This is a genomic window from Staphylococcus sp. HMSC34G04 (assembly GCF_001838765.1).
In the GTDB taxonomy this organism is placed as follows: domain Bacteria; phylum Bacillota; class Bacilli; order Staphylococcales; family Staphylococcaceae; genus Staphylococcus; species Staphylococcus epidermidis.
This window is the reverse complement of sequence record NZ_KV838690.1, coordinates 1-95,574: the sequence shown is the minus strand read 5'-3', so window position 1 is coordinate 95,574 and position 95,574 is coordinate 1. Positions and strand designations below refer to the sequence as shown.

Genomic DNA, 95,574 nt, shown 5'->3' with positions numbered 1-95,574 from the left:
TAGCGATTTTTTTCATTGTTAAATATCCTCCTGAAAATTAAACTAGTTTTTTTATAATTAATAATCATGTGATCAATGAGTTACAAAATAATTTTTAGTTCGTTCTTGTTTAACGACAAGCCATACTCTAACAGAAAAATTGATGTTTGTGTGCATTGTTATTGATTTGTAATTTTTTGCTAATATTGTTACACAATCTCATTTAACCCAATTAATTTATGTAATATGAATAGAAATGATACGCTCAGCATTTTTAAAGTATTTGATTTTGAGCAACACAAACATTGTTACATGAATGTAAAATTACTGAAAATTCTTTTTGATAATAATTAACATAGCAATGTGAATAAACAGTATTTGAATTTTTGATATTTTACGTTGATTTGATGATATGATTGAGCAATATTTTGAGAAAGCTATATAAATAGAAAAGAAAATTGATATAATTAAAATCTAATTTGTTACTACTAATTTTTTGAGAGTTGTATAATAGACACTGAAAAATAGATGTTGTCTAGTTAAATTTAGTTTAGCAATCGGGGAGAAGTTTAATTTAAAATACACACTAGGACATCGTGAGGAAGACATATGAGAGAAAATTATTCGATACGTGTTTTTAATAATTTAGCCATTAATACAGAAAAGGCACTGAGTGTAAAGGTATTTTATTGTTTGAAAGGGAAATGTGAAATCACTATCAATGTTCAGAAACATACATTAAAGAAAGATGATATAGCGTTTGTAGTAATGAATGATACGTATTCACTGTTAAGTAATACGGATACCATGTGTTGTATTATCGATATACCAATACATCGATATACTAGTCAGAAGGATACGCAATTTTTAATAAGTGGTACAAAGATTGATGAACGTAGTAGAGATAGAATAAAATACTGGATATTAAAAATATTAGAGTTACATTGTTTATCTTATAATGATGTGTCCGAGATACAAAGATTGATACAATTTTTACTTATTGAATTGAGTTATCTAAAGAAACCAAAACTTGATGTCAATAAAGATTTTTATTTATCTGAAGATATACATCAATATTTAGTGGATCATCATGACAGTAAAATCAACAAACATGAACTAGCTGAAGCTGTTAACCTATCAAATCAAGCACTTACATCTATGTTTAAACAAACGCCATTTCAAACATTTAATCAATATTTAAATCAACTTAGATTAAAATTTTGTCTTATAGATATTTTGACAACCCATAAACCTATCGAAGAAATAGCTATAGATCATGGTTTTCATCATTATTCTCGATTTATACAATTATTCAAAAATACATATGGTTACACACCTAAATTGATTAGAAAAGATTATATAGCGACGTCTATCTTCAAAAATACTGCTGAAGAAATTGATTTAGATAGACATTTTCTTATGAACATTCACGAATTACAAGATTTAGATTCAAAAATAATAAGTAAAAAATATATTGAGATGTCAGATAAAGAGAAAAAATATCGTTCTTATGATATTTATATTGAAGATAACCGAAGTACTATTCTTGATCAGGAGCAGATAATTCATATAAAGCGTAATTTAAGTTTAAGTCAAAAATCAATGCGCTATGTAATAGAGCTTAACTACACTTCTATGATTGAAAACAAAGAGTTATGTCGTTATGAGATGTTGAAAATTTTACGTTTTTGTTCCGGTTTGAATTTAATTCCAACATTTAAAATCATTACCGATCGACATGATACTTTTACATCAAAGGAAAAAATGGCCCTGAAATTAACATTTCAAATGTTATTCATCATGCTAAGGGAATTTAATCAACTTGAGATTGAATTTATTGTAGAGGACATGATGTTAAAACAAGTAGTGCAGTTAAAAAAGATGATTAGTTCTTATTTTGAATATTATAAATTAAATTATCGTATTAAAAATGAGAAAAATGGAAATGTTAATTATCAAAATTTAGAAAAACAAGTGACTCAAATTTTCATTCCTATTAATCAATTACATTTATATATTAAAGAGATATCATTTGAAAAAGTCATTTTGGAAACCAGCTATTTGACTGATTTAAAAAGTGAGATTGTGGAATATCCATGGATTCAACATATTCATACATTAATTAGAATGTGTGGAGAAGTGAGAGGTGTTTTAATACAACCTTCCTCTGATTACGCTACCACAGTAACATATCATTCAAATTTAAAACCGTATCATATCTTGTCATATGTAATAAGAATGTTTAACCAATTAAGGGGGACAATCGTCTATAAAGATGATGCAATCATTATGACTAAATATAAGTATGAATATCAGGCCATTGCTATCTCTTTAAAAAATACGATTAAGGAAAATGCAAACCATCAACAATTAATTTTTTCAGATATTCAATCACTCAACCATGCAGAATATGAATATATAGAAATGATACCACTTTTAATGAATGAGAATGATGAGCTAGATAGTCATGTATCATACCCACATCAATATTGGTTAGCAAAGTTGAAGAGTAAAGAAAGCCAACAAGCAATAGTTGATCTTCCTAAAATGAGTATTGCTCATTTAACATTTCTTTGTTCGTAGTCGTGCAAGGTTGTTGACTAAGAAAGGATTATCATCAAATGCAACAACAGAAGATTAAACGATTCTTAGCCCATTTTGTATTAGATCACGTCACAATAGAATATTTGAAATATGGCTACCAACTGACAATTGAACAGCTTAAATTATTAATATTTATATTACATTTCACTGAAAATCATAAAGAAGAATTAAGTTTAAATATGATCATCTTTTACAAAAATTATCAAAAAAACAAATTGTTAAAAAGTATTACACATCTATATGAATTTAATTGGATTTCAAAAAAACGACATCCATACGACCAACGTAGACTAGTTATTACGTTAACTCAAAATCAATGTAGTAAAATAACTCAATTAATTGAAGAACTAGAACACTTCTTAGAGGTGAAATCTACATTAATAAACGAAATCAATCATTCAACTTTATTATCGTATTATTTAAAATGCCATAGTCAATTTAGAGTGATTGAACAATCTTGTACCCCTCAACATTTAACATTAGAAGAATTATACCTTCTTGGGTTACTTATCATTAGTGATAACAAGACTACATTTAAAAGCATAAAAGTACATTCTTTAAAGGGAATCATTTCATTGGGACCTATTATTAAGACCTTACAGTCAAAAGGTTATCTCATTAAAAGTCGTAGTAGAGATGATGAACGCTATATTGTATTAACACTTAGAAAAGAAAAAATTAATGTGATTCAGTCAGAAATCGAGGAATGTTACAATAAATTAGAACAGGGAATACAGCATGTGTAAAATAAAATTTGTATTAACTAAAAGGAGTTGAAAGAATGATTTTAGACAATGTGAATCCAGATGATTTATTTCCTACAGAGAAAAAAGGACCCTCTGTATTAGGTATAATTGAGTATAACGTACAGGGTCAGACTAAATTTGAAGGTGCCTTCATAGCAACAAATGAGCGGTTAATTATGAATGTTGATATGAATGGACAATTTTATTATCGAAATATACGTTATGATGAAATTAATCAAATTCATTTTGATGGTTCAGATATTATATTTGAGTTCAATATTGGAACAGTTCCAATGCGTGAAATTAAGACTGAAGATGTACAAGCTTTTGTTGATTATATAAAACAACAAATTCAATAAATATACTAGTTTATTATGTGGTATTTACGATGAACTTAAAATTTTGAATTGTAAAAGATTTGATACCTTTAAAATGCCTTATGTAAAAAATTTGACTGCTCTTTTGATGTATACGAATTAATTCCAATTAAACAGATATGTTATATTAAAATTTTAAAAAATACGATGACGTAATTAGTGATATATTATTAGTATTAATATTTTTAATTACATCAATTTCACTATTATAAATGTTTTGGTTAAGAAATAAATGTATAAATGCATTTTGTAGTTATAAAAATATTGAATTCTTATACTTATTTGTTTAAAATGTACCTTGTAACATGGGCGGAGAAATTTTCGGTTAGATAAAATACATGTGAACCTTGCTACAACAAGATGTGCATCAGAGGAGTGGTTTTATAATGGGAAAAATTAAAGACATCAATGATTTGGTTAATGCGACATTTCAAGTTAAAAAATTTTTTAGAGATACTAAAAAGCAATATAATTTAAATTATGAAGAAATTTATATTCTTAATCACATTTTAAAAAGTGAATCTAACGAAATATCTTCAAAAGAAATTGCTACATGTTCAGAGTTTAAACCGTATTATTTAACTAAAGCATTACAAAAATTAAAAGATTTAAATTTATTATCTAAAAAAAGAAGCGTGCATGATGAAAGAACAGTAATTGTATTTGTATCCGATGAACAACGAGAAAAAATAAAAAAATTGATTTTAGAATTAGAAAACTATATCAAATAATACTAAGACACTGGCGTTTCATGTGTGTTTTTAAGATGAAGATTTCTAAAAAAGACTAGGTATCCCACTTTAAAGTGAGTACCTAGTCTTTTTATTTGAAAAAATTAATATTTTCTTAAGGAGTTAATTTGTCGATGATAAATCGTTTGATTGATATATGATTGAACACGAGTCAAAATTTCTTCTATTATTTGAGTTCTTTTAGTCAAAATACGAACAGCCAATCCATGAGTAGGTAATTGTGAGATACCTATTCTACAGTCGTATTGTTTTTGAAAATCAGCAACCGCCACGTAAATATCGTCTATGAGACTTTGATTTACGTCCGGATGGATAAAATAAGCAGAACCTAGATGTGTATAGTTTTCCATATACCCAATACCGTCGAGTTTACTTTTCTCAGGACTTAACATCATATTATCAAAAACAACTAATTGATTTTCAATGTAAATTTCATTAATAAGATGCATATATTTATACGTAAAATCTTGCCCTTTAGATGAATATCCTGGTGTTAATATATCAGTGTAAAACATAGCACTATCTTCTTTAAGATGGAACGTATTATGCTGGTAAAATTTAGCATTTTCGTAGGCAATAATAGGATCTGCCACAAATTCCATATATGACTGATTTGATAAATGAAATGTTTGATACTGTTCTACATGATTATTGGGCGTCTTATATATTTTAGTTGCACCTTGAGAAGTGAGTACTACTTGTGCTTTATCTTCTAAGTTGACGTTGACCCGGTATCTATCTCCATCTAGATAACCTCCACCAACATTCACAATATAGAAAGTTGGTACAGGAGATTGTTCTAAGTATATAGGGCGTAGGACTTTGAGCGCTTTTTCAAAATATATATTTCGTGCTTTTGAGCTTTGGCCATTATTAAAAACTGTTAAATCCAATAGGCCAGTCCAACTCTGATTACCCATTAAGCTAACCCTTTGAGTAAGACGTCTTGCTCAATCCACTCAATAACTTTTTCTAAACCTTCATCAGTTTTTAAATTTGTAAAAGCAAATGGACGATTTCCACGAAATACTTCAGTATCTTTAGCCATTTGATCTAATGAAGCGCCCACATATGGTGCAAGGTCTGTTTTATTAATAATGAAGAAATCAGATTTAATCATACCTTGACCACCTTTACGTGGTATCTTTTCGCCTTGTGCAACATCAATGATATAAATTGAAAAGTCAACAAGTTCTGGACTAAACGTAGCCGCTAAGTTATCGCCACCTGATTCAATAAAAATGAGTTCAATATCATCATTACGTTCTAATAACTCATCTATGGCTGCGAAGTTCATTGAGGCGTCTTCACGAATCGCTGTATGAGGACAACCTCCAGTTTCTACACCAATGATTCTATCTTCTGGTAAAACACCAGTATTAACTAATATTTTTTCATCTTCTTTAGTATAGATATCATTTGTTATAACGCCAATGCTCATTTCTTTAGCAAGACGTTTAACCACTTTTTCTATTAATTGGGTTTTACCTGCACCAACAGGGCCCCCGATACCAATTTTAATTGGATTTGACATCTCATATGCCTCCTATGAAATAAAGATTCTAACATGAACATTTTCATGTTCCATTTGATTAAGTTCTAAGCCAGGAGCAGTCATACCAAAATCACTCTCAGCTAATTCTAGTATGTGATTACGTACCTTCTCGATATGGGATATCATTTCAGTTACGACTTGCTGCCCAGCTGTTTGTCCTAAAGGAATCGCTCTAACTGCATTTTGGGTAAGGCTAGAGATATTTTGATATAAGTAATAATCAATGATGGACTCTACATTGACGCCTAAATCATGTCCTAGCATAGTAAAGCACACAGCTGGATGAAGCTGTATTTTATGACTTTTCATTTGGTCATAGTACCATTGAATCCATTCACTTTCATAAAGATCTAAAGCTAATTTTACCATGCGTGTGCCCATTTGCTTAGCGCCAATACGTGTTTCTTTAGGTAAATTTTGTACGAATAGTTTTTGGTTAATATCTAAAATTTTATCTTTATCATTGCGTATTAATGCGTTGTACACAATTCTCATAGCTAACCCATCTGAATAAGTTAATTGTTCATTTATAAACAATGTTAACCATTCAATAAATGTCTCAGTATCATGAACAGCTTCTCTTTGAATATATGTTTCAAGTCCAAATGAATGACTAAATGCACCAGTTGGAAACTGAGAATCACAGAACTGAAATAGTCTTAAATGTTGATGATCAATCATGCGAATGTCCTATATGTCGAAATGCTTGATTGACCTTTCTGTCTTCATGTGAGTAGGGGATACCCAACTCTTTTAATAAATCTTCAACAAGATAGTCATATTGAATAAGCATTTCAGTTTCTGTAAATTGGGCAGGCAGATGTCGATTACCAAGTTGATGGGCAATATCTCCCATTTCTTTTAAACTTCTAGGCTTAATTACTAGTAAGTCTTCACTATTTACATCGACAATAATCATGTTTGTATCGTCTTGATATAAGATATCACCATACTGTAAATCAATGGGTTGTTTAAGTCGTATTCCTATTTCATTACCGTGATCTGTTTTAACACGTTGTATACGTTTAACCAAATCAGAGTTTTCAAGATAAACTTTTTCAACATGTTTTTGCTTTTCATCTTGTGATAAATTAGCAATATTTCCTTGTATTTCTTCTATAATCATGATTTACGTCCTCCTAGAATAAGAAGTATCTTTGCGTTAAAGGTAATTCTTTTGCTGCTTCACTCGTAATCTTATTACCATCAACAAATACTTCATATGTTTGTGGATCCACATCTATTTTAGGTGTAGCATTATTATTTTTCATATCTGCTTTAGTTAAATTTCTAATATTTTTAACAGGACGTACCATACGTTTTAAATTAAGTTGACGATAAATACCGTTTTCGTATGCAGTATTAGAAACAAAAGTCATAGCAGTATGTGTAATGTTACCGCCAAATTGACCATACATTTTGCGATATTTCAAAGGCTCTGAAGTTGGTATGGAGCCATTAGCATCACCATTTACTGCTGAGTTAATCATGCCACCTTTAACAACAAGATCGGGTTTGGCACCGAAGAACTCAGGTTCCCACATTACTAAATCGGCAAGTTTACCCGCTTCTACAGATCCAACATAGTCAGAAATACCATGTGTAATGGCAGGATTGATTGTATATTTTGCAATGTAACGTTTAATACGATTATTATCGTGATATTCAAAGTCACCATCTAATGGTCCGCGTTGTTCTTTCATACGGTGTGCAACTTGCCAAGTACGTGTTACAACTTCACCGACACGTCCCATTGCTTGTGAATCTGAACTTACCATACTAAATACGCCCATATCTTGTAATACGTCTTCTGCTGCTATAGTTTCCTTACGTATACGAGAATCTGCAAATGCAATGTCTTCTGGTATTGAAGCATTAAGATGGTGTGTGATCATAACCATGTCTAAATGTTCATCTACAGTGTTATGAGTGTAAGGTAATGTTGGGTTTGTTGAAGAAGGTAAGATGTTTGAATATGCAGCTGATTTGATTAAGTCAGGTGCATGACCACCACCAGCTCCTTCAGTATGATACATATGCAATACACGATCTTTAACAGCAGCCATAGTATCTTCCATAAATCCAGCTTCATTTAATGTATCTGCATGTAAAGCGACTTGAACATCAAACTCATCTGCAACGTCTAATGCATGACTTAATGCTGAAGGTGTAGCTCCCCAATCTTCATGTACTTTAAGACCTATAGCGCCTGCATGAATTTGTTCAATAAGTGCAGTATGATTGACAGCTTGACCTTTACCAGTAAATCCTACATTAATAGGCATCTCTTCTGCTGCTTCTAACATACGATGAATATGCCAAGGTCCTGGTGTTACAGTAGTCGCTTTAGCCCCTTCAGAAGCACCAGTTCCTCCACCGATATGCGTTGTAATACCACTCTCAAGTGCAACTTCAGCTTGTTCAGGATTGATGAAGTGCACGTGTGTATCGATACCGCCGGCAGTAACAATTTTACCTTCAGCAGCAATAATATCAGTTGTTGCACCAATGATGATGTCAACGTTATCCATTATATCTGGGTTTCCAGCTTTACCGATCTTAAAAATATAACCATTTTTAATTCCGATATCTGCTTTAACAATTTTGTCATAATCAATAATTAATGCGTTAGTTAAAACTAAATCAGCTACATTTTTATCATCTCTTGTCACATTAGGATTTTGAGCCATACCATCACGAATTGATTTACCGCCACCGAAAGTAGCTTCATCGCCATAATTTGCATAGTCTTTCTCAACTTGTGCAAATAAGTTCGTATCTCCTAATCTCACAGAGTCTCCTACAGTTGGTCCATAAAGACTAGTGTATTGAGATTGTGTCATTTTAAAACTCATGCTTATTTACCACCTTTTTTATTCGCATTGTCTTCGCCTGCATCGTTTTTAACAGCGGCGTTTTGATTTGAATCATTTGGACGAAATACGCGTTCTTCATCAATATCGCCATCGACTAAACCACGGAATCCATAAATTTTACGTCGTCCAGAATATTCGACAAGTTGTACTTTTTTTTCATCACCAGGTTCAAATCTCACAGCTGCGCCTGCAGGAATATCCAAATGTTTACCATATGCTTTCTCACGATCAAATTCTAATGACTTATTTGCTTCGAAAAAGTGGAAATGTGAACCTACTTGTATAGGTCTATCGCCTGTATTTTTTACTTCGATCACCGTTTCGGGGTGATGCTTATTGATTTCTATTTCAGTGTTTTTAACAATAATTTCACCAGGAATCATTGATATAGCCTCCTTAAACGATTGGGTGATGGACTGTTATTAACTTAGTACCATCTGGAAAAGTTGCTTCAATTTCAAGTTCTGTAATCATGTTAGCTACGCCTTCCATGACATCGTCCTCGTTTAAAATTGTTTTTCCATAACTCATGAGTTCAGCCACCGTTTTACCATCACGCGCGCCTTCTAATAATTCATCACTGATTAAAGCGAGTGCTTCAGGATGATTAAGTTTAAGTCCTCTTGCTTTTCTACGACGTGCAACTTCAGCAGCTACAACTATCATTAATTTGTCTTGTTCACGTTGTGTAAAGTGCAAAACTATCCCTTCTTTCAAATTAATTTGTCTTGCGAATTTTATATTAAAACCATTTAATGAATTATACAAGTATAATACTTTGATAATTTTATCGAATTAACAATGTTTTTTAAAATTAAGTGTATAAAGTTGAATGAATATGAAAAATATCCAGCGTACATAAACATTATTTTAGTAAAATGTAATTGATATGATGAATATTTAGTGGTAATTTGAAAATTGTCTTTATTAAATAATTAATGTTGTGAATAAAAGGAGGCTATAAAATTGAAATTGATAAAAGTAATTTTAAGTAGTATCTCTCAAGTGGTTTTAATTAATAATCTATATACTGGATTGTTCATTTTAATAGGATTGTTTGCAGTGAATTGGAAAGTAGCAATCAGTGCTATAATTGCAAGTGTAATGACTTGGATATTGGCACCACATATGAATTACACAAAAGATGAAATCGAAAGTGGATTAGCCGGGTTTAACCCTGTATTAACAGCAATTGCACTTACTTTATTTTTGGATAGCAATTGGAGCGGTATATTAATCACTTTCGTAGCCACTATATTAACGTTACCGATTGGAGCAGCGTTAAGAGAAGTATTGAAACCACATAAAATAGCATTTTTAACTAGCCCGTTTGTTATTATGACGTGGATTACTTTGTTAATACCTAATCAACTTAAAACGTTACATACTCAGATTGATATTATTCCGGAGCATATAGAAAAGGTATCTTTAAATAATGACCACATCCGTGTTCATTTTTTTCAATCAGTTTTAGATGGATTTGGACAAATATTTTTAATGCCCAGCATAATAGGTGGTTTATTAATTCTAATAGGGATTTTTATAGGTTCTAAAAAAGCTGGAATTGTTTCTATAATTGCAAACATCATTGGGTTCCTAATAATTATATTATTGGGTGGAGACTATAGTAGTATAAATGACGGCATTTTTGGCTATAATGTAGTTTTATCTGCGATTGCGCTAGGTGTCACTTTTGAGACAGCAATCCATAGTTATCTCGCAATGATTTTAGGAATAGTGCTCACTGCATTCATACATTTAGGTTTGAGTACATTGCTCGCACCTCTAGGTTTACCACCTTTAACATGGCCATTTATTTTTGCTACATGGATTATGTTGTTTGCAGGAATTAAAAATCAATCTGTATAAATAATGCATAATTAAAGTGAAAATATTAAAATTTGCAAATTGAGTTAACCTTAATTGATACACTATGATTATTTTTAAATTTATAATCACAACTGTTTTAGAACAGATATTTAATTCACTACGTTTTATGTCCGAAATTTTAGCATTACTTTATAAAAGTTAAATGTATTTGAAAATCAAAATTATATTAAAAAGCATCTGTCTACATTATGAATGTGGCGATGCTTTTTATATTGAAAATTTATAAAAGAAATAAAATTGACTAATTAGATATATTCATAGTTAAGTTATGTATATATTTATTGGTAACTTTTCAATATCAGAGAAAAATGCGTATGAAGATCCATTCGTAAATTTTGAAAAAATAAAGTCGAGTGTTAAACTATGAATAATTAATTTTAAAATAAAATGAGTCATAGGGGGCGTAAATGTGATGGAGTCTTTTTTAATTCACACTGACATTCAAAAGAAGTGGATTCGTAAATTTAAAAAGATTGAAAGTGAATTCAAAGCACGTGCAGCTGAAAATGATATTCAATCTAGATTCCCATATGAAAATATTGAATGGCTGATAAAGGAAGGATATACTAAACTAACTTTGCCTGTAGAGTATGGAGGTGAAGGTGCTACTATTGAAGATATGGTGATTTTACAAAGTTATTTGGGTGCTATTGATGGAGCGACTGCTTTATCTATAGGGTGGCATTTGAGTGTAATTGGTCAATTGTACGAGCAACATATGTGGACACCATCAATGTTAGATTCCTTTGCTAAAGAAGTTGTTCACGGTGCACTGATCAATAGAGCAGTCAGTGAAGCGGAAACTGGTAGTCCTACTAGAGGTGGTCGCCCATCTACACATGCTGTTAAAGTTGAAAATGGTTATGTTATAAACGGTGTTAAAACCTTTACATCTATGAGTAAAGCATTGACACATTATATTGTTGGCGCCTATGTTGAAGAAACTAAATCGATGGGATTCTTTTTAATTCCTCGGTCAACTAAAGGAGTAAGTATTGCTGACAATTGGGATATGGTTGGTATGAGAGCGACTGAGAGCCATGATTTAATTCTTGATAATGTTCATGTTCCTAATGAAAATTTTGTAGAATCAAAACGTGAATCAAGACCTAATGGTTGGTTTCTTCATATACCGAGCTGTTATCTAGGTATTGCACAAGCAGCTCGTGACTATGCAGTAGATTTTGCAAAAAATTATCGTCCTAACAGTATTACAGGTACGATTGATAGTTTACCTACAGTGCAACAAAATTTAGGGAAAATGGAAAGTTTATTACTTTCTGCAAGACATTTTCTATGGAGTACAGCTAGAGGATATCAATCATATACAGAGGATGCACAAATATGGAATGAAACCTCAGCAAGTAAAGTGGTGGTAATGAACCAAGGTATAGAAATCGTTGATTTAGCTATGAGAATAGTTGGAGCTAAGAGCCTAGAAATGAACAGACCTCTTCAGCGGTACTATAGAGATATACGTGCTGGATTACATAATCCACCAATGGAAGATATGGCTTACACTAATATTGCTAAAAGTATTACAAACAAACTCTAATGTTATATTGATATTCTTTAAAGGAATGAGATGGAATTTAATGTTCTTCATTGCAACGCATATAAATTTTAAAAAAAGCGCGATGTACATTAATAATTTAATTTAGTCATTGATAGACTTCAAGTTAAGCAAGCCTGTGACAATCTTTTTGTCACAGGCTTTTCTAATGCAATCATAATGAAATGGCTATGTAACTGCTAATTATTTATAGATTGGCATGTATTCAATGATCAACTGGAAATTATTTGGTGTCATAAAAGATTTCAAATATAATTAAGTTATTCATTAAAAACGTTAGGAGTATCAACTATGACCAAAGTATATTTTAATCATGATGGTGGCGTTGATGATTTAGTGTCACTATTTTTATTATTACAAATGGAAAATATAGAACTTGTTGGTGTAAGTACGATTGGTGCAGACTGCTATTTAGAGCCTTCATTAAGTGCTTCATTAAAGATTATAAATCGTTTTTCAGACGTTGAAATTAATGTAGCACCATCATATGAAAGAGGGAAAAATCCTTTTCCAAAAGAATGGAGAATGCATGCTTTCTTTATGGATGCCCTACCAGTGCTAAATGAGTCTTGTATACCCAAAAGATGTAAGGCTAGTGAGGACGAGGCGTATATAGATATTATTCGTAAGGTGAAGCGTTGTGATGAGAAAGTTACATTGTTATTTACTGGACCGCTTACAGATTTAGCTAAAGCTATAAACTATGACAACTCAATTTTAAAAAATATAGAGAAATTAGTTTGGATGGGTGGAACGTTTTTAGACAAAGGAAATGTTGAAGAACCAGAACATGATGGTACAGCTGAATGGAATGCATTTTGGGATCCCGAGGCTGTAAAAGTTGTATTAGATAGTGATATGATTGTCGATATTGTTGCTTTAGAAAGTACAAATCAAGTCCCTCTAACAATGGAAGTTCGTCAAATGTGGGCAGATAAAAGACAATATTTAGGCGTTGATTTTCTGGGCACAAGTTATGCAGCAGTACCACCACTCACACATTTTGTGACCAATTCAACATACTTTTTATGGGATGTATTAACTACTGCTTATGTGGGTTCTCCAAATTTAGTTGAATCAACGAAATTGAAAATTGATGTAGTCAGTCAAGGACCTAGTCAAGGGAGAACATTCCAATCTGAAAATGGACGTGAAGTTCAAGTCATTACGGATGTAAATAAACAAGCATTTTTTAAATACATAACGGATTTAGCAAAGAAAATTGAGTCTTAAGTTTTATTAGTTAATAAAAAGATTATCTACTTCAACTTATTGTAAACTTTCCGTTCATAAAAGTTTACAAGGGTGCTATAATAAAATCTATGTAAGGAGGTTGAACAAGTGACTACAAAACATTTAGTATATACAGCTTTAATGACTGCTATCATTTGTATTTTAGGTTTAGTACCAAGTGTACCTCTGCCATTTATGCCAGTACCTATTGTATTACAGAATATAGGAATCTTTTTGGCAGGAATTATTTTAGGGCGAAAACTTGGTACTACAAGTGTTATTGTCTTTTTATTATTAGTAGCTACAGGTTTACCAGTGCTTTCTGGAGGCCGTGGGGGAATTGGCGTATTTGCAGGACCTTCGACAGGATTCTTATTCTTATATCCTGTTGTAGCTTACTTTATAGGTATTATTCGTGATGCATATTTGCATAAAATTAATTTCTTAGTGATTTTTATAGCTACACTAGTTATCGGTGTATTAGGATTAGATATATTAGGTACAATCATTATGGGCTTCATTATACATATACCTATCTCTAAGGCATTTATATTATCATTTACATTTATGCCAGGTGATATTATTAAGGCTATTATTGCAAGTTTAATAGGTGCAGCAATTTTAAATCATTCACGTTTCAAGACTCTTATTCGGTAACTAAAAAATAATAATAAAGTTGATGAGGCGATATTTATGTCGAAAATAACTTTTAAAGATATTTATATTGATGGAAATAAAATAACTGAAGATTCTAGAAAGGTGATTTATATCTTACCTTCTCAACCTTTAAAATATGCAAGTAACACGTGGATTTATAAAACGATGCCAACAATGAATCAATGGCTTAAAGACATTGAGGTTCAAAAGAAAACGCATCTAAATCAATCATCCTATCATCTTTCATTTTCATTTCCAGCTAATGAAAATATAGATGAAGTATTGTTGGAAAAAATACGTGACCTAGGTTTTCAGATAGGAGTACTTGAGCTTTATGTCATTGAAGCTAAAGCGTTAAAGGAACTTTCACGCAAAAGAGACGTAGATATTCAACTTGTAACAAGTAGTAATATCAATGATTACCTTCATGTCTATGATGCGTTTGCACGGCCTTTTGGTGATAACTATACCAACATGGTTAAACAACATATTTATAGCTCACACAACTTGGATGACATTGAACGTTTAGTTGCATATGTTAACCAGCAACCAGTTGGAATAGTTGATATTATAATGACGGATAAAACAATAGAAATAGATGGTTTTGGGGTTTTAAAAGAATTCCAACATCAAGGTATTGGTTCTGAAATACAAGCTTACGTTGGACGTATGGCTAACGAGCGACCTGTTATTCTTGTTGCAGATGGAGAAGATACTGCTAAAGATATGTATCTAAGACAAGGATATATATACCAAGGTTTTAAGTATCATATTTTAAAAGAAAATATTTAAGTTAATCGAAATTTTACATCGAAGTGATAACCTAAGATGGATTATTAAATCTATCTTAGGTTATTTTTTATATGTTCAAAGGTGATCGGACATGTAGTGTTAACCTTAAAATTCATTTAAGTTTAAAATTCATTTATGATTCTTTCTGGATGACTATAGATATTAAAATGATTTTCTCGAATAAACCCAATTGTGGTAATGTTTAAATCTCTTGCAAGTTGTATTGCAAGTGAAGTAGGAGCAGATTTAGATAATATAATTCCTACACCGATTTTAGCTGCTTTGATTAAAATTTCTGATGAAATACGGCCACTAAAAATCAAAATCTTATCTCTCACAGATATATGTCGTTGAATGCAGTAACCGTATAATTTATCAAGAGCGTTATGACGTCCGATATCGTGGCGATGTTCAAAAAAGTCTTTTCCATCACTGATGGCAGCATTATGAAGACCACCCGTTTGTTTGAAAATAATACTTGCATCCTGTAATTGCGTCATCAAATTAATAACTTGTTTGGGTTGAAGTTGAATGTTTGTCATTGATGTTTTGGCAATAGCAGCATCATTTTGAAAATAAAATGCTCTGCTTTTACCACAACAGGAAGCCAGCACACGTTTTGTAGGATGTTCGAATTGTTGACCTACTGATTGAGTTAGTTTTACATGAGCGAATCCTTTACTTTCGTCAATATGAATGGATTGTAAGTCATTCCTCTTTAAGAATATACCTTCAGATGCAAGAAAACCTAAAGTCAATTCTTCTAAATGGTTTGGACTACAAATAATAGTTGCAAACTCAATATCGTTAACTTTAATTGTTAATGGCATCTCTGTTACACATGAATCCGATGCTGTGTATAAGTGTCCATTCTCAAATTTGATTATAGTTTGTTTTTGCGTCACATCTTTTTTCATTTTTTTACCCCTTTAATCATGACTACTTATTATCTTAAATGTAACTCACTTCTCACTCTTTTGTATATCCTATTATTAGGAAAGGACTTTTAAGAAGATTTTATAAAGTCAATTCGAGTACATTTAGTTGTATAAATAATGACATAATTTATCACATTTTATTTCTTTTTCAAATATTATTTAAAGCGTATAATAAAGGTTAAATGGAGGTAGGCTATCATGAAAATAAAACATATTTTTATTACTATTTTAACATTAAGTATAGTATTAGCAGGTTGTACTAATGAGAGAGGTCTGAATAAAGAACAGAATGAAAAACAATCGCCAAAAGGTGATAAACAAGAACTTCAAGTTTCTGCTGCAGCAAGTTTGACTGAAGTCAGTAAATCATTAGGAAATGAATTTAAAAAGGACCATCCAAATGTAGAGATTAAATTTAACTATGGCGGATCAGGTGCGTTAAGACAGCAAATAGAAGCGGGTGCTCCGGCAGATGTCATGATGTCAGCTAACACTAAAGATATAGATCTGTTGAAGAAAAAAAACAAAGCACATGATACTTATAATTATGCAAAGAATCAGCTTGTATTAATTGGTGATAAAAATAAAAGTTATACCTCTGTAAAAGATTTAAATCAAAACGACAAACTCGCACTAGGACAAATAAAAACAGTGCCTGCAGGTAAATATGCAAAACAATATTTAGATGATCAACATTTATATGGTGATGTTAAAGATAAAATTATTTTTGCTAAAGACGTAAAACAAGTATTAAATTATGTGGAAAAAGGAAACGCACAGGAAGGATTCGTTTATAAAACAGACTTATATCAACAAAAGAAAAAAGTAAATAAAGTTAAAGTCATCGAAGAAATTAAATTAAGCAAGCCAATTACTTATAAAGCAGGTGCAACTTCAGATAAAAAAATAGCTAAAGAATGGATTAACTTCTTAAAATCCAATAAAGCTAAACAAATTCTTAAAGAATATCAATTTTCTGTATAAGGGGTTCTGAGCTATGCCTGATTTAACGTCCTTTTGGATTTCTTTTCGTGTTGCTTTAATTAGTACAATAATAGTTACTATTTTTGGCATATTGATTTCTAAATGGCTTTACAATAAAAATAGATATTGGGTAAAACTATTAGAAAGTTTTATCATTTTACCAATTGTGTTACCACCTACTGTTCTTGGTTTTATATTATTAATTATATTTTCAACAAGAAGTCCTGTAGGAGAATTCTTTACTAATATCTTACACTTACCAGTAGTATTTACTTTGACAGGTGCAGTGATTGCATCTGTCATTGTTAGTTTTCCCCTTATGTATCAACATACAGTGAATGGGTTTCGAAGTATAGATTCAAAGATGTTAAATACTGCAAGAACCATGGGAGCAAGTGAAACAAAAATATTTTTTAAATTGGTGTTACCATTATCTAAACGTTCTATTCTTGCAGGTATTATGATGAGCTTTGCAAGAGCAATAGGTGAATTTGGTGCTACTTTGATGGTTGCTGGCTATATTCCGGACAAAACAAACACATTGCCTTTAGAAATTTATTTCTTAGTGGAGCAAGGGAAAGAAAATGAAGCTTGGTTATGGGTGCTTGTATTAGTTGCGTTTGCGGTAACTGTCATAGCGACCATTAATCTAGTTAATCGTGATACGTTTAGGGAGGTTGATTAAATGCTCACAATTAAATTGAATGGTGTGCTTAATCAGACGGAAATTAATATCAACATAGATGATCAACTCCCCAAGATATATGCGATACAGGGACCATCTGGAATTGGAAAGACAACAATTTTAAATATAATTGCCGGTTTGAAAGCTATAAATTATTCATATATAAAGGTTGGTAAACGTGTATTAACTGATTCACGACATCATTTGAATGTTAAGGTTCAACAACGTCGTATAGGATATTTATTTCAAGATTATCAACTTTTCCCTAATATGAATGTTTATAACAATATAACGTTTATGACTAAGCCTTCTGAACATATCAATAAACTTATTCATACTCTAAAAATAGAGCATTTACTTGAAAAGTATCCTGTGACCTTATCAGGAGGTGAAGCTCAACGCGTCGCTTTAGCTAGGGCGCTAAGTACGAAACCCGATTTAATTTTGCTTGATGAGCCTTTTTCAAGTTTAGATGATAAGACAAAAAAAGAAGGTATCAAATTAATTTTAAAAATATTCGAAGCATGGAAAATTCCCATTATATTTGTAACGCATTCAAATTATGAAGCGCAACAAATGGCACATAAGATTATAACAATTGAAGATTGAATAAAAATATAGCAAGAAGTGCTATTTACCTGTTAATTTTAGTAATTATTCGTATATTCAAAATATAAAGAGAGGTTTAGGGATTTGATGCAAGAAAGATACTCGAGACAAGTGCTGTTTAAGCAAATTGGTTTAAAAGGTCAAAGTCAACTTGAGAAAAAACATGTACTTATAGTAGGTATGGGGGCGTTAGGAACACACTTAGCTGAGGGATTAGTGAGAGCGGGAATAAATAAGTTAACTATTGTTGATAGAGACTACATTGAATTTAGCAACTTACAACGACAAACACTCTTTATAGAGCGTGATGCAGAAGATGTACTACCAAAAGTAATCGCTGCACAGAAAGTTTTAAAAGAGATACGTAAAGATGTAGAGATAGATGCTTATATTGAGCATGTCAATTACAATTTCTTAGAGCAACATGGAATAGATGTCGATATTATATTAGATGCAACTGATAATTTTGATACGCGTGAGTTAATTAATGATTTTGCTTATAAACATCAGATTCCTTGGATATATGGTGGTGTTGTTCAAAGTACATATGTTCAGGCAACGTTTATTCCTGGGCAAACACCGTGTTTTAATTGCTTAATGCCTCAATTACCATCTATTAATTTAACATGTGATACGGTTGGAGTTATTCAACCAGCTGTAACAATGACAACCAGTTTACAACTCAGTGATGCATTAAAGTTATTGACTGGTAATAAGGTTAACACACACTTCACTTACGGGGATATTTGGGAAGGGGATCATTATACATTTGGTTTTAGTCGTATGCAAAATGAAGATTGTAAAACATGTGGTCATGCTCCAACATATCCACACCTTAATCAACATCAACAAGATTACGCGACCTTATGTGGAAGAGACACTGTTCAATATAAAAATGCTGATATTTCTCAGGAAATATTACTATCATTTCTCGAGCGAAATCATATTCAACATCGTACGAATTTATATATGACAATGTTTAGGTTTAGAGAATATCGAATTGTTGCATTTTCTGGAGGTAGATTTTTGATACATGGAACGACAGAACCTAAAAAAGCAATTCAATTAATGCATCAACTATTTGGTTAAATATAAGGGAGTGGATAAACATGCACAAACATCAACATCAGAATATTCATTTAAACAGACCGATTCATGTAGCAATTTTGACTGTATCGGATACGAGAGATTATGATTCTGATAAAGGTGGTCAACTGATTCAATCTTTGATAAATCAACATGAAAATCATGTTGATATTAATTATTATCGAATTGTTAAAGACGATATAGAAGCTATTACACACCAACTTAAGCTTTGGTTAGCTTCACCAAATCAACTAGATGTCATTATTACAACGGGAGGAACAGGTATCTCACAAAGAGATGTGACAATAGAAGCTGTTCGCCCATTATTAACTAAAGAATTAGAAGGTTTTGGTGAATTATTTAGATACTTAAGTTATACCGAAGATGTTGGTACAAGAGCATTATTAACTCGAGCTATTGCAGGTACCTGTGATAATACCTTGATTTTTGCACTTCCTGGCTCAACAGGTGCAATTAAACTTGCAATAGAAAAATTAATTAAACCTGAATTGAGTCACTTAGTGTTTGAATTAAATAAAGACATAAGGAATTAAGTAATTTCAAGATTTTAGATATAATGTAGGAATTTTTAATGTATATAATGAATAGAATTATAAATTTTTTCTGTGGAAGTCGCCAGATTTACCACCAGATTTAGATTCTAAGTACGTTTCGCCAATTACCATGCCTTTGTCTATAGCTTTTGTCATATCGTAGATTGTAAGTGCTGTAACTGAAGCAGCAGTCAATGCTTCCATTTCAACACCAGTTTTGCCTGTTGTAGACACGACCGCTGTAATATTTAAACGATATGAATCATCATTATTTGAACCCCATTTGAAGGATACATCTATACCTGTAAGTGGTAATGGATGACACATTGGAATGATTGTAGAAGTGTTTTTAGCTGCCATGATACCAGCAATTTGCGCAGTATTAAGTACATTTCCTTTACTATTAGTATTTTGAGTAATTTGTCTATAAATTTTTTCATTAACTATTATACTTGAGTGTGCTTCTGCTACACGTTTTGTAATTTTCTTATTAGAAACATCAACCATTTTAGCATTACCTTGTTTATTAATATGTGTGAAATGAGTCATTTTTTCCCTCCTATTAGGAGTAAGTATATCATGAAAATTAATATTTTTTGGAGATGAGTGTATGTCTGTAGAGAAAAGAACGCCAATATCAGTTAAAGAAGCAATTAATCGTATTATGAAACAACATGTAGAAGTGAAGAATATCAATGTTAATTTAGATGAAAGTTTAGGACATATTCTTGCTGAAGATATTGTTGCGACCTATGATATACCAAGGTTTAATAAATCACCTTATGATGGATTTGCAATTAGAAGTGAAGATTCACAAGGTGCAAGTGGCGAAAACCGTATTGAATTTGAAGTAATAGATCATATCGGTGCAGGTTCAGTTTCAGAAAAAACAATTGATAAAAACCAAGCAATACGAATAATGACTGGTGCTCAGATTCCTTCTGGAGCTGATGCAGTAGTAATGTTTGAACAAACTATTGAATCTGAAACAACTTTTACAATTAGAAAATCTTTTAAACATTTAGAAAATATTTCACTACAAGGTGAAGAAATAAAAGCTGGTGATATCGTACTGCATAAAGGTATGCGTATTAACTCTGGTGTGATAGCAGTCTTAGCAACATACGGTTATACTAAAGTGCGAGTGTCTCGAAAACCAACTGTTGCAGTAATTGCTACAGGTAGTGAATTGCTTGAAGTAGAAGATGAGCTTGAACCAGGAAAGATACGAAATTCAAACGGACCGATGATTAAAGCATTAGCTAAACAATTCGGAATACAAGTTGGAATGTATAAAGTTCAGCATGATAATCTAGAAAAGAGTATTGAGGTCGTAAGAAAAGCTTTATCAGAGCATGATTTAGTAATTACTACTGGAGGTGTGTCGGTAGGAGATTTTGATTACTTACCAGAAATATACAAGTCCATCCAAGCGCAGATACTATTTAACAAAGTGGCTCAAAGACCAGGTAGTGTTACTACGGTTGCATTTGTAGATGGTAAATATTTATTTGGCTTATCTGGAAATCCTTCAGCCTGCTATACAGGATTTGAATTATATGTTAAACCCGCTGTAAATAAGCTCATGGGAGCTAAAGCTTGTTATCCGCAAATAATCAAAGCTACACTTATGGAAGATTTTAATAAAGCTAACCCATTTACACGATTGATTCGTGCTAAGGCAACATTAACAAAAGCTGGAATGACAGTAATACCATCTGGATTTAATAAATCAGGTGCAGTTGTAGCTATTGCGCACGCTAATGCTATGATTATGCTTCCTGGTGGTACACGTGGATTTAAAGCAGGTAACATTGTTGATGTGATTTTGACCGAATCTAATAGTTTTGAAGAGGAATTGATACTATGATTTTACAAATTGTAGGTATGAAAAATTCAGGGAAAACTACATTGATGAACCATGCGATATCATTTTTAAAAGAACGAGGTTATTCAGTAGCAACAATTAAACATCACGGGCATATTGGTGAAGAAATTGAATTACAGTCATCTGATGTTGACCACATGAAACATTTTGCTGCGGGCGCAGATCAAAGTATTGTTCAGGGACATCATTTACAGCAAACAGTGACACGTAATAAGAAACAATCGCTTAGAGAAATAATTGAAAATTCTGTTACAATTGATTGTAGTATCATTTTAGTTGAGGGCTTTAAAGAAGAAAATTATGATAAAATTATCGTTTATAAAAATAATGATGAATTAAGAACTCTACAAAGACTTTCTCACGTCATAGGGAAAATAGAAACCAATCATCCACGAGCAAATAATCAACTTGAGCACTTACTCAACAAATTAATTAAGGATAAGGGAATGAATTAAATGAAGCAATTTGAAATCGTGACTCAACCTATTGAAACAGAACAATATAGGGATTTTACGATTAACGAACTTCAAGGTGCCGTAGTCGTATTTACTGGTCACGTAAGAGAGTGGACTAAAGGTATTCGTACACAACACTTAGAATATGAGGCTTATATACCAATGGCTGAGAAAAAATTAGCTCAAATTGGAAAAGAAATTGAAGAAAAGTGGCCTGGAACAATAACAACAATTGTACATCGAATTGGGCCGTTACAAATATCAGATATAGCAGTTTTAATTGCAGTATCTTCACCTCATAGAAAAGCGGCATATGAAGCAAATGAATATGCCATAGAGCGCATAAAAGAAATTGTTCCAATTTGGAAAAAGGAAATTTGGGATGATGGTGCTGAATGGCAAGGCCATCAAAAGGGAACATATAATGAAGCAAAAAAGGGGAAAGCAAGATGAAAATTTTATATTTTGCAGAGTTAAAAGAGTTGCTCAATCGATCTACTGAAACAATACATTTAGATACGACAATAACTGTTCAAGAATTCGAGTCATATTTATTAAAACGCCATAGAGAACTTAAATCAAAAAAATTTCAAATTGCTGTTAATGAAGAATTCGTCAGACAAGATGATATGGTCCAACCAGGAGATACAATTGCGCTCATTCCACCGGTCAGTGGGGGTTGATCAAGATGAAAGCAATTATTTTAGCAGGTGGAGAATCTAGCCGATTTGGTAAAGCTAAAGCTTTTGCTAAAATTGATAATCAATATTTTTATCAAAAAATTGTAGAAACGTTAAAATCTACAAATATGTTTAATCGCATTATCATTAGCACTAATTCACAATTAGCTTCTCAGTTTGAATATGAATATGTGATTATTGATGACGAACATCATCAAAATAAAGGGCCGCTAACAGGAATTTACTCAGTGATGAAGCAATACATGGATGAAGAATTGTTTTTCATTGTATCTGTTGATACACCAATGATTACAAGTAAAGCAGTGAATGGGTTATATCATTTCATGGTATCAAACTTAATTGAATCACGTTTAGATATTGTAGCATTTAAAGAAGGACAAATATGTATACCGACGATTGGTTTTTATACACTTTCGACGTTTCCTTTTATTGAAAAAGCTTTAAATTCAAATCATTTAAGTCTAAAGCATGTCTTTAAACAATTATCAACAGATTGGTTAGACGTTACTGAAATTGACTCGCCTCATTATTGGTATAAGAATATTAATTTTCAGCATGATTTGGACTCTTTAAAAAAGCAGATAAATGAATAAGGAGGTCCAACAATGAAAACGGTAATACAAGATAAATTAGGTCGTCCAATACGGGATTTAAGAATATCGGTCACTGATCGATGTAATTTCAGATGTGATTATTGTATGCCAAAGGAAATCTTTGGAGATGATTACACTTTCTTACCTAAGGATGAATTGCTTACTTTTGAAGAATTAACACGAATTTCAAAGATTTATGCTCAATTAGGAGTTAAAAAGATAAGAATTACAGGAGGAGAGCCTCTCTTACGACGCAATCTTTATAAACTTGTAGAGCAATTAAATCTCATAGATGGTATAGAGGATATTGGATTGACTACTAATGGCTTGTTATTAAAAAAACATGGAAAAAATTTATATCAAGCTGGTTTACGACGTATTAATGTAAGTTTAGATGCGATTGAGGATAACGTTTTTCAAGAAATTAACAATAGAAATATTAAAGCGTCTACAATTTTAGAACAAATTGATTATGCAGTATCGATAGGTTTTGAAGTTAAAGTAAACGTGGTTATTCAAAAAGGGGTTAATGATAATCAAATTATTCCGATGATTGATTATTTTAAAAATAAAAATATTGAAGTACGTTTTATTGAATTTATGGATGTAGGTAACGATAATGGATGGAATTTCAATAAAGTTGTAACTAAAGAAGAAATGCTTAATATGATAGAACAACATTTTGAGATAAGTCCTGTAGCGCCTAAATATTATGGGGAAGTTGCTAAATATTTTCGACATAAAGATAGTGATGCACAATTTGGTCTAATTACGAGTGTATCTGAATCATTTTGTTCCACATGTACGCGTGCTCGATTGTCTTCAGATGGTAAATTTTATGGTTGTTTATTTGCCTCCTCAGAAGGGTTTGATGTAAAAGCCTTAATACGTAATGGAGCTACAGATGATGATTTAAAAGCACAATTTAAACGATTGTGGAGTATTAGAAACGATCAGTACTCTGATAAGCGTACGATGCAAACTATTGAGAATAATAGAAAGAAAAAAATTAATATGAATTATATAGGTGGATAGGCGTAGTTTAGAATTTTACTACTTATGGGATTTGGACATTATATTATAAGCATTTAAATTTAGTTTCAAAAGTTTATAATACTAATAAATTATATTAAATGAGCAAGAAACAATTAATACAGTTTTGAGTATTTATAGACAACATATGCTTAAGTCTTCATGTTAAACATTTTAAATCCATAATTTTATACATTTAGTTAGTTAATATAGCTACGACAAAACCTATTTAGATATTTTAAATGCCTTTCAACATATAACTGATTGTTTAAATTGTTTAATTTCAAAACAATATTTAGAGGCAATTTTAATATTTGTTATAGATTAAATGCAAAACCTGTAATATAATAAAAATAAGCAATTGAGTTTTATCACACAAACACAACATCCAAGAATCAACTTAGGAGGCATATTATTATGAGTAACAAAGTACAACGTTTTATTGAATCAGAGAGAGAATTAAGTCAATTAAAGCATTGGCTTAAAACAACATATCGTATTTCTATTGAAGAATTTGTAGTTCTTTACAAGGTCTATGCAGACACTAAAATTAGTGGTAAAGAGTTACGAGATACATTACATTTCGAGATGTTATGGGATACTAGTAAAATTGATGTGATTATTCGTAAAATCTATAAGAAAGAACTCATTTCTAAATTACGCTCAGAAACCGATGAAAGACAAGTTTACTATTTCTTCGATGCAAAGCAAAAGAAATTATTGGACAAAATGACTGGAGAAATTGAAACAATTAGTATTGCAAATTGAGGGCAGTAAATTTTAAATCTAAAAGTGACTAAATAAATTATAAAATAGCAGCTACCTTATGAATATTAAGGTAACTGCTATTTTTGTTATTATTTACATCCTAATATGAGTGATATAGCAATGTTGGAATAAAATTTACATAAAAGTCACTTTGGCATATTCAGGTATATTAACTTAGAAGTTTTTTAAAATTCTAGCAGTTAATATGAAGTGCTGTGAACCTTACGTCCGTGAACAATAATATAGATGACTAAAGTTGCAAATCCTAAAATACCCATGATTCCATATAATTGACTATAAGAAATCATATGTGTGAAAAGACCTAGTAAGGATGGTCCAAATCCAATTCCTATATCTAAACCAATAAAGTAAGTTGATGTAGCTAAGCCATATTTATTTGATGGAGATACTTTTATTGCAATAGCTTGCATAGAAGATGACAAGTTACCATAACCAATTCCTAATGCGATACCTGCAATAAGTAATACCCATCCGTTAAAACTAAGCATCAGTAGAAGAAAAGATAATACTAAGAAGATAAATGCTGGATAAACAACTACATTTTCGTTTTTATCATCCATCAATCTTCCAGCAATAGGTCTTGTTATGAGGGACGCAATAGCGTAAAAAATGAAAAAGTAACTTGCTGATGTAACTAGATCTCTTTCAACAGCAAAAGCCTGTAAATAAGTTAAAATAGCAGCGTAAGTAACACCGATTAATAACATGACGAATGCTACCGGAATGGCTTCTTTGGCTACAAAATGAGCCAAATTAAACCGTTTATGTGTAATTGTGTTTTCTTTAACTGTTGTGAAATTAATTTTAATTAATAGTGATAATAGACCACTTATGACACCTAAAATTACACAAATAGTAAATAAAATATTGATAGAAAAGGAATTCATCAATAACATACCAAAAAATGGGCCAATAGCGGTTCCCAACACCAAACTTAATGAGAATAAACTGATACCTTCACTTTTGCGTGTAGGTGGTGTAATATATGCTGCTATTGTTCCTGTAGCAGTTGTAGCAACCGCTGTTGCTAAGCCGTTCAGTAAACGCACTATCATTAAGAACCAAACAGAACCAGGTATAAAATAAAGTAGCTGTGTTACTACTAAACATATTAAACCAAAAATGAGAATTTTTTTTGGACCAAATCGATTGACGTATTTACCTGTTACAAATCGACCTATTAATGATCCTACTATAAAAAGTCCGACTACGAGTCCAGCAACAGAATCAGAAGCATGGTATTCTGATTTACTATAGCTCGCGATAACGACAATTAATAAATACATACATAGATAAACAAAAAAGTTAATAGCAAAGTTAATATTAAAACTCTTCGTAAAGATGGGGTCTTTAGTTATTGTAGACTGATTCATTACTGCTCCTCCTTTATCATTGCTTCATGAATTTGAGACATCGCATTTGTAATATCAAATACTTGCTCATCAGTTAATCCAGTTTTTTTTATAATATCTTGTTGAATGACAGTGACCTTTTTATTAATAGTTTCAAAGAGGCTTTGACCTTTGTCAGTTAAACTTAATAATTTCTCTCTCTTATCAACTCCTGTTTTTGTCATAACCCAACCATTGTCTAACAATACTTTAATCAACTTTCGTGTTGTAGGCTTTTCTATTGAACGACGATGAGAAATTTTTACAAGTGTAGTAGGTTGATAATTGGCGATATCTCTTAGCACAAGCCATTGGCCAGTATGAATCTGATGCTGATCTAATATAGGTTGTGTAAGTTTAATATAGGGTCTATATATACCTATAAAACTATTGAAAAATTCATTGGTTAAAATATCTAACACCTCATTGTTATATTAGTTAGCCTAGCTAACCATTTAAAAGACAGAGACAATTATATGACTAAAATGTGAATTTTGCAATGGTCTTTGATTCCTTTTTAATATTTAAAGTAATTAAAGTTAGATTTTGTTAAAATGAGCAATAACATGTGGAGGGGATAAAGTTGAACTTAAAATTAGACCATATCATTCACTATTTACATCAATTAGAGTCATTTAAGTTTCCTGGAGAAATATTAGAATTGCAAAATGGTGGAAGACATCATCATTTGGGCACCTTTAATCAAATAGCACCGATTAAAAATAGTTATATCGAATTGCTAGATGTTGAAAATGAGTCAAAACTTAACAATGTAGCTAAAACTGAAGAAGGTCGTGTATCATTTGCTACAAAAATAGTGCAGGATCATTTTAAACAAGGCTTTAAAGGTATTTGATTTAGAACAAAGGATATAGATCAAGTTAAAAGTACTTTAGAAAATAGAGGCGTTGATGTAATTGGTCCTATTGACATGGAAAGAGAAAATAAGAAGGGTCATCAATTACGTTGGAGATTGCTATATATTGCTAACCCTGACTATAGAGTCAAACCACCTTTCTTTATAGAATGGGATAACAGCAGAAAGCAAAACCTATCACAAATACATAATTTCAACTTGTCAGAATTTGAAATTAAAGAGTTGATTATTACAAGTACTCAACGTGAAACAACAGTAAGTCTTTGGAAAGAATGGTATAACATGAAAATAGTAAATGAAACAGCTACATCTACTGATCTCAAATTAGAATCTGATGAAGTTATTTATAAAATAGAAGACGGCAAAGATTCCGGTTTTCATACATTAATAATGACCGATATCCATGCCACAGCTCCATACTCAATATTTATACGTGGTGCTAAATATCGTTTTGAGCCACCCAACTAGTATAAATATAGATATGCACTGTGAATAATTAAACCGATGTGTACGAAAGCGAAAACGGTAGATAAAATACTTAGAATCAATTCATAGTTTGTAGTACGTAAAAAAATAAAAAATATGGATATAATAAATATAAATGCTACGAAGATGACACGAAGACTAAAATATGAAATTGTTAGTGGGTGATTGATTGTAATAATGATTGCTACGAGATTTAGGATAATAAATAATAATAAAATAAACTTTCTCATATAAAAACCTCTTTACTAGTTGTTAGTAACCATTATATCAAGGGTAATAGTATTGAAAGAACTAAAACGGTTTGAAAGTGACATCGTCGACATCGTTCTTATTAAGATGTATAATTAAAATTACTGTAAAATAAAGGAGATATTTTAAACCATGGAAAAGATGAACATCACTAATCAACAACATGACGCATTTGTGAAATCTCATCCCAATGGTGATTTATTACAATTATCTAAGTGGGCAGATACGAAAAAATTAACAGGATGGTATTCGAGAAGAATTGCTGTCGGTGAAAATGGTCAAATTAAAGGTGTTGGCCAGCTACTATTCAAAAAAATACCTAAACTCCCATACACTTTATGCTATGTATCTAGGGGATTTGTAGCTGATTATAATAATAAAGAAGTGTTAGAAGCTCTACTTAGCTATGCTAAAGAAGTAGCAAGAGATGAAAAGTCGTATGCTATCAAAATAGATCCCGATGTTGAAGTTGATAAAGGTGCAGAAGCACTTAAAAATTTACGTGAGCTTGGGTTTAAACATAAAGGTTTTAAAGAAGGATTATCTAAAGACTATATTCAACCAAGAATGACTATGATTACGCCTATCGATAAAACAGATGATGAATTAGTTCAAAGTTTCGAACGTCGAAATCGTTCAAAAGTAAGACTTGCGCTTAAGCGTGGAACTAAAGTAGAACGATCAAATCGCGAGGGGCTTAAAGTCTTTGCTAATTTAATGAAGATAACTGGAGAGAGAGATGGTTTTTTAACTAGAGATATTAGTTATTTTGAAAATATATATGATGCACTTCATGAAGACGGTGATGCAGAACTCTTCCTTGTTAAATTAGAGCCCAAGCCAGTATTAGATATGGTTAATCAAGACCTTGAAGCACAATTAGCTGAGAAAGAGAAATTACAATCAAAAAAGCAAGATAAAAAGACACTCAATAAACTTAATGATATTGAAAATAAAATTAAAAAAACAAATGAATTAAAATCTGATTTAACAGAACTTGAAAAAAGCGAGCCAGAAGGTATTTACTTGTCAGGTGCGCTCTTAATGTTTGCAGGAAACAAATCGTACTATCTCTATGGTGCTTCATCGAATGACTATCGTGATTTCTTACCAAACCATCACATGCAATTTGAAATGATGAAATATGCACGAGAGCATGGTGCAACAACCTATGACTTTGGTGGTACAGATAATGATCCTGATAAAGATTCAGAACATTATGGGCTGTGGGCATTTAAACGAGTTTGGGGTACATATTTAAGTGAAAAAATTGGAGAATTTGATTATGTATTAAATCAACCGTTATATCATTTAGTTGAGAAAGTGAAACCTCGTTTAACGAAAGCCAAAATTAAAATATCACGTAAACTTAAAGGTAAATAACTACTACATTCAGATCTGAACGCTTCTATGATAAATTGAGAGCGTTCAGATTTTTTTATAAGAAAGGAAAAATTGCATGATTAAAAAATTATTACAATTTTCGTTAGGTAATAAATTCGCTATTTTTTTGATGGTAGTTTTAATTATATTAGGTGGTGTTTATTCAAGCGCCAAATTAAAACTTGAATTATTACCAGATGTTGAAAATCCAGTTATTTCAGTTCAAACTACAATGTCTGGAGCAACACCCCAGTCAACACAAGATGAAATAAGTAGCAAGATTGATAATCAAGTACGTTCGTTGGCCTACGTAAATAGTGTGAAGACCGAATCTATACCAAATGCTTCTATAGTAACTGTAGAATATGATAATGGTACAGATATGGATAAAGCTGAAGAACAATTAAAAAAAGAAATCGATAAAATTAAGTTTAAAGACGGCGTTGGTGAACCTGAATTAACAAGGAACTCTATGGATGCTTTTCCAATTGTGGCATATTCTTTTTCAAGTAATAATCAAAAGTTAAAAGACGTTACTAATAAGTTAAATCAACAGCTCGTACCAAAATTGCAAACCATTGATGGTGTGCAAAATGCACAATTAAACGGTCAAACTAATCGTGAAGTATCGTTAAAGTTTAAACAAAAAAATTTAGATGAAAAAGGTTTAACTGCAAATGATGTTGAGAACTATATAAAAACGGCTACACGTGAAACGCCATTAGGACTTTTCCAATTTAATAAGAGTAATAAATCTATTATTGTTGATGGTCAATTTAAATCTGTAGACGCTTTTAAAAATCTTAAAATCCCTTTATCTATTTCTGGACAAGCTGGACAAAATGATAGCGATTCCGACAATGATAGTCTAATGCCAACTGATAATAACCGCACGTCTAATAGTTCAACTCATATGGCACAAAAAGGCCAAATGCCATCTGTACCACTTAAAGATTTAGCAGATATTAGTGTCGGTGATGAACGTACTTCTATATCCAAGACAAATGGAAAAGATGCTGTTAACTTACAAATTATGAAATCACAAGATGCTAATACTGTGCAAGTTGCGAGAGAAGTTCAGAAAAAAGTAGATGAATTTGTACGTAATGAGAGTGGAATGAAATCTATTAAAACTATGGATACTGCTAAACCTATTGAAGATTCTCTTTATACTATGGTTGAAAAGGCCGCTCTCGGTACGATCGTTGCTATTATTGTTATTCTTCTGTTTTTAAGAAATATAAGAACTACAGCTATTTCAATTGTATCTATACCAATGTCAATATTAATTGCGCTCATAGCATTAAAATTAAGCAACGTATCATTAAATATTCTTACTTTAGGTGCATTAACGGTTGCAATCGGGCGAGTTATAGATGATTCTATAGTTGTCGTTGAGAATATATTTAGAAGATTATCTGATCCGAATGAGAAGCTCAAAGGGGAAAATTTAATTATAAGCGCTACTAGAGAAGTATTTAAACCTATTATGTCATCGACCCTTGTTACTATTGTAGTGTTTTTACCACTAGTGTTTGTGTCAGGTTCAGTAGGGGAAATGTTTAGACCATTTGCGCTAGCTATTACTTTTAGTTTATTAGCTTCACTACTTGTTTCGATTACCCTAGTGCCTTCTTTAGGTGCAACATTTTTTAAAAATGGCGTTAAAAATAGGGAACAAAAGGGAGGTCTAGGAGTAGTTGGGAGAGCCTATCGAAGCGCTTTGAATTGGTCACTTAATCATAAATGGATTGTGCTTATAGTTAGTATTTTTATTTTAGTTGGAAGTGTGGTCATAGGCGCAAGAAATCTAGGAACGAGTTATATTTCAACAGGAGATAATAAATTTTTAGCTCTAACATATACTCCAAAACCTGGAGAAACACAGAAATCTATAACACAACATGCTGAAAAAGTACAAAATTATTTAGATAAAAAAGATAAAGTAGAAACTGTTCAATATTCTATAGGTGGTCCTACACCACAAGATCCTACCGGTAGTACTAACAGCATGGCAATTATGATTAAATATCAATCTGACACGCCTAATTTTGACGAAGAGCCTGATAAAGTACTTAAACATATCGAGACATTTAAACAACCTGGAGAATGGAAAAATCAAGATTTAGGAACAGGAGCAGGTAATAATTCTGTTGAAGTAACTGTCAAAGGACCTAATACAAGTGCAATGAAAGATACAGTCAACCGTGTAGAGAAAATGATGACTGATATTAAAGGCATAACGAATGTTAAATCTGATTTATCACAGACGTATGACCAATATGAAATAAAAGTTGACCAAAATAAAGCTGCAGATAATGGTATTTCTGCTGCACAACTTGCGATGAATCTTAATGAAAACTTGCCTGAGAAAACAATTTCTACAGTTAATGAAAAGGGTAAATCTATCGATGTAAAGGTCAAACAAAATAAGCAAACAGATTGGTCTTCTCAAAAAATTAAAAACATTAAACTAAATAAGCCTACGGGCGGTACGATTAAACTTAGTGAAATAGCATCTCTCAAAAAATCATACACACCAAGTAAACTGACACAAGAAGATGGCGATTATGCTACGACTGTTACAGGTAAAGTGACTGATAAAGATGTGGGTGGTAAATCTCAACAAGTCATGGCTAAAGTGAAAGATCTTGAGAAACCTAGTCATATTAAAATTAATGTCGGCGGTGCTACTGATGACATTGATAAGGCTATTTCTCAGCTTGCAATGGCGATGATAGCAGCAATTATCATAGTTTATTTAATTTTAGTTATTACATTTAGAGGTGGTCTGGCACCATTTACAATCTTATTCTCATTACCATTTACGGTTATCGGTGTAGTACTGGCACTCATCATTACTGGAGAAACCATTTCAGTTCCAAGTTTAATAGGTATGCTTATGTTAATTGGTATCGTTGTTACGAATGCTATAGTATTAATCGATCGTGTTATTAACAATGAAAAACAAGGTATGCAGATGAAATCGGCATTGATAGAAGCGGGTGGTACACGGATAAGACCTATATTAATGACAGCAATTGCAACAATAGGTGCACTAGTGCCGTTGTTATTTGGTCAAGACAGTTCAATATTAATTTCCAAAGGTATGGCTGCAACAGTAATAGGTGGATTAATTTCTTCAACGCTACTCACACTCTTTGTAGTACCGGTTATGTACGAAATTTTATTCACTTTGAAAAATAAACTTACTAAAAAGTTTAATATGTAAAAAAAGACTTAGGTAAGATGATTATACTTACCTAAGTCTTTTTTATTATTTAATATAATATAAAAATTAAAATAATAAATATAACAAATAATAAAAGTGATAAGATATTTAAGATGCTAACACCTTTTTTATCATCTTTTAATTCTTTAAAACCAGTCACTTCAACATTACCAACTAAAAGTAATAAAACGACAAATACCCACCAATTTTCTTTAGGGAACTGTAACGTCGTCAAAGCAACTACAAATAGTAACAATATGCCCATAACAATTCTCAAGATTCGAGTTATGACAGAATGCATTTTAAAAATACTAATGTACGAAACAATTAAGTATAAAACAGGCAATAAAATAAGATAAAGTTTCATAAAAAGCCACCCTTTCTATTACGAATAATATATTAGCACGATAAAAATCATATGACTAGAATGCGAGTAGAGATGAGTCGTATTAATTGGTTGTCGTAGCTTCATACGTTGCTTTGTAAACCAAAATTTAAAAATTCTAGAAATACGTGTTTGTTAAATCGCTTATTGATTGTCAATATGGTAACAATGTTTAAAACATTGATTTTTAGATTCTAATGTCATCTAAAATTGGCAAAAAAATTTTAATAAATTTTGTAGTTTAAATTTATACTTATGGGTTAAACAATCAACGTGCTAAATTTTAGGATTGTTGATTTAATTTTGAACGTACATAGGCGATTTCTTGTTCAATATTTTCAAGTTGTTTAAGTAGAGGGTCAATATCTTGATGAAGCGACTCACGTTTTTCTAAATCGTTTTGTAATCGTGTATAATCATATTTAAGTTCTGATAACTTTGAATTCAAGTCCATCGTATCATTCTCCTCTTCAAAGGGTTAATAATAGTAATTTTTACATTTAATAAAGATTATATCACGAAATACGATACTTCTAAATAAGAGGGACACGATATCAAAGTACTCATTTGTATAAACTAGAAAGAAGGAATCAATGTGACTGAACAATTTGTCATAATTATATTATTAATAGCACTTGGTTATTTTCTTAAACGTATGAATTACTTGAAAGCAACTGATAGTCAAGTACTTTCAACTTTAGTGTTAAATGTTACATTACCTTCACTCGTTATAGTTAACTTAAATAGTGCGAAATTAGATGTATCTTTTTCAATATTGCCTATAATGATGATTATTTACGGTATAGTAGCTAAAATTATTGTAATTTGGTTCTTTAGAAAATATGATAACCATATGCGTGGTTCTGTTGGTATGATGACTGGATCCATGAATATTGGTTTATTTGCATATCCGTTGGTTGAGGCGATATGGCCATCTAAAGGTATGATATATTTCGGAATGGTTGATATTGGTGGGGCCATTATCATGTTTGGTATTACTTATTTTGTAGGAAGTTATTATAGCGAAGGTAGTGACCAATTTAACTTCAAATTTTTAGGGAAAAAATTAGTTCAATCAGTCCCATTAGTAACCTATATGATTATGTTTGGATTGAATATGTCTCATATTCATATATGGCAACCAGCTATTGATTTCTTTAGTGTATTATCAAAGGCGAATATGCCTTTATCCATGATATTATTAGGTGTAATGCTTAATTTTAGTATTGAGAGAGAATACCTCCCTGTAACAATAAAATATCTTTGTTTACATTACGGGTTAGGTGTGTTAGCTGGAACACTAGTTCACTTTTTATTACCTGTATCTGATGATATGATTAAAACAACCTTGCTTATAACGTGGTTATTACCAGTAGGAGTAGCAATCATACCATATTCGATTCAATTCAAATATAAGACATTACCATTTGTTGGAATGGTAACTAATTTAACCATTATTATTAGCATTATCATTTTGTATATTTATCAAGCTGCATTTGTATAAAAATTGATTGCACAATTAATATGCTCATTTATATATAACTAAAAAAAGCTATGAAGAAATATATCATTGTAGATATCTTCATAGCTTTTTTATTATAGTTTGTAACTTATATTCAGCCGATGACTGATGCTTTTTAAGACTACTATTCACTATCAAATGATGACACTTTATTTCTAGTTAAAATTGAAAAAATGCAACTTAGCCTTTACCACCCATAAATGCTGGATAGTTCATCATGCCACCATCAACGTACAATGTTGTACCGTGTATATAACTTGCAAGATCTGAAGATAGGAATAGTACTGCATTAGCTATATCTTGAGCATTTCCAATTTTACGTGCGGGTATCATTTTTATTGTTTCTTCACGCGTCGTTGGGTCAGAAAATTTTTCTTCAGTGTGTTCAGTAAAAATTGCCCCTGGGGATATATTATTAATACGAATACCATACTGAGCATATTCCATTGACATTGTTTCCATCATTAATTTTAAGCCACCTTTACTTGCGGCATAGTGTACATAATTAGGCCATGGAATAGTGTCATGAACACTTGAAATGTTAATAATAGTACCTTTTTTGTTTTCCTTTAAAAATTGATTGATGGCTTCTCTTGAACCTACAAAGGCGCCAGTTAAGTTTATGTCAATCACTTTTTGCCAGTCATCAATCGACATTTCATGAGTTGGGATTGAATTTTCGAATCCAGCATTATTAATTATAATGTCTAAAGTTCCAAAGTGATTAATTGTTGTTTCGATCATTCGTTTAATATCTTCTTCAATTGAAACATCACCTTGAACCACCAATGTTTGACCACCAAATTTAGCAACAGTTTGTTTAATTTCCTCAATTTCATCATGATGTCGATCAGAACGGTAATTTATAACAACCTTGGCCTTAGCTTTACCAAAGTTTTCAGCAATAGATTTGCCAATTCCAGTGGCAGCTCCGGTAACAAGAACCACTTTATTTTCTAATTCTTCAAACATTATGTTACCTCCCTAAAGTTTAAAATTCTATTTTAAGTTGCCTAAAATGATTGAAGCTATAACTATAACAATAATACCTGACCAAATACCAATCATTTGGCGACGATCTTTTTTCTCCCCTAGAATAAAGATACCCCCTAAAGTTGAAACAATAACTAGGAGTTGTGATAATGAGAAACTAGTTGCAACACCAACTTTAGGTTGTGAATAAAACATAAATAAGTTACCGATACCCCAGATAACACCTGGTATAAGATTTAAAGCAGTAGATTTAATTGAAGTATTATGGTTCATTGAAAGAACTAATCCTCCAATTGCCATACCAATTGATTGGAAGAAGAGAGCATCTGTACCGCTTACTCCAAAAATATCTCCAAGAACTACATAACCTACGTAACCGATTGTTGATAGAAGTAATATTCCCATTGCTTTTTTAAATTCCGGGTTATCGGATTTGCCTTCACTTTTGGCTTTAAGTGATGTTAAAGAAATACCTACAACCAATAAAATCATTGCTATAAGTCCCAGCACTACTTGAACAATCGTGCTCCATTCACCTAAGAAAATAGCGCTAAATAGAGTGGTACCGACAAGTTGCATACCCGTTGAAATAGGCATCGTTTTAGATACACCTATTAAATGCACTGATTTTAATTGATTTCCTTGACCAAAAGCCCATAGAGCTCCTGATACTAAACCGACAATAATTACTGTTAGATTATCAAACGCTGCGTGTCCAGTAGCTAGTAGAGAAAATCCGATAAAAAGTGTCCCTAAAGTTGTACCTCGAATCTGATTATATGGTCCACCACCTACAAAAACATTTATAATGACTACACTACCCCAAAACAGGGCTGGTAAAAGTGCTATCAAAAAATCTACAATTTGCACTTATTACTCACTCTCCTAAGAACAAAATTAAGTGTCCCAATTACACTCGAAGTCATTCTATAGTAATTAAAAAAAGAAGTAAAAAACAACACCTTGAAAGTGCTGAAATTTTTAGTAAGGAAAATATTCATAATAAGAGATAATGAGTTTTTGAATAATATGATTGAACAAGATATGTACATATATATAACTATCTTAATTAATTTTATATATAGTAATATACAAAAAAAGATACATGTTACAATGTATGTAATTCTATAACATGATGTACTTTATAAATGTGAAAGGAAAATTAAAATGAAATCTTTAATCTTAGCTGAAAAACCATCGGTTGGAAGAGATATCGCTAATGCTTTGAATCTTCAACAAAAAAGTAATGGTTATATAGAAGGGAAACAGTATATTGTGACTTGGGCATTGGGGCATCTTGTGACAAATGCAACGCCTGAACAATATAACCCTTCATATAAAGAATGGAATTTAGAAGATTTACCTATCATTCCTAAGAAAATGAAAACAGTAGTGATTAGTAAAACAAATAGACAATTTAAAGTTGTAAAATCTTTAATTTTAGATAAAAATGTTAAAGAAATTATTATAGCAACAGATGCTGGACGAGAAGGTGAACTTGTAGCTCGTCTTATTTTAGATAAAGTAGGTAATAAAAAACCAATCAAGCGTTTGTGGATTAGTTCAGTTACAAAAAAAGCCATACAAGAAGGATTTAAACAGTTGAAAAATGGCAACGCGTATCAAAATTTATATAAAGCAGCACTTGCACGAAGTGAAGCAGATTGGATAGTAGGGATTAATGCAACACGTGCACTAACGACAAAATATGATGCGCAATTATCATTAGGTCGCGTACAAACTCCAACAATACAGTTAGTTAAATCAAGACAAGATGAGATTAACTATTTTAAATCTGAAAAATATTACACGTTATCCATTAATGTTGATGGTTACGATTTAAATCTTAACCAACAAAAGCGATATAAAGATAAAAAAGAATTAGAATTGATTGAACATGAAATTAAACATCAAGAAGGAAAAATATTAGAAGTTAAAGGAAAAAATAAGAAATCTTACGCGCAACCTTTATTTAATTTAACAGATTTACAACAAGAGGCATATAAACGTTACAAGATGGGGCCAAAGGAGACACTAAATACATTACAACATTTATATGAGAGACATAAGTTAGTAACCTATCCCCGTACAGATTCTAATTATTTAACACATGATATGGTCGATACAATTCAAGAACGGTTAAGAGCAATTCTAGCTACAGATTATAAATCTCATGTTCGAGATTTAATATCTGAGACCTTTTCTTCTAAAATGCATATTTTTAATAATCAAAAAGTTTCAGATCATCATGCGATTATTCCTACGGAAGTTAGACCTTCAATTGAACAATTGAGTCAACGAGAGTTTAAAATTTATATGCTAATAGCAGAAAGATTTTTAGAAAATTTAATGAATCCTTATTTATATGAAGTTTTAACAATCCATGCACAACTGAAAGGTTACCATTTTGTTTTAAAAGAGAAAATACCTAAACAATTAGGATATAAAGCGTTAAAAGATAACCCCTCTTCGAATACTTTAACGCATTCTTTTAAAGAAGGTCAGTTATTTAATGTACATCGTATTGATATTCATGAACATGAAACAAAGGCACCGGAATATTTTAATGAAGGTTCATTACTTAAAGCCATGGAGAATCCACAAAATCACATTGATTTGAATGATAAAAAGTATGCAAAAACACTTAAACATACGGGGGGGATTGGAACTGTAGCAACTAGGGCTGATATTATAGAAAAGTTATTTAACATGAATGCTTTAGAGTCGCGAGATGGCAAAATTAAAGTTACATCAAAAGGAAAACAAATTTTAGAATTGTCTCCAAGTGAATTAACCTCACCTATACTAACAGCCCAATGGGAAGAAAAATTAATGCTTATCGAAAAGGGGAAATATAATTCTCAGAAATTCATACAAGAAATGAAAAACTTTACATTTAAAGTGGTAAATAAAATTAAAAGCAGTGAGCAAAAATATAAACATGATAATTTAACAACAACTGAGTGTCCAACATGTGGTAAGTTTATGATTAAAGTCAAAACTAAAAATGGACAGATGCTTGTATGTCAAGATCCAAAATGTAAAACTAAGAAAAATATTCAACGAAAGACCAATGCACGTTGCCCTAATTGTAAGAAAAAAATGACCTTATTCGGTAAAGGAAAAGAAGCTGTTTATAGATGTGTATGTGGCCATACAGAAACTCAATCACAAATGGACAAAAGAATGAGAGAAAAAACGAATGGTAAAGTGTCACGTAAGGAAATGAAAAAATATATAAATAAAAAAGAGGAAATCGACAATAATCCATTTAAAGATGCTCTGAAAAATCTCAAATTGTAGATAAATATCGAACTTCTTTGTGACTTCAGACTAAAAAGTTCGTTTTTGGTATTGTTTTTTAAGAAATTTGATATTAAACTATTAAAGTATTTCAAATAAAGGAGCATTCATTGTGAAAAAGTACTTCCAGTTTGATAAGCATGGGACAAGTTATAAAAATGAAATTTTAGGTGGAATTACGACCTTCCTATCAATGGCATATATTCTAGCTGTAAACCCGCAAATTTTAAGTTTAGCTGGTGTAAAAGGTGCAACAAGTGATATGAAGATGGACCAAGGAGCAATCTTTGTAGCGACAGCTTTAGCAGCGTTTGTTGGATCATTATTTATGGGATTAATTGCTAAATATCCAATAGCTTTAGCACCTGGTATGGGGTTAAATGCATTTTTTGCTTTTACAGTAGTATTAACTATGGGAATTCCTTGGCAAGTGGGATTAACAGGTGTTCTATTTTCTGGTATATTCTTTGCATTACTTACTGTTACTGGTTTAAGAGAAGTTATTATCAATGCTATCCCTCATCAAATGAAGCTAGCTGTTTCGGCAGGGATTGGTTTATTTATCACATTTGTGGGGTTACAAAGTTCAGGGATAATAATTAAAAGTGATTCAACTTTAGTAAAACTAGGACATTTGACTGAGGCACCAGTACTTTTAGCTATTTTCGGAATTATTGTTACGGTCATTTTATATGCTATGAAGGTTCCTGGTTCAATTTTTGTAGGTATGATTGTAACTGCCGTAGCGGGTATGCTAACTGGTCAAATCCATCCACCATCAGGAATAATTGGAGAAGTGCCAAGTATCAAGCCAACCTTTGGTGCGGCATTTGAATCATTTAAAGATCCTGGTCAACTGTTTACAATTCAATTCCTAATTGTTATTTTAACGTTCTTATTCATTGATTTCTTTGATACAGCTGGTACGTTAGTAGCTGTTGCCACGCAAGCAGGATTGATGAAAGATAACAAATTACCGAGAGCTGGAAGAGCGTTATTCTCTGACTCTTTAGCGACTATTGTAGGGTCTGTGTTTGGTACAACTACCACAACATCATATATTGAGTCTACTTCTGGTGTAGCTGTAGGTGCTAGAACAGGATTTGCAAGTATAGTTACGGGTGTTTGTTTCTTATTAGCATTATTCTTCAGTCCGTTAATTGAAGTTGTAACAAGTGCAGTAACTACACCTGCTTTAGTCGTAGTAGGTGTACTGATGGCGGCTAATTTTGCTGATATAAATTGGAAGCAATTTGAAGTTGCGGTACCAGCTTTTATTACAATCATTATGATGCCATTGTCTTATTCTATTGCCACTGGTATTGCATGTGGATTTATTTTTTATCCAATAACAATGATTATTACTAAAAAGTATAAAGAAGTTCATCCTATTATGTACTTTTTAATGGCTTTGTTCATATTATATTTTATATTCGTTCATAAATAATAAAAAGGAGTTGAAACGTTGAAGTTTCAGCTCCTTTTTGTATATTAGTATGAATTTTAATCATTATCTTCTTTAATCCGTTCTGTATATTGAGTATAAACGACCCTCGCATTTTTATTAGGGATATAAGTGGGTGCAACCAAGACAATAAATACAAAGAAAATCATTAAGAAGAATAAAATCCAATGAATTACCATACCTATCACTGGTAAGAACGCTATGAAAGACCCTATTAAGCCTAAGAATGGAATGACAAACATAGGTTTAATTGAGTTCTGTGAATCCACTAGTAAAATAATGATGAGTACAAGATATAGAAGAGCGTTAAACAACAATGGTTGCCATCCAAAACTTAGAATTACACTGCCTCCTAGAAATGGAATACCATAGAAAAATTCACAAACAATAAGAAAGACTCCTATGATTGCCAAAGACATTTTCACTCCATTTTTCATATTATCACTCCCATTCAACTACTATTATATATAATAATTGAGAATAATAATATTGATTTGATTTAGAATGTTTAGTGAAAGAAAATAAAAAGTAAAAAAAATTCTCTAAAATGGTTGAACAACATCATCATTTAAAGTACAATTATCAAGTATGTGTTAGACAGTTATATATAAGATTACTGAAAAACCTTGAATTATCAATGTTTTTCATGTATTATATCTAATGTTGGACTTTATGAAAAGCGATGAAGCGAAAGGTTACTGACACACCCGGCCGCTTTGCCATGGCGTTGTGTGAGATAGTTTTCGTGGAGAAGTCTATCACTTAAATGTAGACGAATAAGGAGGGAAAATTATGGCAAAACAAAAAATCAGAATCAGATTAAAAGCTTATGATCATCGTGTGATTGATCAATCAGCAGAAAAAATTGTTGAAACTGCAAAACGTTCTGGTGCAGATGTTTCTGGACCGATTCCGTTACCAACAGAAAAATCAGTTTATACAATTATTCGTGCTGTGCATAAGTACAAAGATTCTCGTGAACAATTCGAACAACGTACTCATAAACGTTTAATCGACATTGTTAACCCAACACCTAAAACGGTAGATGCTCTAATGGGCTTAAACTTACCATCAGGTGTAGACATCGAAATTAAATTATAATAGAACAATATAGGAGGTGGACTTTCGATGACCAAAGGAATCTTAGGAAGAAAAATTGGGATGACACAAGTTTTCGGTGAAAATGGTGAATTAATCCCTGTAACAGTTGTAGAAGCTAGTCAAAACGTTGTATTACAAAAGAAAACTGAAGAAGTTGATGGTTATAATGCTATCCAAGTAGGTTTTGAAGATAAACAAGCATATAAGAAAGGTTCTAAATCTAATAAATATGCTAATAAACCAGCTGAAGGTCATGCTAAAAAAGCTGACACAGCACCTAAGCGCTTCATTCGTGAATTCCGTAACGTTAACGTTGACGAATACGAAGTAGGTCAAGAAGTCTCAGTTGATACATTCGAAACTGGTGACATCATTGATGTTACAGGCGTTTCAAAAGGTAAAGGTTTCCAAGGTGCTATTAAACGTCATGGACAAGGTCGTGGACCAATGGCTCACGGTTCTCATTTCCATAGAGCACCAGGTTCAGTAGGTATGGCGTCAGACGCTTCAAAAGTGTTTAAAGGACAAAAAATGCCAGGACGCATGGGTGGAAACACTGTTACTGTTCAAAACTTAGAAGTCGTTCAAATTGACACTGAAAATAGTGTGATTTTAGTAAAAGGTAATGTACCTGGACCTAAAAAAGGTTTAGTAGAAATCACAACTTCAATTAAAAAAGGTAATAAATAATTAAGAAGCGAAAGGAGGAAATTGCATAATGGCTAATTATGATGTTTTAAAAGTAGACGGATCAAAATCAGGTTCAGTTGAATTAAACGATGCAGTATTTGCTATCGAACCTAATAATAGCGTTCTATTTGAAGCTATCAACTTACAACGTGCGTCATTACGCCAAGGTACTCACGCTGTTAAGAATCGTTCAGCAGTACGTGGTGGTGGACGTAAACCATGGAGACAAAAAGGTACAGGTCGTGCACGTCAAGGTACAATCCGTGCGCCTCAATGGCGTGGTGGTGGTGTAGTATTCGGACCAACACCAAGAAGCTATGCATATAAAATGCCAAAGAAAATGCGTCGTTTAGCATTACGTTCTGCATTATCTTTTAAAGTTCAAGAAAATAGCTTTACAATTGTAGATACTTTTGGTTTTGAAGCACCAAAAACAAAAGAATTCAAAAATGTATTAACTACACTTGAACAACCTAAGAAAGTATTAGTTGTAACAGAAAACGAAGATGTAAATGTTGAATTATCAGCACGTAACATCCCTGGTGTTCAAGTTACAACTGCTCAAGGATTAAATGTACTTGATCTAACAAGCGCTGACAGTGTAATCATTACAGAAGCAGCTGCGAAAAAAGTTGAGGAGGTGCTCGCATAATGGAAGCAAGAGATGTTCTTAAGCGCCCCGTAATCACTGAAAAATCTTCTGAAGCTATGGCAGAAGATAAATACACTTTCGATGTTGATACTCGTGCAAATAAAACACAAGTTAAAATTGCTGTTGAAGAAATCTTCGACGTTAAAGTTGACAGTGTAAATATTATCAACTATAAACCTAAGAAAAAACGTATGGGCCGTTACCAAGGCTATACAAACAAAAGAAGAAAAGCGATTGTTAAACTAAAAGAGGGTTCAATCGATTTATTTAACTAAAAAATTACCAATAAGGAGGTAAGCGACAATGGCTCTTAAAAAATATAAGCCAATTACGAATGGTCGTCGTAATATGACTACTTTAGATTTCGCTGAAATCACAAAAACAACACCCGAAAAGTCATTATTACAACCGCTACCGAAAAGAGCGGGACGCAATAACCAAGGTAAATTGACTGTTCGCCATCATGGTGGTGGGCACAAACGTCAATACCGTGTTATCGATTTTAAACGTAACAAAGATGGAATCACTGCTAAAGTTGATTCAATTCAATATGATCCAAACCGTTCAGCAAACATTGCATTATTAGTTTATGCTGATGGTGAAAAACGATATATCATCGCACCGAAAGGATTACAAGTAGGTCAAACTGTCGAAAGTGGTGCTGAGGCAGATATCAAAGTTGGTAATGCCTTACCATTACAAAATATTCCAGTTGGGACAGTAATTCATAACATCGAGCTAAAACCTGGTAAAGGTGGACAACTTGCTCGTTCTGCTGGTGCTAGCTCTCAAGTATTAGGTAAAGAAGGTAAATATGTATTAATCAGATTAAGATCTGGTGAAGTACGTATGATTTTATCTACATGTCGTGCAACAATTGGTCAAGTGGGTAATTTACAACATGAATTAGTAAATGTTGGTAAAGCAGGACGTTCTAGATGGAAAGGCGTTCGCCCAACTGTACGTGGTTCTGTAATGAACCCTAATGATCACCCACACGGTGGTGGTGAAGGTCGTGCTCCAATCGGTAGACCATCTCCAATGTCACCATGGGGTAAACCTACGCTTGGTAAGAAAACTCGTCGTGGTAAAAAATCTTCTGACAAACTTATCGTTCGTGGACGTAAGAAAAAATAATATTAAAAACTTATTTGGGTGTGCGGCGTAAAGCTGCACGCACACAATAAGAAGGGAGGCGCCCAAATGGCTCGTAGTATTAAAAAAGGACCTTTCGTCGATGATCACTTAATGAAAAAAGTAGAAGCTCAAGACGGAAGTGAAAAGAAACAAGTGATTAAAACATGGTCTCGTCGTTCTACAATTTTCCCAAATTTCATTGGTCGTACTTTTGCAGTATACGATGGACGTAAACATGTACCTGTATATGTCACTGAAGATATGGTAGGTCACAAATTAGGTGAATTTGCTCCTACACGTACTTTTAAAGGACATGCAGCAGACGACAAGAAAACAAGAAGATAATTTTAATAAGTAGAGGAGGAAATCCTGATGGAAGCAAAAGCGGTTGCTAGAACAATAAGAATCGCACCTCGTAAAGTAAGACTTGTTCTTGATTTAATCAGAGGTAAAAATGCTGGAGAAGCTATTGCTATTTTAAAATTAACTAATAAAGCTTCATCACCAGTAATTGAAAAAGTATTAATGTCCGCTTTAGCAAATGCTGAGCACAACTATGATATGAATACAGATGAATTAGTTGTAAAAGAAGCATATGCTAATGAAGGACCAACTTTAAAACGTTTCCGCCCACGTGCACAAGGACGTGCAAGTGCAATTAATAAACGTACAAGCCACATTACAATCGTCGTAAGTGACGGTAAAGAAGAAGCTAAAGAAGCTTAATAACTTTCTAAGGAGGGAATACTGTGGGTCAAAAAATTAATCCAATCGGACTTCGTGTCGGTGTTATCCGTGATTGGGAAGCAAAATGGTATGCTGAAAAAGACTTTGCTTCACTTTTACATGAAGACTTAAAAATCCGTAAATTTATTGATAATGAATTAAAAGAAGCGTCAGTTTCTCACGTAGATATTGAACGTGCAGCAAATCGCATCAATATTGCAATCCATACTGGTAAGCCAGGAATGGTTATTGGTAAAGGCGGTTCAGAAATTGAAAAACTTCGTAACAAATTAAATACCTTAACTGATAAAAAAGTACACATTAACGTAATTGAAATTAAGAAAATTGATATTGATGCACGTTTAGTTGCAGAAAATATTGCACGTCAATTAGAAAATCGTGCTTCATTCCGTCGTGTACAAAAGCAAGCTATTACAAGAGCTATGAAAAATGGTGCTAAAGGTATCAAAACTCAAGTATCAGGTCGTTTAGGCGGAGCTGACATCGCTCGTGCTGAACAATACTCAGAAGGAACTGTTCCACTTCATACATTACGTGCTGACATTGATTATGCACACGCTGAAGCCGATACAACATATGGTAAATTAGGCGTTAAAGTATGGATATACCGTGGAGAAGTTCTTCCTACTAAGAACACTAGTGAAGGAGGAAAATAATAATGTTACTACCAAAACGTGTAAAATATCGTCGTCAGCATCGTCCAAAAACAACTGGTCGTTCTAAAGGCGGTAACTACGTAACATTTGGTGAGTATGGATTACAAGCTACAACTACGTCTTGGATCACATCTCGTCAAATCGAATCAGCTCGTATTGCAATGACACGTTACATGAAACGTGGCGGGAAAGTTTGGATTAAAATCTTCCCTCATACACCATATACTAAAAAACCTTTAGAAGTACGTATGGGTGCTGGTAAAGGTGCGGTTGAAGGCTGGATAGCAGTTGTTAAACCTGGTAGAATTTTATTCGAAGTAGCTGGTGTACCTGAAGAAGTTGCTCGTGAAGCATTACGTTTAGCAAGTCACAAACTTCCAGTAAAATCTAAGTTTGTAAAACGTGAAGAATTGGGTGGTGAAACAAATGAAAGCTAAGGAAATTAGAGACTTAACCACTTCAGAAATCGAAGAACAAATCAAATCTTCAAAAGAAGAGCTTTTTAACCTACGCTTTCAGTTAGCTACAGGTCAATTAGAGGAAACGGCACGTATTCGCACAGTAAGAAAAACGATTGCACGTCTAAAAACTGTTGCTCGTGAAAGAGAAATTGAACAAAGCAAGGCTAATCAATAATAATTGAAAGAGGAGGTTACAAAAGTGAGCGAAAGAAACGATCGTAAAGTTTATGTAGGTAGAGTTGTTTCAGATAAAATGGACAAAACAATCACTGTTTTAGTGGAAACTTACAAAACACACAAATTATACGGCAAACGAGTAAAATACTCTAAAAAATATAAAACTCATGATGAAAACAATTCAGCTAAATTAGGAGACATTGTTAAAATTCAAGAAACTCGTCCTTTATCAGCAACAAAACGTTTTCGTTTAGTAGAAATTGTTGAAGAGTCAGTAATTATTTAATCAAGATTAGAGATAAGGGAGGTTTAACGAATGATCCAACAAGAAACACGTTTAAAAGTAGCAGACAACTCTGGTGCTCGTGAAGTTCTTACAATTAAAGTATTAGGTGGATCTGGTCGCAAAACAGCGAACATTGGTGATATCATTGTATGTACTGTTAAAAATGCAACACCAGGTGGCGTTGTCAAAAAAGGTGACGTTGTAAAAGCTGTTGTAGTTCGTACAAAATCAGGTGTTCGTCGTGAAGACGGTTCATATATTAAATTTGACGAAAATGCATGTGTTATCATCCGTGATGACAAAGGCCCACGTGGTACTCGTATCTTTGGTCCTGTTGCTCGTGAATTACGTGAAGGAAACTTCATGAAAATTGTATCACTAGCTCCAGAAGTACTATAATACCAATCAAATAAATTAACATAATTTAAGGAGGTGCCTACATGCATATCAAAAAAGGTGACAACGTAAAAGTTATCGCAGGTAAAGACAAAGGTAAAGAAGGTAAAGTAGTAGCTACTGAACCTAAAAAAGACCGTGTCGTTGTGGAAGGTGTTAACGTTATAAAAAAACACCAAAAACCAACTCAATTAAACCCTGAAGGTGGAATTCTAGAAACAGAGGCAGCAATCCATGTTTCTAACGTACAATTATTAGATCCTAAAACAAATGAACCTACACGTGTAGGATATAAAACAGTTGATGGTAAAAAAGTTCGTATCGCTAAAAAATCAGGCGAAGAAATTAAAGCTAATAATTAATAACTAGTTGAAAGGAGGATCCACTTTGAACCGTTTAAAAGAAAGATTTAATACAGAAGTTACTGAAAACTTAGTGAAAAAATTCAATTATAGTTCAGTAATGGAAGTACCAAAAATTGAAAAAATAGTTGTAAATATGGGTGTAGGTGACGCAGTTCAAAATTCTAAAGTATTAGACAATGCTGTTGAAGAGTTAGAATTGATCACTGGTCAAAAACCATTAGTAACAAAAGCTAAAAAATCAGTTGCAACATTCCGTTTACGTGAAGGTATGCCAATCGGTGCGAAAGTCACTCTTCGCGGAGAAAGAATGTATGAATTCTTAGACAAACTCATTGCAGTTTCATTACCACGTGTACGTGACTTCCAAGGTGTTTCTAAAACAGCTTTTGATGGTCGTGGAAATTACACACTTGGTGTTAAAGAACAATTAATTTTCCCAGAAATTGACTACGATAAAGTAACAAAAGTTAGAGGAATGGATATTGTTATCGTAACAACTGCTAACACTGACGAGGAAGCTCGTGAATTGTTAACAAACTTCGGTATGCCATTTCGTAAATAATCTCTAAAAGGAGGCTAATAAAGTGGCTAAAACTTCAATGGTTGCTAAGCAACAAAAAAAACAAAAATTCGCTGTACGTGAATATACTCGTTGTGAACGCTGTGGTCGTCCACATTCAGTGTATCGTAAATTTAAACTATGCCGTATTTGTTTCCGTGAATTAGCTTACAAAGGTCAGATTCCTGGCGTACGTAAAGCTAGCTGGTAATAATAAGAGTCTGAAAGGAGGCAACAATCAATGACAATGACAGATCCAATCGCAGATATGCTTACTCGTGTAAGAAACGCTAATATGGTTCGCCACGAGAAATTAGAATTACCTGCGTCTAATATTAAAAAAGAAATTGCTGAAATCTTAAAGAGTGAAGGTTTCATTAAAAATGTTGAATATGTAGAAGACGATAAACAAGGTGTTATTCGTTTGTTCTTGAAATATGGTCAAAACAATGAACGTGTTATCACAGGTTTAAAACGTATTTCTAAACCAGGTTTACGTGTTTACGCTAAAGCAAATGAAGTGCCAAAAGTATTAAATGGCTTAGGTATTGCATTAGTTTCAACTTCTGAAGGTGTAATCACTGATAAAGAAGCAAGAAAACGTAATGTTGGTGGAGAAATTATCGCATACGTTTGGTAATAAATAATAAGGAGGTGCCATAACATGAGTCGTGTTGGTAAGAAAATTATTGACATTCCTAGTGACGTAACAGTAACTTTTGACGGAAGTCATGTGACTGTAAAAGGTCCAAAAGGTGAATTAGAAAGAACTTTAAATGAAAGAATGACATTTAAACAAGAAGAAAACACTGTTGAAGTTGTAAGACCATCTGATTCTAAAGAAGATAGAACAGATCATGGTACAACTCGTGCTTTATTAAATAATATGGTACTAGGTGTTTCTCAAGGTTACGAAAAAACACTTGAGCTTGTTGGTGTAGGTTACCGTGCACAAATGCAAGGTAAAGATTTAGTACTTAATGTTGGATACTCTCACCCAGTTGAAATTAAAGCAGAAGAAGGCATTACTTTCGCTGTTGAGAAAAATACAACTGTTAAAGTATCTGGTGTTTCTAAAGAACAAGTTGGTGCGATTGCTTCTAACATACGTTCTGTAAGACCTCCAGAACCTTATAAAGGTAAAGGTATTCGCTACCAAGGTGAATATGTACGCCGTAAAGAAGGTAAAACTGGTAAATAATAGATAACACTCTAAAGAAAGGAGTATTGAAATGATCAGTAAAATTGATAAAAACAAAGTACGTTTGAAAAGACATGCTCGTGTTCGTACTAAATTATCAGGTACAGCTGAAAAGCCACGTTTAAATGTGTATCGTTCAAACAAACACATCTATGCACAAATTATTGATGACGTTAAAGGCGTAACACTTGCTCAAGCATCATCACAAGATAAAGATATTGCAAACACATCAGCTTCAAAAGTTGACTTAGCAACTACTGTAGGTCAAGAAATTGCTAAAAAAGCTAACGATAAAGGTATTAAAGAAATCGTGTTCGATCGCGGAGGATATTTATACCACGGACGTGTTAAAGCTTTAGCTGATGCTGCAAGAGAAAATGGATTAGAATTTTAATTTAAAGGAGGGACACATTCATGGCTCGTAGAGAAGAAGAAACTAAAGAATTTGAAGAACGCGTTGTTACGATTAACCGTGTTGCTAAAGTTGTAAAAGGTGGTCGTCGTTTCCGTTTCACTGCATTAGTGGTTGTTGGAGATAAAAATGGTCGTGTAGGTTTCGGTACTGGTAAAGCGCAAGAGGTACCAGAAGCTATCAAAAAAGCTGTTGAAGCAGCTAAAAAAGATTTAGTAGTTGTTCCACGTGTAGAAGGTACGACTCCTCATACTATCACTGGTCAATATGGCTCAGGTAGCGTATTTATGAAACCAGCAGCACCTGGTACAGGAGTTATCGCTGGTGGGCCAGTTCGTGCTGTATTAGAGTTAGCAGGAATTACTGATATCTTAAGTAAATCTTTAGGATCAAATACTCCTATTAATATGGTTCGTGCGACTATCAACGGTTTACAAAACTTAAAAAATGCAGAAGATGTTGCTAAATTACGTGGCAAATCTGTAGAAGAATTATACAATTAAGGAGGGAAAATAAGTTATGGCTAAATTACAAATTACCCTCACTCGTAGTGTTATTGGTCGTCCTGAAACACAACGTAAAACTGTTGAAGCTTTAGGTCTTAAAAAGACTAATAGTTCAGTAGTTGTTGAAGATAACCCTGCAATTCGTGGGCAAATCAACAAAGTTAAGCATTTATTAACAATTGAAGAAAAATAATTAAGGAGGTGCCGAAATGAAATTACATGAGTTAAAAGCAGCTGAAGGATCACGTCGTGTACGTAACCGTGTAGGTCGTGGTGCTGCAACTGGTAACGGTAAAACAAGTGGCCGTGGTCAAAAAGGTCAAAAAGCACGTTCAGGTGGTAAAGTAAGACCAGGATTTGAAGGTGGACAATTACCTTTATTCCGTCGTTTGCCTAAACGTGGTTTCACTAACATTAACCGTAAAGAATATGCTATTGTTAACTTAGACCAACTCAATAAATTTGAAGATGGTACTGAAGTTACTCCAGCTTTATTAGTAGAATCTGGTGTTGTTAAGAATGAAAAATCTGGTATCAAAGTACTAGGTAACGGTTCACTAGACAAGAAATTAACAGTGAAAGCTCATAAATTCTCAGCTTCAGCAGCAGAAGCTATTGATGCAAAAGGTGGAGCACACGAGGTGATCTAATGTTTCAAACGTTTGTACGTTTCTTTACAACTAAAGAAGTACGAAACAAGATTTTCTTCACTCTAGCAATGTTAGTTATTTTTAAAATAGGAACGTATATTCCTGCTCCAGGAGTTAATCCTGAAGCCTTCAATCATCCACAGGGATCTCAAGGTGCCACTGAGTTATTAAATACTTTTGGTGGCGGTGCCTTGAAACGTTTCTCAATATTTGCGATGGGAATCATGCCTTATATCACTGCGTCCATCGTCATGCAATTACTGCAAATGGATATTGTTCCTAAATTTACAGAGTGGGCAAAACAAGGTGAAATGGGTAGAAGAAAAATTAATAACGTAACTCGTTATTTTGCTATAATTTTAGCTTTTATCCAATCTATAGGTATGGCTTTCCAATTTAATAACTATCTCAAAGGACAACTTATTATAGAACAGTCCGTTATGAGTTATTTATTAATTGCAGTTGTATTAACAGCGGGAACAGCTTTCTTAATTTGGCTTGGTGACCAAATCACACAGTTTGGTGTTGGTAACGGTATTTCTCTTATCATCTTTGCAGGTATATTATCAACTTTACCTTCAAGTCTAGAACAATTTGCACAATCAGTGTTTGTTGGTCAAGACGATACTTCACTCGCTTGGCTGAAAATACTAGGATTGATAGTAGCGTTGATTTTACTAACAGTAGGCGCAATATTTGTTCTTGAAGCTAAACGTAAAATACCTATTCAATATGCAAAGAAACAATCTGCTCAACGATTAGGTTCACAAGCAACTTATCTACCTTTGAAAGTTAACTCTGCCGGTGTTATTCCAGTAATCTTTGCGATGGCATTTTTCTTGTTACCAAGAACATTGACTTTATTCTTCCCGAAAGCAGAATGGGCACAGAATATTGCTGATACTGCCAACCCGTCAAGTAATATTGGAATGATTATTTATGTGGTTTTAATTATTGCATTTGCATATTTTTATGCTTTTGTACAAGTTAATCCAGAGAAAATGGCAGATAACCTTAAAAAACAAGGTAGTTATGTCCCAGGAATTAGACCTGGTGAACAAACAAAAAAATATATTACTAGAGTACTTTATAGATTGACTTTTGTTGGTTCAATTTTCTTAGCGGCTATAGCTATTTTACCTATAATTGCGACTAAATTTATGGGCTTACCACAATCAATTCAAATTGGTGGTACGAGTCTTTTGATTGTAATTGGTGTAGCTATTGAAACTATGAAAACTTTAGAAGCACAAGTCACTCAAAAAGAATATAAAGGCTTTGGTGGTAGATAATTTGTAGGAGGGCATTTATGAATATCATTTTAATGGGCTTACCTGGTGCAGGTAAAGGGACTCAGGCGAGTGAAATTGTTAAGAAATTCCCAATACCACATATTTCTACTGGTGACATGTTCAGAAAAGCGATTAAAGATGAAACAGATTTAGGAAAAGAAGCTAAATCATATATGGATCGTGGAGAATTAGTTCCTGATGAAGTTACTGTAGGTATCGTTAAAGAAAGAATTTCTGAAGACGATGCAAAAAAAGGATTCTTGTTAGATGGATTCCCAAGAACTATAGATCAAGCTGAGTCATTAAGTCAAATTATGTCTGAGCTTGATAGAGAAATTGATGCTGTCATTAATATCGAAGTTCCTGAGGAAGAATTAATGAATCGTCTTACAGGTCGTCGTATCTGTGAGAAATGTGGTACAACATATCATCTTGTATTTAATCCTCCAAAGGTTGATGGTATATGTGATATCGATGGTGGAAAGTTATATCAACGCGAAGATGACAACCCAGAAACAGTATCTAATCGTTTGAGCGTTAATGTTAAACAATCTAAGCCTATTTTAGAATATTACAACAACAAAGGCGTCTTGAAAAACATTGATGGTTCAAAAGATATTGACGAAGTAACCAAAGATGTCATTGATATTTTAGATCATTTATAATAGATCAACACTATACGATCTATGTTTCAGTGAGTATTAGAGTTAAATTTAATAGAATGAGTGACAAATAACGATATTTAATTCCCGTATTTTTGTTGAACTTATATTAAACCATCACGAATAGATTCGTATCGTTAAGTTGTCTATTGACGATTACCTTACTATTGCAAAAAGGGGGAAGTTAATCAATGGCTAAACAAGATGTAATTGAATTAGAAGGTACAGTACTAGATACTTTACCAAACGCAATGTTTAAAGTAGAATTAGAAAATGGTCATGAGATTTTAGCTCACGTAAGTGGTAAAATCAGAATGAATTACATTCGTATTCTACCTGGCGACAAAGTAACTGTTGAGATGTCTCCGTATGATTTATCGCGCGGTAGAATTACTTATCGTTATAAATAATCGTCACTCCATAATATAGGGAGGTATAAAAATGAAAGTAAGACCATCAGTAAAACCAATATGCGAAAAATGCAAAGTCATTAAACGTAAAGGTAAAGTAATGGTAATTTGTGATAATCCAAAACACAAACAAAGACAAGGTTAATAAAAGAGAGGTGTAAATTAATATGGCACGTATTGCAGGAGTGGATATTCCACGTGAAAAACGCATTGTTATCTCATTAACATACGTATATGGTATTGGTACTTCAACTGCTAATAAAATTGTAGAAGAAGCTAACGTATCAGCAGATACTCGCGTTAAAGATTTAACTGACGATGAATTAGGTCGTATCCGTGAAGTTGTAGATGGTTACAAAGTAGAAGGTGACTTACGCCGTGAACAAAACTTAAACATTAAACGTTTAATGGAAATTTCATCATACCGTGGAATTCGTCATCGTCGTGGCTTACCAGTTCGTGGACAAAAAACTAAAAACAATGCTCGTACACGTAAAGGTCCAGTTAAAACAGTAGCTAATAAGAAAAAATAATAGGTAAAGGAGGCAAAATTTAATGGCACGTAAACAAGTATCTCGTAAACGTAGAGTGAAAAAGAATATTGAAAATGGTGTAGCTCACATCCGTTCAACATTCAATAATACTATCGTAACTATCACTGATGAATTCGGTAATGCATTATCTTGGTCATCAGCTGGTGCATTAGGATTCAAAGGATCAAAAAAATCAACTCCATTTGCAGCTCAAATGGCTTCAGAAACTGCTTCTAAAACAGCTATGGAACATGGCTTGAAAACAGTAGAAGTAACAGTAAAAGGACCTGGTCCAGGCCGTGAATCTGCTATCCGTGCACTACAATCTGCAGGTTTAGAAGTAACTGCAATCAGAGACGTTACTCCAGTACCACACAACGGTTGTCGTCCACCAAAACGTCGTCGCGTATAATTTTTAAATGTATTGTTACAAGTCACTGAGCAAACAGTTTAAATCTAGTCGACGTATTTAAGGAGGATATTTGTAAATGATAGAAATTGAAAAACCTAGAATTGAGACAATTGAAGTTAGTGAAGATGCTAAATTCGGTAAATTCGTTGTTGAACCACTTGAACGTGGCTATGGTACTACACTAGGAAACTCCTTACGTCGTATCCTACTATCTTCATTACCAGGTGCAGCCGTTAAGTACATCGAGATTGAAGGAGTTTTACACGAATTTTCAGCAGTAGATAATGTAGTAGAAGATGTTTCAACAATCATTATGAACATTAAAAAACTTGCATTGAAAATTTACTCTGAAGAAGATAAAACTTTAGAAATTGATGTAAAAGATGAAGGCGAAGTAACTGCAAGTGACATTACTCACGACAGTGATGTTGAGATTTTAAATCCAGAACTTAAAATCGCAACAGTGTCTAAAGGTGGACATCTTAAAGTGCGTCTTGTTGCTAATAAGGGTAGAGGTTACGCATTAGCTGAACAAAATAATACTAGTGATTTACCAATTGGTGTAATTCCTGTTGATTCACTATATTCACCTGTTGAACGTGTAAACTATACAGTTGAAAATACACGTGTAGGTCAAAGTAGTGATTTTGATAAATTAACTTTAGATGTTTGGACAAATGGTTCAATCACACCACAAGAGTCAGTATCATTAGCAGCTAAAATAATGACTGAACACTTGAATATCTTTGTAAGTCTAACTGATGAGGCTCAAAACGCTGAAATCATGATTGAAAAAGAAGAAGATCAAAAAGAAAAAGTACTTGAAATGTCTATTGAAGAATTAGACTTATCCGTACGTTCTTATAACTGCTTAAAACGCGCAGGAATCAATTCTGTACAAGAGTTAGCTGATAAATCTGAAGCTGACATGATGAAAGTGCGTAATTTAGGTCGTAAATCTCTAGAAGAAGTAAAATATAAATTAGAAGATTTAGGATTAGGATTAAGAAAAGAAGATTGATAAAGGAGGTTAACTCATGGGTTACAGAAAATTAGGTCGTACTTCTGATCAACGTAAAGCAATGTTACGTGACTTAGCAACTTCATTAATCGTTAGTGAACGCATCGAGACAACTGAAGCTCGTGCTAAAGAAGTTCGTAGTTTAGTAGAGAAATTGATCACACTTGGTAAAAAAGGTGATTTAGCATCTCGTCGTAATGCTGCTAAAACTTTACGTAATGTTGAAATTTTAAATGAAGATGACTCTACACAAACTGCTCTTCAAAAATTATTTGGTGAAATCGCTGAACGTTATAGTGAACGTCAAGGTGGTTACACTCGTATTCTTAAAGTAGGCCCTCGTCGTGGTGACGGCGCTGAATCAGTAATTATTGAATTAGTTTAATCTAGTTTTAAGACACAAGTTATAACTTAGTTGTCTAACCTTAATAAATACACACTTACTACTTATATATAAAGCAAATGAGTGCAACGATAATGTTTGCCACATACAAATATTGTCTAGCTCAGAGTACCCCATCCAACTAAATAATTATTTAAGCGTGAACTCAACATTTGATGGGGTGCGCGCTTTTTTATTTAAGCTATAGTTAATAACACTATAGCTTTTTTTATAATTCATATTACAAATGATTAAATTATACATATCTGATATACAGTCAATTTGAATTATTGTAGAATGTTTAGTGATATAAAAATATTAGGAGTGATTAATGTGAATGAGTCAAATCCTATCATTGAATTTAAAGATGTATCATTTCAATATCAAAGTGACGCTGCTTTCACATTAAATCGCGTTTCATTTTCAATACCAGCTGGACAATGGACTTCAATTGTAGGTCACAATGGCTCAGGAAAATCTACTATTGCTAAACTTATGGTAGGTATAGAAGAACCAAGTGAAGGACAAATTCTATTCCAAAATCTACCAATAGACTCTCAGAATAAGCGAGAAGTGAGGAAACATATCGGAATTGTTTTTCAAAATCCTGATAATCAATTTGTAGGTTCTATAGTTAAATTTGATGTTGCTTTTGGTCTTGAAAACCAACTTGTTCCTTATAAAGTAATGGTATCTAAAGTTAATCAAGTATTAACCGAAGTCGATATGATAAATAAAGCAGATGATGAACCCCATTCACTTTCAGGAGGACAGAAACAACGTGTTGCCATTGCTGGGGTACTTGCACTTAATCCTGATGTGCTGATTTTAGATGAAACGACAACGATGCTAGATCCTCACGGAAAGTCATCTTTACTTAACCTTGTAAATGAAGTTAAAGTGAATAATAATGTTACAATTATTTCAATCACTCATGATTTAGATGAAGCAATGCATGCTGATCAAATCATTGTATTGAATAAAGGAACTGTTTTTAAACAAGGAACACCTCAAGATATTTTTAAGTACGAAGAGGCACTAATATCAGTTGGATTGGACTTACCATTTCCTTTGAAAATGAATCGACTTTTAGGTTTTGATTCAACTTATGTAACTTATGAAGGGTTGATTAAAAAATTATGAGTATACAATTTAATCAAGTGAGTTATATTTATCAACAAGGCACACCTTATGAATTTGAAGCTATTAAAGACATTTCACTAACTCTTGAACAGGGCAAGTATTATGCAATTATTGGTCAAACTGGAAGTGGGAAATCCACCCTGATTCAACATTTGAATGCTTTATTAAAGCCCACTACAGGTTCAGTCAACATTAATGGTTTAGAAGTTACAAGTAAAACTAAAGACAAGCACTTACGTTACATAAGAAAAGAAGTAGGTGTAGTATTTCAATTTCCAGAATCCCAATTATTTGAAGATAGTGTTGAAAAAGAAATTGAGTTTGGACCTAAAAATTTTAATATGAACCTAAAAAATGTTAAAGATAAAGCTTTTCAACTTCTTCTTGAATTAGGCTTTTCAAGAAATGTGATGTCATCCTCTCCATTTCAAATGTCGGGAGGACAAATGAGAAAAATAGCCATTGTTTCCATTTTGGCTATGGATCCACAAGTAATTATTTTAGATGAACCGACTGCTGGGTTAGACCCGAATAGTAAACACCAGGTCATGTCTTTAATAAAGAAAATACAAATAGAAGAAAATAAAACGATTATTCTTGTCTCACATGATATGGATGATGTAGCACGTTATTCAGATGAAGTTGTAGTAATGAATAAAGGGACGATAGTAGAAAAATCAAATCCTAGAAATTTATTTAATCAGAAGTCACGTTTATTAAAATGGCATATTGATTTACCTAAAGTGGTGAAATTACAGAAAGATATCGAAAAAAAGTATAATATCTTATTTCCACAACTTGCTTTGAATGAAGAAGAGTTTGTGAAGTTGTATAAGGAGTGGCATCATGAAAAATAAATTAATCATTGGACGATATCTTCCCCTACAATCAATTGTTCATCAGCTTGATCCAAGGGCTAAGTTAATATTTGTCTTCTTTTTTATTATTTTAATTTTCTTTTGTCATTCATTAGGTACATATGCATGGTTGTTTCTTTTTTTAATCCTATTTATCAAGTTAGCACGCATTCCTTTTTGGTTTTTAATTAAAGGATTAACACCTATCTTTTTCTTCTTGATTTTCACTTTTTCTATGCATGTATTATTTACTAATGGAGGTATCATATTATTTCAATGGAAATTTATCACTATTGAATCAAATGGTGTTATGGAAGGGATTTATATATCATTAAGATTAATTTTTATAGTTATGATTGCAACAATCATGACACTTTCGACTAGTCCGATTGATTTAACAGATGCTTTTGAAAAATTATTTGCACCTCTAAAAGTGATTAAAGTACCAGTACATCAGTTGAGTATGATGATGTCAATTGCTCTAAGGTTTATACCAACGTTAATGGACGAATTAGAAAAAATTATACTTGCTCAAAAATCTAGAGGATCAGAAATAAGTTCAGGAGGTTTAATAACACGAATTAGAGCTTTTATACCTATCATGATTCCATTATTTATTTCTGCCTTTCAAAGAGCAGAAGAACTAGCTATAGCAATGGAAGTCAGAGGTTATGATATTAACATCAAACGAACAAGCTATAGGTTATTGCATTGGCAATATAAAGACACAATAACAGTCTTACTTTTAATACCTATCGCTACTATATTATTTATTTTAAAATTTTCAGGAGTGTAAATATTGCGTATATTAGTTGAAATCGCTTATCAAGGTAACCAATTTTTAGGTTTTCAAATTCAGCAACAAGGACGAACTGTTCAACAACAATTTGAAAAGATCCTCAAACGAATGCATAAACATCATGTACGAATTCATCCTTCAAGCCGAACAGACAGGGGTGTGCATGCGTATCAGCAATTCTTTCATTTCGATACCGAATTGAAAATTGATAACAAACAATGGCAATATGCGATGAATCGAGCTTTACCAGATGATATTTACGTTAAAAATGTACGAAATGTCGACGAGTATTTTCATTGTCGATATGACTGCGTAGGCAAACGCTATCGTTACAAAGTTTATCAAGGTAATCATCGAAATCCTTTTAAGAGTGGTACCGAAACGTTTGTTTATGAAACATTAGACTATGATAAAATGAACAAAGCTGCTCAAGAATTTATAGGTACACATGATTTTACCGGTTTTTGTTCACAGAAAACAGAAGTTGAAAGCAAAGTAAGAACACTCTATCAGAGTGAAATTGTTGCTACTAAAGAGGGATTTGATTACGTCGTAACAGGTTCTGGATTTCTTTATAATATGGTCCGTGTATTGGTAGCTTTCTTAATTGAAGTAGGAAAAGGAAAGCGTGAACCTAATGACGTCCCTAAGCTCTTAGAGGACAGAAATAGAAATAATGTGCCTCTTACAGCTCCACCTGACGGATTATATTTAGAAAAGATTTATTTAAGCCCAGAAGAATTGATACAAGAATATGGGAAAGATATAAAAATACACTACAAAAAATCGTTGGAAAAACACTAATTGTCATTGACAAAAGTACTGTGAAATTATATGATTATTAACGGTATTGTTTTATATCACCCCACGATAAGCCCCGGAAACTTATTGTGTTACAAGATATATAAGCAAAGCAGAACAACAGTTAATGAAATAAATGAAATCTTACGCTTTTAAATCGTAACAATAATGATAGTTGTTAGTGCAATAAACATAGGTTCGAATGTGATTTATTCGCACTGCAATAATGAACGAAGCATTTATTTTTAGGAGGACAATTATTATGCGTCAAACATTTATGGCAAATGAATCAAACATTGAGCGCAAATGGTATGTTATTGATGCTGAAGGCCAAACATTAGGTCGTTTATCATCAGAAGTAGCTGCTATATTACGCGGTAAAAATAAAGTAACTTACACACCACACGTTGATACTGGTGATTATGTAATTATCATTAATGCATCTAAAATTGAATTTACTGGTAACAAAGAACAAGATAAAATGTACCACCGTCATTCAAATCACCCAGGTGGTTTAAAATCAATCTCTGCTGGTGAATTAAAAAGAACAAATCCTGAACGTTTATTAGAAACTTCAATTAAAGGTATGTTACCAAGTACACGCTTAGGTGAAAAACAAGGTAAAAAATTATTTGTATATGGTGGCGCTGAACATCCACACGCTGCACAACAACCAGAAAACTACGAGTTACGTGGTTAATTAGAAGGAGGAAATTACATTGGCACAAGTTGAATATAAAGGCACAGGCCGTCGTAAAAACTCAGTAGCACGTGTACGTTTAGTACCTGGCGAAGGTAACATTACTGTTAACGAACGTGATGTACGTGACTACTTACCATTCGAATCATTAATTTTAGACTTAAATCAACCATTTGATGTTACTGAAACTAAAGGTAACTATGATGTTTTAGTTAACGTACATGGTGGTGGATTTACTGGACAAGCTCAAGCAATCCGACATGGAATTGCACGTGCTTTATTAGAAGCAGATCCTGAATACAGAGGTTCTTTAAAACGCGCTGGATTACTTACTCGTGATCCACGTATGAAAGAACGTAAAAAACCAGGTCTTAAAAAAGCACGTCGTTCTCCACAATTCTCAAAACGTTAATTTTTGGCGAACAACATTTACACTTCCCATTTATTGGGAAGTGTTTTTTATAATTAAAGACTGGGACAATTAAATGTCCCAGTCTTTATTGTTACGTAGGATTTAGATTATTCAATTAAAAAGCACACCATATTCAAGCTTTTTCAATACTATGCTATGCCCTAAAATAAGGAAGTGTCATCAAGAAATTCTACCGACTTGACGTGTTTGATTTTGGAGCATGAGTAGTGGATTTTGAACTTAATTTGACTTCTATATTACTTAACTATTACTATTTACAATTTCTTCTATAACACTAGTCATGTCATCGTGTATAACTAGGCTAGCTGTATGATCATATGGAGTTGCATCTCTATTGATGATAACTAGGTTGTCACCTTTAAATTCTGATACAAAACCAGCAGCAGGCTGTACAACAAGTGATGAACCTAATACGATGAGTGTATCTGCATGTTGAATTTTATCTAATGCCTTGAAGACTGTTTTTTGATTTAACATCTCGCCGTATAAAACAATATCAGGTCTGATGACAATACCACATTTTTCACAATATTTGAGATGATGTGTCATGACATATGATTTTGAGTACTCCTCATAACAGTTAATACAATAAAAGCGATTAAGTGTGCCGTGTAGCTCATCAATATTGTGACTTCCTGCATCTTCATGTAAACCATCTATATTTTGAGTGATGACGCCAAGTGATTTTTGTTGATTTTCTAGTTGTGCTATCCATTGATGAACAATATTAGGTTTTTTATCAGCAATTAAAAGTCTTTCATGATAAAAGTTTATAAAACTTTCTTTATTATCATGTAAATGATCAATGCTAAGCAAATACTCTGGAGACTGTCCATCCTTTGATATTTCATCATACAAGCCACCCATTGAGCGAAAATCTGGAATTCCGCTTGCAACTGAAACACCAGCTCCTGTAAAGAAAACAATTTGATTAGAGTTGTTTACGATATCTTTTAACTGTTGAATATCTGTTTTTTTCATTTGTTTTCACCTCATTATCATAGATATTATGTAAGTACTCATTTATTATCAACTACAATATAATTTAATATTAAAGAATTCATGTTATGATTTAAAGTAATGATAGAAGGTATTTCTAACTTTTTAATGAAAATCGGTAGTATTTTTGAAAAATCAAAATAATTATATAAAAAAATGTGATATTTAAAATATACAATATCGATTTTAAATTTGTATGATAGTAAATGATAAACTTCTAAAATAATGAAACTGTTTCAATATTATGATATATAGTAATTATAGGAAGTGAATAAATCAATGAACAAATATGATAGATTAGATGAAATCACAAAATTAGTAAATAAAAGAGGTTCTGTAAGAACAAACGAAATTGTCGAAGATCTAAATGTTTCAGATATGACTGTGCGCCGTGATCTTGCTGAGCTCGAAGAAAAAGGTGTTCTCACTAAAATACATGGTGGCGCTCGTAGTAATTCAGCTTTCCAATATAAAGAAATGTCGCATCAAGAAAAACATACACGTTTTATTGAAGAAAAACGATTTATAGCAAAGAATGCAGTAGATTTAATTGAAGATGGAGATACTATTTTCTTAGGTCCTGGTACTACGGTTCAAAAATTAGCTGAAGAAATAAATCATTATTCATTAACGATTATTACTAATTGTTTACCAGTATTTAATATATTAATGAAAAAACAAACGTTACATTTCAGAGTCTATTTATTAGGTGGAGAAATGCGTGATTTAACTGAAGCATTTGTAGGTGAGATGACAAATCAATTATTAAGTCAACTAAGATTTAGTAAAATGTTTTTTAGTAGTAATGGTGTTAAAGATGGTCTAGCTATGACATCCTCAATAGAAGAGGCTTATACGCAACAAATTGCACTTAGCCATTCGTTGGAAAAATATTTATTGATTGACTCTTCAAAAATTGGTAAGGATGATTTTTCATCATTTTGTGAGCTTCGTGAACTCAATGCAGTTTTAACAGATAATAATGACTTGGAAAAGAAAGAAAAAATAGAATCATATGTTGAGGTTATTAGTTAATGTCGTTAACATATTGCCTTTAAAGTGATCATAAAGATTATGTCAATTAAACATTATTATAAAGTAATAAAATCAAGTGATAAGAATTGTAAAATTAAATATCTAGTTTAAGTAAAAACAGCAATAAATTTTTAAAATTTATTGCTGTTTTTTTGTTTAAATAAACATTTTACATGGAGAAAAACAACAATTTCTCTTTAAATCAACATGTATCAAACAAAATTACGTGACAATTGTTTGATATGTGTTGATTATTTGTTTGAATATGTTTATAATTTAGGTGTAAAGATTTGAAAGCGCTTTTTCAAAAATACATGTGTTTAAACACCTTAATTCAAAAAAGGAGACTTATTATGACGATTATTATTGGTTCAGATGTAGATGGCAAACGCTTAAAAGAATTAATTAAAGCTTATTTGGAAGACAACGATTATGATGTTTTAGATGTCACAGAAGGAAAAGATTTAGACTTTGTTGATTCTACAGTCTCTGTAGCTAAAGAAGTTCAAAAGTCCGACGACAATCTAGGTATTGCTATAGATGCCTATGGTGCAGGTAGTTTTATTGTTGCAACTAAAATTAAGGGAATGATTGCGGCTGAGGTTTCAGATGAGCGTTCAGCTTACATGACACGTAGTCATAATAATGCACGCATGATTACTATGGGAGCCGAAATTGTTGGAGATACGCTCGCTAAAAATGTCGCAAAAGAATTTGTCAATGGTCATTACGATGGTGGACGTCATCAAATCCGCGTAGATATGTTAAATAAAATGTGTTAATAGGAGGAATAAAAATGAAAATTGCAATAGGTTGCGATCATATTGTTACTGATACAAAAATGGAAGTTTCACAACACTTAAAATCACAGGGACACGAAGTGATAGATGTTGGAACTTATGATTTTACACGTACACATTATCCGATTTATGGAAAAAAGGTAGGAGAAAAAGTTGCGAGTGGTGAAGCAGATTTAGGTGTATGTATTTGTGGCACTGGTGTAGGAATTAGTAACGCTGCAAACAAAGTACCTGGTGTTAGAACTGCTTTAGTTAGAGATATGACATCAGCGCTTTATTCTAAAGAAGAGTTAAATGCAAATGTTGTAAGTTTTGGCGGTAAGGTAGCAGGTGAATTATTTATTTTCGACATCGTTGATGCATTCATTGAGGCAGAGTACAAACCTACTGAGGAAAATAAAAAATTAATTGCTAAAATCAATCATTTAGAAGCACATAACAATGACCAAACTGATCCACATTTCTTCGATGAGTTCTTAGAAAAATGGAATAAAGGTGAATATCACGATTAAGGATGATGTCCAATGATTTTAACATTAACTTTAAATCCCTCAGTTGATATATCTTATCCTTTAGATCAGTTTAATTTAGATACTGTTAATAGGGTATCTCAAACAAGCAAAACAGCAGGCGGTAAAGGATTAAATGTTACTAGAGTATTGTCTGAATTTGGTGAAGACGTAATAGCAAGTGGTTTTTTAGGTGGAGCATTAGGTCAATATATTGAAGAACAAATAGAAACTACTCGTATTAAACAAGCATTTTTCAAAATCAAAGGCGAAACACGAAATTGTATTGCGATACTACATGAGGGACAACAAACTGAGATCCTTGAAAAGGGTCCCACGATTGAACTTAACGAATCAGAGGAATTCAAGTCACATCTATTAAAACTTTTCAAAGAAACTGATGTGGCTGTTATGTCTGGTAGTCTGCCCAAAGGACTTAATACTGATTATTATACGGATATTGTGAGATTAGCAAAAGAACAAGGAATTTTGACCATTTTAGATAGCTCTGGTCAATCACTTGAGGAAGTTCTTATTAGTAATGTGAAACCTACAGTAATTAAACCTAATATAGATGAATTATCACAGTTTTTAAAATACAAAGTAACAAGTGATATTAAAGAATTGAAAACGGCAGTAAGTCAGCCAATATTTAATGATATTGAATGGATTATTGTTTCATTGGGCAGTGAAGGTGCTTTTGCAAAACATAATCATAAATTTTACAAGGTGAATATCCCCAACATTAAAGTAGTTAATCCTGTTGGATCAGGAGATTCCACCGTAGCAGGTATTGCTTCTGCACTCATTCATCAACAAACCGATGAAGAGTTATTAAAAAAAGCAAATGCATTCGGAATGCTAAATGCAATGGAACAACAAACAGGTCATATTAATACAGATAAATTTGACGAAATATTCAAACAAATAGAAGTTATAGAGGTGTAATTTATGACAAAATCACAACAAAAAGTGTCATCAATTGAGAAATTAAGTAATCAAGAAGGTATTATTTCAGCTTTAGCATTTGATCAACGTGGTGCATTAAAAAGAATGATGGCAGAACATCAATCTGAAACACCAACAGTAGAGCAAATAGAACAATTAAAAGTACTTGTTTCCGAAGAATTAACTCAATATGCGTCTTCAATTTTATTGGATCCAGAATATGGTTTACCAGCATCGGATGCTCGAAATAATGACTGCGGACTATTACTTGCATACGAAAAAACTGGATATGATGTGAATGCGAAAGGTCGCTTGCCAGATTGCTTGGTAGAATGGTCTGCGAAACGTTTGAAAGAGCAAGGGGCCAATGCAGTTAAATTTTTACTTTATTATGATGTAGATGACACAGAAGAAATTAATATACAAAAGAAAGCATATATTGAAAGAATTGGTTCAGAATGTGTTGCCGAAGATATTCCTTTCTTCTTGGAAGTTTTAACATATGACGACAATATTCCTGACAATAAAAGTGCAGAATTCGCTAAAGTCAAGCCACATAAAGTTAATGAAGCAATGAAGTTATTCTCTGAAGATCGTTTTAATGTGGATGTACTTAAAGTAGAAGTACCTGTGAATATGAATTTTGTGGAAGGATTTTCAGAAGGAGAAGTTGTCTATACTAAAGAAGAAGCTGCACAACATTTCCGTGATCAAGATGAAGCTACTCACTTACCATATATTTATTTAAGTGCAGGTGTATCAGCGGAATTGTTCCAAGATACATTAAAATTTGCGCATGATTCTGGTGCGCAATTCAATGGTGTTTTATGTGGACGTGCCACATGGTCAGGAGCAGTTAAGGTATACATTGAAGAAGGAGAGCAAGCTGCTAGAGAATGGTTGCGTACGGTAGGATTTAAAAATATTGATGATTTGAATACAGTATTGAAAACAACAGCTACATCATGGAAAAACAAATAATGTAAGGGAGGATATTCAAATGAATAGAGATGAGGTACAATTACTCGGATTTGAAATTGTTGCCTATGCTGGGGATGCACGTTCAAAATTATTAGAAGCTTTAAATGCTGCTAAAGATAGTGAATTTGATAAAGCAGAACAACTTGTAGAGGAAGCGAATGAATGTATTGCCAATGCACATAAAGCACAAACTAATCTTCTAGCTCAAGAGGCTAAAGGGGAGGATATCGCATATAGTATCACTATGATTCATGGTCAAGACCATTTAATGACAACATTACTTTTAAAGGACTTAATGAAGCATTTAATTGAATTATACAAAAAAGGGAGCTGACCCCTATGAATAAATTAATAGCATGGATAGAAAAAGGAAAGCCTTTCTTTGAAAAAATATCACGAAATATCTATTTAAGAGCGATTCGTGATGGATTTATTGCTGCTATTCCAATTATCTTATTCTCAAGTATATTTATTTTAATTACCTATGTACCAAATGTGTTTGGTTTTACTTGGAGTAAAACAATGGAAGGTATATTGATGAAACCCTATAACTATACAATGGGAATAGTTGGTTTGCTTGTAGCAGGAACCACAGCTAAATCCTTAACTGATTCTTACAATCGAAAACTAGATAAAACGAATCAAATTAACTTTATTTCGACAATGATGGCAGCTATTTGTGGATTTTTATTCTTAGCTGCTGATCCTGTTAAAGATGGTGGATTTTCTAGTGCATTTATGGGTACAAAAGGTTTATTGACAGCCTTTATTTCCGCGTTTATTACCGTGATTGTTTATAATTTCTTTGTCAAAAGAAATATTACCATTAAAATGCCTAAAGAAGTCCCACCAAATATATCTCAAGTATTTAAAGATATTTTCCCTTTATCAGCAGTTATTTTAATTTTGTATGCTTTAGATTTACTTTCTAGAGCAATAGTTCACACGAATGTAGCAAATGCAGTACTAAAAGTATTTGAGCCACTATTTACTGCGGCAGATGGTTGGATTGGGGTTACACTCATATTCGGTGCGTTTGCGTTCTTCTGGTTTGTAGGTATTCATGGACCTTCTATTGTTGAACCAGCGATTGCAGCAATTACTTATGCGAACCTTGAAACAAATTTACACTTAATACAAGCTGGAGAACATGCTGATAAAGTGATTACACCGGGTACACAGATGTTCGTAGCAACTATGGGAGGAACCGGTGCAACATTAGTTGTTTCATTTATGTTTATGTGGTTAACAAAATCAAAAAGAAATAAAGCGATAGGTAGAGCATCAGTCGTACCTACATTCTTTGGTGTCAATGAACCCATACTTTTTGGTGCACCACTCGTGCTAAATCCGGTATTCTTTATACCCTTTATTTTTGCACCTATAGTAAACATATGGATTTTTAAATTTTTTGTTGATGTCTTAAACATGAATAGTTTTAGTATCTTTTTACCTTGGACTACTCCTGGTCCACTCGGTATTATTATGGGGACTGGATTTGCATTTTGGTCATTTGTGTTAGCAATATTACTTATTGTTGTTGATGTGATCATTTACTATCCATTCTTAAAAGTATACGATGAACAAGTGCTTGAAGAAGAATTAGGAAATAAAGAAGCAAATAATGAATTAAAAGAAAAAGTATCAGCAAACTTTGATACGAAAAAAGCCGATGCTATTTTAGCAACTGCAGGGGCAAGTGAAGCGGATACTGATGATACATCTTCAGTTGATGAAACAACTTCTACATCCTCTACAGATACTATTAGTGAACAAACAAATGTTTTAGTTTTATGTGCAGGTGGAGGTACAAGTGGTTTACTAGCTAATGCTTTAAATAAAGCTGCTGAAGAGTATGAAGTACCAGTAAAAGCAGCAGCAGGTGGTTATGGTGCACATATGGATATTATGAAAGATTATCAATTAATTATCTTAGCACCACAAGTTGCTTCTAATTATGAAGATATTAAACAAGATACTGATCGCTTAGGAATTAAATTAGCCAAAACTGAAGGCGCTCAATATATCAAGTTAACAAGAGACGGTGAGGCGGCTTTAGAATTTGTAAAACAACAATTTAACAATTAAAAAGGAGTTTTATATATGACTAAGAAATTACCTGATGACTTTATTTTTGGTGGAGCAACCGCTGCATATCAAGCAGAAGGAGCTACTCAGACTGATGGTAAAGGGCGTGTCGCTTGGGACACGTATTTAGAGGAGAATTATTGGTACACAGCTGAACCAGCAAGTGATTTTTATAACAGATATCCTGTTGACTTGGAATTAAGTGAACGCTTTGGTGTAAATGGTATACGTATCTCAATTGCTTGGTCTCGTATTTTTCCTAAAGGTTACGGTGAAGTGAATCAAAAAGGTGTCGAGTATTATCATAACCTTTTCAAAGAATGTCATAAGCGTCATGTCGAGCCTTTTGTAACATTACATCACTTTGACACACCAGAAGTACTTCACAAAGATGGAGATTTCTTAAATCGTAAAACTATAGATTATTTTGTAGATTATGCTGAATTTTGTTTCAAAGAATTTCCAGAAGTTAAGTATTGGACAACATTCAATGAAATTGGGCCAATTGGTGATGGTCAATATTTAGTTGGTAAATTCCCTCCAGGTATCAAATATGACTTTGAAAAAGTATTCCAATCTCATCATAATATGATGGTTGCACACGCACGTGCTGTTAAACTTTTTAAAGATAAAAATTATAAGGGAGAAATAGGTGTTGTCCATGCATTACCTACAAAATATCCATATGATCCATCTAATCCTGAAGATGTGAGAGCAGCCGAACTTGAAGATATTATTCATAATAAATTTATTTTAGATGCAACATACCTTGGTAAGTACTCACGTGAAACGATGGAAGGAGTACAACACATCCTATCTGTGAATGGTGGTCAATTAGAGATTTCTGATGAAGACTACAAAATTTTAGATGAAGCTAAGGATTTAAACGATTTCTTAGGTATTAATTATTATATGAGTGACTGGATGCGTGGTTATGAAGGTGAATCTGAAATAACACATAATGCTACTGGTGATAAAGGTGGATCTAAGTATCAACTTAAAGGTGTAGGACAACGTGAATTTGATGTTGATGTTCCTAGAACCGATTGGGATTGGATGATTTATCCACAAGGTTTATATGACCAAATTATGCGTGTAGTAAAAGATTATCCAAATTATCATAAGATTTATATTACTGAAAATGGATTAGGATATAAAGATGTATTCGATGAAAAAGAAAAAACAGTACATGACGATGCACGAATTGACTATATTAAACAGCATCTAAATGTGATAGCAGATGCGATTGCAGACGGTGCCAATGTTAAAGGATACTTCTTATGGTCTCTAATGGATGTATTTTCATGGTCAAATGGTTATGAAAAAAGATACGGTTTATTCTATGTTGATTTTGAAACACAAGAAAGATTCCCTAAAAAAAGTGCATATTGGTACAAAGAACTTGCAGAGAGTAAAGAAATTAAATAAAAGCTAAATATTAACTAGAAAAAAGACAGTTGACTAAGAGCACTTATTAAAGTATTTAAAACAAAAACGATTATTTCCAATGAAAATGATTTGGAAATAATCGTTTTTTTACGTATATTCTTTTTCAAGTAAAGTAGTTTAAAATAGAGTTATGTCTCATTGTGATATACCTTATCGAACTAAGATTATTTTAAAGTAATCCCATAAATCAAATAAATTTTTACTAGTAATAGTATAATTAATAAATAAACATGAAGAGGGCTAATGATGAAGTCAAAATTCACAATTCTATTATTTACAATCTTATCTACGACAGTATTAGTTTTATTTATTATTTATAACAAAACTCAATCGCAATCATACATTTCGACTCAATATTCTAATAATAAATTAAAAACAACGGCAACAATTTTTTTACATGGTTATGGTGGTAGCGAACGCTCAGAAACGTTTATGGTCAAACAAGCATTAAATAAAAATGTAACCAATGAAGTGATAACCGCTAGAGTAAGTCGTGAAGGAAAAGTATATTTTGATAAAAAATTAAGTAAAGATGCAGCTAACCCTATTGTCAAAGTAGAATTTAAAGATAATAAAAATGGAAATTTTAAAGAAAATGCTTTCTGGATTAAAGAAATTCTATCACAACTAAAAAGTCAATTTGGAATTCAACAATTTAATTTTGTAGGACATTCAATGGGGAACATGTCATTTGCTTTTTACATGAAAAATTATGGAGACGATCTGCATTTGCCACAACTTAAAAAAGAAGTTAATATAGCGGGAGTTTATAACGGGGTTTTGAATATGAATGAGGAAGTGAATGAAATTATCATAGATAAACAGGGAAAACCAAGTAGAATGAATCCCGCATATCGACAATTGTTATCATTGCATAAGATTTATAGTGGTAAGGAAATAGAAGTTTTAAATATCTACGGAGATTTACAAGATGGCTCACATTCAGATGGACGTGTGTCAAATAGCTCTTCTCAATCGCTTCAATATTTACTAAGAGGTAGCGCTAAGTCTTATCAAGAAATGAAATTTAAAGGTGCAAAGGCACAACATAGTCAATTACATGAGAATAAAGATGTTGCAAATAAAATCATACAATTCTTATGGGGAACTTAAAAGTAGTAAACAAAACGCACGATTGAATGATAACTTGACTTTCAAGTGAATCAATCGTGCGTCTTTTAGTAATAGTCTAAAATTCATCGCGTGAACAAGATGGAATCAATTCATTCGCAATTAACTCAATTAATTCCATTCTAGCGTCTTCACCAAATACATGAGGTAAGATGAGGATTTCATCCACTTTAAATTGTTGATGAAGTAAGGTAAGTTGTTCCGCAACATCATTTGGCATTCCGTATATGATTTTTGATTTCATCTTTTCAAGCTTTTCTAATTCTCGTTGACTATAATGCTTGCTATGTGCTGTTTCAATCGATGGATAGCTCTTAGGTTGATTTAAATAGTTAATACGCATCAACCAAAGTTGAAGCGCATGTAGCAATTGTTTAACTCTAGACAAATTAGGAGCTGTTACTACAAAAGTTGCTAAAATAACATATGGTTTTGCATTATTAATTTCACCATGATAAGCTTTGAAATATTTTCGATAAGTGCTTATAGCTTCATGAAGGTCAGTCTCAGATTGTCCCATTCGTGCAATAACAAAAGGTAGTCCCCGCTGAGCGGCTAATTTTGCGCTTCTATTACTCATACCTAAAATATATAGCTGAGGAAATGAAGTAACCATAGGTGTGGCTAATAATGATTTGAAACGATGGTCATGAGATGTATCGTTATTGAAGTATTTAAGCAAATCAGTAATCTGAGTATTGAATGGTAATTTTTTATTTTTGTTTTCATTTAATGCTTCATTAACATTTTTAAAGCTTGGCGAACGCCCGATAGCCATATCGATACGTTGGGGGTGTCTTGCTTCCATAATTTTAAATTGTTCAGCTACTTTATAAGGACTATAATGTGGTAACATCACACCTCCACTACCAACTCTGATGTGTTGTGTGTGTTCTAAAATTGACATCATTATTATTTCGGGTGCGCTCGAAACAACAGAATAAACTTGATGATGTTCTGCAACCCAGTATCGTAAGTACCCAAGTTTCTCAGCGTGTTGGGCTAATTCAATACTATGCTTTAGGGCGTCATTTGGGCTACGCCCTTCGAACAACGGGACATAATCAAGTAAACTTAATCTCATGAACACACATCTCCTATTCATTTATATTCACGATACTATAAATACTATTATATATTATACAAATGATATGTAATGATTGCGATCGAATTGTTTAGGGAAACATAAAAGCATAAACAATTATTATAAGGATGATGATGATATGAATAATGAACAAATAATATTTAATAAAGTACCAGACGGAATGCCACAAGACGATACATTTAAATATGAAGATATAGATGTTATTGAACCTTCAGAAAACGAATTGCAATTGAAAACATTATATATATCGGTTGATCCATATATGAGGGGACGTATGACAAATGCTGATTCTTATGTAGATCCTTTCAAACAAGGGGAACCTTTTAATGGACATACAGTATCTAAAGTTTTAAAATCCAAGGATAGTAATTTTGATGAAGGTGATATAGTAGTGGGCATGCTTCCTTGGAAAAAAATCAATACAGTAAATAGTGAGTATGTTAACAAAGTACCTTCTTCTGACGTACCATTACATCTTTATCTTAGTGTGTTGGGGATGCCAGGTCAGACAGCTTATCATGGACTACTTGATATCGGACAACCTAAAGAAGGTGAAACAGTAGTTATTTCAGCAGCTTCAGGTGCAGTTGGCTCAGTTGTGGGCCAAATTGCGAAACTTAAAGGTTGCAGAGTCGTTGGTATAGCAGGTGGAGATGAAAAAGTGAACTATCTAAAAAAAGAACTTCATTTTGATGCTGGTATCGATTACAAAAAAGATAACTTCCCTGAAGCCTTAAAAGAAGCGGTGCCTAACGGTATAGATGTCTACTTTGAAAATGTAGGTGGATATATTGGCGATGAAGTCTTCAAACATCTCAATACACATGCAAGAATTCCTGTTTGTGGTGCGATTTCATCCTATAATCATCCAGAAAAAGACATTGGGCCACGCATTCAGCAAACATTGATTAAAAATCAAGCAATGATGAGAGGTTTCTTAGTAGCGGAATTCGCTGATAATTTTAAAGAAGCGAGCAAGCAATTAGCTGAATGGGTTCAAGAGAATAAAATTAAAACACAAGTTTCAGTAGAAGATGGTTTTGATAAACTACCGCAAGCCTTTAGAAATCTGCTAACTGGTGATAATTTTGGTAAACAAGTTATTAAAGTGGCAAGTGAATAAAAACAAAGCATTAATTTATTTGACGATAAAACGTTTACACTATAAGTAGTAAATTGAAGTGATATAATAAAATTAAATAATTTTAAAGAGGTGGCACTATGAAAGCGATAGGATTTAAATCTCCATTCCAATTAGATGAAGGAAATTGTTTTGAGGAATTTAATTTTGATATACCTCATCCATCCGGCCATGAATTATTAGTCAAGGTTCAAAGTATTAGTGTGAATCCTGTTGATACAAAACAGCGTACGATGCCAGTTGACAAAGCGCCACGTGTACTTGGCTTTGATGCTGTTGGTGTGATTGAAAAGATTGGAGATCAAGTGTCAATGTTTCAAGAAGGGGACGTCGTTTTTTATTCAGGTTCCCCTAACCAAAATGGTTCGAATGAAGAATACCAATTAATAGAGGAGTATTTAGTAGCTAAAGCACCTAAAAATTTGAAAAGTGAACAAGCAGCTAGCCTACCTTTAACTGGGCTAACAGCTTATGAAACGCTTTTCGATGTTTTTGGGATTTCAAAAAATCCTTCTGAAAATAAAGGTAAATCTTTGTTAATAATTAATGGAGCAGGTGGTGTAGGTAGTATTGCAACACAGATAGCGAAATTTTATGGGTTGAAGGTTATTACAACTGCTTCGAGAGAGGATACTATAAAGTGGTCTATTAATATGGGTGCTGATATTGTACTGAATCATAGGAAAGATTTACGTCAACAATTTAAAGATAATCATATTGAGGGTGTTGACTATATCTTTTGTACATTTGATACAGATAAGTATTATGAAATGATGGTTAACTTAGTTAAACCTAGAGGACATATTGCGACAATTGTCGCATTTAATTCGCAACAAGATTTAAATTTATTGAAATCTAAAAGTGTAACATTTACGCATGAATTTATGTTTTCAAGACCATTACACCATACAGATGATGTAATCAAACACCATGAATATCTTAAGGATATAGCAGAAAAGGTTGAACAGGGATATTATCAACCAACTACCACGAAAGTTATCAACGGATTAAATGTAGATAGCCTTTATGAAGCGCATCAAATTTTAGAGTCTCATTCTATGATTGGTAAGCTTGTTATCAATCTTAAGTAAAAAACGTTATATAAATGTCAGTATATGTATGAAAAGGCGACAACATTTATTATCCTAATTCAGTTTAAAGTTTTAATATGAATCATAATCGATACGAGATAAGCGTTTATTTTAACGCAGTGATTAATCATTAATACACCATAAAAGCCTGGAACATTTGATGTTCCAGGCTTTTATATTTGTCATTTGAAATTATTAATCATTTCAAACAGAGTGTGATAGAACATGTATATTTAATCTTTTGATGTAGTGTATTAGTAGACTATAGCCATGAATTTTAATTTAAGCACTTTTACTTTATTTGAATAATGATATTCATACTTAAGTCTACTGTTTGTACCAATCGTGTTTAAATATGCTTAGTTCCTGCCTAGTGATTAATATTATTTTATATAAGTTGGTGTAATATTTTGTTCCTACACGCAGTAACATAAAGTCATTACAATATAGCTTATAGTGATTTTATTAACATTTTCATTAATGGTTATTGCAATTATTCGATTCTAATACAAATCTCCAATAAAAGAACAATCTATACGTTATCAGACATATATAACACGGACATGAAAAACTATATATTAAAATTTAAAAGCTCTATAATGAAAATAAAATTAATTTGCTTAATCCTGGTTTTCTTTTAAAAAAATAGGGAATAACGATTGTAAGATGTACTTCTTTAAATATATTTTAAATTAGATATCAATTTGAATTATTAATGTTTTAAAAAATATTTATAGGGTACCTAATTGATGTATAATCTAAAATTAACTTTTGCTAAGGAGGTGACGTGCGAGGTGAAAAGACTTAAGAATTTTATTCTCGGCTTACTCATTGTGGCTATAGTTGGCTTCCTATTATTTATGTATATAGATGATAGTCGCATTCAAAGTTATCAAGACTACTTCTTACAATTTAATTGGTTCCAACCACTATTGATTGGGCTTGCAGGATTACTTATATTAATAGGACTTATATTAGTACTTAGTATTTTTAAACCTACGCATCGCAAACCTGGACTTTATAAAGACTTTGATGATGGACATATTTACGTATCACGTAAAGCTGTTGAAAAAACAATTTACGATACAATCGCTAAATATGATCAAGTTAGACAACCAAACGTTGTAAGTAAGCTCTATAACAAAAAGAATAAATCATTCATTGACATCAAAACAGATTTCTTCGTACCAAACCATGTTCAAGTTAAGAGTTTAACAGAGAGTATCCGTGCTGATATCAAAAGTAATGTTGAACACTTTACTGAAATTCCTGTAAGAAAATTAGAAGTTAACGTACGTGATCAGAAAACATCTGGTCCACGCGTATTGTAAGGGAGGGATACCATGGCTGATAATAACAATCAAAACGGACAAGACGCTACTCAACAATTTATAAATATTTTAAAATCGTTTAAATGGCGTATTATTGGATTTTTAGCATTTTTAATTATAGCTATATTATTCCTAACTCTTGGATTCTGGAAGACAATTTTAATTATAGTCTTATGTTTAATAGGAATCGGTATCGGGTATATTAAAGACCGTACTCAAGATTTCTTAAACTTCCTAAATAGATGGAGTTAGACTCAGATATTAAGAAGTTTCTAATCAATTAATTTATGGATAAAACTAATTTAAAAATAAAGGAGAATGTATTATGGCAGTAGATAACAATAAAGCTAAACAAGCATATGATAATCAAACAGGTGTTAATGAACAAGAAAGAAAAGAGCAACAACAAGCTCAAAATAATCAACCTCAATTTGAAAACAAATTAACTTTCTCAGATGAAGTAGTTGAAAAAATTGCTGGTATTGCAGCACGTGAAGTTAAAGGAATTTTAGACATGAAAGGTGGCTTCACAGACAGCTTTACTAACGCTTTCTCAAGCGGTAACAATGTAACTACAGGCGTATCTGTAGAAGTCGGAGAAAAACAAGCTGCTGTAGATTTAAAAGTTATTTTAGAATATGGTGAATCTGCACCTAAAATTTTCCGTAAAGTGACAGACTTAGTTAAAGAACAAGTAAAATATATTACTGGTTTAGAAGTTGTTGAAGTTAACATGCAAGTTGACGACGTAATGACAAAAAAAGAATGGCAACAAAAAAACGAAAAAGATAACAAAGAAAACAATGAAAGAGAAGGTTTAAAATAATCAATCTCTTGATGTATACCAAAAAAGCACTTGAGCATGATGCTCAAGTGCTTTTTGATTTTATAAATCATTCTTTCTATGAAGTGGATTATTCACTTTAATATACGTATATTCATGTGCTTGATTCTCTAAACGCATTGTTGTGACACACTTGTAATCGATTTCGGATGCGAAAATAGTGCGCTTGATGTTGTTGAGATGTTGTTTTGAAATGTGAGTCATGTGATTAAAAATGTCTTCTACTGTTTGTGCAATAATTTGCCATATTTCTTGTTCAAGGACTTTACTATCAGAATATTTAGCTATTGTAATAACGAGTTCACCTAAATGATTTTGAACTGTTGAATAGAACATTTTATTAAATACTGATGTTTTAGAAGTTGTAAGGATTCTAGATTTTTCATGGAAATGTTGAGTAGTAAATCCAGCATTATTCAATTGTTCTTTATCAATACGTAATCCTTCAAAGTCCCTTATATAAATCATGTTAAGTGAGCCATCTTTATTAAAGGTAGCCACTGAATTTTGTAAATGTGCCTCTAGCGAAATTCCGTATTTTGAATAAAGAGGGATAACTAAGCCAAGAAGAGCTTTGCTATAATCTTTAATCCATTGTTTCGCTGCTTCTTCAAAATTTTTATATTGATGTGTATTTTGATAAGTTTTGATTAAAGTACAAATTGGTGCTTCGGTATTATAAGGATATGTCGCAACCAAACTTGATGGAATTACTGGCACTGTTTCATTAGATATAAACTGATATAAATTATTTCTAAACAAAGTCCCTAATTGTTCACTTCGATCTGTTTGAATTGTCTCATTGTCGTTTCGACTATAAAAATGAATCCCTGCATTTTCATCGATATAAGTAGATTGATAACGTGAAAAATCTTCATCTTTTGACATAATCTCCCTTAAAATTTGCGTCACTAATGGTCCATTATAGGTCGTTTGTTCAGACAATGTTCGAATCTCACCAGTTATATGCACATTCGTCGATAATTTGATATGCGGGGATAAATCAGGTTGTTTAGGTACTAACGTTCTAAATGATAGACCAGCATAGTATGGTACTGAATGATTACTTATCAATATTAACTTTTCGTTTAGTTCATCCTGATAATCACTTTGTAAAATATGTTTTACTTGCCAAGGGTGAACCATCATCAAATGATAATTTTGTAAATTAAAATCTTCGCCAAATTCTTTTTCTAAGGTTTTAATTAAGTCAGGAAACATTTGCTTTACGGCATTATTGTAATCTACATTCAATGATTGAATACGACTTATACTTTTATGAATAAACACGGCTTTTAGATGAATAACATTACCAAATTCTGATGAATACATAAAGTTTTCCTTAGCATTCATTCCTTTTCTTAACTTAGCACCAGGATGAAGAGGATGGCCTTCGATGACAGATTGTTCAGAACGCAAGTAACTATCATTTGCATTTTTAATAAGGTGATATAATGGCGCTCTTTCATTACGCATCGTATGGTGTTGGAAACTTAAAGCAAAAGTCATATTAGCTGCACTATTATTTAAATCATTTCTAAATTGTACGCTAGCCTCGTTATTTAAGTTTTCATCTTCAATTAATATCCAATCTAGTATTTGATTAGGATGTAGTACACGTTCAAAATCATCTTCTTTACTTAGATTTTTAAAATAAAATGGTCCTTCGACATCAAGGCGATCGAATGCATGCATTCCAGTTATTGGAGCATACAAATAAATATTTGATGTTGGAAAATAGATTTCTAAAATGGCAATAACATTAACTCCGTAACCAGCAAAATGACGTCGATTAAGTACACGACTATGATCGCGACTTTTTACTAAATTCTCCCTATGTAAAGATGTAATTAAACGTTGACTTATTTTATCACGTCCATCTAATAAATGATCAATATAATTAGAAGACCACTTAGAATCATGATGTTTAAGAAAGTCATGTACATTATGCTCATCTTCAGTCATTATTATATTTTGTTTATTTATAAATTGATTGAAATTCATAATTCACCTCTTAAAAATATTTTACAAAAATAAATAACATTTGTATAATCCATATTAATGATAATGATAATTATTATCAACGAAAAAGACAGGTGGAATTTGATGGCAAAATATTTCTTTTCCAGTTCTTTTCTGTTATTTTTAGGAAATTGGATTGGTCAAGTGGGGTTAAATTGGTTCGTACTCACAACATATCATAATGCTGTATATTTAGGCTTAGTTAATTTCTGTCGTCTTATACCTATTTTACTATTAAGTGTTTGGGCAGGATCCATAGCTGATAAATATGACAAAGGTCTCCTGTTACGTATCACTATTAGTTCATCATTCATCATTACAGCATTATTGTGTTTACTTACATATAGTCTTAACACTATACCGATTTTCATCATACTTTTATATGCAACATTTAGGGGGATACTAAGTGCTGTAGAAACTCCGGTGAGACAAGCAGTTTTACCTGATTTATCTAGTAAAATTTCTACAACTCAAGCAGTTTCTTTTCATTCGTTCATTATTAATATATGTCGATCAATAGGACCCGCAATAGCGGGTGGCTTAATAGCTGTATATCATACACCCACTACATTTTTAGCTCAAGCAGTGTGCTATTTTATCGCGGCAGTTTTATGTATACCTGTTCATTTTGAAGTCATAGTAAGTCAAAAAGAAGAAAAAGCACTACCACTTAAAGTTGTACTAAATTATTTTAAGAGTAATTTAGAAGGTAGTCAGATATTCATTACCTCTATTATTATTATGGCAACAGGCTTTTCTTATACTACAGTTTTACCAGTATTGACAAACCATATTTTTCCTGGTCAATCGCAAGTGTTTGGTATAGCTATGACTTTTTGTGCGATTGGAGGAATAGTTGCAACGATAGTCTTACCATCAATTTTAAAACACTTAAGTACAGTAAAAATGTATTATCTCAGTTCAATATTGTTTGGTATGGCTTTACTAGGTATTATCATACATCATTTAGTAGTCATGTTTATATGTATTACGTTAATAGGTTTGTTTAGTCAATGGGCTAGAACAACTAATAGAGTTTATTTTCAACATAGTGTAAAGGACTGTGATAGAGGGAAAGTATTAAGTATTGTAATGATGGATCGAGGTATGATTCCGTTAGGTAGTTTAATAATGAGCTTTTTCGCGGATATGTTCGGTATTTTAACTACATTTACTATTATGGGAATTAGCACTATTAGTATTTCAATCATTTTTTATATCATACAACGTATTTCGAATATGGAGGAGAGCAATAATGAATCATAAGGAATGGCTTTTAGCTGACAAAAACATCCAATATCGAACGATTAACGCAATGATTAAGGAACATATTGTTTCTGAAGGTATGTGTATTAAAGAAGGTACTCATAAAGTTGAAATTTTTCTCAATGAGCACCTTTTATCGTTAAAAGTAGCTCGAAAAAGTGCCTTAAAAAGATATGTTTTTTCTGGTGACATAGTATTGAAAAATAAAAAATTGTCTCAATCAGTTGAAAGTGTAGAAGAACTTCTTCAAATACTAACGGAAATATTTCATATCAACATTTCAAAACGATTATACGATGAATTAATTCATAGTAGGGATAGTTTGTATGAAACGTATAAACATTTTTATAATAGACAAACACTCATTCATCAGAGTATGAAATTTAGTAAATTGCCCGATTCTATAAATTTTATAGCTTGGCTACAACATTTACAAGATAGTGGTATGACAGATGATTTAAGTTACTCGGAAAGCCTTGTGATAGAAGGGCATCCCACACATCCTTTAACAAAAACTAAATTGCCTCTTAGTACTAATGAACTAAAGCTATATGCACCGGAATTTGAAAAAGTTATTCCATTAAATATTATGCTTATTGAAAAAAATCATGTAGTAACAACAGCAATAAATGATGATCAGAATTTTATTCTGAATCAAGTTATTCCTGAATATCGAGATCGTTTAAAATGCTACCTCGAGCCACTTCGATTAAGTCTTAACAATTACAGATTAATGTTGATACATCCTTGGCAATATGATTATATTATCGGCGAACAATTTGAAGAATGGATAGCCAAGAAAATCTTACTACCTACGCCATTTACTGTTGAGGCCAAAGCTACTTTATCATTTAGAACAATGGACTTAATTCATAAACCATATCATGTAAAATTGCCAGTAAATGTTCAAGCTACAAGTGCTATTAGAACAGTTTCATCAGTTACAACTGTAGATGGTCCTAAGTTAAGTCATGCATTACAAGGATTGCTTCAGGAATTTCCAGAACTTCAAGTCGCGATGGAACCTTTTGGAGCTTATGCTCACACGGCATCTGATTTATCAAAACAATTAGCGCTTATTATACGTCAAAAACCAACGATATATGATTATGGGTGCACAGTTGTAACAGCTAGTTTAGTTAATCCTAATCCAATTGATAATCATGCAGTTGTAGATAGTTATTTAAAATGGATAGAAAACGAAATCACACTTGATCATATTAAGCATTTTATAGCAATTTATACACAAACCTTAGTTACACCACTTATTGCGTATATTCAAAATTATGGCATAGCACTTGAAGCGCATATGCAAAATACGATTGTTAATCTTGGACCTAATTATAAAATGAAATTCATTGTACGTGATTTAGGTGGTTCTCGTATAGATTTAAATACACTTAAACAGAAAGTTCCTCAAATAGATGTTACAAATGAAAGTCTTATTGCAGATAATATTGAGGAGGTTATTGCTAAATTTCAACATGCAGTGATTCAAAATCAGCTAGCAGAATTGATTCATCATTTTAATCAGTATGATGAAGTAATAGAAGAAGAATTATTTGAGATTGTGCGTGAAGAAATCGAAATGGCAATCGATAATGACAAGCCACATGCTGAAAAATTGAAAAAATTATTGTTTGGATCAACTATCACAGTCAAAGCTTTATTAAGTATGAGAATGGAAAATAAAGTGAAAAAATATTTAAATACCAAGTTAGATAATCCAATAAAAAAAGAGGTGTAGTACATGGCAAATGTTCGTGTCAATTTATCTAAAATTAAATATAATGCCAAAGTACTTCAATCGTTATTAGAATGTAAACAAATTCATTTCACACCAGTAATTAAATGTGTCGCAGGGGATAAACATATTGTATCAAGTATTAAGTCTTTAGGAATTACACATTTTGCTGAATCAAGACTAGATAATATTGAACAACTCAAAGATTTAGGCATTACATTTACATTGTTACGACCTACTGTTGAAGCAGATTTGGAAAAGATGATTTCAAGAGTAGAAATGAGTATCCAAACTGAATTAACCACAATCAAAAAACTTAATACGTTAGCAAAATCTCTTGATATTAAACATCAAATCATGCTAATGGTTGACTGGAAAGATGGTAGAGAAGGGGTCTTGACCTATGATGTGGTACGCTATGTACAAGAAATACTTAAATTATCTCACATACAACTTGTTGGCTTGGCATTTAATTTTATGTGCTTTAAATCAGAAGCACCCAATGAAAAAGATGTTCGTATGATAAACAAATTTATACATGATGTAGAAAGTGAAACTCATTTTAAGTTTAGAATTATTTCAGGTGGAAATTCGAGTATGTTACCTCAAACACTGTACAATCATTTAGATAAAATCAATGATCTTCGTATAGGGGAAGCATTATTAAGGGGTATAGATACGACGACAAATCATTCAATTAATAGCTTATATCAAAATGCGATAGTATTAGAAGCAGAAATTATAGAAATAAAACCACGCCTATATCAAAAAAATAATCAATCTTATTTACAAGCCATAGTTGATATCGGTTATTTAGATACTTTTATCGAGGGGATAAAACCTCTTGGGGATGATATAAGAATATTAGGTGCATCAAGTGACCATTTAATGATTGATTTAAATAACCAAGATCATTATCAGATCGGAGATAAACTTCAATTTAGCTTGAATTATGAAGCGCTGTCTCAGAGCATGTATATGAAAAATTTAACTAAGTTATATAGTAGTGATTCAAAAATAGAATCCCTTGTTCAAAACTTTGATATGCCCATATATTCCCACTGCTGAAAGTGTTTATTTACCTTTAAATCAACGCACCGTTCCAAATTAAATTTTGATAGGCATTACTTATTAAAATTAGCATTTTTATATAAACATCATTTGTTCAGCGTTGGATTAATTATGAAAATAATAAAATAAGTTATTGACATTGAGAATCGTTATCAATAAACTAATAATGTAAGCATATACATATTAAGGAGTGGAAACAGTGAGAGGTTTAAAAATTTTAAGTGTAATTGGCTTATTGTTTGTTTTAATTGCAACTGCAGCATGTGGAAATAATAATTCAAGTAACTCAAGTAAAGAGTCATCAAAAGATGGAGTTGAAATCAAGCACGAAGAAGGTACTACGAAAGTACCTAAACACCCTAAACGTGTTGTTGTTCTTGAGTATTCATTTGTTGATGCGTTAGTTGCTTTAGATGTTAAACCTGTTGGGATAGCGGATGATAACAAAAAAAATCGTATTATTAAACCATTAAGAGACAAAATTGGAAAATACACTTCTGTAGGAACACGTAAACAACCTAATTTAGAAGAAATCAGTAAACTCAAACCAGATTTAATTATTGCTGATAATAATAGACACAAAGGTATTTATAAAGACTTAAATAAAATTGCTCCTACGATTGAACTGAAAAGTTTCGATGGAGATTATAATGAAAATATTGATGCTTTTAAAACAATTTCAAAGGCTTTAGATAAAGAAGAAGAAGGTAAAAAACGCTTAGAAGAACATGATAAGAAAATTGAAGAATATAAAAAAGAAATAACTATGGATAAAAATCTAAAGGTATTGCCTGCAGTAGCTGCTAAATCAGGTTTGCTTGCTCACCCAAGCAACTCTTATGTTGGTCAATTCCTAAGTCAACTAGGTTTTAAAGAAGCATTAAGTGATGATGTTACTAAAGGTTTAAGTAAGTATCTTAAAGGGCCTTACTTACAAATGAACACTGAAACTTTATCTCAAGTGAATCCTGAGCGTATGTTCATAATGACAAACAAAGCAAGTTCTAACGAACCTTCACTAAAAGAACTAGAAAAAGATCCTGTATGGAAGAAATTAAATGCTGTGAAAAATCAACGTGTTGATATTTTAGACCGTGATTTATGGGCAAGATCACGTGGTTTAATTTCTTCTGAAGAAATGGCAAAAGAACTTGTTGAATTATCAAAGAAAGATAGTAAAAAAGATAATAAGTAAGGTGGAAAACAATGACTATAGTAAATAAAGATAGTCAATCCGCTATTGAACAAAAAAAGAAAAAGCGCACTACACTCACTTTTATTGTGGGTGTGTGCCTTCTTTTTATTTCAGTATATTTGAATTTAGCGATTGGTTCTTCAAAAATACAATTGAATGATATTTTAAGTTATGTCACTGGACACACGAATACAAAAGCAACTTTCTTAATACACAATGTACGTATGCCAAGAATGCTGGCTAGTTTAATTATTGGTGGCGCTTTAGCAATTGCAGGTTTATTGATGCAGGCAATTACCAAAAACCCTTTGGCTTCACCACAGATTTTTGGTGTGAATGCAGGCGCTTCCTTCGTTATTGTTCTTATAACTGTACTTATACCGTCTCTAGGCTCTTACTCTACAATTTTAGCGATAATTGGTGCCTTCTTAGGAGGTTTTACTGTCTATACATTGTCTGGCTCTACTAAGTCGCTTACACCGATTAAACTAGCACTTGCAGGTATGGCTATTCATCTGTTCTTTAGTAGTATGACTCAAGGTATAATTATTCTAAATGAAGATTCTAATGATACAGTGATGTTCTGGTTAGTTGGTTCATTAGCCGGTATAAAATGGCAACAGATTATATTTATCTTACCATTTTTACTCCTTGCTATTTTTGTGACCATATTTATGGGAAGACAATTAACTATATTAGAGTTAGGTGATGATATTGCCAGAGGATTAGGACAAAGAACAGAAATCGTCAGAATGATTGTTGGAATATTGGTCGTTGTTCTTGCTGGTGTTTCTGTTTCTATTGCTGGTCCTATAGGATTTGTTGGTTTGATAGTTCCACACATAGTGAAAAGATATATAAATAAAAACTATATATTGATGATACCTTTAACATTTATATTCGGCGCTACTTTATTACTTATTTCTGATGTATTGTGTCGCTTAATTACTTATCCATTCGAATCGCCAGTAGGTATTGTTACATCATTTGTTGGTGCTTTTTACTTCTTATTCATAACTGTTAGAGGGGTGAATCGCATATGATTAAACAAAACCTGAAGATGCGCTATACCATTGTCTTACTGTTATTAATTTTTAGTACAATCTTTAGTCTTTGTATAGGATCAGTAATGATTAATCCTATTCATGCAGTTACAGGCTTCTTCTTACACAATGACTTTATTTTAAATGAATATCGAATTCCTAGAACACTTTTAGGAATACTTATAGGCAGTAGTTTAGCTATTTCTGGCTCGGTGATACAAGGGGTTATAAGAAATCCACTTGCCTCACCCGATGTTATTGGAATAACAAAAGGGGCAAGTTTAGCAGCAGTAATAATCATAATGATATTTCCATCGGCACCTCTATTTGTTCTTCCTTTAGGTTCATTTATCGGTGCTTTGACAATAAGTATTATTCTTTCAGTTCTTATTTCTAAATTTGATGTAAAGGGATCAAAATTAGCATTGATAGGTTTAGCTATAGGTGCAATTTGTACGGCCATTGTCCAATTCCTGCTTATACGTAATCCTCTTGATGCAAATAATGCGCTATTATGGTTAACTGGTAGTTTATATGGTCATAATATAGCCAGTTTTTATAGTTTATTACCATGGTTTATTATCACTGTACCTATAGTATTGTTATTAGGGTATCAACTTGATATTTTAAATTTAGGTGATCATGTAGCCATTGCACTAGGAGCACGTGTAAAAATCTTAAAAATGACTTTACTTGTATTAGCAGTAATGTTAGCAGGCGCGTCCATTGCAGTAGTAGGAGGTATTAGTTTTTTAGGTCTTATAGCACCTCATATTGCACGTCAACTTGTCGGTCATAAAAATATACATGTTATAATCATGTCAGGTTTGGTAGGAGCAATATTATTAACTTTTGGTGATGGTTTAGCAAGAGGTATACAACCTCCTCTTGATATTCCTGTAGGTGTTGTAATAGCAATTATAGGCGCACCTTACTTCTTATTTTTATTACGTAAGATGTAGTAAATTTGATAGTTTCAATATTATATTTTTAGTTATAGAGCCTGATACATTACAAATTAATGTACAGGCTCTTATTGATGTTACAATATCATTTTGATGGCTCATTAAAAAAATAAAAAATATAAATCATATACGAATAGAACTGCTTAAATGGAAAAAGAGTTAAAATGGATTTGCTAAAAGTTAATAAATAGCGTATAGTGTTCTTTACGTAATTATTCAAAATAATGCATATATATAATGTGATATACTTTAAATTACATATGGATATAAAAAGATAGAAATGGATTGAATATATATGAATGAATATAAAAAAGTTGACATAGTTAGAGGTAGAATTAAATTTATCACTATGTCGTTGTTAGGGATTATATTATTTTTAATTCCTATACCAGTTGTTCAAGATGGACAGCAGCAAACGACTCTTCCAATAGCTTTTTTAGCTGGTTTATTAAAAGATTGGCTTGGTGGTATCATGCCAATTTTAATTGTAACCATCATAACTGTATCAGGTATTTTAACAATATTATGCTCTACAATTTTTAAAAACAAATTAAATCCTCAAGGTTTAATGAGCAGTGCTTTCAACGTTAAAATAGGGTGGCTTGTTTTGAGAGTATTAGCTGTCTTCTTCTCATGGCTAACATTTTTAAATATTGGACCTGAAATGATTAAATCTGAAGATACAGGTGGATTAGTATTTTCGAGTTTATTACCTACTCTTGTAGCAGTATTTTTATTTGCTGCAATCTTTTTACCTTTATTAATGGAGTATGGTCTATTAGAATTACTTGGCCCCATCTTTAGACCTATCATGAGACCTTTGTTTACTTTACCTGGTAGATCGACAGTTGATAATCTAGCTTCATTTATAGGTGATGGTACAGTTGGTGTTTTAATTACTAGTAGACAATATGGTGAAGGATATTACTCAAGAAGAGAAGCAACTGTAATATCCACAACCTTTAGTGTTGTATCTATTACGTTCGCGATTGTCATTGCCGAAACAATTAGAATGCAAGATCAATTCTTCTATTTTTATTTAACAGTAGTCATTTCATGTTTAATTGCAGCAATGATTATGCCAAGAATTTGGCCACTTAAAAATATTCCTGACGAATATGCTAAAGAAGTAAGTGAAGAGGCTCGTAAGGAACAGCTACCAGAAGGCAAAACAGCATTAAAATATGGTTTTGATTTAGCAACTGAAGTTGGAATTAAATCGCCAGGGTTTAAAGAATTTTTAATTTCGGGTTTTAAAACAGTTGTAGATATGTGGTTTGTAATTTTACCAGTAGTTATGAGTATAGGAACAATAGCTACTATTATCGCTAACTACACACCTGTTTTTGAGATTATAGGAAAACCATTTGTTCCAGTACTAGAATTGTTACAAATTCCAGAAGCACATGAAGCATCACAAACAATTCTAATTGGGTTTGCCGATATGTTCTTACCTTCTATTCTTATTGAAGGGGTTCAAAATGATGTAACACGTTTTGTAATTGGAGCATTGAGTATCTCTCAACTTGTTTATTTATCTGAAGTGGGTGGCGTGATTCTTGGTTCTAAAATTCCAGTTAGTATAAGTAAATTATTTATGATTTTTTTAATTCGTACTATCATTACGCTTCCAATAATTGCTTTATTAGCGCATTTATTTATTGGATAAAAGATATACTCATTTTTAATTTAGTGGGAGTGGGGAACTAATCATAACAACAGCAATATATTACTAATGGTTGAAATAAAAATTCTCATATATCTAACTTGTTTTATTTTTATAATTATAAATGCAAAATTAGACAATGAATCATATACGTATTCTAGCCCACTCCCTTTGCATAATTTATCTTCTGTTTAAAGAAGATAAAACATTTGATTTAACAATTTCGCTTTTAATGACTGGTGAATCTTCGGATTTACCAGTATTTTTATGTGCTTGTTTAAATACATCACTATTCACCCAATTTTTAAAATCTTCTTCAGTTTCCCACCAACTATTTACATACATATCTTCGCTATAATCATCTTTATCAATTTGCCAAACTTCAATACCTTCAAAGCCCTTTAAAGATTCAATAGGACCTCCTTTAGTAAAATTAGGCGCCATTTGTTTTGCATATCCTTTTTTTACAGTGATTCTATTAGTAACAACGAACATTCAAATTACCTCCTAGTCTATTTTTCAATATAAAGTTTATCATTCAGCTTAGCACTTTTGAAAATATCACAATAAAAAACTGTCGACATTATATTGAGTTATGTCGACAGTCTGATTATAAAGTTATGTTAAAAAATATAAATCTGTAATTTATTTTGTTAACTCATTATATACTTTTTGATCATTTTGAGTGTAAATAATATATAAGTGTTGATCAGTATCAATTAATACGCGATTTGTTTTTCCGAAAGTAGAACCGATTCGAGATATTTCTTTACCATTCTCTTCTGGTACGGCATGAATATCTTGATCTTGAGTAACATTTTTAATTTCATTATTTGGAATTTTGATATCTGCTACTCTCCATTGAATACGAACTTCATTATCGTTTTTCTTAACTGTCATTGCCATTAAAAACACTTCCTTTAATTAATTTATAAACCTATCATAAATGATTGTGTAATCGTTTTCAAGTATTTATGTGATACTTTTTTTAATTATGTCATACTAATTGAAAGTGAATGCGAAAGTATGTTCGCTTTTTAAAACGAAATGTGCTAAAATATCCTTATAAAGGAGAACAAAACATGACAGGTAAAACACACGCATCATGTGGCTTTTTAGTCGGTGCAATAACCACACAATATTTTCATACAGATATATTTACTTCTATATCAGTGATTGTACTTTCAGTCATTTCAAGTATTTTGCCAGATATATGTCATACACAAAGTAAAATAGGAAGACGATTTAGGCTTACTAGTTTTTTTGTCAGAATTTTATTTGGTCATAGAACATTTACGCATTCACTTTTATTTATTATAGGAATTAGTTTTTTACTGTACTTCATACAAACTCCGATGTATTATATGGTTGCAATTGTTATTGGTATGTTTTCGCATGTTATACTTGATATATTAACTCCAAGAGGTGTTAAACTATTTTATCCTTTACCATTTAATATCGTATCACCCATTCATTTTAAAACTGGGGGACTAGTAGATGTATCTCTAGCTACTGCATTAAGTGTTGGTGCGATATATACTTTATTTCAACCATATTTAAATACTATGATGCACTATTGGTTAATCAAATAAGATTATTATGAGAAAAATAACAATTAAAATTACGTATACATAAGGAGCGTTATCATGTTAGAAAAAAATCAATTGGAAAAGTATAACCAAGAGCATTTGTATGAATATGAAAAATTAATGAGTAGTAATGAAAAGAATGCTTTAGATGAAAAAGTGAATCAGTTAAATCTTGCAGAAATTCAAGATTTATATCAGGACTTATATGTTAATAGAAAAACTATTGATGATGTATCTTCTGTATCTGAAGTCAAATATGAAGTGAAATCACGACTCAATGAAGAACAACGACATACATATGAACAAAAAGGTTATGAGGCAATACGAAATGGTGAATTTGCAGTATTATTGATGGCTGGAGGACAAGGTACGCGTTTAGGATATAAAGGGCCTAAAGGTTCTTTTGAAATAGAGGGTACGAGTTTATTTGAGCTTCAGGCGCGTCAATTGATTCGTTTAAAAGAAGAAACTGGCCACACAATTAATTGGTATATTATGACAAGTGACATTAATCATAAAGATACAATAGAGTATTTTAAACAACATAAATATTTTAATTATGATGCCAATCATATTCATTTCTTTAAGCAAGATAACATTGTTGCTTTAAGTGAAGAAGGAAAACTTGTTTTAAATAGAGATGGACATATTATGGAAACACCTAATGGTAATGGGGGTGTATTCAAGTCTCTTAAAAAAGCTGGATACCTTGATAAAATGCAACAGGATCACGTCAAATATATCTTCTTAAATAACATTGATAATGTCTTAGTTAAAGTTTTAGATCCGTTATTTGCAGGTTTTACAGTGACACAAAGTAAAGACATCACATCAAAAACAATTCAACCTAAAGATAGTGAAAGTGTAGGTCGACTTGTAAATGTTGATTGTAAAGACACTGTGTTAGAGTATTCCGAATTAGATTTAGACATAGCAAATCAATTTAACAATGCTAATATAGGTATCCATGCTTTTAAACTAGGTTTCATTACCAGTGTTGTTGATAGAGAATTACCATATCATTTGGCAATCAAACAATTAAAACAATTAGATGAAAATTTTGGTGTGGTTGAACGTCCTACATTAAAGTTTGAATTATTTTATTTTGACATATTTAGGTACGGTACAAGCTTTGTAACACTACAAGTTCCAAGAGAAGAAGAATTTTCACCTTTAAAAAATAAAGAAGGTAAGGATAGTGTACATACAGCTACAGAAGATTTAAAACGAATGGATTTGATTTAACTAAAGGTGGTGGAATAGATGTCTCAATCATCTAAGCGAAAAAACGATTCTGTGGTAGAAACTTTTAAGGACATCATTCCTTTAACATTTGGAGAAGAGATTGGTAATGCAGCATCACATGGTGCTGCTGCATTACTTACATTATTTATTCTTCCATATGCAGCAGTGCATAGTTTTAACAATGGTGGCACATTAGAGTCAATTAGTGTGTCGATTTATGTGATTAGTATTTTTATGATGTTCATATCATCAACCATTTATCATTCGATGCAAAATAATACGTCTCATAAATATATATTAAGGATTATTGACCATAGTATGATTTATGTGGCTATTTCAGGAACGTATACACCTGTTTTGTTAAGTGTTGTCGGTGGTTGGTTAGGTTGGCTTGTCACAATATTATTATGGGGAACAACATTATGGGGAATTTTGTATAAATCAATAGCAACTAAAGTCAATCATAGATTAAGTCTCATTGTTTATTTGGTGATGGGGTGGGTAGGTATCATATTCTTACCTATTATTATTATGCGAACATCATGGTGGTTTATTTTCTTTATATTTCTTGGTGGGTTATCTTATACTATCGGAGCTTGGTTTTATGCCCAAAAAAATAAACCTTATTTTCATATGATTTGGCATATATTTATTGTTCTTGCTTCTCTCTTACATATGATAGGCATTTTTTATTTTATGTGAATTGCAACATTCTATCCTTTTAATTTAGAGAGAAAAATAAGTATTATTTTTAGATATATCATTATACTTTAAATAAACACATGGTGGCGTTGGAATTTTAACTTTATGGACTTTTTAAAGGGGTGAGATGTACTGATCTCACTCCTTTTTATTGAAAACAAATGGTGTATGAGTACCATCATATTAAAAAGTCAATTTTACGTTTCAATAGCTAAATCCAATAAAAAGGGAGTTTTTTTATGAATCTTAAGTCCATCATTACTGTAATGGCACTCATACTAATAATGTTTATGGCAGCTATAGAAACATCAATCATTTCATTAGCATTACCAACAATAAAAAATAGTTTGAATGCCGGTAATCTAGTTTCATTAGTATTTACCGTATATTTTATTGCTTTAGTTATAGCTAACCCTATCGTTGGTGAGCTCATGTCTAGATTTAAAATTATTAACATTGCTGTTGTAGGGGTATCATTGTTTGCCTTAGGTAGTTTAATGTCGGGATTAAGTCAGACGTTTATTTTTTTAATTATCTCTCGAATAGTACAAGGTTTTGGAGCAGGAGTTATGATGTCACTCTCACAAATAGTTCCAAAGTTGGCTTTTGAAATTCCGTTAAGATATAAAATTATGGGTATCGTCGGAAGTGTCTGGGGGATTTCGAGTATTATTGGTCCATTATTAGGTGGTGCGATTTTAGAGTTCGCTTCATGGCATTGGCTATTCTATATCAATATTCCTATTGCTATATTGGCAATAATACTTGTATTTATGACTTTTCATTTTCCTGATGAGACACAAGTACAACAGAGTCGTTTTGAAATAAAAGGATTGATTATCTTTTATATCTTTATAGCTTTATTAATGTTTGGTTTACTCAACCAACATCATATTATTTTTAATATATTCTCAATTATTTTAGCTTTAGTTGTTTTATGGATGCTATTTAAAGTAGAAAATAGTTTCGAACAACCATTTTTACCAACGAAAGAATTTAACATATCAATAGTTCTAGTTTTTATAACGGATTTACTAATTGCGATAACATTGATGGGATATAATTTATATATACCAGTATATTTACAAGAAAAACTTGGTTTATCACCTTTACAAAGTGGATTTGTAATATTCCCGTTGTCTGTTGCTTGGATTACGCTTAATTTCAATTTAGCTAAAATAGAAGCGCATTTTACTAGAAAAACATTATATATTTGCTCATTCTTTGTTTTATTAGTTTGTAGTCTGATGATAATGTTTGGCTTAAAACTCCCATTGCTTATTGCTTTTGCGGTTATATTTGCAGGTTTAAGTTTTGGCTATATTTATACAAAAGATAGTGTTATTGTCCAAGAGGAAACTTCTCCAAAAAATATGAAAAAGATGATGTCGTTTTATGCATTGACAAAAAATTTAGGTTCGTCTGTCGGATCTACGATTATGGGATATATGTATGCACTAAATGTTGGTTTATTTGGTTCTAATTTACACAATGTATTAGGATTAGTATCAATAATTTCAGTATGTTTAATTGTAATGTGGATGACATTATTTAAGAGTAATCCTATTCAATCTTAGAAACATTACAGAATGATTTTTTAATTATGAGCAAGTAGAAATGCGTATACCATATCTACTTGCTTTTTTTGTGAAAATAAAAAGAAATAAGTTGAGATGAGAAGAAGAAATGTTGTATAACTTAAAATTTTATATGCTTTTATTTACATGATAATATATATGTATATACGAAGTGTAAGGGAGGACAAAAGTGATGAAATTTTTAAAAAATAAATCATATCATTTATTAGTAACACTTATTGTTCTCACTATATTTATTATTTCCGGAGCCATTTTTTTAACGTTTTTAGGCTTTGGTTTGTACGGTTTGAGTCGCATCCTTATTTATTTACACTTAGGCGATTTTAGTTACAATAAAGGCTTTTATGATAATTTAATATACTACGGTAGTTATATCGTATTAGGCTATTTTACTTTATTTTCAATTGAGCATTTAATGGATTATTTTAAAAAGAATCTTCCAAAAAATCCATACTTTCAAGGTATTAACTTTCATCTCATCTCCTACATTGTTACTACAATTATGTTTTATTTTATAGTTCACATACACTATGTACATGTTAATATACATTTTTGGGTAATTATGATTATTATAGGATTTTTATTTGTATGTAAAGAAGTTTTTTATCCTAAAAGTAAAAATTTGAATAATAAAAAGTAAGGCGTTTGTAAAAAAAGAGAATTTAATATGGAATAATTGAACTTAACGATAGAAAATAATTTAATTATTTAATAGCAATGTTTGATAATGCTATTAAACATTGCAGTTGTATCATGCTTTACCAAGCAGTACAAAGTTTGAATAATTACACTATAATGGTATCCAAAATAACAAGAAATTTCTATATTATTCTGAGCATTAAGTTTGTATCGGTAAATAAAATTTGATTGAATATAAAATTATCATTTGAAAAAAAAGGAGTATATGTTTATGGCCAGTTATGAATTATCTAAGACTAAGCGAAATTTAATCGTATCTGTAATGTTAATTAGCGCTTTCGTGGCCATTTTAAATCAAACATTACTTAATACAGCCTTGCCACACATTATGCGTGAGTTAAATATTAATGAGAATACATCGCAGTGGCTGATTACAGGTTTCATGTTAGTGAATGGTGTCATGATTCCACTTACCGCTTACTTAATGGATAAAGTAAAAACGAGACCGCTATATTTAGGTGCAATGGGAACATTTCTGATAGGATCAATCGTTGCTGCTATTGCACCTAATTTTGGCGTGCTCATGTTTGCACGGGTAATACAAGCTGTCGGTGCAGGTATACTCATGCCATTAATGCAATTTACATTGTTTACATTGTTCTCTAAAGAACACCGTGGATTTGCAATGGGACTTGCAGGATTAGTTATACAATTTGCACCTGCAATTGGACCTACATTTACTGGTTTAATCATTGACAATGCAAGTTGGAGAGTGCCATTTATTGTTATTGTCGGTATAGCATTAGTTACATTTATATTTGGTTTTGTATCGATTTCAAGTTATAACACAACGAAAGAAACAAAACTGGATAAAAAATCCGTTATATACTCTACATTAGGTTTTGGATTAATGCTTTATGCTTTCAGTAGTGCTGGTAACCTAGGTTTTTCTAACCCAATTGTCCTTTGTTCGCTTTTAATAAGTCTAATCATCATTGGTATTTTTGTTAAACGACAAATTACAATTTCTAATCCATTATTAAATTTGAAAATATTTAATAACAAAATATTTTGTTTTTCAACAATTACTTCTATGATTATTATGTTATCTATGGTAGGACCTGCATTACTTATTCCATTGTATGTTCAAAATGCTTTAGGATTATCTGCGTTGCTATCAGGATTAGTAATTATGCCTGGCGCGATTATCAATGGTATTATGTCTGTGTTTACTGGGAAGTTTTACGATAAATATGGGCCTAGACCGTTAATATTTACTGGATTTATCTTATTGATTTCTTGTACATTTCTATTATGCTTTCTTAAAGTAGATACATCCTATACGTACTTGATTGTAATCTATGCGATTCGTATGTTTGCTGTGTCTTTATTAATGATGCCTATCAATACGACGGGGATAAATGCATTGAAAACTGAAAACATTTCCCACGGAACGGCAATTATGAACTTTGGACGTGTTATGGCGGGATCTCTAGGAACTGCTCTAATGGTCACTTTTATGAGTATAGGTGCTCAATGGGTTGTATCATCAAGTAATCACGCTAGTAAAGAAATGATTCAACGGCAAAGTGTTGCTGCGGGAGTTGATGTATCGTTCGCGTTAGTCACTGCTTTTGTGATTATTGCTTTTGTTCTAGCATTATTTATAAAGGAGCCTAATCATTCTACTCACAATAGTAGGAAAGTATAATAATTAGAGGTTAGTCTATTTTAAAAATGGGCTAACTTCTTTTTTTATATTAGGAAAAGTCTTATACTAAAAAATATGAATGATATATAAACAGGCAACTATTAGTTGCTATGTAGATAAATTAAAAATCAATAAGGGGGATTTACTTTGTTAACGGTAAATCAAGTTAAAGAAATTGTAGGGGCATTAAAGGATCCGATTATAGATGTGCCATTGAAGGAATCTGAAGGTATTGTTAATGTGTCTATTAAGGATAATATTAACCATGTGAGCGTTAAGGTGGCAATGGCGCAATTAGGGGGGCAACCACAATTAGATCTTCAAATGGCTATAGTCAAAGCCTTAAAAGAAAATGGTGCAAATACTGTGGGAATTCGTTTTGAAGAACTTCCTGGCGAAGTAGTCGAGAGATATATAGGAAAAGGTAGTGAAAAGCCCAAAACCATTGAAGAACTATTATCACAAAATAACCCAGTTGAATTTATTTCTATAGCTTCAGGTAAAGGTGGGGTTGGTAAATCGACAGTGGCTGTCAATTTAGCCGTAGCTTTAGCAAGAGAAGGTAAGAAAGTAGGATTAGTAGACGCTGATATATACGGTTTTAGTGTGCCTGATATGATGGGAATAGATGAAAGACCGGGTATAGATGGTAAGGAGATAATACCTGTAGAGAGACATGGAGTAAAAGTTATTTCAATGGCATTTTTTGTAGAAGAAAATGCACCGGTTATTTGGAGAGGTCCAATGCTTGGTAAGATGCTTACAAATTTCTTTACAGAAGTACAGTGGGGAGAACTTGATTATCTACTTCTTGATTTACCACCTGGCACAGGAGATGTAGCTTTAGATGTACATTCAATGTTACCATCAAGTAAGGAAATTATAGTAACGACACCGCATCCAACCGCGGCGTTTGTAGCGGCTCGAGCAGGTGCAATGGCTAAACATACAGAACATACTATTCTTGGAGTTATAGAAAATATGAGCTATTTTGAAAGTAAGGAAACAGGTAAGAAAGAGTATGTTTTTGGAAAAGGAGGAGGCAAAAAGCTTTCTGATGAACTTGAGACGCAATTATTTGCTGAACTTCCATTAGAACAACCTACATGGAATCCCAATGACTTTTCGCCTTCGATATATCAATCGGATGATCGTTTAGGAGAATTATATAATTCAATCGCAAGAAAAGTTATAGCAAGCACCCAAAAACAATAAAATCGATAATACCTAAATTGTGTTTAAATCGTGTGAAAAATATTTTCATACGATTTTTCTATTGCAAATTTTAAGAAATGTGTTAGAATATCTTCTTGTGAGTGAATAAAAGAACTCATACGAATAAAAAATAATTCAATTTAAATGTTGACTTCAAAACATAAAATTGATATTATATAAAAGTCGCTAAAAAGTGGATGTAAAGCGATTAATAACTTTGTTAAGTTGGTGTAAAAATAACCCTTGCAAAGTTAATGAAAAGCTTTTAAAATTAATTAAGTAATATCAATTAGTTATTGACTTTTATCGAAGCGATATAGTACAATATAAAAGATTGATTTTACAAAATGAACATTGAAAACTGAATGACAATATG

At 32.2% G+C, this 95,574-nt stretch carries 111 protein-coding genes and 1 pseudogene; 90 read left to right on the top strand and 22 right to left on the bottom strand.

What is annotated here, in order from left to right:
- The first annotated feature begins 588 nt into the window (after positions 1 to 588).
- The 4 genes from HMPREF3241_RS01350 to HMPREF3241_RS01335 all read left to right on the top strand — a co-directional run bounded on the left by HMPREF3241_RS01350 (position 589) and on the right by HMPREF3241_RS01335 (position 4,437).
- A complete protein-coding gene (locus HMPREF3241_RS01350; protein ID WP_070853391.1) occupies positions 589 to 2,562 on the top strand; it encodes a helix-turn-helix transcriptional regulator in 1,974 nt (657 codons plus the stop codon).
- A 38-nt stretch (positions 2,563 to 2,600) separates the two neighbouring features.
- Positions 2,601 to 3,329 carry a transcriptional regulator, SarA/Rot family gene (locus HMPREF3241_RS01345; protein ID WP_002457971.1) on the top strand — a complete coding sequence of 243 codons (729 nt, stop codon included), beginning with the start codon at positions 2,601 to 2,603 and terminating at the stop codon, positions 3,327 to 3,329.
- Positions 3,330 to 3,364: 35 nt separating this feature from the next.
- Complete coding sequence (locus tag HMPREF3241_RS01340) at positions 3,365 to 3,688, top strand: PH domain-containing protein (RefSeq protein ID WP_002457970.1); 324 nt, start codon at positions 3,365 to 3,367, stop codon at positions 3,686 to 3,688.
- 404 nt (positions 3,689 to 4,092) lie between these two features.
- Entirely contained in the window at positions 4,093 to 4,437 is a 345-nt protein-coding gene (locus HMPREF3241_RS01335; RefSeq protein ID WP_002457969.1) for a SarA family transcriptional regulator, read from the top strand.
- Between the two features lie 104 nt (positions 4,438 to 4,541).
- Here HMPREF3241_RS01335 and HMPREF3241_RS01330 read toward each other — a convergent pair whose 3' ends face one another.
- Genes HMPREF3241_RS01330 through HMPREF3241_RS01300 form a run of 7 tightly spaced genes read right to left on the bottom strand, consistent with a single transcriptional unit; the run spans position 4,542 to position 9,588 of the window.
- Positions 4,542 to 5,378, bottom strand: a complete 837-nt coding sequence (locus HMPREF3241_RS01330) for an urease accessory protein UreD (RefSeq protein WP_070846097.1) — start codon at positions 5,376 to 5,378, stop codon at positions 4,542 to 4,544.
- Complete coding sequence (gene ureG / locus HMPREF3241_RS01325) at positions 5,378 to 5,992, bottom strand: urease accessory protein UreG (RefSeq protein ID WP_002447292.1); 615 nt, start codon at positions 5,990 to 5,992, stop codon at positions 5,378 to 5,380. The genes HMPREF3241_RS01330 and ureG overlap by 1 nt, the downstream gene beginning before the upstream one ends.
- A 12-nt stretch (positions 5,993 to 6,004) precedes the next feature.
- Positions 6,005 to 6,694: an urease accessory protein UreF gene (locus HMPREF3241_RS01320; RefSeq protein ID WP_002447293.1), complete on the bottom strand. Its 690-nt coding sequence runs from the start codon at positions 6,692 to 6,694 to the stop codon at positions 6,005 to 6,007.
- The gene (gene ureE / locus HMPREF3241_RS01315) at positions 6,687 to 7,139 is read right to left on the bottom strand and encodes an urease accessory protein UreE (protein ID WP_002457967.1); all 453 of its coding nucleotides are present in this window, start codon (positions 7,137 to 7,139) and stop codon (positions 6,687 to 6,689) included. Before ureE ends, HMPREF3241_RS01320 begins: the two co-directional genes overlap by 8 nt.
- Before the next feature lie 13 nt (positions 7,140 to 7,152).
- Positions 7,153 to 8,868: an urease subunit alpha gene (ureC, locus tag HMPREF3241_RS01310; RefSeq protein WP_002476243.1), complete on the bottom strand. Its 1,716-nt coding sequence runs from the start codon at positions 8,866 to 8,868 to the stop codon at positions 7,153 to 7,155.
- A 2-nt stretch (positions 8,869 to 8,870) separates the two neighbouring features.
- On the bottom strand, positions 8,871 to 9,272 hold the full coding sequence (locus tag HMPREF3241_RS01305; RefSeq protein ID WP_070592697.1) for an urease subunit beta: 402 nt from the start codon (positions 9,270 to 9,272) through the stop codon (positions 8,871 to 8,873).
- A 13-nt stretch (positions 9,273 to 9,285) separates the two neighbouring features.
- The gene (locus HMPREF3241_RS01300) at positions 9,286 to 9,588 is read right to left on the bottom strand and encodes an urease subunit gamma (RefSeq protein ID WP_002476246.1); all 303 of its coding nucleotides are present in this window, start codon (positions 9,586 to 9,588) and stop codon (positions 9,286 to 9,288) included.
- Between the two features lie 267 nt (positions 9,589 to 9,855).
- On the opposite strand from HMPREF3241_RS01300, the gene yut reads away from it, so the two are divergent.
- The 5 genes from yut (at position 9,856) to HMPREF3241_RS01275 (ending at position 15,034) form a co-directional block, all read left to right on the top strand.
- Positions 9,856 to 10,758: an urea transporter gene (gene yut, locus HMPREF3241_RS01295; protein ID WP_002476242.1), complete on the top strand. Its 903-nt coding sequence runs from the start codon at positions 9,856 to 9,858 to the stop codon at positions 10,756 to 10,758.
- A 433-nt stretch (positions 10,759 to 11,191) separates the two neighbouring features.
- Positions 11,192 to 12,334 carry an acyl-CoA dehydrogenase family protein gene (locus HMPREF3241_RS01290; protein ID WP_002447299.1) on the top strand — a complete coding sequence of 381 codons (1,143 nt, stop codon included), beginning with the start codon at positions 11,192 to 11,194 and terminating at the stop codon, positions 12,332 to 12,334.
- Positions 12,335 to 12,643: 309 nt separating this feature from the next.
- Positions 12,644 to 13,585 (top strand): nucleoside hydrolase, encoded by a 942-nt coding sequence (locus tag HMPREF3241_RS01285; RefSeq protein ID WP_002447300.1) that lies wholly within the window; start codon positions 12,644 to 12,646, stop codon positions 13,583 to 13,585.
- A gap of 108 nt (positions 13,586 to 13,693) precedes the next feature.
- A complete protein-coding gene (locus HMPREF3241_RS01280) occupies positions 13,694 to 14,242 on the top strand; it encodes a biotin transporter BioY (RefSeq protein WP_002495925.1) in 549 nt (182 codons plus the stop codon).
- Between the two features lie 36 nt (positions 14,243 to 14,278).
- Complete coding sequence (locus HMPREF3241_RS01275; protein WP_002447302.1) at positions 14,279 to 15,034, top strand: GNAT family N-acetyltransferase; 756 nt, start codon at positions 14,279 to 14,281, stop codon at positions 15,032 to 15,034.
- A gap of 122 nt (positions 15,035 to 15,156) precedes the next feature.
- On the opposite strand, the gene fdhD is transcribed toward HMPREF3241_RS01275, so the two are convergent.
- Positions 15,157 to 15,951 (bottom strand): formate dehydrogenase accessory sulfurtransferase FdhD, encoded by a 795-nt coding sequence (fdhD, locus tag HMPREF3241_RS01270; RefSeq protein WP_070853390.1) that lies wholly within the window; start codon positions 15,949 to 15,951, stop codon positions 15,157 to 15,159.
- 219 nt (positions 15,952 to 16,170) lie between these two features.
- Between fdhD and modA the strand changes: the two genes are divergently transcribed.
- The 5 genes from modA to HMPREF3241_RS01245 all read left to right on the top strand — a co-directional run bounded on the left by modA (position 16,171) and on the right by HMPREF3241_RS01245 (position 19,890).
- Positions 16,171 to 16,956 (top strand): molybdate ABC transporter substrate-binding protein, encoded by a 786-nt coding sequence (modA, locus tag HMPREF3241_RS01265; RefSeq protein ID WP_002447304.1) that lies wholly within the window; start codon positions 16,171 to 16,173, stop codon positions 16,954 to 16,956.
- 13 nt (positions 16,957 to 16,969) lie between these two features.
- Positions 16,970 to 17,641, top strand: a complete 672-nt coding sequence (gene modB / locus HMPREF3241_RS01260; RefSeq protein WP_002447305.1) for a molybdate ABC transporter permease subunit — start codon at positions 16,970 to 16,972, stop codon at positions 17,639 to 17,641.
- Complete coding sequence (locus tag HMPREF3241_RS01255) at positions 17,642 to 18,250, top strand: ATP-binding cassette domain-containing protein (RefSeq protein ID WP_002447306.1); 609 nt, start codon at positions 17,642 to 17,644, stop codon at positions 18,248 to 18,250. It abuts the gene before it with no gap.
- Between the two features lie 87 nt (positions 18,251 to 18,337).
- Positions 18,338 to 19,339: a ThiF family adenylyltransferase gene (locus HMPREF3241_RS01250; RefSeq protein ID WP_002447307.1), complete on the top strand. Its 1,002-nt coding sequence runs from the start codon at positions 18,338 to 18,340 to the stop codon at positions 19,337 to 19,339.
- A gap of 20 nt (positions 19,340 to 19,359) precedes the next feature.
- Entirely contained in the window at positions 19,360 to 19,890 is a 531-nt protein-coding gene (locus HMPREF3241_RS01245; protein WP_002447308.1) for a MogA/MoaB family molybdenum cofactor biosynthesis protein, read from the top strand.
- A 57-nt stretch (positions 19,891 to 19,947) separates the two neighbouring features.
- Here the strand turns inward: HMPREF3241_RS01245 and moaC are convergent, their stop codons facing one another.
- The gene (moaC, locus tag HMPREF3241_RS01240; RefSeq protein WP_002447309.1) at positions 19,948 to 20,439 is read right to left on the bottom strand and encodes a cyclic pyranopterin monophosphate synthase MoaC; all 492 of its coding nucleotides are present in this window, start codon (positions 20,437 to 20,439) and stop codon (positions 19,948 to 19,950) included.
- Positions 20,440 to 20,500: 61 nt separating this feature from the next.
- On the opposite strand from moaC, the gene glp reads away from it, so the two are divergent.
- The 7 genes from glp (at position 20,501) to HMPREF3241_RS01205 (ending at position 25,327) form a co-directional block, all read left to right on the top strand.
- Entirely contained in the window at positions 20,501 to 21,760 is a 1,260-nt protein-coding gene (gene glp, locus HMPREF3241_RS01235; RefSeq protein ID WP_002447310.1) for a molybdopterin molybdotransferase MoeA, read from the top strand.
- Positions 21,757 to 22,233: a molybdopterin-guanine dinucleotide biosynthesis protein B gene (gene mobB, locus HMPREF3241_RS01230; protein ID WP_002475355.1), complete on the top strand. Its 477-nt coding sequence runs from the start codon at positions 21,757 to 21,759 to the stop codon at positions 22,231 to 22,233. The genes glp and mobB overlap by 4 nt, the downstream gene beginning before the upstream one ends.
- The gene (locus tag HMPREF3241_RS01225; protein ID WP_002447312.1) at positions 22,234 to 22,686 is read left to right on the top strand and encodes a molybdenum cofactor biosynthesis protein MoaE; all 453 of its coding nucleotides are present in this window, start codon (positions 22,234 to 22,236) and stop codon (positions 22,684 to 22,686) included.
- A complete protein-coding gene (gene moaD, locus HMPREF3241_RS01220; protein WP_002447313.1) occupies positions 22,683 to 22,916 on the top strand; it encodes a molybdopterin converting factor subunit 1 in 234 nt (77 codons plus the stop codon). The genes HMPREF3241_RS01225 and moaD overlap by 4 nt, the downstream gene beginning before the upstream one ends.
- Positions 22,917 to 22,921: 5 nt before the next feature.
- Positions 22,922 to 23,527: a molybdenum cofactor guanylyltransferase MobA gene (gene mobA / locus HMPREF3241_RS01215; RefSeq protein WP_002447314.1), complete on the top strand. Its 606-nt coding sequence runs from the start codon at positions 22,922 to 22,924 to the stop codon at positions 23,525 to 23,527.
- Positions 23,528 to 23,539: 12 nt separating this feature from the next.
- Complete coding sequence (gene moaA / locus HMPREF3241_RS01210) at positions 23,540 to 24,562, top strand: GTP 3',8-cyclase MoaA (RefSeq protein ID WP_002447315.1); 1,023 nt, start codon at positions 23,540 to 23,542, stop codon at positions 24,560 to 24,562.
- 414 nt (positions 24,563 to 24,976) lie between these two features.
- Positions 24,977 to 25,327 (top strand): SarA family transcriptional regulator, encoded by a 351-nt coding sequence (locus HMPREF3241_RS01205; RefSeq protein ID WP_001832414.1) that lies wholly within the window; start codon positions 24,977 to 24,979, stop codon positions 25,325 to 25,327.
- A gap of 200 nt (positions 25,328 to 25,527) precedes the next feature.
- On the opposite strand, the gene HMPREF3241_RS01200 is transcribed toward HMPREF3241_RS01205, so the two are convergent.
- Both HMPREF3241_RS01200 and HMPREF3241_RS01195 read right to left on the bottom strand, forming a co-directional pair.
- Positions 25,528 to 26,721, bottom strand: coding sequence for an MFS transporter (locus HMPREF3241_RS01200; RefSeq protein WP_002447316.1), 1,194 nt, complete (start codon positions 26,719 to 26,721; stop codon positions 25,528 to 25,530).
- Positions 26,721 to 27,161 carry a MarR family winged helix-turn-helix transcriptional regulator gene (locus HMPREF3241_RS01195; protein ID WP_002447317.1) on the bottom strand — a complete coding sequence of 147 codons (441 nt, stop codon included), beginning with the start codon at positions 27,159 to 27,161 and terminating at the stop codon, positions 26,721 to 26,723. Before HMPREF3241_RS01195 ends, HMPREF3241_RS01200 begins: the two co-directional genes overlap by 1 nt.
- Before the next feature lie 161 nt (positions 27,162 to 27,322).
- Between HMPREF3241_RS01195 and HMPREF3241_RS01190 the strand changes: the two are divergent.
- Positions 27,323 to 28,084: pseudogene (locus HMPREF3241_RS01190) on the top strand (VOC family protein).
- Here HMPREF3241_RS01190 and HMPREF3241_RS12905 read toward each other — a convergent pair.
- Positions 28,081 to 28,332, bottom strand: coding sequence for a hypothetical protein (locus HMPREF3241_RS12905; protein ID WP_079994902.1), 252 nt, complete (start codon positions 28,330 to 28,332; stop codon positions 28,081 to 28,083). The pseudogene HMPREF3241_RS01190 and the gene HMPREF3241_RS12905 overlap by 4 nt on opposite strands.
- A gap of 151 nt (positions 28,333 to 28,483) precedes the next feature.
- Between HMPREF3241_RS12905 and HMPREF3241_RS01185 the strand changes: the two genes are divergently transcribed.
- Both HMPREF3241_RS01185 and HMPREF3241_RS01180 read left to right on the top strand, forming a co-directional pair.
- Positions 28,484 to 29,734, top strand: a complete 1,251-nt coding sequence (locus HMPREF3241_RS01185; RefSeq protein ID WP_002447319.1) for a lipid II:glycine glycyltransferase FemX — start codon at positions 28,484 to 28,486, stop codon at positions 29,732 to 29,734.
- Between the two features lie 76 nt (positions 29,735 to 29,810).
- On the top strand, positions 29,811 to 32,966 hold the full coding sequence (locus HMPREF3241_RS01180; protein WP_002447320.1) for an efflux RND transporter permease subunit: 3,156 nt from the start codon (positions 29,811 to 29,813) through the stop codon (positions 32,964 to 32,966).
- Between the two features lie 49 nt (positions 32,967 to 33,015).
- On the opposite strand, the gene mspA is transcribed toward HMPREF3241_RS01180, so the two are convergent.
- Both mspA and HMPREF3241_RS01170 read right to left on the bottom strand, forming a co-directional pair.
- Positions 33,016 to 33,333, bottom strand: coding sequence for a membrane stabilizing protein MspA (gene mspA, locus HMPREF3241_RS01175; RefSeq protein ID WP_002438539.1), 318 nt, complete (start codon positions 33,331 to 33,333; stop codon positions 33,016 to 33,018).
- A 301-nt stretch (positions 33,334 to 33,634) separates the two neighbouring features.
- The gene (locus HMPREF3241_RS01170; RefSeq protein WP_002447321.1) at positions 33,635 to 33,805 is read right to left on the bottom strand and encodes an SE1832 family protein; all 171 of its coding nucleotides are present in this window, start codon (positions 33,803 to 33,805) and stop codon (positions 33,635 to 33,637) included.
- A 141-nt stretch (positions 33,806 to 33,946) separates the two neighbouring features.
- On the opposite strand from HMPREF3241_RS01170, the gene HMPREF3241_RS01165 reads away from it, so the two are divergent.
- Complete coding sequence (locus tag HMPREF3241_RS01165; protein ID WP_002447322.1) at positions 33,947 to 34,855, top strand: AEC family transporter; 909 nt, start codon at positions 33,947 to 33,949, stop codon at positions 34,853 to 34,855.
- Positions 34,856 to 35,053: 198 nt separating this feature from the next.
- Here the strand turns inward: HMPREF3241_RS01165 and HMPREF3241_RS01160 are convergent, their stop codons facing one another.
- Both HMPREF3241_RS01160 and HMPREF3241_RS01155 read right to left on the bottom strand, forming a co-directional pair.
- Complete coding sequence (locus HMPREF3241_RS01160) at positions 35,054 to 35,845, bottom strand: glucose 1-dehydrogenase (RefSeq protein WP_070853389.1); 792 nt, start codon at positions 35,843 to 35,845, stop codon at positions 35,054 to 35,056.
- Positions 35,846 to 35,872: 27 nt separating this feature from the next.
- Positions 35,873 to 36,736, bottom strand: a complete 864-nt coding sequence (locus tag HMPREF3241_RS01155; protein ID WP_002447324.1) for a GRP family sugar transporter — start codon at positions 36,734 to 36,736, stop codon at positions 35,873 to 35,875.
- A 297-nt stretch (positions 36,737 to 37,033) separates the two neighbouring features.
- Between HMPREF3241_RS01155 and HMPREF3241_RS01150 the strand changes: the two genes are divergently transcribed.
- Both HMPREF3241_RS01150 and HMPREF3241_RS01145 read left to right on the top strand, forming a co-directional pair.
- Entirely contained in the window at positions 37,034 to 39,169 is a 2,136-nt protein-coding gene (locus tag HMPREF3241_RS01150) for a DNA topoisomerase III (RefSeq protein WP_002447325.1), read from the top strand.
- A 112-nt stretch (positions 39,170 to 39,281) separates the two neighbouring features.
- The gene (locus HMPREF3241_RS01145; protein WP_002447326.1) at positions 39,282 to 40,616 is read left to right on the top strand and encodes an NCS2 family permease; all 1,335 of its coding nucleotides are present in this window, start codon (positions 39,282 to 39,284) and stop codon (positions 40,614 to 40,616) included.
- A 56-nt stretch (positions 40,617 to 40,672) separates the two neighbouring features.
- Here HMPREF3241_RS01145 and HMPREF3241_RS01140 read toward each other — a convergent pair whose 3' ends face one another.
- On the bottom strand, positions 40,673 to 41,071 hold the full coding sequence (locus HMPREF3241_RS01140; RefSeq protein ID WP_070853388.1) for a hypothetical protein: 399 nt from the start codon (positions 41,069 to 41,071) through the stop codon (positions 40,673 to 40,675).
- Positions 41,072 to 41,426: 355 nt separating this feature from the next.
- On the opposite strand from HMPREF3241_RS01140, the gene rpsJ reads away from it, so the two are divergent.
- The 35 genes from rpsJ (at position 41,427) to rpsI (ending at position 60,054) form a co-directional block, all read left to right on the top strand.
- Positions 41,427 to 41,735 carry a 30S ribosomal protein S10 gene (gene rpsJ / locus HMPREF3241_RS01135; protein ID WP_001118667.1) on the top strand — a complete coding sequence of 103 codons (309 nt, stop codon included), beginning with the start codon at positions 41,427 to 41,429 and terminating at the stop codon, positions 41,733 to 41,735.
- A gap of 27 nt (positions 41,736 to 41,762) precedes the next feature.
- Positions 41,763 to 42,425 carry a 50S ribosomal protein L3 gene (gene rplC, locus HMPREF3241_RS01130; RefSeq protein WP_002447328.1) on the top strand — a complete coding sequence of 221 codons (663 nt, stop codon included), beginning with the start codon at positions 41,763 to 41,765 and terminating at the stop codon, positions 42,423 to 42,425.
- Positions 42,426 to 42,453: 28 nt separating this feature from the next.
- Positions 42,454 to 43,077 carry a 50S ribosomal protein L4 gene (gene rplD / locus HMPREF3241_RS01125; protein WP_001829775.1) on the top strand — a complete coding sequence of 208 codons (624 nt, stop codon included), beginning with the start codon at positions 42,454 to 42,456 and terminating at the stop codon, positions 43,075 to 43,077.
- On the top strand, positions 43,077 to 43,352 hold the full coding sequence (gene rplW / locus HMPREF3241_RS01120) for a 50S ribosomal protein L23 (RefSeq protein WP_001829755.1): 276 nt from the start codon (positions 43,077 to 43,079) through the stop codon (positions 43,350 to 43,352). The genes rplD and rplW overlap by 1 nt, the downstream gene beginning before the upstream one ends.
- A 28-nt stretch (positions 43,353 to 43,380) precedes the next feature.
- Positions 43,381 to 44,214 (top strand): 50S ribosomal protein L2, encoded by an 834-nt coding sequence (gene rplB / locus HMPREF3241_RS01115; RefSeq protein ID WP_002447329.1) that lies wholly within the window; start codon positions 43,381 to 43,383, stop codon positions 44,212 to 44,214.
- Between the two features lie 66 nt (positions 44,215 to 44,280).
- A complete protein-coding gene (rpsS, locus tag HMPREF3241_RS01110) occupies positions 44,281 to 44,559 on the top strand; it encodes a 30S ribosomal protein S19 (protein ID WP_070853387.1) in 279 nt (92 codons plus the stop codon).
- Positions 44,560 to 44,586: 27 nt separating this feature from the next.
- Positions 44,587 to 44,940 carry a 50S ribosomal protein L22 gene (gene rplV, locus HMPREF3241_RS01105; protein WP_001829734.1) on the top strand — a complete coding sequence of 118 codons (354 nt, stop codon included), beginning with the start codon at positions 44,587 to 44,589 and terminating at the stop codon, positions 44,938 to 44,940.
- A gap of 23 nt (positions 44,941 to 44,963) precedes the next feature.
- Positions 44,964 to 45,617, top strand: a complete 654-nt coding sequence (rpsC, locus tag HMPREF3241_RS01100) for a 30S ribosomal protein S3 (protein WP_001829791.1) — start codon at positions 44,964 to 44,966, stop codon at positions 45,615 to 45,617.
- 2 nt (positions 45,618 to 45,619) lie between these two features.
- Positions 45,620 to 46,054 carry a 50S ribosomal protein L16 gene (gene rplP / locus HMPREF3241_RS01095; protein ID WP_001829782.1) on the top strand — a complete coding sequence of 145 codons (435 nt, stop codon included), beginning with the start codon at positions 45,620 to 45,622 and terminating at the stop codon, positions 46,052 to 46,054.
- Positions 46,044 to 46,253, top strand: a complete 210-nt coding sequence (gene rpmC / locus HMPREF3241_RS01090) for a 50S ribosomal protein L29 (protein ID WP_000644737.1) — start codon at positions 46,044 to 46,046, stop codon at positions 46,251 to 46,253. The genes rplP and rpmC overlap by 11 nt, the downstream gene beginning before the upstream one ends.
- A 24-nt stretch (positions 46,254 to 46,277) precedes the next feature.
- Positions 46,278 to 46,541 carry a 30S ribosomal protein S17 gene (gene rpsQ, locus HMPREF3241_RS01085; RefSeq protein WP_002432741.1) on the top strand — a complete coding sequence of 88 codons (264 nt, stop codon included), beginning with the start codon at positions 46,278 to 46,280 and terminating at the stop codon, positions 46,539 to 46,541.
- A 30-nt stretch (positions 46,542 to 46,571) separates the two neighbouring features.
- Positions 46,572 to 46,940 (top strand): 50S ribosomal protein L14, encoded by a 369-nt coding sequence (rplN, locus tag HMPREF3241_RS01080; protein ID WP_001829742.1) that lies wholly within the window; start codon positions 46,572 to 46,574, stop codon positions 46,938 to 46,940.
- A 41-nt stretch (positions 46,941 to 46,981) separates the two neighbouring features.
- The gene (rplX, locus tag HMPREF3241_RS01075; protein WP_002447331.1) at positions 46,982 to 47,299 is read left to right on the top strand and encodes a 50S ribosomal protein L24; all 318 of its coding nucleotides are present in this window, start codon (positions 46,982 to 46,984) and stop codon (positions 47,297 to 47,299) included.
- Between the two features lie 25 nt (positions 47,300 to 47,324).
- Positions 47,325 to 47,864, top strand: coding sequence for a 50S ribosomal protein L5 (gene rplE, locus HMPREF3241_RS01070; protein WP_002490200.1), 540 nt, complete (start codon positions 47,325 to 47,327; stop codon positions 47,862 to 47,864).
- A 22-nt stretch (positions 47,865 to 47,886) separates the two neighbouring features.
- Positions 47,887 to 48,072 (top strand): type Z 30S ribosomal protein S14, encoded by a 186-nt coding sequence (locus HMPREF3241_RS01065; RefSeq protein WP_001829713.1) that lies wholly within the window; start codon positions 47,887 to 47,889, stop codon positions 48,070 to 48,072.
- 30 nt (positions 48,073 to 48,102) lie between these two features.
- Positions 48,103 to 48,501, top strand: a complete 399-nt coding sequence (gene rpsH / locus HMPREF3241_RS01060; RefSeq protein WP_001829768.1) for a 30S ribosomal protein S8 — start codon at positions 48,103 to 48,105, stop codon at positions 48,499 to 48,501.
- 24 nt (positions 48,502 to 48,525) lie between these two features.
- A complete protein-coding gene (rplF, locus tag HMPREF3241_RS01055; RefSeq protein ID WP_001829740.1) occupies positions 48,526 to 49,062 on the top strand; it encodes a 50S ribosomal protein L6 in 537 nt (178 codons plus the stop codon).
- Positions 49,063 to 49,093: 31 nt separating this feature from the next.
- On the top strand, positions 49,094 to 49,456 hold the full coding sequence (gene rplR, locus HMPREF3241_RS01050) for a 50S ribosomal protein L18 (protein WP_001829747.1): 363 nt from the start codon (positions 49,094 to 49,096) through the stop codon (positions 49,454 to 49,456).
- A 20-nt stretch (positions 49,457 to 49,476) separates the two neighbouring features.
- On the top strand, positions 49,477 to 49,977 hold the full coding sequence (gene rpsE, locus HMPREF3241_RS01045; protein WP_001829701.1) for a 30S ribosomal protein S5: 501 nt from the start codon (positions 49,477 to 49,479) through the stop codon (positions 49,975 to 49,977).
- Positions 49,978 to 49,993: 16 nt separating this feature from the next.
- A complete protein-coding gene (gene rpmD, locus HMPREF3241_RS01040) occupies positions 49,994 to 50,173 on the top strand; it encodes a 50S ribosomal protein L30 (RefSeq protein ID WP_002432330.1) in 180 nt (59 codons plus the stop codon).
- Between the two features lie 16 nt (positions 50,174 to 50,189).
- Positions 50,190 to 50,630: a 50S ribosomal protein L15 gene (gene rplO, locus HMPREF3241_RS01035; RefSeq protein WP_001829796.1), complete on the top strand. Its 441-nt coding sequence runs from the start codon at positions 50,190 to 50,192 to the stop codon at positions 50,628 to 50,630.
- Positions 50,630 to 51,922 (top strand): preprotein translocase subunit SecY, encoded by a 1,293-nt coding sequence (gene secY, locus HMPREF3241_RS01030; RefSeq protein WP_002447333.1) that lies wholly within the window; start codon positions 50,630 to 50,632, stop codon positions 51,920 to 51,922. Before rplO ends, secY begins: the two co-directional genes overlap by 1 nt.
- A gap of 17 nt (positions 51,923 to 51,939) precedes the next feature.
- Entirely contained in the window at positions 51,940 to 52,587 is a 648-nt protein-coding gene (locus HMPREF3241_RS01025) for an adenylate kinase (RefSeq protein WP_002447334.1), read from the top strand.
- A gap of 188 nt (positions 52,588 to 52,775) precedes the next feature.
- Complete coding sequence (infA, locus tag HMPREF3241_RS01020) at positions 52,776 to 52,994, top strand: translation initiation factor IF-1 (protein WP_001829792.1); 219 nt, start codon at positions 52,776 to 52,778, stop codon at positions 52,992 to 52,994.
- A gap of 31 nt (positions 52,995 to 53,025) precedes the next feature.
- Entirely contained in the window at positions 53,026 to 53,139 is a 114-nt protein-coding gene (rpmJ, locus tag HMPREF3241_RS01015; protein WP_001829709.1) for a 50S ribosomal protein L36, read from the top strand.
- A gap of 22 nt (positions 53,140 to 53,161) precedes the next feature.
- Positions 53,162 to 53,527: a 30S ribosomal protein S13 gene (gene rpsM / locus HMPREF3241_RS01010; protein WP_001829703.1), complete on the top strand. Its 366-nt coding sequence runs from the start codon at positions 53,162 to 53,164 to the stop codon at positions 53,525 to 53,527.
- Between the two features lie 22 nt (positions 53,528 to 53,549).
- Positions 53,550 to 53,939 (top strand): 30S ribosomal protein S11, encoded by a 390-nt coding sequence (gene rpsK, locus HMPREF3241_RS01005; RefSeq protein ID WP_001829725.1) that lies wholly within the window; start codon positions 53,550 to 53,552, stop codon positions 53,937 to 53,939.
- 76 nt (positions 53,940 to 54,015) lie between these two features.
- Positions 54,016 to 54,960, top strand: coding sequence for a DNA-directed RNA polymerase subunit alpha (locus tag HMPREF3241_RS01000; protein ID WP_001829787.1), 945 nt, complete (start codon positions 54,016 to 54,018; stop codon positions 54,958 to 54,960).
- Positions 54,961 to 54,976: 16 nt separating this feature from the next.
- The gene (rplQ, locus tag HMPREF3241_RS00995) at positions 54,977 to 55,345 is read left to right on the top strand and encodes a 50S ribosomal protein L17 (RefSeq protein ID WP_002447335.1); all 369 of its coding nucleotides are present in this window, start codon (positions 54,977 to 54,979) and stop codon (positions 55,343 to 55,345) included.
- A 330-nt stretch (positions 55,346 to 55,675) separates the two neighbouring features.
- On the top strand, positions 55,676 to 56,485 hold the full coding sequence (locus tag HMPREF3241_RS00990; protein WP_070853386.1) for an energy-coupling factor transporter ATPase: 810 nt from the start codon (positions 55,676 to 55,678) through the stop codon (positions 56,483 to 56,485).
- Positions 56,482 to 57,342 carry an energy-coupling factor transporter ATPase gene (locus HMPREF3241_RS00985; RefSeq protein WP_002447337.1) on the top strand — a complete coding sequence of 287 codons (861 nt, stop codon included), beginning with the start codon at positions 56,482 to 56,484 and terminating at the stop codon, positions 57,340 to 57,342. The genes HMPREF3241_RS00990 and HMPREF3241_RS00985 overlap by 4 nt, the downstream gene beginning before the upstream one ends.
- Positions 57,332 to 58,138, top strand: a complete 807-nt coding sequence (locus HMPREF3241_RS00980; RefSeq protein ID WP_002474898.1) for an energy-coupling factor transporter transmembrane component T family protein — start codon at positions 57,332 to 57,334, stop codon at positions 58,136 to 58,138. The genes HMPREF3241_RS00985 and HMPREF3241_RS00980 overlap by 11 nt, the downstream gene beginning before the upstream one ends.
- 3 nt (positions 58,139 to 58,141) lie before the next feature.
- Positions 58,142 to 58,945, top strand: a complete 804-nt coding sequence (truA, locus tag HMPREF3241_RS00975; RefSeq protein WP_002474910.1) for a tRNA pseudouridine(38-40) synthase TruA — start codon at positions 58,142 to 58,144, stop codon at positions 58,943 to 58,945.
- A 259-nt stretch (positions 58,946 to 59,204) separates the two neighbouring features.
- A complete protein-coding gene (rplM, locus tag HMPREF3241_RS00970) occupies positions 59,205 to 59,642 on the top strand; it encodes a 50S ribosomal protein L13 (RefSeq protein ID WP_001829751.1) in 438 nt (145 codons plus the stop codon).
- Positions 59,643 to 59,661: 19 nt separating this feature from the next.
- On the top strand, positions 59,662 to 60,054 hold the full coding sequence (gene rpsI / locus HMPREF3241_RS00965) for a 30S ribosomal protein S9 (protein ID WP_001829714.1): 393 nt from the start codon (positions 59,662 to 59,664) through the stop codon (positions 60,052 to 60,054).
- A 261-nt stretch (positions 60,055 to 60,315) separates the two neighbouring features.
- Here the strand turns inward: rpsI and HMPREF3241_RS00960 are convergent, their stop codons facing one another.
- Positions 60,316 to 61,056, bottom strand: a complete 741-nt coding sequence (locus HMPREF3241_RS00960) for an NAD-dependent protein deacylase (protein WP_070853385.1) — start codon at positions 61,054 to 61,056, stop codon at positions 60,316 to 60,318.
- 297 nt (positions 61,057 to 61,353) lie between these two features.
- Here HMPREF3241_RS00960 and HMPREF3241_RS00955 point away from each other — a divergent pair, with 297 nt between their 5' ends.
- The 9 genes from HMPREF3241_RS00955 (at position 61,354) to HMPREF3241_RS00915 (ending at position 69,997) form a co-directional block, all read left to right on the top strand.
- Positions 61,354 to 62,109, top strand: coding sequence for a DeoR/GlpR family DNA-binding transcription regulator (locus tag HMPREF3241_RS00955; protein WP_020359644.1), 756 nt, complete (start codon positions 61,354 to 61,356; stop codon positions 62,107 to 62,109).
- A gap of 353 nt (positions 62,110 to 62,462) precedes the next feature.
- Complete coding sequence (gene lacA / locus HMPREF3241_RS00950; RefSeq protein ID WP_002447342.1) at positions 62,463 to 62,891, top strand: galactose-6-phosphate isomerase subunit LacA; 429 nt, start codon at positions 62,463 to 62,465, stop codon at positions 62,889 to 62,891.
- A gap of 14 nt (positions 62,892 to 62,905) precedes the next feature.
- Entirely contained in the window at positions 62,906 to 63,421 is a 516-nt protein-coding gene (gene lacB / locus HMPREF3241_RS00945) for a galactose-6-phosphate isomerase subunit LacB (RefSeq protein WP_002457936.1), read from the top strand.
- A 12-nt stretch (positions 63,422 to 63,433) separates the two neighbouring features.
- Positions 63,434 to 64,366: a tagatose-6-phosphate kinase gene (locus tag HMPREF3241_RS00940; protein ID WP_070853384.1), complete on the top strand. Its 933-nt coding sequence runs from the start codon at positions 63,434 to 63,436 to the stop codon at positions 64,364 to 64,366.
- Between the two features lie 3 nt (positions 64,367 to 64,369).
- On the top strand, positions 64,370 to 65,347 hold the full coding sequence (gene lacD / locus HMPREF3241_RS00935) for a tagatose-bisphosphate aldolase (protein ID WP_002447345.1): 978 nt from the start codon (positions 64,370 to 64,372) through the stop codon (positions 65,345 to 65,347).
- Positions 65,348 to 65,366: 19 nt separating this feature from the next.
- The gene (locus HMPREF3241_RS00930; protein WP_001829758.1) at positions 65,367 to 65,681 is read left to right on the top strand and encodes a PTS lactose/cellobiose transporter subunit IIA; all 315 of its coding nucleotides are present in this window, start codon (positions 65,367 to 65,369) and stop codon (positions 65,679 to 65,681) included.
- Between the two features lie 5 nt (positions 65,682 to 65,686).
- On the top strand, positions 65,687 to 67,435 hold the full coding sequence (locus HMPREF3241_RS00925; protein ID WP_070853383.1) for a lactose-specific PTS transporter subunit EIIC: 1,749 nt from the start codon (positions 65,687 to 65,689) through the stop codon (positions 67,433 to 67,435).
- Positions 67,436 to 67,450: 15 nt separating this feature from the next.
- Positions 67,451 to 68,863, top strand: a complete 1,413-nt coding sequence (gene lacG, locus HMPREF3241_RS00920; RefSeq protein ID WP_002447347.1) for a 6-phospho-beta-galactosidase — start codon at positions 67,451 to 67,453, stop codon at positions 68,861 to 68,863.
- A gap of 267 nt (positions 68,864 to 69,130) precedes the next feature.
- A complete protein-coding gene (locus tag HMPREF3241_RS00915; protein ID WP_002496103.1) occupies positions 69,131 to 69,997 on the top strand; it encodes an alpha/beta hydrolase in 867 nt (288 codons plus the stop codon).
- Positions 69,998 to 70,073: 76 nt separating this feature from the next.
- On the opposite strand, the gene HMPREF3241_RS00910 is transcribed toward HMPREF3241_RS00915, so the two are convergent.
- A complete protein-coding gene (locus HMPREF3241_RS00910; protein ID WP_002474907.1) occupies positions 70,074 to 71,099 on the bottom strand; it encodes an LLM class flavin-dependent oxidoreductase in 1,026 nt (341 codons plus the stop codon).
- A gap of 139 nt (positions 71,100 to 71,238) precedes the next feature.
- Between HMPREF3241_RS00910 and HMPREF3241_RS00905 the strand changes: the two genes are divergently transcribed.
- From HMPREF3241_RS00905 to HMPREF3241_RS00885, 5 genes are all read left to right on the top strand, one after another.
- Positions 71,239 to 72,243, top strand: a complete 1,005-nt coding sequence (locus tag HMPREF3241_RS00905; RefSeq protein ID WP_002474912.1) for an NADP-dependent oxidoreductase — start codon at positions 71,239 to 71,241, stop codon at positions 72,241 to 72,243.
- Positions 72,244 to 72,341: 98 nt separating this feature from the next.
- Positions 72,342 to 73,352 (top strand): zinc-binding alcohol dehydrogenase family protein, encoded by a 1,011-nt coding sequence (locus tag HMPREF3241_RS00900; protein ID WP_002474903.1) that lies wholly within the window; start codon positions 72,342 to 72,344, stop codon positions 73,350 to 73,352.
- A gap of 794 nt (positions 73,353 to 74,146) precedes the next feature.
- A complete protein-coding gene (gene amaP / locus HMPREF3241_RS00895; RefSeq protein WP_002458394.1) occupies positions 74,147 to 74,683 on the top strand; it encodes an alkaline shock response membrane anchor protein AmaP in 537 nt (178 codons plus the stop codon).
- Between the two features lie 12 nt (positions 74,684 to 74,695).
- Complete coding sequence (locus HMPREF3241_RS00890; protein ID WP_001829717.1) at positions 74,696 to 74,935, top strand: DUF2273 domain-containing protein; 240 nt, start codon at positions 74,696 to 74,698, stop codon at positions 74,933 to 74,935.
- A 73-nt stretch (positions 74,936 to 75,008) separates the two neighbouring features.
- Positions 75,009 to 75,509 (top strand): Asp23/Gls24 family envelope stress response protein, encoded by a 501-nt coding sequence (locus HMPREF3241_RS00885; RefSeq protein WP_002447353.1) that lies wholly within the window; start codon positions 75,009 to 75,011, stop codon positions 75,507 to 75,509.
- 60 nt (positions 75,510 to 75,569) lie between these two features.
- On the opposite strand, the gene HMPREF3241_RS00880 is transcribed toward HMPREF3241_RS00885, so the two are convergent.
- A complete protein-coding gene (locus HMPREF3241_RS00880) occupies positions 75,570 to 77,531 on the bottom strand; it encodes an IucA/IucC family protein (RefSeq protein WP_002496343.1) in 1,962 nt (653 codons plus the stop codon).
- A 102-nt stretch (positions 77,532 to 77,633) separates the two neighbouring features.
- Between HMPREF3241_RS00880 and HMPREF3241_RS00875 the strand changes: the two genes are divergently transcribed.
- From HMPREF3241_RS00875 to HMPREF3241_RS00845, 7 genes are all read left to right on the top strand, one after another.
- Positions 77,634 to 78,815, top strand: a complete 1,182-nt coding sequence (locus HMPREF3241_RS00875; protein ID WP_002486632.1) for an MFS transporter — start codon at positions 77,634 to 77,636, stop codon at positions 78,813 to 78,815.
- Positions 78,805 to 80,562 (top strand): IucA/IucC family protein, encoded by a 1,758-nt coding sequence (locus HMPREF3241_RS00870; protein ID WP_002496344.1) that lies wholly within the window; start codon positions 78,805 to 78,807, stop codon positions 80,560 to 80,562. Before HMPREF3241_RS00875 ends, HMPREF3241_RS00870 begins: the two co-directional genes overlap by 11 nt.
- A 3-nt stretch (positions 80,563 to 80,565) precedes the next feature.
- Positions 80,566 to 81,627, top strand: a complete 1,062-nt coding sequence (locus HMPREF3241_RS00865; RefSeq protein WP_002458398.1) for an alanine/ornithine racemase family PLP-dependent enzyme — start codon at positions 80,566 to 80,568, stop codon at positions 81,625 to 81,627.
- A 202-nt stretch (positions 81,628 to 81,829) separates the two neighbouring features.
- Positions 81,830 to 82,825 carry an ABC transporter substrate-binding protein gene (locus tag HMPREF3241_RS00860; RefSeq protein WP_002458399.1) on the top strand — a complete coding sequence of 332 codons (996 nt, stop codon included), beginning with the start codon at positions 81,830 to 81,832 and terminating at the stop codon, positions 82,823 to 82,825.
- Between the two features lie 11 nt (positions 82,826 to 82,836).
- Positions 82,837 to 83,868, top strand: a complete 1,032-nt coding sequence (locus HMPREF3241_RS00855) for a FecCD family ABC transporter permease (RefSeq protein WP_002447359.1) — start codon at positions 82,837 to 82,839, stop codon at positions 83,866 to 83,868.
- Positions 83,865 to 84,830 (top strand): FecCD family ABC transporter permease, encoded by a 966-nt coding sequence (locus tag HMPREF3241_RS00850; RefSeq protein ID WP_002447360.1) that lies wholly within the window; start codon positions 83,865 to 83,867, stop codon positions 84,828 to 84,830. Before HMPREF3241_RS00855 ends, HMPREF3241_RS00850 begins: the two co-directional genes overlap by 4 nt.
- Positions 84,831 to 85,128: 298 nt before the next feature.
- Positions 85,129 to 86,502, top strand: a complete 1,374-nt coding sequence (locus HMPREF3241_RS00845) for a YjiH family protein (RefSeq protein ID WP_002447361.1) — start codon at positions 85,129 to 85,131, stop codon at positions 86,500 to 86,502.
- A 177-nt stretch (positions 86,503 to 86,679) separates the two neighbouring features.
- On the opposite strand, the gene HMPREF3241_RS00840 is transcribed toward HMPREF3241_RS00845, so the two are convergent.
- Together HMPREF3241_RS00840 and HMPREF3241_RS00835 are read right to left on the bottom strand one after the other, a co-directional pair.
- Positions 86,680 to 86,994 carry a heme oxygenase gene (locus HMPREF3241_RS00840; RefSeq protein WP_001829739.1) on the bottom strand — a complete coding sequence of 105 codons (315 nt, stop codon included), beginning with the start codon at positions 86,992 to 86,994 and terminating at the stop codon, positions 86,680 to 86,682.
- A 150-nt stretch (positions 86,995 to 87,144) separates the two neighbouring features.
- Entirely contained in the window at positions 87,145 to 87,405 is a 261-nt protein-coding gene (locus HMPREF3241_RS00835) for a SunI/YnzG family protein (RefSeq protein ID WP_001829752.1), read from the bottom strand.
- Positions 87,406 to 87,581: 176 nt separating this feature from the next.
- On the opposite strand from HMPREF3241_RS00835, the gene HMPREF3241_RS00830 reads away from it, so the two are divergent.
- The 7 genes from HMPREF3241_RS00830 (at position 87,582) to HMPREF3241_RS00800 (ending at position 95,198) form a co-directional block, all read left to right on the top strand.
- A complete protein-coding gene (locus HMPREF3241_RS00830; RefSeq protein WP_002475741.1) occupies positions 87,582 to 88,091 on the top strand; it encodes a metal-dependent hydrolase in 510 nt (169 codons plus the stop codon).
- A gap of 54 nt (positions 88,092 to 88,145) precedes the next feature.
- Entirely contained in the window at positions 88,146 to 89,333 is a 1,188-nt protein-coding gene (locus tag HMPREF3241_RS00825; RefSeq protein WP_070853382.1) for a UTP--glucose-1-phosphate uridylyltransferase, read from the top strand.
- A gap of 18 nt (positions 89,334 to 89,351) precedes the next feature.
- Positions 89,352 to 90,035, top strand: coding sequence for a PAQR family membrane homeostasis protein TrhA (locus HMPREF3241_RS00820; RefSeq protein ID WP_002447365.1), 684 nt, complete (start codon positions 89,352 to 89,354; stop codon positions 90,033 to 90,035).
- Positions 90,036 to 90,274: 239 nt separating this feature from the next.
- On the top strand, positions 90,275 to 91,612 hold the full coding sequence (gene sdrM, locus HMPREF3241_RS00815) for a multidrug efflux MFS transporter SdrM (RefSeq protein WP_070853381.1): 1,338 nt from the start codon (positions 90,275 to 90,277) through the stop codon (positions 91,610 to 91,612).
- A gap of 193 nt (positions 91,613 to 91,805) precedes the next feature.
- Positions 91,806 to 92,273: a SepA family multidrug efflux transporter gene (locus HMPREF3241_RS00810; protein ID WP_070853380.1), complete on the top strand. Its 468-nt coding sequence runs from the start codon at positions 91,806 to 91,808 to the stop codon at positions 92,271 to 92,273.
- A 270-nt stretch (positions 92,274 to 92,543) separates the two neighbouring features.
- A complete protein-coding gene (locus HMPREF3241_RS00805; protein ID WP_002496347.1) occupies positions 92,544 to 93,983 on the top strand; it encodes an MDR family MFS transporter in 1,440 nt (479 codons plus the stop codon).
- Positions 93,984 to 94,130: 147 nt separating this feature from the next.
- Complete coding sequence (locus HMPREF3241_RS00800; RefSeq protein WP_002496348.1) at positions 94,131 to 95,198, top strand: Mrp/NBP35 family ATP-binding protein; 1,068 nt, start codon at positions 94,131 to 94,133, stop codon at positions 95,196 to 95,198.
- Positions 95,199 to 95,574: the final 376 nt, after the last annotated feature.

What these genes read in the sequence shown, in the direction of transcription:
- HMPREF3241_RS01350 (WP_070853391.1), top strand. Translation starts at nt 589, where the DNA reads ATGAGAGAAAATTATTCGATACGTGTTTTTAATAATTTAGCCATTAAT.
- HMPREF3241_RS01345 (WP_002457971.1), top strand. Translation starts at nt 2,601, where the DNA reads ATGCAACAACAGAAGATTAAACGATTCTTAGCCCATTTTGTATTAGAT.
- HMPREF3241_RS01340 (WP_002457970.1), top strand. Translation starts at nt 3,365, where the DNA reads ATGATTTTAGACAATGTGAATCCAGATGATTTATTTCCTACAGAGAAA.
- HMPREF3241_RS01335 (WP_002457969.1), top strand. Translation starts at nt 4,093, where the DNA reads ATGGGAAAAATTAAAGACATCAATGATTTGGTTAATGCGACATTTCAA.
- HMPREF3241_RS01330 (WP_070846097.1), bottom strand. Translation starts at nt 5,378, where the DNA reads ATGGGTAATCAGAGTTGGACTGGCCTATTGGATTTAACAGTTTTTAAT.
- ureG (WP_002447292.1), bottom strand. Translation starts at nt 5,992, where the DNA reads ATGTCAAATCCAATTAAAATTGGTATCGGGGGCCCTGTTGGTGCAGGT.
- HMPREF3241_RS01320 (WP_002447293.1), bottom strand. Translation starts at nt 6,694, where the DNA reads ATGATTGATCATCAACATTTAAGACTATTTCAGTTCTGTGATTCTCAG.
- ureE (WP_002457967.1), bottom strand. Translation starts at nt 7,139, where the DNA reads ATGATTATAGAAGAAATACAAGGAAATATTGCTAATTTATCACAAGAT.
- ureC (WP_002476243.1), bottom strand. Translation starts at nt 8,868, where the DNA reads ATGAGTTTTAAAATGACACAATCTCAATACACTAGTCTTTATGGACCA.
- HMPREF3241_RS01305 (WP_070592697.1), bottom strand. Translation starts at nt 9,272, where the DNA reads ATGATTCCTGGTGAAATTATTGTTAAAAACACTGAAATAGAAATCAAT.
- HMPREF3241_RS01290 (WP_002447299.1), top strand. Translation starts at nt 11,192, where the DNA reads ATGGAGTCTTTTTTAATTCACACTGACATTCAAAAGAAGTGGATTCGT.
- HMPREF3241_RS01285 (WP_002447300.1), top strand. Translation starts at nt 12,644, where the DNA reads ATGACCAAAGTATATTTTAATCATGATGGTGGCGTTGATGATTTAGTG.
- HMPREF3241_RS01275 (WP_002447302.1), top strand. Translation starts at nt 14,279, where the DNA reads ATGTCGAAAATAACTTTTAAAGATATTTATATTGATGGAAATAAAATA.
- fdhD (WP_070853390.1), bottom strand. Translation starts at nt 15,951, where the DNA reads ATGAAAAAAGATGTGACGCAAAAACAAACTATAATCAAATTTGAGAAT.
- modA (WP_002447304.1), top strand. Translation starts at nt 16,171, where the DNA reads ATGAAAATAAAACATATTTTTATTACTATTTTAACATTAAGTATAGTA.
- modB (WP_002447305.1), top strand. Translation starts at nt 16,970, where the DNA reads ATGCCTGATTTAACGTCCTTTTGGATTTCTTTTCGTGTTGCTTTAATT.
- HMPREF3241_RS01255 (WP_002447306.1), top strand. Translation starts at nt 17,642, where the DNA reads ATGCTCACAATTAAATTGAATGGTGTGCTTAATCAGACGGAAATTAAT.
- HMPREF3241_RS01250 (WP_002447307.1), top strand. Translation starts at nt 18,338, where the DNA reads ATGCAAGAAAGATACTCGAGACAAGTGCTGTTTAAGCAAATTGGTTTA.
- HMPREF3241_RS01245 (WP_002447308.1), top strand. Translation starts at nt 19,360, where the DNA reads ATGCACAAACATCAACATCAGAATATTCATTTAAACAGACCGATTCAT.
- moaC (WP_002447309.1), bottom strand. Translation starts at nt 20,439, where the DNA reads ATGACTCATTTCACACATATTAATAAACAAGGTAATGCTAAAATGGTT.
- glp (WP_002447310.1), top strand. Translation starts at nt 20,501, where the DNA reads ATGTCTGTAGAGAAAAGAACGCCAATATCAGTTAAAGAAGCAATTAAT.
- mobB (WP_002475355.1), top strand. Translation starts at nt 21,757, where the DNA reads ATGATTTTACAAATTGTAGGTATGAAAAATTCAGGGAAAACTACATTG.
- HMPREF3241_RS01225 (WP_002447312.1), top strand. Translation starts at nt 22,234, where the DNA reads ATGAAGCAATTTGAAATCGTGACTCAACCTATTGAAACAGAACAATAT.
- moaD (WP_002447313.1), top strand. Translation starts at nt 22,683, where the DNA reads ATGAAAATTTTATATTTTGCAGAGTTAAAAGAGTTGCTCAATCGATCT.
- mobA (WP_002447314.1), top strand. Translation starts at nt 22,922, where the DNA reads ATGAAAGCAATTATTTTAGCAGGTGGAGAATCTAGCCGATTTGGTAAA.
- moaA (WP_002447315.1), top strand. Translation starts at nt 23,540, where the DNA reads ATGAAAACGGTAATACAAGATAAATTAGGTCGTCCAATACGGGATTTA.
- HMPREF3241_RS01205 (WP_001832414.1), top strand. Translation starts at nt 24,977, where the DNA reads ATGAGTAACAAAGTACAACGTTTTATTGAATCAGAGAGAGAATTAAGT.
- HMPREF3241_RS01200 (WP_002447316.1), bottom strand. Translation starts at nt 26,721, where the DNA reads ATGAATCAGTCTACAATAACTAAAGACCCCATCTTTACGAAGAGTTTT.
- HMPREF3241_RS12905 (WP_079994902.1), bottom strand. Translation starts at nt 28,332, where the DNA reads ATGAGAAAGTTTATTTTATTATTATTTATTATCCTAAATCTCGTAGCA.
- HMPREF3241_RS01185 (WP_002447319.1), top strand. Translation starts at nt 28,484, where the DNA reads ATGGAAAAGATGAACATCACTAATCAACAACATGACGCATTTGTGAAA.
- HMPREF3241_RS01180 (WP_002447320.1), top strand. Translation starts at nt 29,811, where the DNA reads ATGATTAAAAAATTATTACAATTTTCGTTAGGTAATAAATTCGCTATT.
- mspA (WP_002438539.1), bottom strand. Translation starts at nt 33,333, where the DNA reads ATGAAACTTTATCTTATTTTATTGCCTGTTTTATACTTAATTGTTTCG.
- HMPREF3241_RS01170 (WP_002447321.1), bottom strand. Translation starts at nt 33,805, where the DNA reads ATGGACTTGAATTCAAAGTTATCAGAACTTAAATATGATTATACACGA.
- HMPREF3241_RS01160 (WP_070853389.1), bottom strand. Translation starts at nt 35,845, where the DNA reads ATGTTTGAAGAATTAGAAAATAAAGTGGTTCTTGTTACCGGAGCTGCC.
- HMPREF3241_RS01150 (WP_002447325.1), top strand. Translation starts at nt 37,034, where the DNA reads ATGAAATCTTTAATCTTAGCTGAAAAACCATCGGTTGGAAGAGATATC.
- HMPREF3241_RS01140 (WP_070853388.1), bottom strand. Translation starts at nt 41,071, where the DNA reads ATGAAAAATGGAGTGAAAATGTCTTTGGCAATCATAGGAGTCTTTCTT.
- rpsJ (WP_001118667.1), top strand. Translation starts at nt 41,427, where the DNA reads ATGGCAAAACAAAAAATCAGAATCAGATTAAAAGCTTATGATCATCGT.
- rplC (WP_002447328.1), top strand. Translation starts at nt 41,763, where the DNA reads ATGACCAAAGGAATCTTAGGAAGAAAAATTGGGATGACACAAGTTTTC.
- rplD (WP_001829775.1), top strand. Translation starts at nt 42,454, where the DNA reads ATGGCTAATTATGATGTTTTAAAAGTAGACGGATCAAAATCAGGTTCA.
- rplW (WP_001829755.1), top strand. Translation starts at nt 43,077, where the DNA reads ATGGAAGCAAGAGATGTTCTTAAGCGCCCCGTAATCACTGAAAAATCT.
- rplB (WP_002447329.1), top strand. Translation starts at nt 43,381, where the DNA reads ATGGCTCTTAAAAAATATAAGCCAATTACGAATGGTCGTCGTAATATG.
- rpsS (WP_070853387.1), top strand. Translation starts at nt 44,281, where the DNA reads ATGGCTCGTAGTATTAAAAAAGGACCTTTCGTCGATGATCACTTAATG.
- rplV (WP_001829734.1), top strand. Translation starts at nt 44,587, where the DNA reads ATGGAAGCAAAAGCGGTTGCTAGAACAATAAGAATCGCACCTCGTAAA.
- rplP (WP_001829782.1), top strand. Translation starts at nt 45,620, where the DNA reads ATGTTACTACCAAAACGTGTAAAATATCGTCGTCAGCATCGTCCAAAA.
- rpmC (WP_000644737.1), top strand. Translation starts at nt 46,044, where the DNA reads ATGAAAGCTAAGGAAATTAGAGACTTAACCACTTCAGAAATCGAAGAA.
- rplN (WP_001829742.1), top strand. Translation starts at nt 46,572, where the DNA reads ATGATCCAACAAGAAACACGTTTAAAAGTAGCAGACAACTCTGGTGCT.
- rplX (WP_002447331.1), top strand. Translation starts at nt 46,982, where the DNA reads ATGCATATCAAAAAAGGTGACAACGTAAAAGTTATCGCAGGTAAAGAC.
- rpsH (WP_001829768.1), top strand. Translation starts at nt 48,103, where the DNA reads ATGACAATGACAGATCCAATCGCAGATATGCTTACTCGTGTAAGAAAC.
- rplF (WP_001829740.1), top strand. Translation starts at nt 48,526, where the DNA reads ATGAGTCGTGTTGGTAAGAAAATTATTGACATTCCTAGTGACGTAACA.
- rplR (WP_001829747.1), top strand. Translation starts at nt 49,094, where the DNA reads ATGATCAGTAAAATTGATAAAAACAAAGTACGTTTGAAAAGACATGCT.
- rpsE (WP_001829701.1), top strand. Translation starts at nt 49,477, where the DNA reads ATGGCTCGTAGAGAAGAAGAAACTAAAGAATTTGAAGAACGCGTTGTT.
- rpmD (WP_002432330.1), top strand. Translation starts at nt 49,994, where the DNA reads ATGGCTAAATTACAAATTACCCTCACTCGTAGTGTTATTGGTCGTCCT.
- rplO (WP_001829796.1), top strand. Translation starts at nt 50,190, where the DNA reads ATGAAATTACATGAGTTAAAAGCAGCTGAAGGATCACGTCGTGTACGT.
- secY (WP_002447333.1), top strand. Translation starts at nt 50,630, where the DNA reads ATGTTTCAAACGTTTGTACGTTTCTTTACAACTAAAGAAGTACGAAAC.
- HMPREF3241_RS01025 (WP_002447334.1), top strand. Translation starts at nt 51,940, where the DNA reads ATGAATATCATTTTAATGGGCTTACCTGGTGCAGGTAAAGGGACTCAG.
- infA (WP_001829792.1), top strand. Translation starts at nt 52,776, where the DNA reads ATGGCTAAACAAGATGTAATTGAATTAGAAGGTACAGTACTAGATACT.
- rpmJ (WP_001829709.1), top strand. Translation starts at nt 53,026, where the DNA reads ATGAAAGTAAGACCATCAGTAAAACCAATATGCGAAAAATGCAAAGTC.
- rpsM (WP_001829703.1), top strand. Translation starts at nt 53,162, where the DNA reads ATGGCACGTATTGCAGGAGTGGATATTCCACGTGAAAAACGCATTGTT.
- rpsK (WP_001829725.1), top strand. Translation starts at nt 53,550, where the DNA reads ATGGCACGTAAACAAGTATCTCGTAAACGTAGAGTGAAAAAGAATATT.
- HMPREF3241_RS01000 (WP_001829787.1), top strand. Translation starts at nt 54,016, where the DNA reads ATGATAGAAATTGAAAAACCTAGAATTGAGACAATTGAAGTTAGTGAA.
- rplQ (WP_002447335.1), top strand. Translation starts at nt 54,977, where the DNA reads ATGGGTTACAGAAAATTAGGTCGTACTTCTGATCAACGTAAAGCAATG.
- HMPREF3241_RS00985 (WP_002447337.1), top strand. Translation starts at nt 56,482, where the DNA reads ATGAGTATACAATTTAATCAAGTGAGTTATATTTATCAACAAGGCACA.
- HMPREF3241_RS00980 (WP_002474898.1), top strand. Translation starts at nt 57,332, where the DNA reads ATGAAAAATAAATTAATCATTGGACGATATCTTCCCCTACAATCAATT.
- rplM (WP_001829751.1), top strand. Translation starts at nt 59,205, where the DNA reads ATGCGTCAAACATTTATGGCAAATGAATCAAACATTGAGCGCAAATGG.
- HMPREF3241_RS00960 (WP_070853385.1), bottom strand. Translation starts at nt 61,056, where the DNA reads ATGAAAAAAACAGATATTCAACAGTTAAAAGATATCGTAAACAACTCT.
- HMPREF3241_RS00955 (WP_020359644.1), top strand. Translation starts at nt 61,354, where the DNA reads ATGAACAAATATGATAGATTAGATGAAATCACAAAATTAGTAAATAAA.
- lacA (WP_002447342.1), top strand. Translation starts at nt 62,463, where the DNA reads ATGACGATTATTATTGGTTCAGATGTAGATGGCAAACGCTTAAAAGAA.
- lacB (WP_002457936.1), top strand. Translation starts at nt 62,906, where the DNA reads ATGAAAATTGCAATAGGTTGCGATCATATTGTTACTGATACAAAAATG.
- HMPREF3241_RS00940 (WP_070853384.1), top strand. Translation starts at nt 63,434, where the DNA reads ATGATTTTAACATTAACTTTAAATCCCTCAGTTGATATATCTTATCCT.
- lacD (WP_002447345.1), top strand. Translation starts at nt 64,370, where the DNA reads ATGACAAAATCACAACAAAAAGTGTCATCAATTGAGAAATTAAGTAAT.
- HMPREF3241_RS00930 (WP_001829758.1), top strand. Translation starts at nt 65,367, where the DNA reads ATGAATAGAGATGAGGTACAATTACTCGGATTTGAAATTGTTGCCTAT.
- HMPREF3241_RS00925 (WP_070853383.1), top strand. Translation starts at nt 65,687, where the DNA reads ATGAATAAATTAATAGCATGGATAGAAAAAGGAAAGCCTTTCTTTGAA.
- lacG (WP_002447347.1), top strand. Translation starts at nt 67,451, where the DNA reads ATGACTAAGAAATTACCTGATGACTTTATTTTTGGTGGAGCAACCGCT.
- HMPREF3241_RS00915 (WP_002496103.1), top strand. Translation starts at nt 69,131, where the DNA reads ATGAAGTCAAAATTCACAATTCTATTATTTACAATCTTATCTACGACA.
- HMPREF3241_RS00910 (WP_002474907.1), bottom strand. Translation starts at nt 71,099, where the DNA reads ATGAGATTAAGTTTACTTGATTATGTCCCGTTGTTCGAAGGGCGTAGC.
- HMPREF3241_RS00905 (WP_002474912.1), top strand. Translation starts at nt 71,239, where the DNA reads ATGAATAATGAACAAATAATATTTAATAAAGTACCAGACGGAATGCCA.
- HMPREF3241_RS00900 (WP_002474903.1), top strand. Translation starts at nt 72,342, where the DNA reads ATGAAAGCGATAGGATTTAAATCTCCATTCCAATTAGATGAAGGAAAT.
- HMPREF3241_RS00890 (WP_001829717.1), top strand. Translation starts at nt 74,696, where the DNA reads ATGGCTGATAATAACAATCAAAACGGACAAGACGCTACTCAACAATTT.
- HMPREF3241_RS00885 (WP_002447353.1), top strand. Translation starts at nt 75,009, where the DNA reads ATGGCAGTAGATAACAATAAAGCTAAACAAGCATATGATAATCAAACA.
- HMPREF3241_RS00880 (WP_002496343.1), bottom strand. Translation starts at nt 77,531, where the DNA reads ATGAATTTCAATCAATTTATAAATAAACAAAATATAATAATGACTGAA.
- HMPREF3241_RS00875 (WP_002486632.1), top strand. Translation starts at nt 77,634, where the DNA reads ATGGCAAAATATTTCTTTTCCAGTTCTTTTCTGTTATTTTTAGGAAAT.
- HMPREF3241_RS00870 (WP_002496344.1), top strand. Translation starts at nt 78,805, where the DNA reads ATGAATCATAAGGAATGGCTTTTAGCTGACAAAAACATCCAATATCGA.
- HMPREF3241_RS00865 (WP_002458398.1), top strand. Translation starts at nt 80,566, where the DNA reads ATGGCAAATGTTCGTGTCAATTTATCTAAAATTAAATATAATGCCAAA.
- HMPREF3241_RS00855 (WP_002447359.1), top strand. Translation starts at nt 82,837, where the DNA reads ATGACTATAGTAAATAAAGATAGTCAATCCGCTATTGAACAAAAAAAG.
- HMPREF3241_RS00850 (WP_002447360.1), top strand. Translation starts at nt 83,865, where the DNA reads ATGATTAAACAAAACCTGAAGATGCGCTATACCATTGTCTTACTGTTA.
- HMPREF3241_RS00845 (WP_002447361.1), top strand. Translation starts at nt 85,129, where the DNA reads ATGAATGAATATAAAAAAGTTGACATAGTTAGAGGTAGAATTAAATTT.
- HMPREF3241_RS00840 (WP_001829739.1), bottom strand. Translation starts at nt 86,994, where the DNA reads ATGTTCGTTGTTACTAATAGAATCACTGTAAAAAAAGGATATGCAAAA.
- HMPREF3241_RS00835 (WP_001829752.1), bottom strand. Translation starts at nt 87,405, where the DNA reads ATGGCAATGACAGTTAAGAAAAACGATAATGAAGTTCGTATTCAATGG.
- HMPREF3241_RS00830 (WP_002475741.1), top strand. Translation starts at nt 87,582, where the DNA reads ATGACAGGTAAAACACACGCATCATGTGGCTTTTTAGTCGGTGCAATA.
- HMPREF3241_RS00825 (WP_070853382.1), top strand. Translation starts at nt 88,146, where the DNA reads ATGTTAGAAAAAAATCAATTGGAAAAGTATAACCAAGAGCATTTGTAT.
- HMPREF3241_RS00820 (WP_002447365.1), top strand. Translation starts at nt 89,352, where the DNA reads ATGTCTCAATCATCTAAGCGAAAAAACGATTCTGTGGTAGAAACTTTT.
- sdrM (WP_070853381.1), top strand. Translation starts at nt 90,275, where the DNA reads ATGAATCTTAAGTCCATCATTACTGTAATGGCACTCATACTAATAATG.
- HMPREF3241_RS00810 (WP_070853380.1), top strand. Translation starts at nt 91,806, where the DNA reads ATGAAATTTTTAAAAAATAAATCATATCATTTATTAGTAACACTTATT.
- HMPREF3241_RS00805 (WP_002496347.1), top strand. Translation starts at nt 92,544, where the DNA reads ATGGCCAGTTATGAATTATCTAAGACTAAGCGAAATTTAATCGTATCT.